Annotated in this window: 101 protein-coding genes and 2 tRNA genes (1 of these 103 cut by a window edge); 40 read left to right on the top strand and 63 right to left on the bottom strand. The window is 66.0% G+C overall.

Annotated elements, in window-relative coordinates; all coding sequences use genetic code 11:
* Positions 1-246 carry the 5' portion of a DUF72 domain-containing protein gene (locus RCH14_RS17635; protein ID WP_343027403.1) on the bottom strand. Its footprint begins 561 nt before the window's first position, so only the first 246 of its 807 coding nucleotides appear in the window; the start codon lies at positions 244-246; its stop codon lies off the left edge, out of view.
* 132 nt (positions 247-378) lie between these two features.
* Between RCH14_RS17635 and trxC the strand changes: the two genes are divergently transcribed.
* On the top strand, positions 379-816 hold the full coding sequence (gene trxC, locus RCH14_RS17630; RefSeq protein ID WP_343027402.1) for a thioredoxin TrxC: 438 nt from the start codon (positions 379-381) through the stop codon (positions 814-816).
* An 82-nt stretch (positions 817-898) separates the two neighbouring features.
* Positions 899-1261 carry a hypothetical protein gene (locus RCH14_RS17625; protein WP_343027401.1) on the top strand — a complete coding sequence of 121 codons (363 nt, stop codon included), beginning with the start codon at positions 899-901 and terminating at the stop codon, positions 1259-1261.
* A 31-nt stretch (positions 1262-1292) separates the two neighbouring features.
* Here RCH14_RS17625 and RCH14_RS17620 read toward each other — a convergent pair whose 3' ends face one another.
* From RCH14_RS17620 to phaC, 4 genes are all read right to left on the bottom strand, one after another.
* Positions 1293-2453 carry a cystathionine beta-lyase gene (locus tag RCH14_RS17620; RefSeq protein WP_343027400.1) on the bottom strand — a complete coding sequence of 387 codons (1161 nt, stop codon included), beginning with the start codon at positions 2451-2453 and terminating at the stop codon, positions 1293-1295.
* 12 nt (positions 2454-2465) lie between these two features.
* Positions 2466-3827, bottom strand: coding sequence for a 30S ribosomal protein S12 methylthiotransferase RimO (rimO, locus tag RCH14_RS17615; protein ID WP_343027452.1), 1362 nt, complete (start codon positions 3825-3827; stop codon positions 2466-2468).
* A gap of 175 nt (positions 3828-4002) precedes the next feature.
* The gene (gene phaR / locus RCH14_RS17610) at positions 4003-4569 is read right to left on the bottom strand and encodes a polyhydroxyalkanoate synthesis repressor PhaR (RefSeq protein WP_343027399.1); all 567 of its coding nucleotides are present in this window, start codon (positions 4567-4569) and stop codon (positions 4003-4005) included.
* Between the two features lie 205 nt (positions 4570-4774).
* Entirely contained in the window at positions 4775-6535 is a 1761-nt protein-coding gene (gene phaC / locus RCH14_RS17605; protein ID WP_343027398.1) for a class I poly(R)-hydroxyalkanoic acid synthase, read from the bottom strand.
* A gap of 61 nt (positions 6536-6596) precedes the next feature.
* On the opposite strand from phaC, the gene RCH14_RS17600 reads away from it, so the two are divergent.
* The gene (locus tag RCH14_RS17600) at positions 6597-6842 is read left to right on the top strand and encodes a hypothetical protein (protein ID WP_343027397.1); all 246 of its coding nucleotides are present in this window, start codon (positions 6597-6599) and stop codon (positions 6840-6842) included.
* Between the two features lie 24 nt (positions 6843-6866).
* On the opposite strand, the gene pgeF is transcribed toward RCH14_RS17600, so the two are convergent.
* Both pgeF and RCH14_RS17590 read right to left on the bottom strand, forming a co-directional pair.
* Positions 6867-7652 carry a peptidoglycan editing factor PgeF gene (gene pgeF / locus RCH14_RS17595; protein ID WP_343027396.1) on the bottom strand — a complete coding sequence of 262 codons (786 nt, stop codon included), beginning with the start codon at positions 7650-7652 and terminating at the stop codon, positions 6867-6869.
* A complete protein-coding gene (locus tag RCH14_RS17590) occupies positions 7649-8746 on the bottom strand; it encodes an RluA family pseudouridine synthase (protein WP_343027395.1) in 1098 nt (365 codons plus the stop codon). The genes pgeF and RCH14_RS17590 overlap by 4 nt, the downstream gene beginning before the upstream one ends.
* 65 nt (positions 8747-8811) lie before the next feature.
* Between RCH14_RS17590 and RCH14_RS17585 the strand changes: the two genes are divergently transcribed.
* A complete protein-coding gene (locus tag RCH14_RS17585; RefSeq protein ID WP_343027394.1) occupies positions 8812-9651 on the top strand; it encodes an outer membrane protein assembly factor BamD in 840 nt (279 codons plus the stop codon).
* A 115-nt stretch (positions 9652-9766) separates the two neighbouring features.
* Here RCH14_RS17585 and yaaA read toward each other — a convergent pair whose 3' ends face one another.
* On the bottom strand, positions 9767-10546 hold the full coding sequence (yaaA, locus tag RCH14_RS17580) for a peroxide stress protein YaaA (protein WP_343027451.1): 780 nt from the start codon (positions 10544-10546) through the stop codon (positions 9767-9769).
* Between the two features lie 36 nt (positions 10547-10582).
* On the opposite strand from yaaA, the gene RCH14_RS17575 reads away from it, so the two are divergent.
* Both RCH14_RS17575 and RCH14_RS17570 read left to right on the top strand, forming a co-directional pair.
* Positions 10583-11050, top strand: coding sequence for a putative toxin-antitoxin system toxin component, PIN family (locus RCH14_RS17575; RefSeq protein WP_343027393.1), 468 nt, complete (start codon positions 10583-10585; stop codon positions 11048-11050).
* Positions 11051-11086: 36 nt separating this feature from the next.
* A complete protein-coding gene (locus RCH14_RS17570; RefSeq protein WP_343027392.1) occupies positions 11087-12244 on the top strand; it encodes a pyridoxal phosphate-dependent aminotransferase in 1158 nt (385 codons plus the stop codon).
* Between the two features lie 30 nt (positions 12245-12274).
* On the opposite strand, the gene RCH14_RS17565 is transcribed toward RCH14_RS17570, so the two are convergent.
* The 18 genes from RCH14_RS17565 to RCH14_RS17480 all read right to left on the bottom strand — a co-directional run bounded on the left by RCH14_RS17565 (position 12275) and on the right by RCH14_RS17480 (position 32707).
* On the bottom strand, positions 12275-13606 hold the full coding sequence (locus RCH14_RS17565; RefSeq protein WP_343027391.1) for a hemolysin family protein: 1332 nt from the start codon (positions 13604-13606) through the stop codon (positions 12275-12277).
* A gap of 109 nt (positions 13607-13715) precedes the next feature.
* Positions 13716-14792 (bottom strand): tetratricopeptide repeat protein, encoded by a 1077-nt coding sequence (locus tag RCH14_RS17560; RefSeq protein WP_343027390.1) that lies wholly within the window; start codon positions 14790-14792, stop codon positions 13716-13718.
* Positions 14789-15679 (bottom strand): AAA family ATPase, encoded by an 891-nt coding sequence (locus tag RCH14_RS17555; protein ID WP_343027389.1) that lies wholly within the window; start codon positions 15677-15679, stop codon positions 14789-14791. The genes RCH14_RS17560 and RCH14_RS17555 overlap by 4 nt, the downstream gene beginning before the upstream one ends.
* Complete coding sequence (gene mshL, locus RCH14_RS17550) at positions 15679-17508, bottom strand: pilus (MSHA type) biogenesis protein MshL (RefSeq protein ID WP_343027388.1); 1830 nt, start codon at positions 17506-17508, stop codon at positions 15679-15681. The genes RCH14_RS17555 and mshL overlap by 1 nt, the downstream gene beginning before the upstream one ends.
* Before the next feature lie 21 nt (positions 17509-17529).
* On the bottom strand, positions 17530-17892 hold the full coding sequence (locus RCH14_RS17545) for a hypothetical protein (protein ID WP_343027387.1): 363 nt from the start codon (positions 17890-17892) through the stop codon (positions 17530-17532).
* A complete protein-coding gene (locus tag RCH14_RS17540) occupies positions 17877-18614 on the bottom strand; it encodes a hypothetical protein (protein ID WP_343027386.1) in 738 nt (245 codons plus the stop codon). The genes RCH14_RS17545 and RCH14_RS17540 overlap by 16 nt, the downstream gene beginning before the upstream one ends.
* Complete coding sequence (locus tag RCH14_RS17535; protein WP_343027385.1) at positions 18611-19270, bottom strand: PilN domain-containing protein; 660 nt, start codon at positions 19268-19270, stop codon at positions 18611-18613. Before RCH14_RS17535 ends, RCH14_RS17540 begins: the two co-directional genes overlap by 4 nt.
* A complete protein-coding gene (locus RCH14_RS17530; RefSeq protein WP_343027384.1) occupies positions 19267-20199 on the bottom strand; it encodes an agglutinin biogenesis protein MshI in 933 nt (310 codons plus the stop codon). Before RCH14_RS17530 ends, RCH14_RS17535 begins: the two co-directional genes overlap by 4 nt.
* A 205-nt stretch (positions 20200-20404) precedes the next feature.
* Complete coding sequence (locus tag RCH14_RS17525) at positions 20405-20869, bottom strand: type II secretion system protein (RefSeq protein ID WP_343027383.1); 465 nt, start codon at positions 20867-20869, stop codon at positions 20405-20407.
* A gap of 273 nt (positions 20870-21142) precedes the next feature.
* On the bottom strand, positions 21143-22381 hold the full coding sequence (locus tag RCH14_RS17520) for a type II secretion system F family protein (RefSeq protein ID WP_343027382.1): 1239 nt from the start codon (positions 22379-22381) through the stop codon (positions 21143-21145).
* 18 nt (positions 22382-22399) lie between these two features.
* The gene (locus tag RCH14_RS17515; protein ID WP_343027381.1) at positions 22400-24103 is read right to left on the bottom strand and encodes a GspE/PulE family protein; all 1704 of its coding nucleotides are present in this window, start codon (positions 24101-24103) and stop codon (positions 22400-22402) included.
* Positions 24104-24372: 269 nt separating this feature from the next.
* Positions 24373-25185, bottom strand: coding sequence for a PEP-CTERM sorting domain-containing protein (locus tag RCH14_RS17510; RefSeq protein WP_343027380.1), 813 nt, complete (start codon positions 25183-25185; stop codon positions 24373-24375).
* Between the two features lie 359 nt (positions 25186-25544).
* A complete protein-coding gene (locus tag RCH14_RS17505; RefSeq protein WP_343027379.1) occupies positions 25545-27899 on the bottom strand; it encodes a carboxy terminal-processing peptidase in 2355 nt (784 codons plus the stop codon).
* Between the two features lie 181 nt (positions 27900-28080).
* The gene (locus RCH14_RS17500) at positions 28081-28671 is read right to left on the bottom strand and encodes a hypothetical protein (protein WP_343027378.1); all 591 of its coding nucleotides are present in this window, start codon (positions 28669-28671) and stop codon (positions 28081-28083) included.
* 4 nt (positions 28672-28675) lie between these two features.
* Positions 28676-29227 carry a thymidine kinase gene (locus RCH14_RS17495; RefSeq protein ID WP_343027377.1) on the bottom strand — a complete coding sequence of 184 codons (552 nt, stop codon included), beginning with the start codon at positions 29225-29227 and terminating at the stop codon, positions 28676-28678.
* A gap of 101 nt (positions 29228-29328) precedes the next feature.
* Positions 29329-31605 (bottom strand): penicillin acylase family protein, encoded by a 2277-nt coding sequence (locus RCH14_RS17490; RefSeq protein ID WP_343027376.1) that lies wholly within the window; start codon positions 31603-31605, stop codon positions 29329-29331.
* Between the two features lie 32 nt (positions 31606-31637).
* Positions 31638-32429, bottom strand: coding sequence for a hypothetical protein (locus RCH14_RS17485; RefSeq protein WP_343027375.1), 792 nt, complete (start codon positions 32427-32429; stop codon positions 31638-31640).
* A gap of 193 nt (positions 32430-32622) precedes the next feature.
* Positions 32623-32707 (bottom strand) — tRNA-Leu (locus RCH14_RS17480).
* A gap of 271 nt (positions 32708-32978) precedes the next feature.
* Between RCH14_RS17480 and paoA the strand changes: the two genes are divergently transcribed.
* The 4 genes from paoA to paoC (RCH14_RS17460) all read left to right on the top strand — a co-directional run bounded on the left by paoA (position 32979) and on the right by paoC (RCH14_RS17460) (position 39149).
* Entirely contained in the window at positions 32979-33626 is a 648-nt protein-coding gene (gene paoA / locus RCH14_RS17475; RefSeq protein ID WP_343027374.1) for an aldehyde dehydrogenase iron-sulfur subunit PaoA, read from the top strand.
* Positions 33623-34576: a xanthine dehydrogenase family protein subunit M gene (locus tag RCH14_RS17470; RefSeq protein WP_343027373.1), complete on the top strand. Its 954-nt coding sequence runs from the start codon at positions 33623-33625 to the stop codon at positions 34574-34576. The genes paoA and RCH14_RS17470 overlap by 4 nt, the downstream gene beginning before the upstream one ends.
* 3 nt (positions 34577-34579) lie before the next feature.
* Positions 34580-36787 carry an aldehyde oxidoreductase molybdenum-binding subunit PaoC gene (gene paoC, locus RCH14_RS17465; protein WP_343027372.1) on the top strand — a complete coding sequence of 736 codons (2208 nt, stop codon included), beginning with the start codon at positions 34580-34582 and terminating at the stop codon, positions 36785-36787.
* A gap of 160 nt (positions 36788-36947) precedes the next feature.
* Positions 36948-39149, top strand: a complete 2202-nt coding sequence (gene paoC, locus RCH14_RS17460; protein ID WP_343027371.1) for an aldehyde oxidoreductase molybdenum-binding subunit PaoC — start codon at positions 36948-36950, stop codon at positions 39147-39149.
* Between the two features lie 22 nt (positions 39150-39171).
* Here the strand turns inward: paoC (RCH14_RS17460) and RCH14_RS17455 are convergent, their stop codons facing one another.
* Genes RCH14_RS17455 through RCH14_RS17445 form a run of 3 tightly spaced genes read right to left on the bottom strand, consistent with a single transcriptional unit; the run spans position 39172 to position 40795 of the window.
* Complete coding sequence (locus RCH14_RS17455; protein WP_343027450.1) at positions 39172-40113, bottom strand: diguanylate cyclase domain-containing protein; 942 nt, start codon at positions 40111-40113, stop codon at positions 39172-39174.
* 48 nt (positions 40114-40161) lie between these two features.
* Positions 40162-40371, bottom strand: coding sequence for a hypothetical protein (locus RCH14_RS17450; protein ID WP_343027370.1), 210 nt, complete (start codon positions 40369-40371; stop codon positions 40162-40164).
* A gap of 16 nt (positions 40372-40387) precedes the next feature.
* A complete protein-coding gene (locus RCH14_RS17445) occupies positions 40388-40795 on the bottom strand; it encodes a hypothetical protein (protein WP_343027369.1) in 408 nt (135 codons plus the stop codon).
* 130 nt (positions 40796-40925) lie between these two features.
* Between RCH14_RS17445 and RCH14_RS17440 the strand changes: the two genes are divergently transcribed.
* On the top strand, positions 40926-41603 hold the full coding sequence (locus RCH14_RS17440; RefSeq protein WP_343027368.1) for an SOS response-associated peptidase: 678 nt from the start codon (positions 40926-40928) through the stop codon (positions 41601-41603).
* 135 nt (positions 41604-41738) lie between these two features.
* Positions 41739-42110, top strand: a complete 372-nt coding sequence (locus tag RCH14_RS17435) for a DUF1566 domain-containing protein (protein ID WP_343027367.1) — start codon at positions 41739-41741, stop codon at positions 42108-42110.
* Between the two features lie 46 nt (positions 42111-42156).
* On the opposite strand, the gene RCH14_RS17430 is transcribed toward RCH14_RS17435, so the two are convergent.
* Together RCH14_RS17430 and RCH14_RS17425 are read right to left on the bottom strand one after the other, a co-directional pair.
* A complete protein-coding gene (locus RCH14_RS17430) occupies positions 42157-43602 on the bottom strand; it encodes a M20/M25/M40 family metallo-hydrolase (RefSeq protein WP_343027366.1) in 1446 nt (481 codons plus the stop codon).
* Positions 43603-43700: 98 nt separating this feature from the next.
* Positions 43701-44837, bottom strand: a complete 1137-nt coding sequence (locus RCH14_RS17425) for a metallophosphoesterase (protein WP_343027365.1) — start codon at positions 44835-44837, stop codon at positions 43701-43703.
* Positions 44838-45034: 197 nt separating this feature from the next.
* Here RCH14_RS17425 and RCH14_RS17420 point away from each other — a divergent pair, with 197 nt between their 5' ends.
* From RCH14_RS17420 to RCH14_RS17400, 5 genes are all read left to right on the top strand, one after another.
* Positions 45035-45526 carry a glycine zipper 2TM domain-containing protein gene (locus RCH14_RS17420; RefSeq protein WP_343027364.1) on the top strand — a complete coding sequence of 164 codons (492 nt, stop codon included), beginning with the start codon at positions 45035-45037 and terminating at the stop codon, positions 45524-45526.
* Positions 45527-45805: 279 nt separating this feature from the next.
* On the top strand, positions 45806-46768 hold the full coding sequence (locus RCH14_RS17415; protein ID WP_343027363.1) for a protein kinase domain-containing protein: 963 nt from the start codon (positions 45806-45808) through the stop codon (positions 46766-46768).
* The gene (locus RCH14_RS17410; RefSeq protein ID WP_343027362.1) at positions 46765-49125 is read left to right on the top strand and encodes an FtsW/RodA/SpoVE family cell cycle protein; all 2361 of its coding nucleotides are present in this window, start codon (positions 46765-46767) and stop codon (positions 49123-49125) included. Before RCH14_RS17415 ends, RCH14_RS17410 begins: the two co-directional genes overlap by 4 nt.
* Positions 49086-50651 (top strand): hypothetical protein, encoded by a 1566-nt coding sequence (locus RCH14_RS17405; RefSeq protein ID WP_343027361.1) that lies wholly within the window; start codon positions 49086-49088, stop codon positions 50649-50651. The genes RCH14_RS17410 and RCH14_RS17405 overlap by 40 nt, the downstream gene beginning before the upstream one ends.
* 7 nt (positions 50652-50658) lie before the next feature.
* Positions 50659-51135, top strand: coding sequence for an SH3 domain-containing protein (locus RCH14_RS17400; RefSeq protein WP_343027360.1), 477 nt, complete (start codon positions 50659-50661; stop codon positions 51133-51135).
* Here the strand turns inward: RCH14_RS17400 and RCH14_RS17395 are convergent.
* The 6 genes from RCH14_RS17395 to RCH14_RS17370 form a co-directional block, all read right to left on the bottom strand.
* Entirely contained in the window at positions 51132-51599 is a 468-nt protein-coding gene (locus RCH14_RS17395) for a hypothetical protein (protein WP_343027359.1), read from the bottom strand. The two genes, RCH14_RS17400 and RCH14_RS17395, sit on opposite strands and share 4 nt — an antisense overlap.
* 20 nt (positions 51600-51619) lie before the next feature.
* On the bottom strand, positions 51620-52351 hold the full coding sequence (locus RCH14_RS17390) for a hypothetical protein (protein ID WP_343027358.1): 732 nt from the start codon (positions 52349-52351) through the stop codon (positions 51620-51622).
* Positions 52352-52420: 69 nt separating this feature from the next.
* A complete protein-coding gene (locus tag RCH14_RS17385) occupies positions 52421-54547 on the bottom strand; it encodes an EAL domain-containing protein (protein ID WP_343027357.1) in 2127 nt (708 codons plus the stop codon).
* A gap of 34 nt (positions 54548-54581) precedes the next feature.
* A complete protein-coding gene (locus RCH14_RS17380; protein WP_343027356.1) occupies positions 54582-55523 on the bottom strand; it encodes a polysaccharide pyruvyl transferase family protein in 942 nt (313 codons plus the stop codon).
* 20 nt (positions 55524-55543) lie between these two features.
* Positions 55544-56851 (bottom strand): hypothetical protein, encoded by a 1308-nt coding sequence (locus RCH14_RS17375; protein WP_343027355.1) that lies wholly within the window; start codon positions 56849-56851, stop codon positions 55544-55546.
* Positions 56852-57131: 280 nt separating this feature from the next.
* Complete coding sequence (locus RCH14_RS17370) at positions 57132-57608, bottom strand: GNAT family N-acetyltransferase (RefSeq protein ID WP_343027354.1); 477 nt, start codon at positions 57606-57608, stop codon at positions 57132-57134.
* A 212-nt stretch (positions 57609-57820) separates the two neighbouring features.
* Here RCH14_RS17370 and RCH14_RS17365 point away from each other — a divergent pair, with 212 nt between their 5' ends.
* Both RCH14_RS17365 and RCH14_RS17360 read left to right on the top strand, forming a co-directional pair.
* The gene (locus tag RCH14_RS17365; protein WP_343027353.1) at positions 57821-58801 is read left to right on the top strand and encodes a protein phosphatase; all 981 of its coding nucleotides are present in this window, start codon (positions 57821-57823) and stop codon (positions 58799-58801) included.
* A 138-nt stretch (positions 58802-58939) separates the two neighbouring features.
* Entirely contained in the window at positions 58940-60571 is a 1632-nt protein-coding gene (locus RCH14_RS17360) for an FHA domain-containing protein (RefSeq protein WP_343027352.1), read from the top strand.
* 201 nt (positions 60572-60772) lie between these two features.
* Here RCH14_RS17360 and RCH14_RS17355 read toward each other — a convergent pair whose 3' ends face one another.
* From RCH14_RS17355 to RCH14_RS17320, 8 genes are all read right to left on the bottom strand, one after another.
* Complete coding sequence (locus RCH14_RS17355) at positions 60773-61663, bottom strand: pirin family protein (protein ID WP_343027351.1); 891 nt, start codon at positions 61661-61663, stop codon at positions 60773-60775.
* A gap of 68 nt (positions 61664-61731) precedes the next feature.
* Positions 61732-64050, bottom strand: coding sequence for an SUMF1/EgtB/PvdO family nonheme iron enzyme (locus RCH14_RS17350; protein ID WP_343027350.1), 2319 nt, complete (start codon positions 64048-64050; stop codon positions 61732-61734).
* Positions 64051-64057: 7 nt separating this feature from the next.
* Positions 64058-66103 (bottom strand): hypothetical protein, encoded by a 2046-nt coding sequence (locus tag RCH14_RS17345; protein WP_343027349.1) that lies wholly within the window; start codon positions 66101-66103, stop codon positions 64058-64060.
* Positions 66104-66249: 146 nt separating this feature from the next.
* Complete coding sequence (locus RCH14_RS17340; protein WP_343027348.1) at positions 66250-67266, bottom strand: hypothetical protein; 1017 nt, start codon at positions 67264-67266, stop codon at positions 66250-66252.
* On the bottom strand, positions 67263-68351 hold the full coding sequence (locus RCH14_RS17335) for a hypothetical protein (protein WP_343027347.1): 1089 nt from the start codon (positions 68349-68351) through the stop codon (positions 67263-67265). Before RCH14_RS17335 ends, RCH14_RS17340 begins: the two co-directional genes overlap by 4 nt.
* A gap of 31 nt (positions 68352-68382) precedes the next feature.
* Positions 68383-68961: a hypothetical protein gene (locus tag RCH14_RS17330; RefSeq protein WP_343027346.1), complete on the bottom strand. Its 579-nt coding sequence runs from the start codon at positions 68959-68961 to the stop codon at positions 68383-68385.
* A complete protein-coding gene (locus RCH14_RS17325; RefSeq protein ID WP_343027345.1) occupies positions 68958-70244 on the bottom strand; it encodes a hypothetical protein in 1287 nt (428 codons plus the stop codon). The genes RCH14_RS17330 and RCH14_RS17325 overlap by 4 nt, the downstream gene beginning before the upstream one ends.
* Positions 70245-70335: 91 nt before the next feature.
* On the bottom strand, positions 70336-73434 hold the full coding sequence (locus RCH14_RS17320) for a penicillin-binding transpeptidase domain-containing protein (protein ID WP_343027344.1): 3099 nt from the start codon (positions 73432-73434) through the stop codon (positions 70336-70338).
* Between the two features lie 225 nt (positions 73435-73659).
* Here RCH14_RS17320 and RCH14_RS17315 point away from each other — a divergent pair, with 225 nt between their 5' ends.
* Both RCH14_RS17315 and RCH14_RS17310 read left to right on the top strand, forming a co-directional pair.
* A complete protein-coding gene (locus tag RCH14_RS17315) occupies positions 73660-73896 on the top strand; it encodes a hypothetical protein (RefSeq protein WP_343027343.1) in 237 nt (78 codons plus the stop codon).
* 163 nt (positions 73897-74059) lie between these two features.
* Complete coding sequence (locus tag RCH14_RS17310; protein ID WP_343027342.1) at positions 74060-74644, top strand: hypothetical protein; 585 nt, start codon at positions 74060-74062, stop codon at positions 74642-74644.
* A gap of 22 nt (positions 74645-74666) precedes the next feature.
* Here RCH14_RS17310 and RCH14_RS17305 read toward each other — a convergent pair whose 3' ends face one another.
* The gene (locus tag RCH14_RS17305; protein ID WP_343027341.1) at positions 74667-76634 is read right to left on the bottom strand and encodes a S9 family peptidase; all 1968 of its coding nucleotides are present in this window, start codon (positions 76632-76634) and stop codon (positions 74667-74669) included.
* An 87-nt stretch (positions 76635-76721) separates the two neighbouring features.
* On the opposite strand from RCH14_RS17305, the gene RCH14_RS17300 reads away from it, so the two are divergent.
* The 3 genes from RCH14_RS17300 (at position 76722) to RCH14_RS17290 (ending at position 79359) form a co-directional block, all read left to right on the top strand.
* Complete coding sequence (locus tag RCH14_RS17300; protein ID WP_343027340.1) at positions 76722-77390, top strand: ribonuclease HI family protein; 669 nt, start codon at positions 76722-76724, stop codon at positions 77388-77390.
* Positions 77384-78043 carry an HD domain-containing protein gene (locus RCH14_RS17295; RefSeq protein ID WP_343027339.1) on the top strand — a complete coding sequence of 220 codons (660 nt, stop codon included), beginning with the start codon at positions 77384-77386 and terminating at the stop codon, positions 78041-78043. The genes RCH14_RS17300 and RCH14_RS17295 overlap by 7 nt, the downstream gene beginning before the upstream one ends.
* A 68-nt stretch (positions 78044-78111) precedes the next feature.
* Positions 78112-79359 carry a TCR/Tet family MFS transporter gene (locus tag RCH14_RS17290; protein WP_343027338.1) on the top strand — a complete coding sequence of 416 codons (1248 nt, stop codon included), beginning with the start codon at positions 78112-78114 and terminating at the stop codon, positions 79357-79359.
* Here RCH14_RS17290 and RCH14_RS17285 read toward each other — a convergent pair.
* The gene (locus RCH14_RS17285) at positions 79337-81493 is read right to left on the bottom strand and encodes a TonB-dependent receptor domain-containing protein (protein ID WP_343027337.1); all 2157 of its coding nucleotides are present in this window, start codon (positions 81491-81493) and stop codon (positions 79337-79339) included. The two genes, RCH14_RS17290 and RCH14_RS17285, sit on opposite strands and share 23 nt — an antisense overlap.
* 323 nt (positions 81494-81816) lie before the next feature.
* Here RCH14_RS17285 and asd point away from each other — a divergent pair, with 323 nt between their 5' ends.
* A complete protein-coding gene (gene asd / locus RCH14_RS17280) occupies positions 81817-82620 on the top strand; it encodes an archaetidylserine decarboxylase (RefSeq protein WP_343027336.1) in 804 nt (267 codons plus the stop codon).
* A 6-nt stretch (positions 82621-82626) separates the two neighbouring features.
* On the opposite strand, the gene RCH14_RS17275 is transcribed toward asd, so the two are convergent.
* Entirely contained in the window at positions 82627-83598 is a 972-nt protein-coding gene (locus RCH14_RS17275) for a LysR family transcriptional regulator (RefSeq protein ID WP_343027335.1), read from the bottom strand.
* 108 nt (positions 83599-83706) lie between these two features.
* Between RCH14_RS17275 and RCH14_RS17270 the strand changes: the two genes are divergently transcribed.
* The 3 genes from RCH14_RS17270 (at position 83707) to RCH14_RS17260 (ending at position 85840) form a co-directional block, all read left to right on the top strand.
* On the top strand, positions 83707-84303 hold the full coding sequence (locus RCH14_RS17270; protein WP_343027334.1) for an NAD(P)H-dependent oxidoreductase: 597 nt from the start codon (positions 83707-83709) through the stop codon (positions 84301-84303).
* A gap of 148 nt (positions 84304-84451) precedes the next feature.
* On the top strand, positions 84452-85246 hold the full coding sequence (locus RCH14_RS17265; RefSeq protein ID WP_343027449.1) for a pirin family protein: 795 nt from the start codon (positions 84452-84454) through the stop codon (positions 85244-85246).
* A gap of 123 nt (positions 85247-85369) precedes the next feature.
* Positions 85370-85840: a hypothetical protein gene (locus RCH14_RS17260; protein ID WP_343027333.1), complete on the top strand. Its 471-nt coding sequence runs from the start codon at positions 85370-85372 to the stop codon at positions 85838-85840.
* A gap of 14 nt (positions 85841-85854) precedes the next feature.
* On the opposite strand, the gene RCH14_RS17255 is transcribed toward RCH14_RS17260, so the two are convergent.
* On the bottom strand, positions 85855-86529 hold the full coding sequence (locus RCH14_RS17255; protein WP_343027332.1) for a hypothetical protein: 675 nt from the start codon (positions 86527-86529) through the stop codon (positions 85855-85857).
* A 169-nt stretch (positions 86530-86698) separates the two neighbouring features.
* Here RCH14_RS17255 and RCH14_RS17250 point away from each other — a divergent pair, with 169 nt between their 5' ends.
* Positions 86699-87673, top strand: coding sequence for a succinylglutamate desuccinylase/aspartoacylase family protein (locus RCH14_RS17250; protein WP_343027331.1), 975 nt, complete (start codon positions 86699-86701; stop codon positions 87671-87673).
* A gap of 19 nt (positions 87674-87692) precedes the next feature.
* On the opposite strand, the gene sugE is transcribed toward RCH14_RS17250, so the two are convergent.
* Complete coding sequence (sugE, locus tag RCH14_RS17245; RefSeq protein WP_343027330.1) at positions 87693-88013, bottom strand: quaternary ammonium compound efflux SMR transporter SugE; 321 nt, start codon at positions 88011-88013, stop codon at positions 87693-87695.
* A gap of 149 nt (positions 88014-88162) precedes the next feature.
* On the opposite strand from sugE, the gene RCH14_RS17240 reads away from it, so the two are divergent.
* The 5 genes from RCH14_RS17240 to RCH14_RS17220 all read left to right on the top strand — a co-directional run bounded on the left by RCH14_RS17240 (position 88163) and on the right by RCH14_RS17220 (position 93740).
* Complete coding sequence (locus tag RCH14_RS17240) at positions 88163-88459, top strand: metalloregulator ArsR/SmtB family transcription factor (RefSeq protein ID WP_343027329.1); 297 nt, start codon at positions 88163-88165, stop codon at positions 88457-88459.
* Positions 88460-88468: 9 nt separating this feature from the next.
* A complete protein-coding gene (locus tag RCH14_RS17235) occupies positions 88469-89533 on the top strand; it encodes an alkene reductase (protein WP_343027328.1) in 1065 nt (354 codons plus the stop codon).
* 234 nt (positions 89534-89767) lie between these two features.
* Positions 89768-92422: an aminopeptidase N gene (pepN, locus tag RCH14_RS17230; protein WP_343027327.1), complete on the top strand. Its 2655-nt coding sequence runs from the start codon at positions 89768-89770 to the stop codon at positions 92420-92422.
* Between the two features lie 7 nt (positions 92423-92429).
* Positions 92430-93188, top strand: a complete 759-nt coding sequence (locus tag RCH14_RS17225) for a hypothetical protein (protein ID WP_343027326.1) — start codon at positions 92430-92432, stop codon at positions 93186-93188.
* A gap of 99 nt (positions 93189-93287) precedes the next feature.
* Entirely contained in the window at positions 93288-93740 is a 453-nt protein-coding gene (locus tag RCH14_RS17220; RefSeq protein WP_343027325.1) for a thioesterase family protein, read from the top strand.
* Here RCH14_RS17220 and arsC read toward each other — a convergent pair.
* On the bottom strand, positions 93724-94077 hold the full coding sequence (gene arsC, locus RCH14_RS17215; RefSeq protein WP_343027324.1) for an arsenate reductase (glutaredoxin): 354 nt from the start codon (positions 94075-94077) through the stop codon (positions 93724-93726). The genes RCH14_RS17220 and arsC overlap by 17 nt on opposite strands.
* A 184-nt stretch (positions 94078-94261) precedes the next feature.
* Here arsC and RCH14_RS17210 point away from each other — a divergent pair, with 184 nt between their 5' ends.
* Positions 94262-94894, top strand: a complete 633-nt coding sequence (locus tag RCH14_RS17210; RefSeq protein WP_343027323.1) for a 1-acyl-sn-glycerol-3-phosphate acyltransferase — start codon at positions 94262-94264, stop codon at positions 94892-94894.
* 123 nt (positions 94895-95017) lie between these two features.
* Here RCH14_RS17210 and RCH14_RS17205 read toward each other — a convergent pair whose 3' ends face one another.
* The 10 genes from RCH14_RS17205 to RCH14_RS17160 all read right to left on the bottom strand — a co-directional run bounded on the left by RCH14_RS17205 (position 95018) and on the right by RCH14_RS17160 (position 104034).
* Positions 95018-96721, bottom strand: coding sequence for a sulfate permease (locus RCH14_RS17205; RefSeq protein WP_343027322.1), 1704 nt, complete (start codon positions 96719-96721; stop codon positions 95018-95020).
* A 73-nt stretch (positions 96722-96794) separates the two neighbouring features.
* Positions 96795-97373, bottom strand: a complete 579-nt coding sequence (locus RCH14_RS17200; protein ID WP_343027321.1) for a HupE/UreJ family protein — start codon at positions 97371-97373, stop codon at positions 96795-96797.
* 15 nt (positions 97374-97388) lie between these two features.
* Positions 97389-98012: an urease accessory protein UreG gene (gene ureG, locus RCH14_RS17195; RefSeq protein WP_343027320.1), complete on the bottom strand. Its 624-nt coding sequence runs from the start codon at positions 98010-98012 to the stop codon at positions 97389-97391.
* Positions 98013-98035: 23 nt separating this feature from the next.
* Positions 98036-98701 carry an urease accessory protein UreF gene (locus tag RCH14_RS17190; protein WP_343027319.1) on the bottom strand — a complete coding sequence of 222 codons (666 nt, stop codon included), beginning with the start codon at positions 98699-98701 and terminating at the stop codon, positions 98036-98038.
* The gene (gene ureE, locus RCH14_RS17185) at positions 98698-99231 is read right to left on the bottom strand and encodes an urease accessory protein UreE (RefSeq protein ID WP_343027318.1); all 534 of its coding nucleotides are present in this window, start codon (positions 99229-99231) and stop codon (positions 98698-98700) included. The genes RCH14_RS17190 and ureE overlap by 4 nt, the downstream gene beginning before the upstream one ends.
* A 9-nt stretch (positions 99232-99240) precedes the next feature.
* Positions 99241-100941 (bottom strand): urease subunit alpha, encoded by a 1701-nt coding sequence (gene ureC / locus RCH14_RS17180; protein WP_343027317.1) that lies wholly within the window; start codon positions 100939-100941, stop codon positions 99241-99243.
* The gene (locus RCH14_RS17175; protein ID WP_343027316.1) at positions 100941-101279 is read right to left on the bottom strand and encodes an urease subunit beta; all 339 of its coding nucleotides are present in this window, start codon (positions 101277-101279) and stop codon (positions 100941-100943) included. Before RCH14_RS17175 ends, ureC begins: the two co-directional genes overlap by 1 nt.
* Positions 101280-101291: 12 nt before the next feature.
* The gene (locus RCH14_RS17170) at positions 101292-101594 is read right to left on the bottom strand and encodes an urease subunit gamma (RefSeq protein WP_343027315.1); all 303 of its coding nucleotides are present in this window, start codon (positions 101592-101594) and stop codon (positions 101292-101294) included.
* Between the two features lie 13 nt (positions 101595-101607).
* Positions 101608-102447 carry an urease accessory protein UreD gene (locus RCH14_RS17165; RefSeq protein WP_343027314.1) on the bottom strand — a complete coding sequence of 280 codons (840 nt, stop codon included), beginning with the start codon at positions 102445-102447 and terminating at the stop codon, positions 101608-101610.
* A 114-nt stretch (positions 102448-102561) separates the two neighbouring features.
* Positions 102562-104034: a diguanylate cyclase gene (locus tag RCH14_RS17160; protein WP_343027313.1), complete on the bottom strand. Its 1473-nt coding sequence runs from the start codon at positions 104032-104034 to the stop codon at positions 102562-102564.
* A 177-nt stretch (positions 104035-104211) separates the two neighbouring features.
* On the opposite strand from RCH14_RS17160, the gene RCH14_RS17155 reads away from it, so the two are divergent.
* The 3 genes from RCH14_RS17155 to RCH14_RS17145 are packed head-to-tail and all read left to right on the top strand — an operon-like array spanning position 104212 to position 106477.
* Positions 104212-105177 carry an SDR family oxidoreductase gene (locus RCH14_RS17155; protein WP_343027312.1) on the top strand — a complete coding sequence of 322 codons (966 nt, stop codon included), beginning with the start codon at positions 104212-104214 and terminating at the stop codon, positions 105175-105177.
* A gap of 23 nt (positions 105178-105200) precedes the next feature.
* Complete coding sequence (locus tag RCH14_RS17150) at positions 105201-106241, top strand: Ku protein (RefSeq protein ID WP_343027311.1); 1041 nt, start codon at positions 105201-105203, stop codon at positions 106239-106241.
* 2 nt (positions 106242-106243) lie between these two features.
* Positions 106244-106477, top strand: a complete 234-nt coding sequence (locus tag RCH14_RS17145; protein WP_343027310.1) for a hypothetical protein — start codon at positions 106244-106246, stop codon at positions 106475-106477.
* Between the two features lie 22 nt (positions 106478-106499).
* Here RCH14_RS17145 and ligD read toward each other — a convergent pair whose 3' ends face one another.
* Entirely contained in the window at positions 106500-109058 is a 2559-nt protein-coding gene (gene ligD, locus RCH14_RS17140) for a DNA ligase D (protein WP_343027309.1), read from the bottom strand.
* A 121-nt stretch (positions 109059-109179) separates the two neighbouring features.
* Here ligD and RCH14_RS17135 point away from each other — a divergent pair, with 121 nt between their 5' ends.
* Complete coding sequence (locus tag RCH14_RS17135; RefSeq protein ID WP_343027308.1) at positions 109180-110121, top strand: D-2-hydroxyacid dehydrogenase; 942 nt, start codon at positions 109180-109182, stop codon at positions 110119-110121.
* On the opposite strand, the gene RCH14_RS17130 is transcribed toward RCH14_RS17135, so the two are convergent.
* Complete coding sequence (locus RCH14_RS17130; RefSeq protein WP_343027307.1) at positions 110118-114002, bottom strand: two-component regulator propeller domain-containing protein; 3885 nt, start codon at positions 114000-114002, stop codon at positions 110118-110120. The genes RCH14_RS17135 and RCH14_RS17130 overlap by 4 nt on opposite strands.
* Positions 114003-114111: 109 nt before the next feature.
* On the opposite strand from RCH14_RS17130, the gene RCH14_RS17125 reads away from it, so the two are divergent.
* Positions 114112-114188: transfer RNA gene (locus RCH14_RS17125), tRNA-Arg, on the top strand.
* Positions 114189-114309: the final 121 nt, after the last annotated feature.

Below are 114309 nucleotides of genomic sequence, written 5' to 3'. Positions count from 1 at the left end.
GTGCGTGATCGCGCGCGGGACCTTGACCGAGAAGCGGAAGTGCCCGGGCACGCTGGCAGCCCAGCGTGCGTACGTATCGGGCTTGTGCGGCCGGTAGAACGACGAATTGATTTCCACTGCTGGCAACACGGCGGCGTAGCGTTCGAGATGGCTACCGCCGGCCGGAAACGCCGCGAAGTCCTTTTTTGCAAGGCTCCAGCCGGCGCAGCCGACCAGCAGGCTGCCGGGCATGTTCTGCTCAGGCATACGATCGTCTCATTTGTATTTTTGCAGCCATTCCAGCGAGCGAAGGCAGCGCGCGGCGCATGCCAGCGCTGGCGACGTGCAGACCGGGCGCCGCTTACAATAACAACATCGTATCGACCAAAGGAAGCCAGCATGACCGAACCAACCCACATCGTTTGCCCGCACTGCGACGCCGTCAACCGCATGCCGCACTCGCGCCTCGCGGACGCGCCGACCTGCGGCAAATGCACGCAGCCCCTGTTCACGGGGCGTCCGCTGGACGTCGACAGCGCGCGCTTCGAGCGCCATATCGGCCGCAATGATATCCCTGTGCTGGTGGACTTCTGGGCCGAATGGTGCGGCCCGTGCAAGATGATGGCGCCGGCATATGCGCAGGCGGCCGGCCAACTCGAGCCGGCAGTGCGACTGCTGAAAGTGGATACCGAGCGTGCCCAGGATCTGTCGGCGCGCTTTGCGATCCGCAGCATCCCGACGCTGGCGCTGTTCAAGGGCGGTCGCGAAGTCGCGCGCCAGTCCGGCGCGATGGATGCGGTGCGCCTGTCCGCGTGGGTGCGCCAGCACATCGGCTAGGTAGCGCGAGAAGGCAGGCAAATCCACAGATAGTGCTGCTACAATGGCAACAAAGGGGGTGGTCCCCGCTACAGGAGACGGGATGTCGCAAGAACTGATTCTGGAACGAAGTGTCGAAGACGGCAAGCACTGGGCACGCATCCTGTATGTGATCCATGCGCTGACGTTCTTCTTTTCGCTAGGCATGCTGTCGATCGTGCCGGTGATCGTCAACTACATGAAGCGCCCAGACACGGTCGGCACGCTGGTGCACAGCCATCACACGTGGATGATCCGCTCATTCTGGTGGTACGTGGTATGGATGGCGGTTGGCGCGGTGCTGTTTGCCACCATCATCGGCATCCCTGGCGCGTGGGTGGTGTGGTTCGTCGTGTGGGTCTGGAAAGCCTATCGGCTGATCCGCGGCTTCATCGATCTGAACAACAACCGCGCAATGCCGGTGTAAAGAAATGGGGCCCGCGGCCCCATTTTTCATCTCATAACGCGCTGAAGGCCTGAGCCAGATCGGCGATCAGGTCGGCCGGGTCTTCCAGGCCGACATTGAAGCGCACCAGCACCCCGCCGTCCCACCGGTCACGCAAGCTCTTGACCCGGTACGGCATCACGAGACTGTTAGGCCCGCCCCAGCTGTAGCCGATGCCAAATAGCGTCAGCGCATCGACCATGCGATCGACCTGCGCTTCGCCAAAGCACGCGTCGAACACCACCGAGAACAAGCCGCCCGCCCCCTTGAAGTCACGCTGCCAGAACGCATGGCCCGGGCAATCTTCGAATGCCGGATGCAGCACCTTGGCAACTTCGGGCCGCGCCTTGAACCAGGCGGCAATCTCGCGTGCGCTGGCGTCATGCCGTTCAAAGCGCATCTTCATGGTCGGCAAGCCGCGCTGCACCAGATAGGCATCGTCGGGGCTCACGCCCAGCCCCAGGCGCATGTGCGCCAGCGCCAGACGATCGTTCAGCGCCCGGTCGCGCGTGATCACGGCGCCCATCAACAGGTCCGCGCCGCCCGACTGGTACTTGGTCAGCGCGTGCATGACAATGTCGGCGCCCATCTCAAAACCGCGCAGGGCCAGCCCCGCCGACCACGTGTTGTCGAGCGCGACGAGCACGCCCCGCGCGTGCGCGGCGTGGCACAGCGCGGGCAGATCGGGCACTTCCATCGACACCGAGCCCGGCGCCTCGGTCCACAGCAGCTTCGTGTTTGCTTGGATCATCGCGCCAATGCCGGCGCCGATCATCGGATCGTAGTAGCGCGCAGTCACGCCGAAATCGGCGCACAGCCAGCGGCCCAGTTCGCGGTTCGGGTTGTAGACATTCTCGGGCAACAGCACGTCGTCGCCGCTTTTGAGCAGCGCGAAGTCAACCATCGCGATCGCAGACAGGCCCGATGGCGTGAGCAGGCAGTGGTTGCCGCCCTCGATCTCGGCCAGCTTGCCTTCGAGCGTGAACGTGGTCGGCGTGCCGTGCAAGCCGTAGGTATAGGCGGTCTTGTCTGTCCACTGGCTCGCACGCATCGCCGCCGTGTTTGCAAATAGCACCGTCGACGCTCGGTGCGTCGCCGGCGGGAAAGCATCGAACCCCGCCGGTGCCACATAGTCGCTATGAACCAGCGTGGTCTGGATCGACTTGGCGCTCATGAAGTCAGTGGCTTAGACGGGATTGGCCCACAAGTCGTGCGCATCGGCCTTCGTGATGACGACGTCGGCGAACTGGCCGACGACCAGTTTGCTCTTGCCTGGCACGAGCGGCCGCTTGATGTGCACGACGCCGTCGATTTCGGGTGCATCGGCGCTCGAGCGGCCGATCGCTTCACGCGCGCCGACTTCATCGATCAGGACGCGCAGCGTCTTGCCGACCTTGGCCTGCAGGCGCTTGGCCGAGATCTCTTCTTGCAGCAGCATGACGCGCGCGCGGCGCTCTTCACGCACTTCTTCGGGCACCGGGTTCTCGAGCAGGTTCGCGGTCGCGCCGTCGACTGGCGAATAGGCGAAGCATCCCAGGCGGTCGATCTGCGCTTCTTTCAGGAAGTCGAGCAGGTACTCGAATTCGGCCTCGGTCTCACCCGGGAAACCCGCGATGAAGGTCGAGCGGATCGTCAGGTCAGGGTTCATCGAACGCCATTTCAGGATGCGCTCGAGGTTTTTCTCGCCGCTGGCCGGGCGCTTCATGCGCTTGAGCACGTCCGGGTGCGCATGCTGCATCGGGATGTCGAGGTACGGCAGCACGTGGCCATCGGCCATGAACGGGATCGCATGGTCGACGTGCGGGTAAGGATAGACGTAGTGCAGACGCACCCAGGCGTCGTACTGGCGCGCGAGCTGGCCCAGTGCTTCGACCAGCTGCGTCATGTGCGTCTTGATCGGACGGCCATTCCAGAAGCCGGTGCGGAACTTGACGTCCACGCCGTAGGCGCTGGTGTCCTGCGAGATCACGAGCAGTTCCTTGACGCCCGCCTTGAACAGGTTCTCGGCTTCGACCAGCACTTCGTCGATGCGGCGCGAGACCAGATCACCGCGCATCGACGGAATGATGCAGAAGCTGCAGCGGTGGTTGCAGCCTTCGGAAATCTTCAGGTAGGCGTAGTGCTTCGGCGTGAGCTTCACGCCGTGGTTCGGGACCAGGTCGATGAATGGATCGTGCGGCTTCGGCAAGTGCAGGTGGACTGAGTCCATCACCTCGGCCAGCGCGTGCGGGCCGGTCACGGCCAGCACCTTCGGGTGCACCTTGGTGATGATGTCGTCGCCCGCGGCATCCTTCTTGGCGCCCAGGCAGCCGGTGACGATGACCTTGCCGTTTTCGGCCAGCGCTTCGCCGATGGCGTCGAGCGACTCCTGCACGGCGGCGTCGATGAAACCGCAGGTGTTGACGATCACCAGGTCCGCCCCGTCGTACGTGTTGGCAGTCTGGTAGCCTTCGGCGCGCAACTGGGTCAGGATCTGTTCAGAATCGACCAGCGCCTTGGGGCAGCCAAGCGAGACAAAGCCGACCTTCGGCGCGATCACACCGGGCATCGGCGCCGGAATGATGACGGCGGGTGCCTTGGCTGCAGCAGCCAGGCTGCTCGAGTTGGCGGAAGGAGTACGACGGAGTTCAGACATGGGCGGGCGGCAAAGTGTTTGGGCAATCCGCGATTGTACCTGAACCGGGCCTCGTAGGTGAGGCCCTGCCCCCCGAATAGTGGCTGACTTATTTCTTGTCGGTCGGCGGCGGGGTGATGCCCGGGAATGGGAACACGCCGAACATGGCCTTGCTCTGGCTCTGCATCTGCTCCTGCATCTGGATGAACAGGTTCTTGCTCTGGTCGATGTAGTTGTTCATCATGCCCTGCATCATCGGGCCCTGGACGTTCATGAATTGCGTCCACATCTCGGGGCTGAATGGCTTGCCCTCGACCGCGCCGGTGGCGTTGCTGGTGAATTTGTGCTGGATGTCGGTAAAAGCCTGGACGTTCTTTTCCAGGTACGACCCCATCATGCCCTGCATCGCGTGGCCGTAGTAGCGGATGATTTGCGCCAGCACCGAGCTCGAGAACATCGGCGCGCCGTTCGCTTCTTCTTCAAGGATGATCTGGAGCAGGATCGCGCGAGTCAGGTCTTCGCTGCTTTTGGCGTCGACCACCGTGAAGTCGTCGGCGTCGAGCACCAGCTGTTTCACGTCAGACAACGTGATGTAGGAACTGGTCTGCGTGTCGTACAGGCGACGGTTCGGGTATTTCTTGATCAGGCGTTCTGCACTCTTCTTCACACTGCTCATCTCTGTTTCCATGGTTTGCGTCGCCGCTTCGAGAGCCGCGCACTTTATGATTATTTTGCCCGGCGTGGCCGGCTCGTCTCCGCCCTTGCCACGGCCAAATCGACCGTGGGGGACGCCAGACACCTTACCACGCAATTGTGGCAGTTGCAGCAATTACCAGATGCATCACAAGTATGGCTTTTCTGTCAATACATGCGGTTGTCGGCTAGTCGCCCCTGACCTGCACATAGCGCCCTGGCGCTGGCTCGGATGGTGGAAAGTCGCTGCTGCCGGCGGCGCCAGGGGCCGGCACCTGCGCGCCGCCGTGCTCGGCCAGGAAGTTGGCCCACGCCGGCCACCAGCTGCCTTTGTGCTCCGCAGCACTCTCGAGCCAGGCGCTATCCGTCTTCGGGCGCGACTTGCCGCCCTTGTCGTTGATCCAGTGACTGCGCTTGTTTTTCGAGGCCGGATTGATGACGCCGGCGATGTGGCCCGAGGCGCCCAGCACGAAGCGGTTCGCTTTCGGGTTGCGGGGATTGAGCAGCTGCATCGAGGCAAATGCTGCCGTCCACGGCACGATATGGTCCTCCTTCGAGCCGTAGACGAACACCGGCGCGTCGATGGCGCCCAGGTCGACCGGTACGCCGCACACCGTCAGCGCGCCCGGCTGCTTCAGCTTGTTCTCAAGGTACATATTGCGCAAGTACCAGCAGAACATCGGGCCTGGCAGATTGGTGCTGTCGGCGTTCCAGTACAGCAAATCGAACGCCGGCGGCTCCTTGCCCTTCAGGTAGTTCTGCTGGACATAGTTCCAGACCAGGTCGTTAGGACGCAGCGACGAGAACGTTGTGGCCAGGTCGCGGCCCGGCATCAGGCCGCCAGCAGCGAGCTTCTGCTCGCGCAGCGCCACCTGGGTTTCGTCGATGAACACCTCGAGCACGCCAGCGTCGGAAAAGTCCAGCAGCGTGGTCAGCAGCGACAGGCTGGCAGCCGGCTGGCGCCCGCGCGCGGCCAGCACGGCCAGCGCCGTGGCAGCGATGGTGCCGCCAACGCAAAAGCCGAACACGTGCGCTTTTTCTTGCCCGCTGATCTCGGCCACGACATCGAGCGCGCGGATCGCGCCGTCTTCGACGTAATCGTCCCAGCGTAGATGCGACTGGCTGCGGTCCGGATTACGCCAGGACACCATGAAGACGGTATGGCCCTGCGCCACCACGTAGCGCACCAGCGAATTTTCGGGTTGCAGGTCAAGGATGTAGAACTTGTTGATGCACGGCGGGATCATCACCAGCGGCACGCTGTGCACGTTCGGCGTAACGGGCGTGTACTGGATCAGCTGGAACAGCGCGTTTTCGAACACGACCTGACCGGCCGTGTTGCCGACATTGCGGCCAACTTCGAAGGCCGTTTCGTCCGATTGCGAAATACGGCCCTTCTGCAGGTCGGTCAGCATATTGGTCAAGCCCTTGGTCAGGCTTTCGCCCTGGGTCTCGATCATCTGCTGCTGCGCTTCCGGATTGGTCGCCAGGAAGTTGGCCGGCGACATGGCGTCGATCATTTGCTGCACCGAAAAGCGCAGCTTCTGGCGCTCGCGCGGGCCGACCTCGACCGCATCGGCCATGGCCATCATGCATTCGGCGTTGAGCAGGTACGACGCGGCCGAGAATGCCGACAGCGGATTGCCGCGCCATTCAGCGGCCGCAAAGCGCCGGTCGCTCAGCTCGGGCGTCTTGCCCAGCATCACGTCTTGCCACAGCTGAGTTGCTTTCTTGAGATAATCGTCGCGGATCGCTTCCATGCGCGCCGTGTCGATGCTGGCGCCGGCATCTTTCAGGAAGCCGGCCAGCCCACCGGCGCCGCCCGGGGCTGGCATCGGGGGCACCGCTGGCATGGTGGACATCATCGTCATCCAGGGTTGCCAGGCGGCGGGATCGGACCATTGGGACAACCAGGCGGCGGCAAGCGCTTGTGGATCAGGCATGTTCATGTGGGCATCCGTTGTTAGAATCGCGTCTCTTCAACCAGGAACTACAACCAGGAACTACAGCATGTGGATCGTTGCCATCGCCTGGATATACGTGGTCGTGCTCATGGCAGCGACCGAACCGACCGTCGTGGCCGGCATCATGACGTTCGTGTTTTATTGCGCACTGCCATTATCCATACTTTTTTATATCACTGGCGCAAAACGGCGCCGGCGGCGCAGCCAAACGCCGCCGCCGCGCAAGAACGCGGATGCACGGCGCGAGTCGCCCGCACAAGACATGGACGACGGGGGCGGTGACGGCGACTGAGCCGTACCGCATCGTGCGCCGGGTCTATTTGCGCCAGATAACGCTGGCCTGGCGGCCCGTCACGCCATCGCGGCGATAGGAATACAAGCGCTCGGGCGCACTGGCTGTACAGAGTCCGCCACCATGCACGCGTTCGACCCCGTCGCGCGCGAGTGTCAAGCGGGCCAGCATGAACATATCGGCCAGGTATTTGCCGGAGCGCCCCGGATAGGCAGAAAAGCAGGCACGTGTTGCGTCGCCCGGCAGCGCCGCGGCAAATGCAGCCACCACGTCGTCGCCGACCTCGAACGCGGCGGGACCGATTGCCGGCCCCAGCCACGCGGTGATCTCGCCTGCGCCGGCCGCGCGCATCGCGCGCACAGTGGCGCCCAACACGCCGCCGGCCAGGCCGCGCCAGCCGGCGTGCGCCGCGCCCACCACCTTGCCGTCCAAGTCGGCAAACAGCACCGGCAGACAATCGGCAGTGAGGATGGCGCACACGATGCCAGGGGTCGTGGCGATGCTGGCGTCGCCCGTGCGCACCGGCTGGTCGGGGCCCACGGTGCCGGCATCGACGACGTCGGCACCGTGCACCTGGGCGATCCAGGCCGGGCGGCCCGGCAACCAGCCTTGCAACAAGGCGCGGTTGGCGGCGACGGCGTCTGGCTTGTCGCTGACGTGCGAGCCCAGATTCAGGCCCCCGCCACCCTTGCCGTCGTCGTAAGGACCAACGGAGACGCCGCCTTCACGGCTGGTCGCCAGCGCGCCGACGGTTGCCGGCAAATCCGGCCACTCGGGCCAGACCAGCGCCGACCGCGGCAACGCGCTCATACGCGGTAAGTGACGACGCCGTGGTCGTCGTCTGGCGCGGCCTCGATCGCCGTGCCGAACTCGCCCAGCTCCGGCTCTTCGATACCCGCGCGTGCGATCAGCTCGGCGAAATCGTCGGCCAGCGGCACCGTCCATTCGCATTGCTCGCCGGTCGCGGGATGCACGAGTCCCAAGCGGCGCGCCTGCAGCGCCTGGCGTGGGAACACCGGCGTCAGGTGACGCTTGCCGTAGACGGCGTCGCCGACGAGCGAGAAGCCCAGCGACTGCATGTGCACGCGAATCTGGTGGGTGCGGCCCGTTTCAAGACGGCAGCGCACCAGCGTGACCGGACGCCGATCGAGCTCGCCCGAAATGACGCGCTCGTAATGGGTGATCGCCGGCTTGGCGAACGGGCTGCTCGAGACCGCCATCTTGACGCGGTCTTTTGCATCGCGCCCCATCGGGCTGTCGATCGTGCCCGACAGGCGTGGTGTACCCCACACCAGCGCGAAGTATTCGCGCTTGACGGTGCGCGCCTGCAGTTGGCGCACGAGGTCGGTCTGCGCGGCGAGCGTTTTGCCGACCACCATCAGGCCACTGGTATCCTTGTCGAGACGGTGGACGATGCCGGCGCGCGGCACGCCGACCAGTTGCGGGCAATGATGCAGCAGGCCGTTGAGCAGCGTGCCGGTCCAGTTGCCCGAACCCGGGTGCACGACGAGGCCAGCCGGCTTGTTGACGACCATGATGTCGTCGTCTTCATACACGATGGTCAGTTCCATCGCTTCCGGCGCGAACGCCGTGTCTTCAGGCGCAGCTTGTGGCACGACTACAATGGCTTCGTCGCCATAGGCCGTGTCCTTGCCCCGGGCCGGTTTGCCGTCAACCGTGATGTGGCCGCTGTCGAACCATTGCTGCAGGCGGCTGCGCGAGAACTGGGGCACGAGGCCAGCCACGACCTTGTCGAGGCGCTGGCCGCAGTGTTCCTCTTGCAGCGCAAGGGTAATGGGCGACAGATCGGTGCCTGGCAACGGGACGAACCCGATCTCCAGTTCATCGTCAAAATCAGGGTCAATCGGTAAATCCGCCGGATTCGGCGCAGGAGTTAATATCACGTGAGTCCCATCGGCTATAATCAGCCGTTCGTTGAATCTAGGTAAAACATTTCTTGCAAAAAGCTATGCAAAAAAAATTGTCTGTGTTGGTCGCTACTTGCGCCCTCGTCGGTCTGTCGGCATGCAGTATGCTGCCAAAGGCCAAGGACGAGTCCAAAAACTGGTCGGCGGAGAAATTATACGCTGAGGCGCGCGAAGAGATGGCAGGTGGGCACTATGAAGCCGCAATCCCGTTGTTCCAGCGGCTCGAAACCAACTTCCCATTCGGCGTCTACGCAACACAAGCGCAGATGGAAGTGGCGTATGCCCACTACAAGTCGGCTGACCAGGCGCAAGCGCTGGCAGCGGTCGAGCGCTTCATCAAGCTGCACCCGAACCACCCCCAGGTCGACTACATGTACTACCTGCGTGGCCTGATCAATTTCAACGATCAGCTCGGGTTCTTCAGCTTCGTGTACTCGCAGGATCCGACCGAGCGCGATCCGCGTGCAACGCGTGAAGCGTTCGCCGCGTTCAAGGCGCTGGTCGACAAGTACCCGAACAGCAAGTACGCGGCTGACGCCACCGAGCGCATGAGCTATCTGATCAATGCGATGGCCCAGTACGAAGTGCACGTGGCGAATTACTACTACCGCCGCGGCTCGTACCTGGCGGCGCTCAATCGTGCCCAGGATGCGGTGACCAACTACACCGATGCCCCGGCGCGCGAAGAAGCGCTGTTCATCATGATCCGCTCGTACGACAAGCTCGGCATGCCGCTGCTGCGCGACGATACGCAGCGTGTATTCGCGCTGAACTATCCCGACAGCTACTTCCTGAATCCGAACGCACGCGGCGATGCGCCGTGGTGGAAGTTCTGGTCCAAAGGTGGCGCCAAGGCGTCGCCGAAGGATGCGGTGCAGTAAGCAGCAACAAGCACGTAGGGTGGACGGCTATGCCGTCCACGCGTTCAAACCTCGGCCCGGAATAGGCAAAGGCGATTTGAACGCGTGGGCGGGATACCCGCCCACCCTACGACGTTTACCCGATAGCGTCGGCGATGCGGCGCCGGAATACCCACGATCGCTCGCTCGATGCTGCCGGCTCGAACGCGTAGCCGTCGACATCGAAGGCCTTGAGCCCCTCGGGATCGGTGACGCCGTTCTCGGTGGCGTAGCGCGCCATCATTCCGCGCGCCCGCTTGGCGTAGAACGAGATGATCTTGTAGTTGCCGTTCTTCCAGTCCTGGAACACGGGTTCGATGACGGGCGCGCTCAGCAGCTTGGGCTTGACCGACTTGAAGTACTCGGTCGAGGCCAGATTCACCAGCGCCGTCGAGCCGGTCTCGGCCAGTTGCCGGTTCAGGGCCCTGGTGATCGTCTCGCCCCAGAACGCATACAGGTCCTTGCCGCGCGGGGTGGCCAGCCGGGTGCCCATTTCCAGTCGATACGGATGCATCTGGTCGAGCGGGCGCAGCACGCCGTACAGGCCCGACAGGATGCGCACGTGGCGCTGGGCGAAGGTCAGCGCATCGGCCGTCAGCGTGCGCGCGTCGAACCCGGTGTAGACGTCGCCATTGAACGACATGATGGCCGGTCGCGCTTCGGCATGATCGGCGTCCCAGTGGGCATAACGCACGACGTTGAGCATCGACAGCGCATCGGACAGGTCCATCAATTCGCTGATCGATGCGGGCGAATGGCCACGCAAAACCTCGATCAGTTCGCCCGCGTGGGCAATGAAGTCGGGCGTGGACTGGTGCGGCGTGGTCAAGGGCGATTCGAGATCGAGGGACTTGGCGGGAGACAGGACAATCAGCATGGCCGTACGAAACTTTTTCATCAATAGACAACCGACATGATAACCGCTCCAGCCCAACCCATCGTCATCGACACCAATGTGCTGCTCGACCTGTTCGTGTTCCACGATCCGCGCTGGGCCGACCTGCTTGCCGCCATCGAGGCGCGCGCAATCGACGCCATCACGCGCGCCGACTGCCGCGACGAATACCTGGCGGTGCTGCACTACAAGCACCTGCCGCTGGACGACGACAGCCGCCTGGCAGCGGCCGCGCGCTTCGACGCCCTGCTGCGCGTGGTTGCCGTCGATTCGAAAGCGATCCGCCTTCCCGTGTGCACCGACCGCGACGACCAGAAATTCCTGGAACTCGCGCGCGACGCCGGCGCGTCAATGTTGATCAGCAAGGACAAGGCGCTGCTCAAGCTCGGACGCAAGACGGCGCAGGCGGGCCTGTTTCGCATCATGCTGCCCGAAGCGTGGATCGCCACGTGGCGCCAGACCAGGGCCGAAGGCGCGCTAAAATAAGGCTTTACCCCACTTGCTGTCGATCAGGATGCATTCATGAGCCTTTCACCGCTGGTCTCCCGCCTGCCGCACGTCGGCACCACCGTGTTTACCCGCATGTCGCAGCTGGCCATTGACCATGGCGCCGTCAACCTGGGCCAGGGCTTCCCCGATTTTGCGTGCGACCCGGCGCTGGTCGACCTGGTGACCGACGCCATGCGCGCCGGGCATAACCAGTATCCGCCGATGACCGGCCTGCCAGCGCTGCGCGGGGCGATCGCGGCCAAGATCGAAACCACCTACGGCCATCGCTACGATGCGAATGCCGAAATCACCGTCACCGCCGGCGCCAGCCAGGCCATCCAGTCGGCGATCCTGGCCGTCGTGCATCCGGGCGACGAGGTCATCGTCATCGAGCCGGCCTACGACTGCTATGCGCCGGCCATTGCGCTGGCAGGCGGCGTCGTGGTGCCGGTGACGATGCGGCTGGACGCCGATGGCTACCGCGTGGCGTGGGACGACGTGCGGGCAGCGGTCACGCCGCGCACGCGCATGGTCGTCATCAACACCCCGCACAACCCCACCGGCACCATCCTGCGCCAGGCCGATCTCGACGCCCTGGTGACAATCGTGCAGGACACGCAGATCCTGGTGCTGTCGGACGAAGTCTACGAACACATGGTGTTCGACGGCGAGCCGCATGCGTCGGTGGCGCGCCATCCGGCCCTGGCCGAACGCGCATTCGTCGTATCGAGCTTTGGCAAGACCTTCCACGTCACCGGCTGGAAGATCGGCTACGTGGCCGCGCCGGCCGCCTTGATGGTCGAGTTTCGCAAGGTCCACCAGTACAACGTCTTTTGCGTCAACGCGCCGATGCAGCATGCGATTGCCGCCTACCTGCAGGACCCGGCCCCGTGGCGCGACCTGCCGGCGTTCTACCAGGCCAAGCGCGACCTGTTTCGCTCGAGCCTGGCCAACTCACGCTTTACGCTCTTGCCGTCGGACGGCACCTACTTCCAGTGCGTGCGCTACGACGCGATCTCGGACTTGGGCGAAGCGGACTTCGCCGAATGGCTGACCCGCGAGATCAAGGTGGCCGCCATTCCCGTCTCGGCGTTCTACAGCCAGCCGAAGGAGTCGCACGTGGTGCGTTTCTGCTTTGCGAAAAAAGACGAGACGCTGCAGCTTGCGCTGGAGCGTCTCGCGCGCTTGTAAGCTCAGTTGTCAGCGCAGTGTCATCGGTACCTAGTGGGCGGCAGGCGTCGCCGCCCCGAGCGCCTTCTGGTCAGGGTCCAGGCGCTTGACCAGTATCTGGTCGATCCGGTGATGGTCGACGTCGAGCACCTCGAAGCGCATGCCTTCGTACTCGACGCTGTCGGTCTGCTTGGGCACCTTGCGCAGCATGAACATCATGAAGCCGGCCGCCGTTTCGTAGCGCTCTTCTTCGGGCAGTGACTGCAGGTCGATCACGCGCTTCATTTCAGCCACCGGGGTACTACCGTCAATCAGCCACGAACCGTCTTCGCGCTGCATCGTTTGCTGGTCGGCTTCCAGCGGGCTGCCCCAACGCCCCATGACGGTCACCATGATGTCCGACAGCGTGATCACGCCGACGACGAACGCATATTCGTTGATGACGACCGCGAAGGTCTCCTTGCTGGACCGGAAACGATCGAGCAGCTCGGACAGCGTCAGGCTGTCGGGGATGATCAGCACCGTGCGGATGGTCGATTCGCTCAGGTGAAAGTGCGACTGGTTGTTCAAGAGGCGCACCAGGATGTCGCGCGTGTCGACATAGCCGACCACGCGGTCGATCACGCCGTCGCAGACGGGGAATTTCGACAGCGAATGCGCAGCGATCTTCTGGCGCACGCTTTCTTCGGGTTCGGTCAGGTCGAAGAACACGATATTCTCGCGCGTCGTCATCGTCGACGTCACGGCGCGCGACTCGAGTTCGAACACGTTCTCGATGAAGTGCTGCTCCTGCTTTTGCAGCACGCCCGCCTGCGCGCCCGCTTCCACGACGGCCGAAATTTCATCGAACGTGATGCGGTCTTCGCGCGTCATGTTGATGCCAAAGAGCTTGAACAAGCCGTTGGCGATCACGTTGAGCGTCCACGAAAACGGCTTGAACAGGCGAATGACGAACAGCACCGGGCGGATCACCGCCATCGCCGTCGTCTCGGGCGAAATCAAGGCCAGGCGCTTGGGCATCAGGTCCGAAAACAGCACGAACAACGTGGTGACGAACACGAACGACAGCGTGAAGGCGATGTTGTCGCGACCCGGGCCCGCGTAGAACATGGACAGCCACTCGAGGAAGAACGGACGCAATGCGCCTTCGCCCAGAATACCGCCAAGGATGGCAATGGCGTTCAGGCCAAGCTGCGAGGCGGCGAAGAAGTCGGCCGAATGCGCCTGCAGCGCCATGACCTTGCGGGCACGGTCGTCGCCCGCCTCGGCCAGCAATTTGAGTTTGATTTTGCGGGCGCCTGCCAGCGAGATTTCGGTGAGCGACAGGAAGCCCGCCGCAAGCACCAGCACGGCCAGCAAGGCCAAATGTTCGAACAAGTTCATGGGACACCCGGGGTACTGTTATTGGGTCACGCTCGTTGACCGGGGAACTGCGCAGGGGTACCCGCGCAGGCATGACACTTTACCATGCCCGCCCTCCCCGGCGGCGTCCTCAACGACCGAGTTGTCCCAACCGGCGCGCCACAAAGGCCTGGAGTTCCGGCGAGAGCGTGCCGCTGGCCTCGGCCTGCGCAAACGCGGCGCGGCTTTCGGCATCGCGCTTGTCGGCCTGCAGCGCGATGCCCAGGCCCATCCACCAGACGCCATTGCCAGGCGAGCGCTTGAGCGCGGCCTGGTAATGTTCGGCCGCTTCACGTGTGCGTCCTTCGCGCTGCAGCACGCCGGCCAGAAATGCGTGGTACTCGCCATTGCCGGCGGCATAGGGCAGCGTGCGCGTCAAGGTATCGATGGCGGGCCCGCCCCGTTCGAGCTGCAGGCGTGCCAGCAGCATCGCCAGTGCCGGCTGACGCGCGTCGAGCGCGAGCGCCGCCTGCAACTGGCGCATCGCATCGTCCGGACGGCCCGCTTCGATCAGCAGGCCCACCAGCGTCTGGCGCGCTGCTTCGTGGCGTGGATCGATCTGCAGAGCCGCCTGCAGCGTGGCGATGGCCTCGGTCACGCGGCCGTCTTCCAGCACGCCGAGCGCACGCCGGTAGGCGTTTTCGGCCCGTTGCGCCGGCGTGTCGGTGCGACCGGCAGCTGGCGCAGCCGGTACATTCTTGGCCACGGACACCGTGCGTGGCGCGGGCCTGGTGCTTGGTGGCGTTGCGACCGGGGCGGTACGCCTGGCTGCTTGGGCCGGTGCTGTTGTCGGCTCCGGCGGCGGTGCCGGTGTCGGCTCCGGCTCCGGTTCTGGCGCCGGCATCTGCTTTGGCACCAGCGCCGCCGGCGCCACATCAACAACCTGCACCGGCGCTGCCGCCGGCATGTCGACCAATACCGCCGTGCGCGCCGCGACTGGCGCAGCGGCCAGCACGGCGGGCGCTGGCGTCGGCGGCGTCTGCAGCATCTTCCAACCGACCACACCGGCGCCGAGCGCCAGCAGCGCGCCGCCGACGAGCGCCGCGCGCAGCACCGGTCCCCGGCGCTCCGGTGCAGCTACCGGTCGCACATCCGCCGGCAGCGGCGCCGCGCCGGGCTGGCCGGCGCGCGCATCGAGGTCCTTGAGCATCTTGTTAATCAGGCTCATGGCGCCACTACCCAGGCAAACACACCGAGGGCGCCAATGACGACCGCGCCGCCCGTGAGCCACTGGCGGATCGCGCGGCCCACGCCCACGGTATCGCGGGCGGCAATCGCGACGTGCCCGCCCGCGACCTGCTGCTTGCCCTGGCCATAACTGAGCATCATCGCCTTGTGCGCCATGATGTTGACCAGGCGCGGCACGCCGCCGCTGGCCTTGTACAGGCTGCGGATCGCGGCGCTGGAAAACAGCCGCGCGCCCGTGAAGCCGGCCACGCGCAGCCGGTGCGCCACGTAGAAATCGATATCGTCGCGATTCAACGGGCCCAGGTGGTAATGGAACGTGATGCGCTGGGCCAGCTGGCGGATCGAATCGAGCTGGAGCTTGCGATTGAGTTCGGGCTGCCCGAACAGGACAATCTGCAGCAGCTTGCGTTTTTCGGTTTCGAGGTTCGTCAGCAGCCGCAGGGCTTCCAGGCTGTCGACGGGGATGGCCTGCGCTTCGTCCAGGCACAGCACCACGCGCAGGTCCTGCGCGGCCAGCGCCAGCAGGCGCAGATTGATCGCCTTGAGCAGCTGGTGCTGGTCGACGTCGCGCTCGAGCTCGATCTCCAGTTCGTCGGCCAGCGCCAGCATCAAGGTGCGCGGTTCGAGATACGGGTTCGGGATGTAGGCCGTGACGAACCCCTCACCCAGCGTCGCCATGAACTTGCGGCACAGGAGCGTCTTGCCGGTGCCGACTTCGCCCGTGATCTTGATGAAGCCTTCGCCGCTGCGCGCCGCGACCAGAAGCGTGTTGAGGGCCTCCTGCGAGCGCGGGCTGCCGAAGAAGAAGCTGGTGTCCGGCGTGATCCCGAACGGCAGCTCGCGCAGGCCGAAATGCGCCGCGTACATCAGTCACCGCCCCGGCCGGATGCACGGCTACGCGGATCGAGCTGCTCGATGCGGCGGCTCGCGTCCATCATGTCTTCGCTCCAGTCGCTGGCGCCTTCGACGATGGTCGGCTTGATCAAGACCACCAGTTCGCGCTTCTGGTTGGTCCGGTTCTTGTTGCGAAACAGGTTACCCAGGAGCGGAATCTTGTCGGCGCCCGGCAGCTGGTCGGTGTCGCCGGTGGACGCCTGGCGCATCAAGCCGCCGATCGCAACGACTTGCCCATTGCGGCCGCGCACGATGCTGTCGAGTTCCGACGTGCTCGATGCCGCCAGCGGCAGGCGCAGCGTGCCGCCCGAACCCAGGTCGACATCCTTGTTGACGGTCGTGACCTGGCTGACCGACGGGTGCACGTGCAGCAGGATATTGCCGTTGGCGTCGATCTGCGGCGTCACGTCGAGCACGACGCCCGAAAAGAACGGCTGCACCGTGACGCTCGGGCTGACGATGCTGCCGTTGTCGCCGGTCGTGATGTTGTTGGTCACGCCGGTGACGAAGAATTCATCGGTACCGATCTTGAGCACGGCCTTCTGGTTGTTCACGGCGGCGATGCGGGGGCTCGAGAGCACGTGCACGCTGCCTTGCGATTCGAGGAACGTGATCAGCGCCGCGAAGTTATTCGTCTGGAACGCAAACCCAAACAGCGAACCGGCCGCCGTCGCGGCATTCGACAACGAAAAGCCGGTGCTGGCCGCGAGGCCCTGGCCGTTGCTGATGAGGGCCGGCTGACCGCCCGTGTACGGCAGCGGCGCCAGATTGGTGCCGGGCGAGATGATGCCGCCCGAGACGCGGTTGGCGTGCGCGCCCCGGAACGACGCGAACGAGGCCCAGTTGATGCCGCTCTGGAAGCTGTCGTTCAGTTCCACCTCGAGGATCTTGGCTTCCAGGATCACCTGGCGGTCGACCGACAGCTGGGTGGCCTTCAGGTAGGCGTCGACGTTGCGCAATTCGTCCGGCATCGCGCGGATCACGAGCACGCCCGATTGCGGACTGACGACGACGCTGCGGCCGCCTTCGGTCGAACCGACGATGGCGGCGATCGACAGTTTCAAATCGCCCCAGAAATCGTTGTCCGAGCGCGTACGCACGTCGGTGCTGTTGGTCTGGGTCTGGCCGTTGCTGTTGTTATTATTATTGTTATTGTTATTGTTGCCGTTCTGGTTGCCGTTGTTCTGGCCGCCGTTGTTGCCGCCGCCGCTGTTGTTGTTGTTGTTATTGTTGTTGCCATTGCCGGCGTCGGCCACCGACGTCGACGACACGCGCAGGTTGGACGTGCCGCTGCGCTGCGCCGTCAGGTAATTCACATGGAACATGCGGGTCTGCATCGTCAGCGGGCGGATCGCGATGCGGGCGCCGTCGATCTTGTAATCGTAGCCGTACATGTCGCGCACCGCTTCCAGCGTTTCGACCAGCGTCACGTCCTTCAGGTTGGCGCTGATATTGCCCGTCACCTCGGGGTGCACCAGCATGTTGTAGCGGGTGCCGGCCACGATCGAGCGGAAGAACTGCTGCGCCGGCACGTTGTTGAAGGCGACGTTGAAGCGCTCTTCCAGCGCGGCCCTGGCTTTCGGCAACTGGCTGGCCAGCGTCGCGGCCGGCGGCAGCAACGCATTGGCCACCGCGTCGTCCACCGCAGGACGGGCGCCCTGCTGGGTGCCGGCTTTCGTCAGCTCTTTCGCGATCGCGTCGTAGGTGGTGTTCTGCGGCGCGCTCTGGCAGCCGCCAAGGAGCACGGTGACGGCAAGCGCCACGGCCAGCGCGCGCGGCGCCATTACAAACTTGGGTGTCATGGTGGGTACGTACTTCATCGGTTAGCGGGCAACCGGCGTCATGCCGGACAGCGGTGCATCCATGCGCAGCACCTGGCGCGCGTTGCCGCGTACAAGGACCACCTCGCCGGGCTTGATGCTGGTGATGCGTGCGCCCTTGTAACGCTCGCCCAGGCGCAGCGTCTCGCCGTCGATGACGGCCACGTGGCGCCCGCCCGCATGCGGCGCGATCAGCACCGATTGCAGGCGCGGGACGTTGCTTTGCACTGCCGGATCGAGCGCGATCCGGTCCATGCCGGCGGGCGGGCGGGTCGGGTCCTGCAATGGCTGCGCAAGGGCCGGCAGAGCGCACAGTGCGAGGCAGGCCAGCAATGCCTTGGTCAGGTGTTTCACAGCTTCATCCATTGTCGGTCCAGGCTGAGCGTATGCAGCGTGAGCGTCAGGCGCGCGCTCGGGTAGGTTTCCACGTCGAGCCGGGCACGGCCCCAGAACATCCGCGTCGGCATCGCATCCAGTGTGCTCATGTAGTCGACCATGTCAAGATAATTGCCGCGCACCGTGACTTCGACGCCATGCCGGTACAGCAAGGGGATGTCGCCGCCCGCTGCAGGTGCAACACCCGCCCCGGCGGCGGTCGCGGCGGCTGCCATGGCGGCCGGGGCTGCAGGCGCTGGCGCAGCGCCAGGCGCGGCCAGCGGTTCGGCCGGCAACGTGCGCATCGAGACGAGCTTGAGGCGGCCGTTGGCGCGCAGGATGCCTTCGACCAGTGGTGCCATGCGCTCGGGCGGCACCAGGCCGTGTTCGAGCGCCAGCAACTGGCTGCTCAACTGCCCCATCTCTTGCTGCATCGTGTTCAGGCGCGAGCGTGACTGGGCGTCCGGGTCGATCCGCGAACCCTCCACGCGGGCCGTGATCTCGCCATCGATGGCGGCGATGGCCGCCTGCTGCTGATCGATCTGCGTGCGCAGCGCCGCCTGCTGCGCGTCCTGCGGCGCCAGCACCAAGGTGTGCCCGGCAAACACCAGCACCGCGACGGTGGCGCCGAACACCATGCCCCGTTCGCGCAGCGACAGCGCATCCATGCGCGCTGCCAGTTGCCGCGCGCGCTGCTTGATCGATGCGCTCATGGCTGTGGCTCCGCGGCGACCGACTGCAGGCTGAATTCGATATACGGGGCAGCGCGGGTCGCGGCCTGGCCGTCCGCGCCGGGCGCCGCTGCCGGCAGCGCCAGCGGCGCCGCTTCGCCGATCTGCAGGCTGGCGAACGACTTACCCTGCATCAAAGGCTCGCTCGTCAAGCGATTCAGGTAGCCCGGCACCAGCGCCGGATCGAGCGCGCGCCCGCGAATGCCGATCTGCGCGCCGCCCGCATCGACCGTCACGCCGGTCAGCCACAAACCCTGCATGCTCTGACGCGCGAGTGCCTTGAAGTAGCCGGCAAAGCCGTTCGTGTCACCCAGTTCGCCCCGTGCAAGCGCGCCCGACATGTGGCGCATGGCCACCAGCTTGCGGTCAGCGTCGATCAGTTGCCCATCCATCGTGGCGTCCTTCACGCGCGGCGCAAATTCAGCGTTGACGGCGGCCACGCGCGCCTGGCGCGCTTCCAGTTGACGCAGACCGGCATCGGCCTGCTGCTGCAATTGCCCGGTCTGCAGGCTCCCCAACAGCGCCAACCCTGCGATGCCAACAACGACCACGCCGGCGGCCAGCGCCAGCTGCGCCGCTGACAGCACGTGTTTTTGCGGCTGGAATGCGGGGTTGAACAGATTGATTTGCTGGCTCATGCGCCCTCCCCGTCGCGCAGCGCGGCGCCAAGCGCCAGGAAGAAGCGCTGCTGCTGCCCCAGATCGGCCAGCTCGGGCGTGCGCGCGAGGTCGAACAGGCTTGCCAGATTCAGCGTTTCGACCGGGGTGTAGAGGTTGCTCGACAGGTATTCGTCCAGCCCGACTACGGGCGATGGTCCCAGGATGAGCTTGGCGACGCTGATGAACGAATACTGGCGCTCGAAATGGTCGAGCGAGCGTTGCAGTTCGAGCGTGATCTTGTCGAAGCTCGCGTGCTTGCGGTCGTGGTCGGGCTCGAGCAGCTGCGCCAGCGTGACCTCGAAGCGGCGCGACAGGTACAGCTCGCCGCGGTACGACACCGTCAACAGGCCACCGTCGTCACCGAACGACAGCATGGCGATGCCGCGGCCTTCCGGCTCCAGCATGGCCGACACATTGCGCTGGGCCATTTCAGGGATATCGATCGCGGTCAGTTCGACCTTGGCGTCCAAAAACAGTTTCTGGCGCGGCGCGATGATGCTGTTTTTCGCCGCGATGACGAACACCGATTGCTGCGCGCGCGAGTTGGCGTCCAGCGCGATATCGAGCACGTCGATGGTGGCTTCGGCGGCAGGAAAGTCCAGAATATCTTTCAGACGCCAGCGCACGGCCGTTTTCATTTCATCGCGCGGCACGTTCGGGGCTTCGACGTTGAGAATCTGGTAATCACCGCCACGCAGTAACGTCGTGCAGTGACGCACACCCGCCTGGCCGTCGCGACCCGCTTTTTCGATGGTTTCGACACCGGAATTGCCTGGCAAAAATTGTGCGAAACGCACCAGTGGCTTGGCGTCGGGCGCACGCTGGATGCTCGTGATCGCGACGCCGTCGCGCCCAATGGCGACAGCAAGCCAGCCATCCTTTTTCTTCGCTCTTTTAAACAGACGCATGCAAACAGCCAGTGTTGATCGCAGAGTAAGTCGATACCGACGGAAGTCTTGATTATAGACAAGAGTGCCGCAAAGAATCACAAAATGTCGCCGTAGCGGCAAAGAAGCGCGCGCACTGTGGCGCAGATGCGCCGAAAAAGAAAATAGGCGCTGCTCGCGCAGCGCCTAGTTCATTCGACGCGGTGCCGTTTGATCACGCAACCGCTCAATCGCAGGTCACGCCTTGCAAGGTTGACAAGGTCGGCACGCCACCAGCGCCGGAAGGTGGCGTGTAGGTGATGAAGCAATTGGTCATCGACGTAGGAATGTTTTTTGGCTCGATTTTCAGTACGCCGCCCGTCGCGGTTGCCTTGTAATCGTCGCCCAGGCCAGCGGCAGTAGCGAAAGCCTCCGTCGCCGCTGGATAGCCGTTGGTGATGCCGACCGAGGTGCCGCCCTCGACGGTGAACGCCGTTTCATTCGGCGCCACCAGCGCGCGGCCATGCAGCATTGCCGACGATGCGCTCAGCGCGCCACGTGCTGCCTGCAGCGACGCCTTGCGGGCGTCGCCGCTCAAACCGGTAAATTTCGGCAAGGCGGTAGCGGCCAGGATGCCGAGGATGACGATCACGACGATCAGTTCGATCAGCGTGAAACCTGCTTGAGCTGCCTTGTTGAAACCTTTGTTCATCAGTTCTCTCCGAAGATATTGGGCGGACGTTCGAGCGTCCAGTGCTCACGCTGAGCTGCTTGCACCGTGGCGGCGCGCATGCGGATTCAAGTCACTTTAATTCCCCACACCATTATTGGCGCAAGGAAATATATGTCGCAATTCTACCGTGAACTGGTGAATTTCCTATGTCCGTGCAGCAAAACTTTCCAATGAATGCAAAGAAATAATGCTTTGCTGCATGCCTACAACACAAACCGCCAACAGCGACAACGGCCCGTCCGCCGGCGTCGCTCATTTGTTATGCAAGGCGGCATTTCCGAGATCCCAGATTGGCAGGAAAATACCCAGCGCCAGGACGAGGACCATCGCCCCAAGGAAGGAAATCAGGATTGGCTCGATCTGGCTCGACAGCGTCTTGAGTTCGTAATCGACTTCGCGCTCGTACATCTGCGCGATCTCGTCCATCAAGTCGTCGAGCGACCCGGTTTCTTCGCCCACCGCAACCATTTGCAGCACGATCGGCGTGAATACATTGGCGGCAGTCGAGGTGCGCAGGATGCTTTCACCGCGCTCGACGCCGTCACGCATCTGCTCGATCCGTGAACTCAGGTAAGCGTTGTCGGCAGTCTGCGAGACCACGGTCAGTGCCTGCACGATCGGCACGCCGCTGCGCATCGACAGCGCGAAGCTGCGCGCAAAGCGGGCCATGGTCGCCTTGTGGATGATCTTGCCGGCGATCGGCAAGCGCAATTTATACCGGTCCCAGGTCAGGCGCCCCTTCGGCGAGCGTGACCATGCCCGAAAGCCGAAGAAGGCCGCCACCGTGGCGCCCAGCAGCATCGGCCACCAGGCCACGGTGAATTCGGAGCTGGAAAGCAGCACCCGCGTCATCAATGGCAGCTCGGCGCCAAACGACTTGAACACGGCCGCAAATTTGGGAATGACAAACACGTTGACGACAACCATCGCCAGCACCATCGCAATCACGACAAAGGTCGGATAGCGCAGCGCCGTCTTGACGCGGTCGCGCATGTCGCGATCGAACTCGAGGTGATCGAACAGGCGCAGGAAAACCTCCTCCAGGCGCCCCGTCATCTCGCCGACCTTGACCATCGACAGGTAGAACGGTGTGAACACGGTGGGATGGCGCCCCATCGCGATGGACAGCTCGCGGCCGGCGTCGAGCGATTCGCGCAGATCCTTGATGATGCGCGCGAACGACGTGCTGATGGCCGATTCCTGCAGCCCGGCCAGGCCGCGCATGATCGGCACGCCGGATTTGAGCAGCGTGTAGATCTGCCTGCTGAACAGCTGCACGTCCATCGACGTGACCTTTTTTTCGAACAGGCGCTCGCGCCAGCCGGCGCCGCTGCCGCTGCCCGTCACACGCTTGTTGGTCACGCTGATCTCGAGCGGCGTCACGCCGCTGCCGAACAGCTGGTCGGCGACGGCGCCGCTGTCGACGCCTTCGAGCACGCCCTGCAGCAACTCGCCGCGTCCGTCGCGGCCTTTATAGGCAAAAAATGGCATGGTTTATCGGCCCTCGACTCAATCGTCGAACTGGTTACTGACCCGCATCGCCTCGGCGATCGTCGAGCGCCCCTGCACGGCCAGGCTCACCGCATGGCGGCGCAGCGTGTCGCCACGCATTTCGGCCTGGGCCACTTTCAGGAAATGCCCGGGATCGGGATGGTTGACGGCCTCGGTCACGGCGCGCGTCATTTCCAGCAATTCGTAGACGCCGGTGCGGCCCCGGTAGCCGGTGCCATTGCAATGCGAGCAACCCTTGCCGTGGAAGAAGCGTGTCGTCGCCGCCAGCTCCTTCAGTTCCGAGCGCAGCCACTCGACTTCGTTCGCGGCCGGCTGGTAGTCCACCGTGCAGCTCTCGCAGATCACGCGCACCAGGCGCTGGGCCAGCACGGCCTGCAGCGAGCCGCCGACCATGTAGCGCGGCACGCCCATGTCCATCAGGCGCAGCGGCGTGCTGGCGGCGTCGTTCGTGTGCAGCGTCGAGAGCACCAGGTGACCCGTCATGGCGGCGCGCAGGCCGATCTGCGCGGTTTCCTGGTCACGCATCTCGCCCACCAGCACGATGTCCGGGTCTTGCCGCAGCGCCGAGCGCAGCACGCGCGCAAAGGACAGTTCGATCTTGTCGTTGACCTGCACCTGATTGATACCCGAGAGACGGTACTCGACCGGGTCCTCGACCGTGATCAGTTTTTTCTCGACCGAGTTCAATTCGGCCAGCGCGCTGTAGAGCGTCGTCGTCTTGCCGCTACCCGTCGGCCCGGTGACCAGCACCAGTCCGTTGGGGCGCGCGACAATCGCGCGAAAGCGCTCGACCAGGCGCGCCGGCATGCCGATGGCGTCCAGGCGCAGCGTGGTGCCGCCCTGGTTCAGCAGACGCATGACGACCGATTCGCCGTACTGCGTCGGCATCGTCGAGATACGCACATCGATGCGCTGGTTGCGCACCTTGACGGCAAAGCGCCCATCCTGCGGCAGGCGTTTTTCGGAAATGTCCAGGTCGGCCATCAGCTTGAGGCGCAGCGCCAGCGGCGTGGCCACTTTCAGATCGGCCTCGGTTTGCAGATGCAGCAGGCCGTCGATACGGAAGCGGATCTGCAGGCGCCCGTCCTGCGGCTCGATGTGGATGTCCGACGCGCGCACCTGGGCGGCGTCATCGAACACCGATTGCAGCAACTTGACGATCGGCGCTTCTTCGAGGCCCGGATTGGCGGCCAGGGCGCCAAAGTCGATCGACACGTCGCTCAGGTCGGCCTCGACCTCGCGCGCCAAACCGGTGATCTCGCCGGTGCGGCGGTAGATGCGATCGATCGCGCCCAGCACCTCGGTCTCGTTGACCACGGCCAGCTCGACGCCCTTTTTGATCAGGCGCGCGATTTCGTCATAGGCGAACAGGTCGGTCGGATCGGACACGCCCACCAGCATGGCCTCGCCCCGGTCTTCCAGCACCAGCGCGCGAAAACGGCGCGCGGCCGTCTCCGGCAACAGCCGCACCAGATCGGCATTGATGTTATAGAACTTGAGATTGATGTACGGGATGTCGAGCTGGCGCGCCAGTGCGCCGGAAATCTGGTCCTCGGTGACAAAGCCGCTTTCAACGAAAACGCGCCCGAGCTTGCGACCGGTACGCTTCTGGTCGGCAAGGGCCTGTTGGAGTTGTTCTTCACTCAACAGCTTTTGCTGCATCAATACTTCGCCGAGACGCACTTTCTCTGGCCTTGCCATACCGTTCCTTGGTCAAATTCTTGCAGCGTTGATTCTATGCCAGAAAGAATATAAATTGACTCAAGGAATTAAAATGTGTCGGCTTTTGGCGTCAGTGTTGCTTACGATCGATGGCGAAACGACATCAAACCGCGCAATCCACGCATTCCAGACTGACAAACCCGGCGCCACGCCAACGGCGCCCCAAATGCACATGGCGCCAGACGAGGCTGGCGCCATGCTTTGTCGCGCGGGCATCGATACTGCCCCGCACTGCCTGTCAGGAACGCTTACTTGGCCTTGCGACGACGACCGATCATGCCCACGCCAGCCAGGCCGGCCAGCATCAGTGCGATCGTGCCCGGCTCAGGCACTTCGTTGATCTCGTCTGGCAGGACCTGGGCCGGATCGACGCCAGGCACGGCCGCGACCGGCTCCGTCACTGGCTGGGTCGCATCGCCACCGCCCGTCTCGCCCGTGCCAGGGGGCAAACTGACATCGACGTTGCCACTGCCACCGGCAGTTGGTGTGCCACCGTCGCCGGCGCCACTGCCGGTCGAGCCGCCGCCTGCCGAGCCACCAACCGCCGACCCACCACCTGCCGAGCCACCAGCCGTCGAGCCACCGCCCGAGGCGCTACCGCCACCGACTGCGGCGCCGCCGCCGGCAGTACCGCCAGCCGCAGGCGACGTCGCGCCGCTGCCGCTCTGGCCTGTTTGCCCCTGCACGATCTTGACGCCGTCGCCATCATTGATGACCGCGACCGAGTTGCCAAAGCGTGCCGCCAGCAGGCCGTTACCGGCGCTGAGCACATAGCTGGCATCGATGCCTTGCTGGACGAACAGTTTTTGTGCATCCGACTGCGAGAGGCTGGCGCTGGCTTTGCCGACGAGAACCGACGTCAGGTCCGTATTGGCACTATGTGCAATGCCGCCGACCAAGCTGACACCGCTACCGAATACACCGGAGCCGATGACACTGGAACCATTGCCTGCAGTCCAGCCGCTCTGAAACGCAGGCTGCGAGGCTGAAGAGACGACATCAGCCTGGGCTGCGCCGGCGGAGATCAGAAGCGAAGCAACAACAAGGTGGCGAATTGACATGAAAGTAACTCCTGGGAAAGTAAAAATTATTATTTTTGCAAGCACGAAGTCATCCTAGCATGCCTTATCGAAAGGCAACTGCTTCCACCAAACAAACCGTGCGCCCCACTTTCCGGAAGTATTTAGTTGATTTTGCCTATTTATTTAAATAACGTAGGCCGCAAACCAATTTTTTTCGCAATACTGAAAATAAAGCCGGCCGCTGCCATATTTGCAACTTCGATTCTTTAATGACAATTCTAGTATTATTTTGTCACCACCAACCTTCGCCACTGTGGTGCAAATGAAAAAAGGCTGCATCCCGACGGATGCAGCCTTGGTTTGACTGGCACGACACTGTCGCGCCAGGAACGTGATGCTTACTTGACGCTGGCGCTGGCGGCGCCGCCGGCAGGAGTGACCACGACCATATACGGCATGACGCGTGAGGCCATCCGTGCATCCGTCTTGAGCATCTCTACCTCATCAGCGAGGATATTGGCCGCCTCTTGCAGCATGACGTCCTTGGCATCCTTGGCCGCTTTTTCGGCTGCCAGTTCAGACTGCAGATTGCGCTCGTCCGCCTGCAGGCCGTCATCCTGACGCGGCGCACCGCGCACGGCGACCACTGTTTTCTTGGCCTTGGTCGGATCCGGCGCTTCGGCGCGCTTTTCCTTGCTGCCCGGACCGCTGGCAGGTTCGTCCGGCGTCACCGACGTGCCGCCCAGGCGGGCTTCACGCAGCTTCGAACGGGCATCCTGCGTATCGCGCTCCTTGCGGCGCACGGTTTCATTCAGCGAAATCACGTTTTCCTTGCGCAGCTTGAGCACTTCGGCGATGTCTTCCTGCAGGAACTGGAAGTCCTTGTCCTTGGCGATGCGCGCTTCATGACGTTGCTGCAGCGGCGCCACCAGTTCTTTCAGGTCGCCGGCCGGCATGTAGGTAGCAGGCTTGATCGCCACCCATGGCAGCGCGTTGTCGTACGACGATTCGCCAAAGCTGTCGAGGTCAGTCATGACGGGCAGCTTGATGTCCGGCGTCACGCCGCGCAACTGCGTGGTGCCACCATTGATGCGGAAGAACTGGGCGATCGTCATCTTGAGCTCGCCGTAGCGGGCTTTTTCACCCGGCGCGAAACGGTCGAGATCGATCAGCGTCTGGACCGTGCCCTTGCCGAAGCTCGGCTCGCCGATGACGAGGCCGCGACCGTAATCCTGGATCGCCGCCGCGAAAATCTCGGACGCCGAGGCCGAGCCACGGTTGATCAGCACGCCCATCGGGCCATCCCACGCCAGGCCGGCCTTGACGTCGCTTTCGACTTCGACGCGGCCTTCCGCCGTGCGCTGCATGACGACCGGGCCCTTGTCGATGAACAGACCCGTCAGTTCGACGGCCTCGGTCAGCGAACCGCCGCCGTTATTGCGCAAGTCGATCAGGACATTGTCGACCTTGTCTTTCTTGAGTTCGACCAGGATGCGCTCGACGTCGCGCGTGGCGCTGCGGAAGTCTTTTTCACCCTTGCGACGGCCTTCGAAGTCTTGATAGAAGGTCGGCAGCGCGATCACACCGATGCGGCGCTCGACACCGTTTTCCTTGACCTTGATGATCGACTTCTTGGCAGCCTGCTCTTCCATGCTGATCTTGTTGCGGACCATCGACACGCTCACGTGCTTGGCATCGACGCCGCCGTCGCCCGGGATCACGTCCAGGCGCACTGTCGTGCCCTTCTCGCCGCGCACCAGCGCGACCACATCATCCAGGCGCCAGCCGAGCACGTCGGTGAACGGTGCATTGCCCTGCGCGACGCCGACGATACGGTCACCAACCTTGAGCTTGCCGGACTTTTCGGCCGGGCTGCCAGGCACGACTTCGCGGATGACCGTGTAGTCGTCGCGCGACTGCAGCACGCAGCCGATGCCTTCGAGCGACAGGCGCATCGCGATATCGAAGTTGTCGGCCGAGCGCGGACCAAGGTAATTGGTGTGCGGCTCGATGGCGGTGGCATACGCGTTCATGAACATCTGGAACACGTCTTCGTTGTTCAGCTTGCCGATGCGGTTGACGTAGTTCTCATAACGTTTGTCCAGCGTTTCGCGGATCGATTTATCGTCCTTGCCGGCGAGCTTCAGACGCAGCCAGTCGTTCTTGACGCGCTTGCGCCACAGATCCTGGATTTCGTCTTCGCTCTTGGCCCACGATGCTTTTTCGCGGTCCAGCTGCATCGTTTCTTCGCTCGCGAAGTCGAACGTGCCCTTGAGCAGGCCACGGGCGTACGCCATGCGTTCGCCAAAGCGCTTCTGGTACAGGTTGTAGATCGAAAATGGCGCGCTCAGGTCTTCGTTGTTGATGGCGTCGTCCATCTTCGTGCGCAGGGCGCCGAAGCCGTCGAGGTCTGCCTGGACGAAATACAGCTTTTCGCCGTCGAGACCTTCGAAGTACTTATCGAAGATCTTGGCCGACATGGCGTCGTCGAGCGGCACCGGGCTGTAGTGATAGCGGCCCAGCACGCGCGAGGCCCACAGGGCGGCTTGGGTCTGGGCGGCGATTGGCTTCATGTCGCCGCGAATGGCGGGGGTGGCGGATTTGCCGGCGGGCTTGGCTGCAGACTTCGCCGAATCGGCGGGCTTGGCCGGAGCCGGTGGCGTTGCGACGGCAGCAGATTTCTCGGGCTGCGCGGTCACCACATGGGCGGACATGGCAAACGCCATGGCGGCGAGGAGCACGTGCTTCTTCATTCTGCGATTCTCCGAACGGGATTCCTGTTGCGGTTGCGGCATGGCGCAAGGCAAACCTGCCATACCGCGCTTTTCGGTCCATTCTACAGGTAGAACGGCGCGCCAGCGGCAGCCTGACCCGCGTGCGGCGCCGCAAATGCAATCAATTAAGGTTGCCGTAAGCCTGTCCTGGCCTCTGTATTTACCCTTTGACAAGCCCCGCCAGCGCATCGCTGTAATACCAGAGCAGAGCGAGCAAGACCAGCAGCGGCGCCCACGGCCACGAGCGGGCGGCAAGCTTCCAGTCGACGGGCGATGGCCAGAACGACAAAAACTGTGGCGCCAGAAATACCATCAGCGCCAGATCGACCGGCTCGAACGCCAGACCGTGGCGCGTGCGCCACCAGGCCACGCCCAGCGGCACGAACAGCACCAGGAGCGGCGCCAGCGCGGCCGGGGCCGCGTTGTACCAGCGCAGGTTGGCAAAGGTGACCGAGCCGAGTTCCCAGTTGTGCCCACGGGCCTTGCTGCCCCTGGCCCGCTTGATGCGGCGCGGCAGGACGCTCATCCCGACTGGCTCGGCATTGGTGAGCAGGCCCACCGAGAAATGCGCCAGCTCGTGGCACAGCGTGCCAGCGGCGGTGAAGACGAAAAAGACCGGGTGCGCGGCCGCAGCGATCCACAGCAGGAAGGCCAGCGCAACTGACGGAATCAGGTAGATCAGGATGTCGAGCGATGGCGCTGCCACGGCGCAGGCGGCGGCGGGAAGCCAGGCGCTGCAGCCGCCGGCCATGGTGTCAGCGTGCGTAGAAGCAGCGCCCGCACGCCTGGCGGTAGCTTTCGTTGCCGCCGATGCTGACCTGCTCGCCTTCGCGGATCCGGCGCCCCTGCTCGTCGACGCGGATATTCATCGTGGCCTTCTTGCCGCAGGTGCAGATGTTCTTGATTTCCTCGATATCGTCGGCCAGCGCCAGCAGATAGGCCGAGCCGGGGAACGGCTCGCCGCGAAAGTCGCTGCGCAGGCCATAGCAGATGACGGGCACGCCGCGCAGCTGGGCCAGCTGGTGCAGCTGGCTGACCTGGGCCGCCGTCAGGAATTGCGATTCGTCCACCAGCAGGCAGGCCACGTTCTCGACCTGGTCGAGGAAGTTCGTGTCTGCGTGAAACACTTCGGCTGAACGCTGCGCCCCGAGGCGCGACGTGATCACGCCGACGCCATAGCGGTTGTCGATTGCCGCCGTGTAGAGCTTGACCTGCTGGCCCTGCTCTTCGTAGTTGTGCGCGACCTGCAACAGGGCCGTCGATTTGCCGGCGTTCATCGCCGAGTACCTGAAATAAAGTTTGGCCACTGCCCTGTCCTGCCTGTCTGTCCGATGCGACGAAGGCCGCGATTATAGCGTGCCGGCAACCTGAACCGCCAGCCGATCATCAGCCCATCGCCGCTTGTCCGTCACTTGCCCGGATGGTATTTCCGCTCGAGATGACGCTCGATATCTTCTTTGTAGAACAGCACGTCCTTGAACTCGCCGCGCGCATACATCGCCGCCTGGTCGGTGAAGTGCGGCGAACGGGGATCGCTGCTCTGGCCGCCGGCCAGGATGCTCTTGGCGCGCACTTTTGGACCGAACTCGACGGCAGCAACGAAGCTGTTGCCGCGATCGCCATAGATGCGCTTCGTGGTTTGTTTGGCCGACATGCCGAACGATGCCAGCGAGCCCCAGTTGGCCGACGTGAACGGCACGGGAATGCTGGGCTTGCTGTCGTCGTATTGCTGGTCGATTGCGCCGGACAGGCGCTGGAAGCGGTTGATCTCGCCCCACGGCGTGCGCCAGTCGCCGAAGTCGGCCGTCAGTTTGTCCGACGCGCGCAGCAGTCCGTCGAGCCGGTCGGCCGGGTTCAAGCGCTGGGCGATATAGTCGACCGGCGGAATCATCTCGCCTTTGGCGCGCGCGCCATGCTGCGCTACCAGGTCCTGGCCCCAGTAGACGGCCAGCGACGTAGGGACCGAGTCGATCGCGTAGCGCATGTTCCAGCCACGCAGCGCGTCGATCTGTTCGGCCAGCGCCGCCTTGCGCGGGTCTTCCGGCGGCAAGGCGTCGTAGTCGGCAATCACAGCGGGCACGAGTGGCTCGAACGCCTGCAGGCGCGTGTCGTACGAGGCTGCGATCAGGCCGTCGATATCGAGCCCCTTGGCATCCTTGAACACGCGCGCGGCATTGCGCCCGCGCGCGTTCTCGGGCAACGACCACATATATGACGGGTAGTTCGCACACTTGGGGCTGCTCACGCCGGCCGCCGTGCAGGGCCAGTTGTTGGTGTTGAAGATGTAGCCGCTGGCCGGGTTGAGCAGCGTGATCGTCTCGTCGACCTCGTGCAGGCGCTGCCATTCGTTGGCGGGATTGCTGCCATCGACCGGCCGGGTCCAGTCCACGCGCGGGTCGCGCTTCGGGATGAAGTTGCCGTGGAAGTAAGCGATATTGCCCTTCGCATCGGCGTACACCGTGTTGTTGGACGCATTGGTGCGCAGCTCCATGGCCTTGTAGAACGCGCTGTAGTCGCGCGCCTTGGTGCGCGTGTACGATTGGGTCAGCGCGTTGAGCGGGTCGTCCATCAGCTTGACCGACACCCACTTGCCGCCTTCTGCGCGCACGACCGGGCCATGGTGCGTGAAGTAGGCAGTGACGCTGCGGCTGGCCATGGCGCCGTCGGGCATCTTGTACGGCAGCGCGATCGCAACCTTGCGCATCGGCGCCTCGTGCTTGCCGTACTTGTAGAAGAACTCGCCGTTGCGGTCGACGACCGTTTCCAGGTATTCGTCGATGACGTCGCCGCCGCCGGACGTGTGCATCCAGCCCAGCTTGTCGTTGAAGCCCTGGTAGATGAAGAACTGCCCCCAGGTCACCGCGCCATAGGCATTCAGGCCCTCTTCACTGACCATGTGCACTTCGGGGCGGAAGTAGAACGACGTGTGCGGATTGATCATCAACAGCGCACGGCCATTGGCGCTCAGTTTCGGTGCGATGGCAAACCCGTTCGAGCCGCGCGGCTCCGGCGCGAAGCCGCGCGGGTCTTGGCGCGGTGCGCTCAATGGCGTGCCTGGTTGCGCGCCCAGTTGCGCCACTGCGGGGCGCTTGCCATAGAACGCCGCCAGCTCGTCCAGCTCGATCGACTCGATGTCGCCGCCGATGCTGCCCTCACTGAAGGTAAGCGCCATCCACGGCTCGAAGTGGGTCAAGAGCTTCGGCTTGACCTCGGGATGCGTGTACAGGTAATAGTTCAGGCCATCGGCAAACGCCTTCATCAGGTTCTGCAGCCAGGCGGGACTAGCGGCATATTGGGCCTGCATGGCGGCCGGCTGGACGTACAGCTTCATGCGCAGATCGCGCCAGATCTCGGCCTCGCCCTCGACTTCGGCCAGACGCCCCATCGCATTGATGTAGTTCAGTTCGATGCGATTGAAGTCGTCCTCGGCCTGCGCGTACAGCGTGCCGAATACGGTGTCGGCATCGGTGCGCCCGAACACGTGTGGAATGCCCCACTTGTCGCGCAAGATCGTCACGCGCTCGGCCGTGGCTTTCCAGCGCGCGACCGTGGCCGCGCTGGGCGCAGTCTGCGCGCTGGCGGCCGTGATCGGTGTCTTCGTGGGCGCGACGGCAAACGCCGGTGCGGCGGCGCCGATCAGGAGCAAGCCGAGCAATGCCGGCGTGAACGAAGGTGACGTGGGCATCTTGGGCTGGCTCCTTGAGGGCGTGTTGCGGTTCAGTCGGCGCCGAGGCCGGCGTTGACGAGGCGTTGCTTGAGACGTTCGTTTTCGGTCAGCAGCGTGGCCAGGCGGTCTTTCATCGCTGCGCGTTCGCTGCGCAGCGTGGCCAGCTCGTCGGCCGGGTCGACCGGTTCTTTCTCTTTGCGCGGGCGGGCCGCGCTTTTCTGCTCGCGCACCTGACGCGCGGCCTGCTGCAATTCCTTGCGCCCGCCCGCGACCGCGGCGAGCTGCGCCGACTCGGACAGCTGCGCCACATTGGCGGCGGCATTGATCGAGATGGTGCCGGCGCGCACGGCTTCGCGCAGCTCGGGCGTGGCCGCTTTCTGGATGCGTTCGATCTGGCTGATCGTATTGCTCGACACGCGCGCCGCGCGCGCGACGTCTTCGCGCGTGTTCCATGGCGGCGAAGCCGCATCCGGCGCCGCGTCGGCGGCGCTGTCCTCGTCGGCCGGGCGCTCGGCCACGCGCGCCGAGACGATCTCTTTTTTCTTCAGCGCCAGCACGCCGCGCTGGAAGTCCGACACGCTGCGGCGCGCCAGGTGGTTGTCGATCATCCACAGCATGACGTCCTCGATCGACTCGAAGCTGTTGTTGTGGACGGTGCGAAACGGGATGCCGTGCTTCTGGCAGAGTTCATAACGGTTGTGGCCGTCGATCAGCGTGTCGCGCCAGAGCACCAATGCGTCGCGGCAACCTTCGGCGAGCAGACTGCGCTCGAGCGCCGCTTGTTCGATCGGGCTGAGTGGGTCGACGAAAGAGCGCAGTTCGTCGTTGATCGTGATATTCAATTCGGGTCCTTGCGTGTCGTACGGGGGATGTCGTGGTGCGGCAGCATCGTTGAGGTGCCCGATGGCATGCTACACGATCCGGACAAGGCCGCTGGGTTGCGCTTGCCATAACGGAATGTATGGGCGGTCGCGCGCCAGGGCGTGTGCATCGGCGCCCACGCGCGAGGTCGGCGTGGAAAGCCAGGATAATTCGTGGTGCGGGCAGCCGGAATCGAACCGGCACGCCTCACGGCGGCAGATTTTAAGTCTGATGCGTCTACCAATTTCGCCATGCCCGCGCCGCCCGGATTGTACTACGTGGAGCAACTCGGGTGTTAGTGGCTGAGCTGCCAATGGCCACATGCGCTTCACCGGCCCACCCAATGTAAACACCCACTGTCGACATGGCTATTCAGGCAAATTCGTTCAGGTTTCAAGGGAGCGCGGCCTTAATGCGAGCTGACATAAAATCAACGCATTATCTTGTCATTTCTTTTCGCCTGGCCGGCGCCATCGTATCGACGCGGGCATCACGGCGAACCACGTACTGTATAGAAGGAACTTCCAAACATGGAACAATTCAGGGAAATCAAGCTGTCCCGGCGCGATGTCTTGATCGCCGGCGCGGTCTCGGCTTCGGCCGTGGCAATGCCTGGCGCGAGCGCGCAGCCAGCCGCCAATGCACCGGTCGCCAATCCAGAGCCGGTCAAGGTCGGCGTCTCGTTCAATGTCAACGGCAAGGATGTCACGCTCGAACTCGACACGCGCACCACGCTGCTCGACGCACTGCGCGAGCACCTGCACCTGACCGGCTCGAAAAAAGGCTGCGACCAGGGCCAGTGCGGCGCCTGCACCATCATCATGGATGGCCGCCGCATCAATTCCTGCCTCTCGCTGGCCATCATGCACGACGGCGCCAAGATCACGACGATCGAAGGCCTCGGCACGCCGGACAAACTGCACCCGATGCAGGCTGCCTTCATCAAGCACGACGGCTACCAGTGCGGGTACTGTACCCCGGGCCAGATCTGTGCCAGCGTGTCGGTGATCGAAGAAATTCGCGCCGGCATGCCAAGCCACGTCACCGCCGACCTCAATGCCAAGCCACAAATGACCGTGGAAGAAATCCGTGAGCGCATGAGCGGCAATATCTGCCGATGTGGCGCCTACTCCAACATCATCGATGCCATCAAGGAAGTGGGAGGGGTCAAAGCATGAAGGTCTTTACTTACCAACGTGCCACCACGCCGGCACAGGCAGCACAACTCGTGGCCCGCACGCCAGGCGCGCGTTTCATCGCCGGCGGCACCAACCTGCTCGACCTGATGAAGCTCGAGATCGAAACGCCGGGCGCGCTGATCGACATCAACGGCCTGGGTTTCGACAAGATCGAGCCAACCGCCAATGGCGGCCTGCGCATCGGCGCCTTCGTGCGCAATACCGATCTGGCATCCGACCCACGCGTGCGCAAGGACTACGCCGTGCTGTCGCGCGCCCTGCTGTCGGGCGCCTCGACCCAGTTGCGCAACAAGGCAACCACGTCGGGCAATCTGCTGCAGCGCACCCGCTGCGCGTATTTCTACGACACCGCGCAAAAGTGCAACAAGCGTCAGCCGGGCAGCGGTTGCGCCGCGATCGGCGGCTTCACGCGCAACCTCGCCGTGGTCGGTGCCAGCGACGCCTGCATCGCCACGCACCCGAGTGACATGGCGGTCGCGATGCGCCTGCTGGACGCCGAAGTCGAGACCGTGCGCGCCGATGGCAGCAAGCGCACGATCCCGATCGCCGACTTCCACCGCCTGCCGGGCAACACGCCGCACATCGAGACGACCCTCGAGCCAGGTGAACTGATCACGTATGTCACGCTGCCAAAGCCACTGGGCGGCGTGCACGCGTACAAGAAAGTGCGTGACCGCGCGTCGTATGCGTTCGCGCTCTTGTCGGTCGCCACCGTGATCCTGCCGGACGGCAGCGGTCGCGTGGCGGTCGGCGGCGTGGCCCACAAGCCATGGCGCGTCGAAGCCGCCGAGCAGCAGATGGGCGCCGGCGCCAAGGCCGTGGCCGATCGCCTGATGGCCGGCGCGAAGACCACCGAAGAAAATGCCTTCAAGGTGCCTTTGGTACACCGTATTTTGGCCGCAGCAATGCAAGACGCAAAGAAAGCCTAAGCCATGAAATTCCTGACTCCAGCAACAACCAATCCGATTGACCGCATGCGCTATGTCGGTCAGCCAACCAACCGCATCGACGGCAAGCTCAAGACTACCGGTACCGCGCCGTACGCCTACGAGCATCACAAGGAAGTGCCGAACGCCGCGCACGGCTTCGTCATCGGCTCGGGCATCGCCAAGGGCCGCATCGCGTCGATCGATATCGAGGCCGCGCGCCGCGCGCCAGGTGTGCTGGCCGTCGTCACAGCCGAGAATGCCGGAAAGCTGGGCAAGGGCGACATGAATACCGCCCACCTGCTGGCCGGCCCGAACATCCAGCACTATCACCAGGCCGTCGCGCTGGTGGTGGCCGAGACGTTCGAGCAGGCACGCGCCGCCGCAGCACTGGTCAAGGTCAACTACACGGTGCAAAAGGGCCGTTACGACCTGAAGGCTGAAAAAGGCAATGCCATCAAGCCAACCGGCGAACAGGATCCGCCAGACACCAAGGCGGGCAACTTCACGCGTGGTTTCGACACGTCGCCCGTCAAGCTCGATGCCACCTACCATACGCCCGACCAGTCGCACGCGATGATGGAGCCGCATGCCTCGACCGCCTTCTGGGAAGGCGACAAGGTCACGGTCTACACGTCGAACCAGATGATCGCCTGGTGCCGCAGCGACCTGGCCAAGACGCTGGCCATCCCGAAAGAAAAAGTGCGCGTGATCTCGCCCTACGTCGGTGGCGGCTTCGGCTCGAAACTGTTCCTGCGCGCCGATGCGCTGCTGGCAGCCCTGGGCGCGCGCGCGGCCAAGCGCGCCGTCAAGGTCTCCCTGCACCGTCACCTGATCTTCAACAACACCACGCACCGTCCGGCGACGATCCAGCGCATCCGTATCGGCGCCGGCCGTGACGGCCGCATCATGGCCATCGGTCACGAAACCTGGAACGGCAACCTGCCGAAAGGCAGCGCCGAAGTGGCAACCGCGCAAACGCGCCTGCTGTATGCCGGTCCGGATCGCATGACCACCACCCGCGTGGCCGAGCTCGATCTGCCGGAAGGCAATGCGATGCGCGCGCCAGGCGAGGCGCCGGGCATGATGGCGCTTGAAGTGGCGATGGACGAGATGGCCGAAAAGCTGAACATGGACCCGGTCCAGTTCCGCATCCTGAACGACACCAAGGTCGACCCCGAAAAGCCGATCCGCAAGTTCTCGGAACGCCGCTTCATCGAGTGCATGCGCATGGGCGCCGACAAGTTCGGCTGGGCCAAGCGCAATCCGAAGCCAGGCCAGGTCCGCGAAGGCCGCTGGCTGATCGGCCACGGCGTGGCGTCCGCCTTCCGTAACAGCCCGGTGATGAAATCCGGCGCCCGCGTCAAGCTGGGCACCGATGGCCGCGTGACGGTGGAGACCGACATGACCGATATCGGTACCGGCAGCTACACGATCATCGCGCAGACCGCGGCCGAAATGCTGGGCGTGCCGCTCGACCGCATCGATGTGCGCCTGGGCGACTCGGACTTCCCGGCATCGGCCGGTTCGGGTGGCCAGTGGGGCGCCAACAGCGCGACGTCGGGCGTGTACGCGGCCTGCGTCAAGCTGCGCGAGCAGGTTGCCGCCAAGCTGGGCGTGAACGAAGCCGACGCCGAATTCGTCGACGGCACCGTGCGCGTGGGCAGCAACAGCCAGCCATTGACCAAAGCAGCGGCGGGCGGTGAACTGGTCGGCGAGGACACGATCGAATTTACCGGTGGCCTGGACAAGAAAAACCAGCTGTCGAGCTTCGGCGCGCACTTCGTCGAAGTCGCGGTCGATTCGATCACGGGCGAGACGCGCGTGCGCCGCATGCTGGCCGTGTGCGCGGCAGGCCGTATCCTGAACCCGATGCAGGCACGCAGCCAGGTCATCGGCGGCATGACGATGGGTATCGGCGGCGCGCTGATGGAGCACCTGGTGGTCGACAAGCGCCTGGGCTTCTTCGCCAACCACGACATGGCCACCTACGAGGTGCCGGTGCACGCCGACGTGCCGCACCAGGAAGTCATCTTCATCAAGGAAGAAGACGAAATCTCATCGCCGATGAAAGCCAAGGGCATTGGCGAACTGGGTCTGTGCGGTGTTGCTGCGGCGGTCGCCAATGCAATCTACAACGCGACCGGCGTGCGCGTGCGCGAGTATCCCATCACGCTCGAGAAGCTGATCGAAAAGATGCCGCTGTCGGTTTGATGCTCGATTGACGTGCCAGTGGCAGCGGCAACAGGCCGATTGCCAAGATGTCCCCCTGCCCTCGTGACCGCCTCTCTGGCGGGCACGAGGCGCTCCTCTTTTTTTCCGGTGCACCGAACCCCTCCCCCGCGCCATGCGGATGCGAACAAAGGCCGAGCCCATGAAATTCAATACCCCCGCCACCACCAATCCCATCGACACGCTGCGCCATGTCGGCAAGCCGTACGACCGTGTCGATGGCCCGCTCAAGTGCACGGGCCAGGCACAGTATGCCTATGAACACCACGCCGCCGTACCGGACGCCGCCCATGGTGTGATGGTCGGCGCCACGATCGCCAAGGGCACGATCCTGGCGCTTGACGACACGGCAGCGCGGCGCGCCCCCGGCGTGCTGGCGGTCGTCACCGCGGCCAACGCCGGCAAGCTGGGCAAGGGCCAGAAGAACACGGCCCTGCTCCTGGGCGGGCCCGAGGTCATGCACTACCATCAGGCCGTCGCGCTGGTGGTGGCCGACACGTTCGAACAGGCGCGTGCCGCTGCTCACCTGGTCAAGGTCAGCTACCGCGAGACCAAGGGCAGCTTCGATCTGGCCAGCGTGAAGGACAGCGGCGTTGCGCCCAAGCCCGAACGCGACTATCCGCCCGACACCCGCGTCGGCGACTTCGAGCGCACCTTCGACAGCGCCCCGGTCAAGCTCGACGCCACCTACACGACGCCCGACCAGGCGCACGCGATGATGGAGCCGCCTGCAACCACCGCGCGCTGGGACGGCGACAAGCTCACGGTCTGGACCTCGACCCAGATGGTCGACTGGTGCCGCACCGATCTGGCCAAGACACTGGGCATGGCCAAGGACAAGGTGCGCGTCGTCTCGCCCTATATCGGCGGCGGCTTCGGCGGCAAGCTGTTCCTGCGCACCGACGCCGTGCTGGCCGCGCTGGGCGCACGCGCCGCCGGCCGCCCGGTCAAGGTGGCCTTGCAGCGTCACCAGATCTACAACAACACGACGCACCGGCCGAAAACGATCCAGCGCCTGCGCATCGGCGTGGGTCGCGATGGCCGCATCCAGGCCATCGGCCATGAAACGTGGAACGGTAACCTGGCGGGCGGCCGGCCCGAGGTCGCCACGCAGCAAACGCGCCTGCTGTACGCGGGCGCGCACCGGATGACGACGACGCGCCTGGCCGTGCTTGATCTTCCCGAGAGCAATTCAATGCGCGCACCGGGCGAGGCGCCGGGCCTGATGGCCCTGGAAATCGCGATGGACGAACTGGCCGAGAAGCTCGGGATGGACCCGGTGCAGCTGCGCATCCTGAACGACACGAAGGTCGACCCAGAAAAGCCGAGCCGCCCGTTCTCCGAGCGGCGCTTTGTGGAGTGCCTGCGCACCGGGGCCGAACGCTTCGGCTGGAAGAATCGCCATGCCAAACCGGCCCAGGTGCGCGAGGGCCAGTGGCTGATCGGCCACGGCGTCGCGGCGGCATTTCGCAACAGCCCCGTGGTCAAGTCGGCCGCCCGCGTGCGCCTTGGCACGGACGGCATCCTGACCGTGGAAACAGACATGACCGATATCGGCACCGGCAGCTACACGATCATCGCGCAGACGGCCGCCGAGATGCTGGGGTTGCCGCTCGAGCGCGTGAAGGTGATGCTGGGTGACTCGGACTTTCCCGTCTCCGCCGGGTCGGGCGGCCAGTTCGGCGCCAACAGCGCGACGGCCGGCGTGTACGCGGCCTGCGTCAAGCTGCGTGACCAGATCGCGGCCAAGTTGAGCATGACGGACCCGGTGTTCGCCGATGGCGTCGTGCGAGCTGGCAGCACCAGCCAGCCACTGGCCAGGGCCGCCGAGGGTGGCGAACTGGTGGCCGAGGACGTCATCGAATTCGGCGAGCTCGCGAAAAAGAACCAGCTGTCCACCTTCGGCGCGCATTTCGTCGAAGTCGCGGTCGATTCGGTCACGGGCGAGACGCGCGTGCGGCGCATGCTGGCGGTTTGCGCGGCGGGTCGCATCCTGAACCCGAAAGCGGCGCGCAGCCAGGTAATCGGCTCGATGACGATGGGCGTGGGCGGTGCGCTGATGGAGCACCTGGTGGTCGACAAGCGCTTGGGCTTCTTTGCGAACCACGACATGGCGACCTACGAGGTGCCGGTGCATGCCGACATTCCGCACCAGGACGTGATTTTCCTCGACGAAGAAGACGAGTATTCGTCGCCGATGAAGGCCAAGGGCGTGGGTGAACTGGGCCTGTGCGGCGTGGCGGCCGCGATTGCCAATGCGGTCTACAACGCCACTGGCGTGCGGGTGCGCGAGTATCCGGTCACGCTCGACAAGCTGCTCGAGAAGATGCCGCTGCCGCTCTAGTGACCTATGCCGCTCCAGTGCCCTATGCCGGGCTAGAGCCCGCGTCGCCATCCACGACGACGCGGTTGCGACCGCCATCCTTGGCGGCGTACAGTGCCCGGTCCGCCGCCGCGATCAGCGTGGCTTCGTCGTTCAGCCCGGCGCGGTCAAACGCGGCCACACCCACGCTGAGCGTCACGTGACGGTCGTGTGCATCCGGGGCTTGCGGCAGGTTCAAAGCGGCGATATGGGCACGGATGCGTTCGGCCATCGCGCGCGCCTGCTCGAGCGTGGTGTCGGGCAGGATCGCCGCGAATTCTTCGCCACCGTAGCGCGCAGCCAGGTCGGCGGGGCGCTTGAGGATGCCCGCGATTTCCTGGGCCACACGGATCAGGCAAGCATCGCCTTCCTGATGGCCGAAATGGTCGTTGTAGACCTTGAACGTATCGATATCGAACATGAGCAGCGAGAGCGGTGCATCGGCCCGTTGGGCACGGCGCAGTTCGCGCACCAGCGTGACGTCGAACTGGCGGCGGTTGGCGATGCCGGTCAGGCCGTCGATGAACGAGCGCGCGCGCATGGCCTCGGCGTGCTCCAGCAAGCGCCGTTCGCGCTCTGCCGTGTCGCTGATGTCACGGATTTCAATGAGGCAGAAACGCTGGCCGGCGTCGTCGAAGGGCGTGACTGCGACTGACTGGTCGATCGGCTCGCCGTCGAAACTACCCGCGGGCCGGAGTGGGAAAGGGTTGCGGTTGCCGCCGTCTGGCACGGGGGAGGTTGCCGTCCCGTCGCTCAGCGCTGCCTGCACGGCGGCTTCGACGCGCGAGCCGCGCAGGCCGGGAAAGACCTCGATCAACGGATGGCCGGTGACGCGCGCCGCACCGCGGCCGCAGCGCGGCACCAGCCAGGCGTTCCAGTGGACGATGCAGGCTTGCGCGTCGAGCACCATCACGCCGCAATCGACAAGGTCGAGCGCGCGGGACAGGAATCCGGCGCCGGGTTCGGGCAGCGGTGCAGCGGTGCAATCATTGCGTCAAGCTTGCTGACCGAGCATATGCCAGGCCATGGCGCAGCAGACGATCACGACGCAGCACAGCAGACCGTAGACGAAGATGCGCATAGACGTGGCCAGGCCCGTGACGGCGCGGTTGGCGTTTTCGCCCAGCTTGCCGCGCTTGCGCGCGCTGTTCATCAGCATCGAAAAGAAGATGAACAAGGTCGCGCAAATCAGGACAACTTTCATGACGGCCTTTGCGTGACTAGGTGCGCACTGCGACGAGCACGAGCGCCACCACCGACAACAGGCCGGACAGCGCTGCGGTCACGCCCATCCACGTCATCTTTTGGCGCTGGGCATCCATTTTGGCGATCAATTGCGCATTTTGGTCGGCCAGATTGGCGATGATCTCGGAGGCCGAACGCATCTGGTTGCGCAGATCGGTCACCTCGGCATCGGTGCGCTCGACGCTGCGGATCAGGATATCGAACACGTCTTCGTCTTGCCCCGCCATCTCGGGCGCCGTGCCCATTGGCGCATCGGGCATGCCTTGCCGGTTGCGGTTGACCGTATCCCACAGGCGCCGCGCGCCATTTGCCACCTGCGGCGCCGCGCTGATCACTTCGCTCCAGGGAACGGTTCTTAGTACTGTCCACCAACCTGCTGCCATACCTGCTCCTCATCATTCGTTGTATTCCTGAGCATACCATTGCGGCGTGCTGCGGCCAAATGCCACACGCGTCGTGCACCGCGAGAACGCGGTGCGCCGCGCCTGGCCGCCTTGCGCTACCATCGTGCCTATGTGTGGACGACTTGACCAAAGCCAAACGGCCCGTTACTACGCCAGCGTAATCGGCTGGCTCGACGCCGTGTATGACAGCCAATCCGAACCGGCCTACAACGTGCCGCCGGGCACGTATCGCCCCGTGCTGCATCTGCAGGACGGCGAACGGCGCGTGGACGACGTGTACTGGAGTTACCAGGCGCGCTGGGCCAAGGGCAAGGTGCCGGTAACGATCAACGCGCGCCTGGACAAGCTGGACAACCGCTACTGGCGCGGCCTGCTCAAGTCGGGGCGCGCATTGGTGCCGGCCTCGGGCTGGTACGAATGGACCGGCGACAAAGGCAGCAAGCAGCCATGGCACATTCACCGCAAGGACGGCGCGCCGCTATTCATGCTGGCACTGGCCAATTTCGGCAGTTTCACCGAAAACCGCGCCGAGGCAGGCTTCGTCATCGTGACCGACGATGCCTCGGGCGGCATGCTCGATATCCACGACCGGCGGCCGGTGGTGCTGGACGCGCAGGATGCCGAGCGCTGGCTCGATCCGGCGCTCTCGAGCGAAGCGGCATTGGCGCTGGCCCGCTCGGCCGCCCTGCCCCCGGATGCATTCGCCTGGCACGAAGTGAGCACGCAGGTCAATCGCGCCGGCGCCGGCGGCGCCGACATCGCGCAGCCGATCGACAGCGACGCCTGACTTTCTCGCCCGCGCCGCCGGGCGGCACGATTGTCGTTGAATCCGGTACTTGGTTGATCTGGATCGAACCGGGGATGCAACCAAACGTCGGGTTCGGCACTCTTAATGGATTGCTACCACACGTGAGGTGAATCCATGGGCGAATACATGCAAATCCGGGGCCTGCTGCAAGAGGGTGAAGAATACGCAGGCCTCATCCTGGGCAAAGACGACCCCGACTACCATCTGGTCTTGCTGCCAGGCGACAGCGCGGACGTCAGCTGGCCCACGGCCGCCGATTGGGCCGCCAGCCAGGGGGGCGCGTTACCCACGCGGCGCGAACTGGCGCTGCTGTTTGCCAACCTGCGCGAATCGTTCGAGCGCGACTGGTACTGGTCCAGCGAGCCGCACGCCACGCGCGCCCAGCTGGTCTGGGGCCAGAATTTCGCCAGCGGTATCCAGACCATCTACGGCCGGCCGTATCGCGGGCATGCACGCGCGATACGCCGGATCAGTACGGCGGCCTGACACGGCGCACGGCGCTGGCGAGCACGGCGCCGTCAGCGCGCGGACATCAACGTTCCGGCACGCTGGAGCGGCCGATCGGCTGCGCCATATTGGCCAGATACCAGGCCGTCGCCGCCATCAATGCGACGTTGCGGCGCAGGCTGTCGGGATCGACCTTGTCCAGCGTATCGGCCGGCGTGTGGTGGATGTCGAAATAGCGTGCCGTGTCGACGATCGGCGCGAAGCTCGGCACGCCAGCGCGTTCCAGGCCGGCCAGGTCGCCCGTCGCCAGCACATCCTGGCGCTGGAACACACCGGCGCCGATCGGCTGCAGCGCCGCTTGCAGCGGCGCGAACAGCTTGACCGACTGCGGCGTGACGCTCGCGCGCAGGCCAAACGGGCGGCCCACGCCGTTGTCGCTCTCGATGGCGCCGAAGTGGTTGGCGGCGTTTGCTTGTTCCGCAGCAAGATAGGTGCTCGCGCCGCGCATGCCGTTTTCTTCGTTCATCCAGGCGATGAAGCGGATCGTGCGGCGCGGCTGGAAATCGAGTTTTTTCAGGATGTCGAACACGGCCATCGCGCTGGCGACGGCGGCGGCATCGTCGTGCGCGCCGGGCGACAAATCCCACGAGTCGAGGTGACCCGAGACGATGACGATTTCTTCCGGCTTTTCCACACCCGGCAGGTCGGCGATCACATTGAAGCTGTCGGCGTCGGGCAGATTTTTTGGCGTCAAGACGAGCTTCAGCTTGACCGGGCCACGCTTGGCCAGGCGCGCCATCAGCATGGCGTCTTCCGCCGTCACGGCAGCCGCCGGGATGCGTGCGTCGTCAGACAGGCCGGACGAGCCCGTATGCGGCAACCGGTACGCGGCGCCACCGACCGAGCGCACCAGCGCGCCGAGAGCGCCCAGTTCGGCCGCCATGCGCGGGCCGTTGCGGCGGTAGTTCGATCCCGCGCCATAGGCCTGGCCAGCCAGGCCACGATCGGCCATGTGCTGGTCGAAGGCCACGTCGAAGAGCACGATCTTGCCCTTCACTTCGGCTGACCGCGTCTTGAGTTCCTCGAAACTATTTAGCACCAGCACTGGCGCGACGAGGCCTTCGACCGGCGTGGCGCCCGAGCCGCCCAGTGCAGTCAGAACGATGCGCTGCGTGATGCCAGCCGGCCGGCCCGTGTAGTCGACCAATTCGCCCGTCTCGATCCCGCGCACCCAGTGCGGCACCTTCACCGGCTGCAGCGTCACCTTCGCGCCGAGCTTGCGCATGGCCTCGGCAACCTGCGTCACCGCCGCCGCCGCGCCAGGCGAACCCGACAGGCGCGGGCCGATCAGGTCGGTCATGTCTTCCGTGCGTTGCCAGGCGTAATCGCTCGTCATTGCCGCTTCGCGGATCTTGACCAGTGCAGCAGGATCGTTGCCGGGACTGGTGGCCAGGGCCGGGGCGCTGTTGACGACAGCGGCGATGGCGACCAATATGGAAAGGCGGCGAAGATGGCGAACGGGGAAGTTCATGCGGGAATCCTTGCGGTATTGAAAGGATTCAAACAATAGCGCATTGAGCAAGGTTTCGTCCCGACTTTCCTGGTCGAGGGGGCCAGCCCCCCTTTTTTTCAGGCGGCTACCAGGCGCACCAGCGTGATTTCAGACGGCGCCCCGAAGCGCTTCGGCGGCCCCCAGTAGCCGGTGCCACGACTGGTGTACACCCACATCTCGCGCACCCGGTTCAGGCCAGCCACAAAGGGCTGCTGCAGCGGCACGAACAGGTTCCACGGAAAGAACTGGCCGCCGTGCGTGTGGCCCGACAGTTGCAAATCGAACCCTGCTGCCGCTGCCGCTGTTGCGCTGCGCGGCTGGTGCGCCAGCAGCACGCGCGCACCGATGCCGGCCGGCGCGCCGGCAGCGGCACGTTGCGGGTCGCTCTTGTGCTCGGGGTGAAAATGGTGGGCGTGATAGTCGGCCACGCCCGCAATCATCAGGCGCGCGTCGCCCTTGTGCACGATCACGTGCTGGTTGATCAGCACATGCAAACCCAGGCGCCGCACTTCGGCAATCCACTCGAGCGCGCCCGAGTAATACTCATGGTTGCCGGTCACGAAATACACGCCGTCGCCCGCGCGCAGGCGGCCCAGCGGTTGCGTGTGCGACGCCAGGCGCTGCACGCTGCCGTCGACCAGGTCGCCCGTCACGGCAATCGCATCCGCTTCCAGTGCATTGACTTTATCGACGATGGCATTCAGATACGCACGCTTGATGGTCGGGCCCACGTGCACGTCGGAAATCTGCGCGATCGTGTAACCGTGCAGCGCTTGCGGCAAGTCGCGGATCGGCACATCTACCTTCACGATGCGCGCGACCCGGCGCGCGTTGGCGTAGCCGATCAGCGTTACCGCCAGCGCCAGCAAAGGTGCGGCCAGCGCGCTGACGTACAGCACCGGCACGGTCACCGCGCCAACGACCATCAGGACGAGCAGCACCAGGTCGCGCAGCACGGTCGCAACCAGCAGCGACGAGAACAGGCCCATCGACAGCAGGCCGACCCAGGCGACGGCATCGGACCAGCGGCGCCGGCGCATCGACGCCGACATCAGACCGACAGGCACCAGGATGCCCAGCAGGCACAACAGCAATCCGGCAATGAGGTTACCGAGCATGCCGAGGGCCAGGTCGGGCAGCAGGCGCATGCCGATATACACCAGCAGCATGAGCATCAGGAAAAGAACAATGAGAAAACTTCGGCTTGGACGCATGCGCAGAATAGATGAGAAGCAATAGAAGCTACATGGGGCATCCGGGCCGAGATGCAAGCGGGGATGTTACAGACCCAGCATGACTTGTAAAAATCTGTATTAGCAGATGGAACTATTTAGAAGCAAGAATATAGTGATTCTTACCCGGTGAGCGAGAACATCATTCCGATCTCCGCCGGGGTAAAAAGGAAAATGCCATGTTGAAATCGAAGACCTTTGGTGCTGTGCTGCTGGCCGCCGTCGCCGTATCGCCGGCGGCAATGGCCGGCGATCGTGGTACGAATACGGCCATCGGCGCCGTGCTCGGTGCAGTCGTTGGCCACACTGTGGGCGGCACCGGCGGCGCCGTGGCGGGTGGCGTGATCGGCGCGGCGGTGGGCAACGCCGTCCATTCGCGCGACGACCGTCGCCACTACGGCGATCGCGGTAACTATTACGACAATCGCGGCGGGTATTACCAGTCGCAACCGGCCTACGTCCAGCAGCGCCCTGTGTATGTCCAGCAGCGTCCGGTGTATGTGCAGCCGCGCCCGGTGTACGTGGAATCGCGTCCGGTGTACGTGCAACCGCGTCCGGTCTACGTCGAATACCGTGACGGTGGCCGTGGCTGGGACCGTCATGACCGCCGCGACCGTCATGATCGCCACGACCGCTGGGACCGCGATGACCGTCGCGGCTACGGCCGCTAACCTCAACAGCCGCGCACTGCGCGGCTTTTTCTTTGTCCACAGCCCACAGCCGGGGTCAGGTCTGACATTCGGACACGACCTCAGCTTTAGCCACTTCCAACGGCGACTTGCCCAGTATTAGCCTGGCCCTTTGCCAGCCAGGCTCGACTGCGCGACGGTTGAGATCGTGTCCGAATGTCAGACCTGACCCTCGCTTTTTGATCTTCGCTTTTCCAGCCCTTTCTCCTTCCCTCCGCTCTGCTTGTTCATCGGCGCCTTGCGCCATGCTCGGGGGACATCATGTACGACGCAGGCACCGTCATTTCGCTGACCGGCGGCCAATACCGCCTGTGCGAACCGCTGGCCGGCGCGGCCTACGGTGTCGTCTGGCGCGCCGACAGTCTGCATGCCACCGGCGCTGTTGCACTCAAGCTCGTCAACCTCGACCAGATGGCGCGCGCCCCGGTCGCACTGCGTACCCGCTGGCGGGACAGCGCCAGCACCGAGATCGCGTTCCTGCGCAGCCTGGCGCCCTGGGACGGCCGCCACATCGTGCGTTTGCTCGACAGTGGCGAGCACCTTGGCCTGCCGGCGCTCGCCCTGGAACTGCTCGATGGCGATCTGGCCGCCTACCTGGCGGAACAAGCCGCTGCCGGTTGCACGGTCGCCCCGGCCCGCGCCCTGGCCTGGATTGGCCAGGTCAACCAGGCGCTGGCCAAGGTCCATGCCAACGGCTGGCGCTACCTCGACCTGAAACCGGGCAACCTGCTGCTCGACCGTGCCGCCGACACCCTCAAGCTGGCCGACTTCGGCACCAACCGGCGCCTGGACGACTTGCGCGCCCATACCTATGCCGGCACCGCCAACTGGCAGGCGCCCGAGCAATTCTTTCCCGACACCGACGGCTATGCCACCGAAGCGCGCACCGACTACTTCGCCCTGGGCGCCCTCTTCTATTACCTCGTCTGCGGCCGCCTGCTGCGTTACAGCAGCGCCTGCGGCCAGGCGTGGCAGGCACATGGCCGCGATGGCGCAGCCACGCTGCTGGCCGCGCACCAGGCGCGCCCGCCCGTGCTGCAGCTTGACGAAGCGACGCTATTCGCCGGCCACCTGGGCCAGGCGGCCGTGCCTGGCCTGGCGCTGCTGCGCCGCCTGCTGGCCGACCGACCCGCCGAGCGTGCGCAGCATGCGCTGGAAATCAGCCGCCTGCTCGGGCAAGCCAGCAGCCTGCTGGCCGCGCCGCAGGTCAGGAGCGCAGCGTGAAACACCGTCGCCAGCGCATCTCCTTCGGCGCCGCGACAGCCTCGATCCTGCTCGCGCTGCTGTGCGCCGTGCAGCTGCTGGCCGTGCTCCGCGCGCCTGCTGCCTGGCTGCCGCGTGAGATCGATGTGCGCCTGCAGCCCGGCGAATCGATCGTACTGGGCCGCACCGAACTGGGCGCGCCGCGCGCCGCCGCGCGCCAGCTGACTCTGCGGCGCGATATCGCCGGCTCCTGGTGGCTGCGCAATCTGGCGCCAGTCCAGCCGATCGTGCTGCGCCGTGGCGACGCGCGCGCGCGCAGCAGCGACGTGCCGCTGGCGCGCGGCCAGCAGATTCAGGCCGGCGCCGTGCGCTTTACCGTGCTCGCGCAGGATGCCGGCAGTGTGACGCTCTCGAACGGCGGGCGCACTTGGCACTACGACGGCGCCACCCTGCTGCAGGACGGCGCACTGCAGCAGGCCTGCCTGGACGCGCCCCTCGCCAGCCGTGCGCTCGCGCTGTGGAACCGCGTTACGCCGCACGCCCTTGGCCTGGCGCGGCCTGTCAGCCTGGGCGGCCTGCTGTACTGCGGCAACCGGATTGCCAGCACCACGCTCGAAGCAGGCACTGCGTCGCTGGCGCGCCTGCAAGATGGCCGTATCGCGTTGTCGGTACGGGGCGATCAGCCGGTGCTCGTCTCGACCGCACATGGCTGGGAAGACGCCGCCGGGCGCGACCAGCCGCTGGCCGCCACCGATGCCTTCGCCGTTGGCCGCACCATCTTCACGCTGACGCCAAATGGCGACATGCTGCACATGACGCCATCGGGCCAGGTCGCGCTGTCGAACGCGCCGCAGGTGCAGCTGCCCGAGGCCGTGCGCTGGCAGTGGCAACAACGCACCCCGTTTACGCTGCCCGCGCCCACGCCGCTGGCCTGGGCCGCCGCGCTTGGCGTGCTGCTGCTGGGTGGGCTCAGCGTAGTGCCCCTGCTGCGCGGGCGCGCCGCAGGGGCAAGCATCGCCCTGCCGCTGCTGACCGCGCTCGTTGCGGCCACGGCCACCCTGCTGCTGGTCTCCCAGCGTAGCGGCGGTGCGCCCGGTGTCGGCATCTCGCTTTTTCTGGCCTGGGCCACGCTGTGGCTGACGCTGCGTTTTCAGGCGCGCATCGGCTTGCTGCCCGCCGTCGCCGTGCTGCTGCTGGGCGCCGGCCTGCTGATCCAGCTCGAGATGGGGCTGGGTGCACGCGACACCGCCTGGCTGCGCCACTTCCAGAACTCCACCGCCTTGCTGGGCCTGGGCTTGCCCGGCGCGCTGCTGCTGTTGCACTGCGTCGGCCGCAACAACCTGTCGCGCCCCGTCACCGAGCGCGTGCTCTTGACCCTGGCCGGGATGGCGTTGGTCGGCGTGCTGCTGCAGGTCTGCTTCGGCAGCGAGACGGGCGTGTTCGACATCCAGCCGTTCGAGTTCGCCAAGTTCGCACTGGCTGCGCTCAGCGCCCATTGCCTGGCGCTGGTCGCGGGTGGCGCGACGCACCAGCAGCGCAACTGGCGCTTCTGGTTGCGCATGGCCGCGCCCGTACTGCTGTTCGTGTTCCTGCTGGGCGTCGCGCTGGTGCGGGTCGACGATTATTCGCCACTGGTGCTGCTGCTGGTCTGGAGCAGCGCGATGGCGCTGGCCTGGTGCGCGAGCCGTGGCCGGCGCGCCGCCCTCGTCACGGCCGCTGTGGCCATTTGCCTGCTGGTGGCCGGCGGCGCAGCGCTGCGCAGCAGCGGCGCATTCCTCGGGGCGCTGGGTTTTTATCCTGAACGGTTCCAGGTCTGGAGCGCGCCAACCGTCCACCCGCACACGGGCCAGCAAATGCTGCTCGGCGCGCGCGCCATCGCCGAGGGCGGCTGGCTGGGTGCCGACAACGCATTCGGCCTCGCGGCGCTGGGCGGCGCGGCCGGCGACGCGCTGGCGATCCCCGCGATCCAGGATGACTTTGCGCCGGCCTTCCTGCTGCAGCGCCACGGCCTGGCCGCCGGTCTGGCGCTGTGGACGCTGCAGGCGCTGTTTTTGGTGGCGCTGGTGCGAATCGCCGCCGGTGCCTGGGGCCGTGCGCTGGCAGCCAACGACTTCCGGCGCGCCTGGCTGGGGCGCTTCCAGTGCTTCGCGCTATGCGGCGGCGCCGCGTTCGTCGCCGGCCACCTGCTGCTGTCGTGGGGCACCAACCTGGCGATGTTCCCGATCATGGGCCAGCCGATGAGCTTTTTGTCAGCCGGCGGCTCGCACCTGCTGTTTTTCATCTGCCCCCTGCTAGCGTTTGGCATGGCAAGCACCCCATTCAACGAGGAGATTCAATCATGCCGGTCTATGTCCAACACGAAGTCCTGGGCAAGGTAGAAGACGTGTTCAATGCCGACGCGCTGTGGCAGGCGCCCGGTCTGTCGCTGTTCTCGCGTCGCGCGCTGCTGCGCGACCTGCTCGAACGCTCGCCGCGCGAACTGCGCGGCCGCGCCGCAACGCGCTGCTTCTCGCACGTGACGCTGGTGCTGCCGCAGGACGACGTCGACGACGACCGTCACCTGACCCGCGGCGCGCGCGTGCGCGACCTGGCGCAGTCGCTGGCCGCGCTGCACCAGAAGGATTTTGGCGACCTGCTCGGCGGCGATGAGGTGCGCTACTTCATTTCGGGGGACGAGCGCATCGCGCCCGGTGAAGTGCAGGTCAAGTTCGGCCACGCCGTCTACCTGCCGGCGCCGGGCGAACAGGTTCAGTACACGGTGACCGCCTCGCGCGACAGCGCGATCTGGCAGCCGGTGTGCGCGATCTACCCGAACCAGCGCCTCACCCTGGTGGGCATGGACCATGCCAATGCGACGTTCGCCGTGCCGGGCTGGCCGTTCGGCCCCGACGGTGGCCTGCTCCTCGTGAACGACGGGCCGGAAGCGCAGCTCGAACTGCAGGTGCGCCCGAAAGACAGTTTTGACTGCGTCTTCGACGCCGCCAATGGCTACTACGTCTTGCGCGGCAAGGGCGCGAGCGCCCAGCGCCTGCTGCTCAGGATCAGCCAGGTCGGCGCCGCCGCGCGCCCGCCGGTGTCCGTATCTGCTGCACCTGCCACGCCAGCTGCAGCGCCGCAGCGCAGCCCCGCCGTGTGGAAGTCGCGCAGCAGTACGCCGCCGGCCGACCTGACCGCGATGCCGCTGGCCGCACCGGCGCCGGTATCCGCGGCAGCACCGGCACCGACGTCCGAAGCCGACGCCACCTACGCGCCGGTCGCGCGCCATCGCATCACGCTGGCGGCGCTGGCCCTGCCGCGCCTAAGCCGCTACCGCGACACGGGTGCGCAGGCGATCGAAGTGGGCCTCGACGCGCAACTGGTACCGGCGGCGCCGGGCAAGGACAATGTGATCCGCTTCGCCGTCGACGACGCCGACGAACTGCACGCGATCACCCCGGCCGGTCGCCAGCGGATCGCCGTACCGTCGCAGTTCTCACCGATGGACGGGGCCAGCATCGGCCTGCTGGCCGCGCCGCAGGCGATGACGGAGCGCTACAGCGCCCTGCTGGTACTGCCGCAAGGCCCGTCGCAACCGGCGGCAGCCGGCTCGCGCCTGACATTCGGGCGCGGCATGCCGTCGCTGGCGGCGCTGCGCGTGCTCGATGCACCGCAGTTCGTGCGCCAGGCCGACGGCGCCGCCGCCAGCGCCGACCGGCTCGGCCTGTCGCGCAGCGCCTTCAGCTGGGAAGCATCGGGCGATGGCCTGCGCGTGGTGCGCCTGTCGCCGAGCCAGGCGCTGTACCACCTCGACGCCGAGCTGGCCCTGGTGGCGCAGATCGACACGGCCACGCCGGATGCGCCATACCTGATCCCACCGGGCCACCACCTGGTGGCCGGCCACTACGTGCTGCGCTTCGACGCCTGAGGCTCGCATGCCATTCTCGACCCACATCGCGGCGCATTTCGCTACGTACCTCGGCGCGTTCGGCGCGGCCCTCGTGCTGACGCTGTGCGCCTGCGCATGGTTGACGCCACGCAGCTGGTGGCGCCGGCCCAACGCCCGCGCAGTGGGCGTGCTGACCGCTGGCACCGCCGCCGGCGGCGCACTGCTGCTGGCGTTGTTCGGCATGCCGGGCGCGCTGCCGCCGCCAGCCCAGCTGGCCGAGTCGCCGCCACCGGCGACCGACGTGCCCGAGGCCGGCGCCCCTTACCGGGTGCGCGATGCGCTCAACCTGCGCGTGGCGGGCGGCATCAGCGCCGAGCGCCTGCTGGTGGTGCCGGGCGGTGCGCGGGTGATTGCCACGGGCCGGCGCGATGGCGACTGGTGGCAAGTGCGCGCCACGCTCGATGGCAGGAACGTCGAAGGCTGGGCCAGCAGCTTGTGGCTGCGCCGGGCGGACGAACGCTAACTTCCTGGGTCACGACCGCAGACCTCGTCGCTGGTGCCAAAGCTCAGCGCCAGCGCATGCGTGTCGCTCGCGTAGCGTGTGATCACCAGCCCCTTCACGCTGCGGTACGTGCCACCATTCTGCGCAAGGTCGGTAAAGCAGACCTCAAGGTCCTCGATGCCGTCGCGATTCACGTCACGGCGCCCCGTCACCTGCAGACGGACGTACCAGTCCCCGGGAACGTCGTAGATCAGGTCAGTGTCCGTCGCCGTGGTCGGGGTCATGCCAAAGTCGGCCAACGTGCGCTGCCCATGCCTGTCCCGGCGCGGTCCGAAGGCGCTGCGGATGCTGGCCAAATCGAAGTGACTGGCCAGGAACACACCCAGACCATGTTGCGGAAAATGGCTGACGACTGGCGCGGCGCGCAGCCCGCCTGTCGCCCCCAGGCAGGTCAGGCCAGCGGCCAGAAATAGCATGGTTCTCATCCAGGTCTCCGGTAAACAGCTCAGTCGCGCGCAGTACGCCATTCCTGCTGCCGGACGGGTTCCTCATCCTTCGGGCAGGTCGTGTAGCGCTGCTTGCCGTGCTTTTCGAACATCTCGACATCGGTCGTCGGCGCGCGCTCCGTCAGGCAGTAGGTGCCGTTTGCGGTGATCACGCGGGTGCGCCGCGCGCCGTCACCCGTGTTGTTGACCAGTTCGGCGACCCGCGGCGCCTCCCACAGACGCGGCGGCGCCATCTCGCGCGCATGCTCGATGCCGCGGCGCAGGCGGATCTGCGGGCTGTCCGGCGGCAGCACGATCGTCGGCTGGCGCTCCTTGCGCAGTGCACGGTCGATGTCGCCGATGCTGCGGCGCGCGCTGTCCATGATGGCGGCCGTACTGGGGATCACCGGTTCGGCCGGCGCTGGCGGCGCATCCGGCGCCAGCGCGGTCAACAATGCCGGCGCTGGTTCCTGCGCCGGCGTCTGGCGCTGCGCCGCAGGCATCGGCCGCAGCGGCGTGCTGCTTCTCGGGGCTGGCGCAGCCTCCCGTTGGATGGGCGGGACGACGACCGTCCGCGGCACAGGCACCGGCACGCGCAGCCACAGCATCGCCGCATCGTCACCTGCAACCTGTGCTGGCAAGGGGCGCGCCAGTTGCCAGGCCAGCATCAACAGCCCATGCACGAGCAGCGTGGCCGCCAGGCCCGCGCTGCGGGGGGCGGTAAAGCGGTAACGCGAAGTGGCGCTGTTCATGTCGGCCAGTATAGCCAGCGCGATGGTGCTACTTACTCAACAATTCTCACCGCACCCGGCTGTGCCCCGTCAGGCAGCCGCTGGTTGTTCGCTGGCGGCGTGCAGCGCCATCAGCGACGTGACGAGGTGCGCCGGCAATGGGCGGCTGACCAGATAGCCCTGGATCTGGTCGCACCCGTGCGCAATCAGGAAGGCCTTCTGGGCGGTCGTCTCGACGCCCTCGGCGACGACCTGGACGTTCAGGCTGTGCGCCATCGTGATGATCGCGTTGACGATGGCGGCGTCTTCGGCATTGGTGGTCACGTCGCGAATGAAGGCGATGTCGATCTTGAGCTTGTCGATCGGGAAACGACGCAGGTAGGCCAGGCTCGAATAGCCGGTGCCGAAATCGTCGACCGAGACCTGGATGCCCTGCGCACGCAGGTTGCTCAGGCACTGCATCGTACGCTCGGTGTTGATCATCAGCGACGTCTCGGTCAGTTCCAGTTCCAGCAGCGCGGGCGGCACGCCATGCTCGGCCAGCGCGCGCAGCACGTCGCCTTCGAGGTCGCCCTCGGCGAACTGGCGCCCCGCGATATTGACCGACACCTGCATCGGCCCCGTCGTGCCGAGCGTCCAGGCCTTGATCTGGCGACAGGCGACATCGATCACCCAGCGGCCAACGCGCACGATCAGCCCGGTCTCTTCGAGCACCGGCACGAACAGGCCTGGCGACACCAGGCCGTGGCCGGGCCGGTCCCAGCGCAGCAGCGCTTCGACACCGACGATGGTGTCCGTACCGAGCAGCAATTTGGGCTGGTAATACAGCGCGAACTCGTCGTTCTCGACCGCTTTGCGCAGCGCGTGTTCCAGATCCTGGCGCTGCAGCGCATCGGCATTCATCTGCGCCGTGAAGAAGCGATAAGTGTCGCGCCCGGCAAGTTTGGCCTCGTACATGGCGGTGTCGGCGTACTTGATCAGCACCTCGGGGTCGCCGCCGTCCTCGGGATGGACCGTGATGCCGACGCTGGCCGTGACGATCACCTCGAAGCCGCGCAGATTAAACGGCGGATACAGCACCTCGGCGATCCGGCCGGCCACGATGGCCGCGCGCGCCGGGTCCTGGTCAAGCATCAGGATCAGGCCGAATTCATCCCCGCCCAGGCGCGCGACGGTATCGCGCGCATCGACACATGTGGCCAGGCGGGCGCTGAACTGCACCAGCAGTTCGTCGCCCATGGCATGCCCGAGCGTGTCGTTGACGTTCTTGAAGCGATCGAGATCGAGAAAGACCACCGCAATCTGCGCACTGGCGTCCTGGCTCGTCCGGACGGTGCTGTGCAGCGCCTCGTAGAACCAGGCACGGTTGGGCAGTCCGGTGAGCAGGTCGTGGCTGGCCTGGTATTGGAGGATTTGCTGCGCGATCCGGCGCTCGGTGATGTCGCGCACCACGCTGACGATGATCCAGTCATTCCCGGACAACAGCGCCTGGCGGTGGATTTCAACGTCGACCAATCCGCCATCCTTGCAATGCAGCGTGACCTCGCTCAGCCTGGGCTTGATGCGGCCACCCGGCGCGGGCTCGAACATCGCCTCGAGTTCATCGTGCGTCGCCGCGCCCAGCGCCACCGGCCCCAGGGCCAGCATCTCGGCGCGCGTGTAGCCCAGCATGGCGCAGGTGGTATCGTTGACTTCGACGAAGCGCATCGTGTCGCGGCTGACGAGCATGATGGCGTCCGGCGTCGCGTTCATCGCGGTGCGAAAGCGCAGCAGGTCGGCGGTCCGGGCGGCGACTTTCTGCTGGAGCACGAGGACCTGGTCTTCCAGGTCGCCCATATCCTTCAGGCGCAGCAGATTACGCACCCGCAGTCCGAGTTCCGTGGGATCGACCGGTTTGCTCAGGAATTCCTCGGCCCCCGCCGCCAGTCCTTCCTGGCGCATGCCGATGTCCTCGTCTCCCGTGACCATGATGATCGGGATGTTCTCGGTGGCGGGATCGGCCTTGAGGATGGTGGCGACCTGGCAGCCGTCGATACCCACCATCGTCTGCGCGATCAGGATCAGGTCGGGCGCCTCGCAAGCGACCGAGGACAGCGCTTCTGCGCCACTGGCGGCGCTCGTCGTTTCATAGCCTCCGGGCGCCAGCAGGTCGGCCAACCGGTCGCGGCTCTTGGCTTCATCGTCGACGATCAGGACCGTCTGGGCGGGGGTGGTCATGGGGCACTATCCTTAGAAAAAAGCGGGTATGCGGTCACACCTTCACCAGTCGCACCAGATCGCTGTGCGCCGTCCATTCGTCGATGTACGTGGAATTCTTGCCGTAACTGTTATCGATCACGGTGTGGTGCTTGTCCATCAGGCACGACAGAATATGGCCGTGCAAGCGGTCGGTGACGATATGGTCATGGCGCGCGAACAGCGCCACGGCCCTGGACGAAAAACGCTGCGCGACCGGTACCCAGTACCACGGGCCGATCAGCTTCTTGCAGGTTTGCCAGCCGCGTTTGTTGAAAGCAGCCTGAATGCGCCAGGCAAAGTTGATCAGTCGCTTTTCCTGGCCCACGACCTCGACCCAGTCGGTACGGGTGTCGAATTGCGCATCCTTGAGCGACGCCGGCACGACCGGCTTTTCCGTGTCCACGCGCTCGATTCGCAGCACGCCGGCGCCGTTGCCGCTGCTGGCGATCGGATACAGGTGGTGCGCCATGTCCGGCGCCAGATACACGTTGTCGGAAAACAGGTTCGCAATGTGCTGCGACGCCTTGTCCCGAACAAAGATGTGGATATCGGCATGGCGGCGAAACACGGCAACCGACCGGTCACGCGTCGCTGTACTCGTGAAGAACACAGTTTGCGGCAGCATCACGATGCGATTATCCGGAAAGCGCGTGATGATCTCTTCGCGTATTTCGTTGATGTTCGCGTAGAGGTCGCCAAAATTGCCACCACCGTGAAACACCAGGATGTCGGCCGGCTTGACCCATGACGGATCGAACGCCCACGACGTCGAGATCGTCCGGGGAGACAGGCGCTTCTTCTTGAAGAAGGCCAGCGAGCCCTGCATGATCAACAAATCTCCGATGTTGTCGTGCATCGGAATATCGATGTAATGAAAGTCTCTGCCCTTGAGCAAATCATGAATGGTCTCATGCTTGTTTTGCAGATCCAGCATCATCAAACGATGGTTATTCAAGGCTACTCCCCAAAATGCGGTTACTTGGCACGCGTCAGCACCCGGCGCAACAGGGCAAAGTCGCTGCGGGTCGGGATGAAATCGGGCATCGGCTCATTGAGCCGGCGCACCCCGAGAATGATCGTCGTGACCAGGCGCAGGCACGCACCCGCCAGCATCAGCCCCGCTAGCCAGACATAGGTATTTTCGTGCGGCAGAAACGGGATCGCGATGAGCACCGGGACCACGGCGATGATCTGGCGCGCCAGCACCAGCCCGGGCTGCCCGGCGGCGGTGAAGCGTTGCGCCAGCGTCCAGCTGGCGCCGCCGATCACGCATTCGAACAACAGAATGGCAAACGGCATCGTCATCGCGGCAAACGATTTGCCATACACCAGATTGAGCAACCATGGCGACAGCGCGGCGCCAAGCGCGGCCAGCACCATCAGCGGCATGAACGTCACACGGAAGGTGGTGCGGACCGCCTGGCTCAGCGCTTGTTCATCCCGGCCGGCAAATCGCGAGAACAGCGCGACCGACGCCGATTCCTGTACCGCGCCGATCAGACGCGACGTGGTGAATGCGAGCGCATAGAAACCGTATTCGCGGATCGTCCCGCGATTGAGCAGAAACAGCTTGTCGAAATTGACCAGAAACAGGCTCAGCAAACCGATGCCCTGCTGGTGAAAGCCATAGCGCAAGACGCCCCATGGCCGTACCGGCTCCTTGACGTCGGCTGTCAACTGCCAGATCCGGTGCTTGCGCGTCCACCACAGCCCCATGGCGGTGACACCGATCAGCATCAGCAATTGCGTGGCCAGAATCTGTTCGAACGTCACCACGTCGAACCACAGCACGAGCGGCAGCATCAGGACCAGGTTGCCGAACACCTGCGTGAAGCGCAGGATATTGAAGAAATGAAGATCCGAATGCAGTTGTGTGATCGTGAAAATATAGACCTGGCTCGCCATGAACGCGGCAAACGCCAGGATCAGCCACATGAACCGGTGCAGCTGCACCGCGTCGCTCAGTTGCAGCCCCGCGGCGGCCAGCACGGTGGCAAAGATGCTGATGCTCAGCAGCGACAGGAGAAACAAGCGCAGATACGCAAACTGCCTCGCCGCGCCGAAGTGATAGAGGTAGCTGCTGCCCATGCCGCACTGCGCCACACCGGCAGCAAGCGAGCAGACCAGGATTGCCGCCGACAGCAAGCCGCGCCCTTCCGGCCCCAGGATACGTGCGGTAATGACGGACGAAATGAACCCCACCACGGTCATGCCCATGGTGGTCATCAGGGTCTTGCCGAAGGCACGCGAAATGGAAGGCGTCGACGACGCTGTCGCGCTCATGCCCGCGCCCTTTGCGCCGTCCCCGACAGGGCGTTTGCGTGAAGAGTGCGGATCAGCTTATTCAGGTTCATCATCAAAACTCGTCGAGCACAGTGCTTCTGCGGCTGGCAACCAGCCGGGCCGGATCAAAAAAAACCATGGTGCACGAAGGTGCCGTTCATGCCCGAGCGACCCGGACCGTCCGTCATTGTAACCTGCTGCCAAAAAGAAATCTTTTGTCGCTCAGCAATAAAGACGGGAAGTGCACGGCACGTCTCCTTGCCTGTGAGGCCGGGCCGCCTCAATCCCCTGCCCAGCCGAGCTGCATTGGATTGAACGACAGTCCCTTGAGGCACTGGGTCGGCGCCACCCGCACGAAGCCCAGCCGTTCATACGCAGGCACGGCGTAGTTCGACGCGTTGACGGTGAAGTTGCCGTCCCCGCCGCGCGCGATGGCGGCGGCGCGCGCAGCGTGCCACAAGCGCCGTGCCAGTCCTTGCCGCTGCCAGGCGGTGCCGACGAACAGGTGAAACAGATGGCTGTTGTCGCGGATCGCGATGAAACCGGCCAGCCGGTCGCCGTCGAGGGCCACATGGCAGACGTGCCCGCGCGCCAGATACCCGCGGATGCCGTTCTCATCATTCTCGGCCAGGAACGTCGCGGCGCCAAGCGGTGTCGATTCGTGCACGATGAATTCCAGCGCCAGGCTGTGCAGCAGCGCGGCCATGGCCGGCGCCAGGACCGGCACGTCGGCAAGTGCGAGTGGGCGAATGTCCATGGGGGCGTTTCGCAGAAGGTGGCGTCAATACGCTCAACATACCATGGCCAGCGTTGCATCTTGCAGGTTGGTTGTTGCACGAGCGTCGTGCCGGCCGGGCCGATGCCCACGGGTGGCCTGGATACTGGCGCCTGTTCAACGCATGACTTGCCTGCAAACAGTAGTACAGTGCCATCACACCTACTGTCATCACACCATCACGACCCTTGCCCATGCCCCCGACGCTTGCCGATTTCCGCTTTGCCCCTTCCTTCGACGTCGCGGTGGCCAGCCGCGTGGGTGTGGGCGCGTCCACGCGCATTGAAAACCAGGACAACCTCGTCGTCATCGATTTCGATGGCCGCGCCTGCCATCTGCACGAGCAGCAGCCGGCGACCACGACGATTGCCGGCTGGCCCGCCGGGCACGGCCGCCTGGCGGTACTCGACGGGATGGGCGGCCATGGTCACGGACGCGAAGCAGCCGAAGCGCTTGCCGCAGGCCTTCTCGCCATGCCACCCTGCACCTCGCTCGATGGGTTGACGGCGCACCTCGATGTGCTGCACGCCACACTGCAGGCGCGCTTTGCCGAGGGCGCGGGCGCGACGGGCCGGCCCGGTACCACGCTGACCCTGCTCGAACTGCCGCCGGGCCTTGCGCCGCTGCTGTATCACGTGGGCGACTCGCGGCTGTATGAACTCGATGCGCAGCAGGCCACGGCGCTGACAATCGACCACGTGCCGGCCACCGGCGCCGCACTGGCTGGCAGGCTTGGTGAAGCCGAATGGTGGCGCGAAGTCCATGGCCACCACGCGCCGCAGATTGCCCAGGCCTTCATTCTGGGCAATGCGTTTGCCGATCCGTCGCGTCTGTCCGATGGCCTGTTCGCCCTCACGCCCGCCAACCTGCCGTGCTGGCTGACCCACCTGCCCGACCGCCGCGCACTGCAGTTGCGGGCGGACGCGGCGTATCTGCTGGCCACCGACGGGTTCTGGTCGTGCGCGCACCCGGATGCGTTTGTCGCGCGCTGGCCGGCATTGCTGGCCGATGCGCCAGCGGCCGCGACGCTCGTCGAGCGCCTCTTCGGCCTGATGGAACACGAGCCGCCGCCCGGCTTGCAGCCGGATAATCTGACGGCGCTGGTCCTGCGCCCCCTGCCGCGCCACGCCGACGAAACCGCCTTGCCGCTGGACGACGACGACGCGTGTTATTGAACGTTGGAAAGATAACAAATTAATTTGATGCTGTAGGAAAATAATGCTGGTAATCAACGAGCTCGGTGCGCCGTGCCCGCTGAAAACAGCGTAAGCTTGCAATACTCCTTTGAACTTTTATTGACTGATCAATTTGACATGAATCGCTGCCGCAATCCCGCGCATCCGCATTGCACCGTCTGGGTCGCCCCAGGCGAGGTGCGGTGCGCGCACGGGCATGCCCAGCCCGAGGCTGCGGCCGGCGCCTATCAGGCGCATGCTGCGCCGTTGCCGCCGTCCGTCAATCGGGTCGTCGATGCCTTGCCGGCCAGTTTCGACACGATCAGCGCCGTGCGCACGCGGCGTGATACGGTCGTCCCGGCAACGGCGCCGGCGCCGTCCAGCCTGCAGCGCCCGCAATTGCACATCAGTGGGTTCGATCCGCGCGCTGCCGGTGGCCGTCAGGCGCTGCGTCTCGAGTTGCGCGGCATGCCGATGGATTGCGCACCCGACGTGCGCATGCTGGTACGCTCGGCGCTGCGCCTGCAAGGCGGCGAAAGCTACGCCTTCCAGCGCACCTCGCGCGGCGACTGGCGGCCGCTGTTTCTCGAATTTTCGTCGCGCGGCCTCGAACACGGCCAGTACCGCATCGAGATCGAGCTGCACAGCCGCCATGCGCATGCGTCCGATGCCAGCCGCACCTGGACCTGCTCGCCGGTGATCCTGGTGCCGCGCCAGGATGCCAGCCTTGGCGAAATCCACCAGACGTTTCTCGCCACGCACAAGAATGTACGCGTCACGGCCGACGACGCCGGCATTGCCCGCGTCAACGCGCCGGGTGGCGGCCGGATCGATATCGACGTCGTGGCGCGCAATGCATCGATCGCGCATCTGAACCTGGACGGCGGCAACGGCAGCGGCAAGATCGACATGGGCATGACCACGATCGCGTGGGACGAAGACCTGATCGAGATCGACCTTCCCGCCCAGGCCGCCGCGCATCCATGCCTGACCGATAGCGCCTGCCTCGTGCACGCCGAGGCCGATTCAGCCACGCAGCGCCACGTGCGCCTGTTCGCGCTCGACGAATTCATGCTCGGGCGCTTCGAGCCCGACGCACCCGACGCCGCCGTGCTGCTGGCCCACTATGGCGACGCCGGCATGGATGCCGGCGGCCTCACGCGCCGCCTGTCGGGCCGCCACGCGATCATCCGCCGCAGCCGCGCCGGGTTCGACATCGAAGACGTGTCGCGCTACGGCATGCTGCTCGACGGCATTTGGCCCGGCAAGCACATGCCGGTGCAGCTGCGCCTGGGCATGCGCATCGAACTCACGGCCAGCATCAAAGGCATCGTCACGCTCGAAGTGACGGCGCTGCTGGCGCACGCGGTCGTGCTGCACCGGCTCGACGCCGGCGCCCGTGCCGAGTGTTTTTATCTGATGGCGCCGGACGCCGTGCCACCTGCTGGCGAGACGACGCTGACCAGCGCCAGCGCCAGCGCTAGCGCCAGTACCAGCACTAGCGCCAGCACAGGCGGCGGCGTCCAGCCAGCGGCAATGCCGCGCGCTGTCGCCCTGCCGCTGCTGTTCCACCGCGATGGCGGTTTCTGGCAACGCGATCGTGCAAGCGGCCGCGACGCGCCACTGGCCACGGCTGGCGCGCTCGACCGCGTGCAACAGCCCGGCATCGGGATTGCGGCGCGCTTCGTCCCCACCGCCTATCCCGAGGCGCGCGCCGAAGGGCGCGGCGTCGATCGCCGCAGCCTGCTTGCTGCCGCGCTCAGCGCCTGATCAGCCGTACCACGGCACCAGCACCAGAAAGGCCAGCACTGCACCGGCCAGAAGCACTGCCTTCACGGCGAACACGATCGCCGGCGCACGCAGCTGTTCGCGAATTTTCATGACATCACCTCATTCGTATTGACACGCACAGGGTCGTGCCAGACTACGCCCACCCGCATCGACCGGGCGCGCGTTAGCCGCGCGGCAAGGTCAATCCCGGCGCCAGCTTGGCGGCCACTGCGGTAGCGGGATGCGCTCGGCATCGCCCGCCAACGGCACGAAGCGGTTGTCTTCCCAGTCGCGCGCCGCCTGTTCGATGCGCTCGCGGCTGCTCGACACGAAATTCCAGAAAATGAAGCGCTTGCCGTCAAGCGGCGCGCCGCCGATCACGACAAAGCGCGCACCAGCGGCGGCGCTCACCCGCACCGCCGCCCCGGGCTCGAGCACCGCCATCGTGTTGGCAGCGACGCTCTGGCCGTCGATCTCGATCGTGCCGAATGGCGCATACAGCGCGGTCTCTTCAGGCAAGTCGTCCAGTTCGATGGCGGCCCCGGCTGCCAGCTGCACATCGAGGTACAGCGTCTGGCTGAAGGTCGGCACGGGCGAGGTCTGGCCGAAGGCACTGCCCACCAGCAGCCGCACAGTAGCGCCCGGCAGTGCGATTTCGGGTATCCGGTCGGCCGGTGTGTGGCTGAAGGCGGCCGGCGTTTCTTCGTGCTCGCGCGGCAGCGCCGCCCACAGTTGCAGGCCGTGCGTGCGCCGCGTGCGCGCGAGCAGGTCGTCGGGCGTGCGTTCGGAATGCACGATGCCGCTGCCGGCCGTCATCCAGTTGACGGCGCCCGGTTCGATGCGCTGCTCGGTGCCAAGGCTGTCGCGGTGCATGATCGCGCCCTCGAACAGGTACGTCACCGTGGCCAACCCGATGTGCGGGTGGGGCCGCACATCGTGACGGGCGCCGGCCGGTGCTTCCACCGGCCCCATGTGGTCGAAAAACAGGAACGGACCGATCGATTGGCGGGCCGCAGCGGGCAACAGGCGACGCACGGTGAAACCGTCGCCGAGGTCCTTGTCGTGGGATCGAAACAGGTGTGCGATGGCCATGGCAGGTAGTATGAAAAAATGGACGAGCCCTGACTGTACACCCAAACCCTGCCGCATCCCAGCCTGCCCTACATCAGTTCGCGCACCACGCGCAGGCCGACGATATCGTTTGACAGCACGGCCGAGAACCCGTTGCGCAGCGCCGAGCGCAGGTAGCGCGGGTTATACAGCCACGAGCCGCCGCGCAGGATGCGGCGCACCTGGTCGCCGCCCGTTTCCCAGGCGCTGCCGTCGCCTGGCGCGCCGTCGTAGTTCTCGTGCACGACGTCCTGCACCCATTCCCACACATTACCGTGCATGTCGTGCAGGCCCCAGGCGTTCGGCGCGAAGGTATCGACCTTCGTGGTGCCGTGCCGGAATTGCCCGCGTGGCCCGCCGTTGTAGGTAAACGTGCCGTCGAAATTGGCCTGTGTCGTGGCGATCGTGTCGCCCGTATTGAACGCGGTCTTGGTGCCGGCGCGGCAGGCGTATTCCCATTCGGCTTCGCTCGGCAAGCGATAGCGCTTGCCGGTTGCTGCGCTCAGCCACGCCACGTACTGCAGCGCGTCGAACCACGTCACGCCGACCACTGGATGGTCGTCGGTCTGCGCGAAGCCCGGCGCGGTCCAGTCGATCTCGCCGGCCGGCTGCCAGGCGCTGGCCTGGGCAAAGGCGCGCCAATCGCCCACCGTCACCGGATAGCGGCCCATCGCAAACGGGCGCTCGATGCCGACCCAGTGCTGCGGCGTTTCACGTGCGATCCAGTTCTTTTGCGAACCGGCCGCCATCGCGATGCGCCGCTCGTGCTCGGGAGAGCCCATCTGGAAGCGGCCCGTCTGGATCAGTACCATGGCCGGGCCACTGCCGCTGCCGTCGATGAAGGCGTCGCGCAGGATGCCCGAGTCGGCGAGCGGCACGGGCGGGGCATCTGCCACGGCCACCGCCACTGCCACGGCCACCGCTGCCGGCCCATCGGGTGCCCGTTCCTGGCTCACGGGCTCACCCGCGCTGCCCGCGCTGCCCGCGCTGTCCGCAGCGGCATCCTCGCGCGCCTTTTTCTGCTGCGCCAGGTAGGCTGCCGCCGCCTTCAGTTGCGCCGCCTTGCGCGCCGCCTCTTCCTTGGCCGCCTGGGTCTTGGCGACTTCTTCGTCGCGCCGGGCCAGCAGTTGCTGGCGCAGCGATTCCTTGCGCGCCAGGCGTGCCTGTTCCGCCTCGAGCCGTTCACGCCGCTGCTGTTCGCGCAGCTGGACGCGGCGCCCCTCGTCCTGCTGCGCCTTGATGACAGCGGCCGCCTCGGCCTCGAGCTGGCGCCGCGCAGCCAGTTCGCGCGCCACGCGTTCGTGCTCGATGCGCGCGCGGGCGTCCTGCGCCGCCAGCTCGGCGGCCGACGGCCCGGCGGCGGCGCGGATCGCTGCCAGCAGTGCGTGCACGCTGGCCGGGCGTGCCGCCGGATCGCGCCCGAAGCCGCCACGCAGCACCTCCCATTGGCGCGCGCCCAGCGTCTCGGGCACCGTGCCGCCAGGTTCGCCGGGCAGCACGCCGGTAAGCAACTGGTGGATCATGACCGCGACCGCATACACGTCCAGCGTTGGCTCGGGCGTGCTGCCTTCGAGCGCCGCTTCCGGCGCGCGATAGCCGGCCGTGCCGGACGTGGCCGGCGCGTCGAGCTTCGACACGGGGCCACTGGAGCGCGCACGCGCCGCGATGCCGAAGTCGAGCAGCTTGACGTCGCCCTTCGTCGTGACGAATACATTACCGGGCTTGATGTCGCGGTGGACCAGGTGATGCCGCTCCCACGCATAGTCCAGCGCGGCGGCGACCGGATCGAGCAATGCCAGCACGCGCGCCAGCGGCAGGCGGCCCTCGCGCGCCAGCACGGCGTCGAGGTCTTCGCCTTCGAGGTATTCCATGATCAGGAAAAAGCTCGACGTGGCCGGGTCCTGCGCCCATTCATACACCCGCACGATGTGTTCGTGCGCCAGCCGCCGCGCGCGCGTGGCTTCCTGGATCAGGAGCTTGGCGTGGCTGGCGGCCGACGTCGCGTGCGCCGGCAGGATCTTGAGCGCCACCTGCGCGCTGTGACCCAGCTCGGCGTGCGTGGCCAGGTCGGTCGCCTGCCACACCTGACCCATGCCGCCATGCGCGATCAGGCGTTCGAGCCGGTAGCGCCGGTTTTGCGGGCCGATTTCCTGGCCCGTCATCAGGCCGATTTCGGTGCCGGGGCGTGCTGGGGGCGCAGATGCAGACGTGGATACTTCATACAGCGCATCCGGATCGGCTGGCCGCTCGCCCGGATGGTAGGCCGCGTCGAGGATCGCGTTCTTGCGCAGTTCGAACTCTTGCCGGGTCAGCAGGCCGTCGTCATGCAGCGCGCGCAGTTCGCGGATCTTGTCGATGGCTGTTTGCATTGATCGATCAGGCAGACGGCGCGCCGCCGCAGGTGGCGCACACACGGTCGTCACGTTGCAGGGCGTGCCCACGCACGCACTGGCGCGCACCGGCCACGCCCGCCTGCGCCTGCAGGGCCGCCTTGTTCACGTCATTCTGGAGGGTCAACAGGTCGAGCTGGTGGCGCCGGTCCTTGTCGACTTCGTGCTCGCGCCGCGCCTGTTCATCGCGTACCAGCTGCGCCGCGGCGCGCGCCGCCTCGCCCAGGTCGACCTTGGCGGCGCCGGCCACGCCGGCCAGCGCCGTCAACTGGTCGGCATCCATGTCGGCGTGCACGCGCGTCTTCAGGTAATCGGCCAGCACGACGGCATTGGCGGCATCGGCCAGGGCCAGCTTGGCCGTGTCGTCCATCGCGCCCAGCGCGGCGGCGCGTTCCATTGCCAGCCGCGCAAGCGCGATCTCGTGCGCCCGCTCGCCCGCGCGCGCCGCCTCGCCCAGACCGGCGCGGTGTTCGTCGGCGTGCAGCGTCACGTCCTGCAGCGAGCGCGCCTGCAGTGCCTCGAGTTCGATCGTGCGCTGCAGTTTGTCCTGCTGGGCCTCGGCATCGAGCTTGCCGGCGCCGCGCCGGGCGCCCTCGATGCGCTGGCGCGCCTGCTCGTCTTCCCATGCCTGTGTGCGGCCGGCCTCACGCAGGCGCGCCTCGTTGGCCAGCGTCACGCCCTGGTAGCGCGCCTGATACTCGGCTTCGTCGATGTCGCGCATGCGGCGCGCCGCTTCGGCTTCGCTCTCGCGCAGGCGGACGAGTTCAGCGCGCTGGCGCGTCGCGTCCTCGATCAGGCGCGCCCCGTCGATCTTGTGGCGGATCTGCTGCTGCAGCAACTGCTGCGAGAAACGCTGCTGGGCCGACTGGCGCGCATGCTGGGCTTCCTGCTGGGCGCTGGCAACTTCGGCCCGCATGTGCACGCCGGCCAGCGCGCGCAGGTGCTGCCACTGCGCCGCTTCGTCGGCGCGCTGCGCCCCTTTTTGCGCGGCCTCGTGCTGCAGTTCGGCCAGCACCTGGCCCGCGCCCTGCGCCAGCGCCTGCTCGCGCGAGGTCGCTTCGAGGATGCGGCCGTACAGTTCGATCTGGCGTGCACGCACGCCGTGCGCGCGGTCGGCGCCCTGCAGCGACATCTCGGCGCGCGCGATCGCGTCGTCCTGGCGCAGCTCGGCGCGGCGGATGCGCAGGCGCGCCTCTTCTTCGCTGCGCTTGATGCCTTGCCATTCTTCGGCCGTGTACAGTTCGTCCAGGTGGCGCTTGTGCGCCAGTTGCACGTGCTGCTCGTCGGCCGCGAGCCACATGCTGCCCACGCGCGCGCGGTTGGCGTCGTACTTATCATGGCGCAGCTCGACCGTCTGTACGTTTGTCACGGCCAGGCCATAGTCGGCCAATAGAAGCCTGAGGCCGCCCTGCAGGCGTTCGTCGAGTTCTTCGCGCAGCGCGCCGCCAGCGGCCATTTCGCGGATCGAGCGTGCGCCGATGAATTCCAGTGCCAGCTGACGCACCGGATGCGCCAGCAGTTCGCGCAACTCGGGCGTGCCGATGGTGCCCGGGGTGGTCATGAAGTGGCGCGCAAAGGCCGCGACGTTCTCGATCCTGATGCTGACCGTGAAGCGCACCGAAATGGCCAGCTGCTCGCAGGTCGGAATGTCGTCGAAGTCGAAGGGCACCGGCAGCGCCGTGGTGCGCGTGACGAGGATCTCGGCGTGCTGGTCGCGCAGCAAGTGGTTCAGGCGCGTGAAGAACCCTTCGAGTTCGTATTCGCCCTGCGGTACTTCGGTCGCCTTGTCGCCCTGCAGGATGAAACCGCGCGCCGTGGCAGGCACGCGCAGCGTCTTGACGAACAGCCCGGACAATTCGCGCAGGCCAAAGAACACGGCCAGCTCGTCGGGCGCCGGGACCCAGCGGTTCTCGACCAGCACCGGCTTGTTGCGCGGCGCCCCCAGGATCACGCCACAGCCCGCGCAGTAGCGTGCATCGACCGCATTCTTGCGCTCGCACCGCGGGCAACTGGCCCCGTTTACTCCGAACATGTGCAACATAGCCGACTCCGTTTTCTCTCTTGCCTTCTGCTTGCAAACGTGCTGCCCTAACGCCCGATTCTAGCAGGGAGGCGTCTGGCGCCGCGGTGCGCTCGCGCACACCCGCAGGCAGGTACAGCCCTTCTGCACCGGTGATCTCAAATGATGCCGATGCGCTCCACACACGCCAGGCTCGCGCCACGTGCGCGCAGCGCCTCGCGCATGCCCTGCGGCAGCGCGTGCTCCCATGCCTTGGGCAGCAGGATGCGGTCCCCCGCTCCCGCCTCGCGCAGGATCAGCGCGCACTTGGGCGCCAGTGCGTCCACGCTCTCGACCTTGCCCGCATGCCAGGCGCTCGAGGTGCCGGTGGCGACCACCCTACCCCGCGCCACGAATTCGCGGCCACGTGCGATGCGGTCGGCCATCACCAGCGCCAGGCCGTACGAGTCGCCCGAAAACCCAGCTTCGCCAAAGCGCACCGTGGTTTTCCACTGGCCCTGGCCACGGCCGTCGAAATGGCGCGCGCCAGCCAGCACGGCCCGTACCTGGCCCTGGCGCAGCGCGTCCAGGTCGGGCACGCTGACCGCATCATCGTCGGTATCCGTCGCACTGGCAGCGGCGCCGGCCAGGGGCCGCACGCTCACCTCGACCCAGCCAAGGCCATCGTGTTCGCCGCCGCTGTACAGCGGGAACCAGGCGCGCGCGCTGGCCGTCGCTGCGCCCGGATCCGGCTGGCCGGTCAGCGCGCCCAGGTGCGGCAAGCCGTCCGGGCCGCCCGCCAGCACGCCGTCAGGCGCTTGGACCAAATTGCGACCATCGATCCGCCCCAGGTGCCAGGCGTCGGACCAGCCGTTGGCCACCATGGGTCGCGCCGCTGGAAACACGCCGCGCACGATGCGGTCTGCCAGCACGGCGGCCAGTTCCCAGTCGCGCGCGACCGGATCGAACGCGCGGTCGGCGCTGAGCACCACCTGGTCACGGCTGTCGTGGCGCGGCTCGGTATGGCGCGCCAGGCGCACCACCTGCTGCATCCGTTCGGCCTGCGCCGGCGCGCCGGGGACGCTGCACTTGACGTCGGCGCGGCCGGCGCGCGGGCGGCGCGTCGCGGTGATGGTGACGCTGCTGCCGTCGGGCAGAATGCTGCGGCAGCACGCTTCAAACACGGTGCCCGTCATGCCGTCACCTCGTCCTGTACGTGCGTGACACGGCGTGCACCAGTCTCGGTTTCGAGATTGGCGACGATGCGGTCGGCTTCATCGAACAGCACGTCGAGCGGCCCTTCGCCGGCGACCTTCATGCGCGCCAGCAGCGCCCAGGCTTCGTCGAGCGCGGCAGCGGCGCGGCGGCTGTGGCGCGCACGGCGCAACTGCTCCTCGGGTGCCAGTGGCTGACCGGGCGCGGCCAGCTCGAGCGCCGGCATCGTGCCGACCGACAGGCTGACCAGGTCGAGCCGGCGCAGCAGCTCCTGGTGCTGGCGAAAGCGCACCTGGTCGGCCGGCAGCACCGCCATGCGCACCGCGCACATCAGGCACGGCAACTCCAGGAACAGGCGCCGCAATGCGCGGGCATCTTCGCAGGCCGGTACGAATGCTTCCGCTGGTATTGTCGTCAACGCAGCGGCCGGTTCGGCCGACGCTGCCGCCGTCGCAAACACGGGCTGCGCCGCCAGGCGTGCTTCGAGCAGCGCCGGGTAATCGTGCGTCGCGCCAAGATCGACCGGCACGCAATCGTCGACCGTCACGCCAAAGCGCGTGTACATCAACTGGTTAAAACCGGATCGGAACCTGTTCCACTCTTCCAGCGTGGTGCAGGGCGGCAGTTCGAGATTGCCCTGGGCCAGCTCGCGCTGCAGCGCCGTCTGCGCCAAACCGCCAAAGCCCGCGAGCTCCACTGAGCTACCCGCTTCGCTGGCCAGGAACAGGTCGAAACGCTGGTGCGTGGCGCGCGGATCGCTGGCGTCGACCGCGAAGCTCACGCGCAGGCCGATCTCGGGCGCGCCGGCAAACGGGACGAGGTCACAGGTGTACGGCCCCGGATGGACGCACCAGGCGGTTTCCCCTTCGAGAGCAGCGATGCGGCTGCCGGCCGCCAGGCGCCGGCTGCGGCCACCGCGATCGACCAGCACGGCGGCGCACGGCGCAGGAATGGTGATGCCCGGCGGCGCCGGCAAGGCGATTGCGACGCTACCGAGCAGCGTCGCGTCGAACGCGTCCTGTCGTGGCGGGCGTCGCAGGGGATTCCGGAACAGTGAACCTAGCATCGTTGTCCTTGTGGGAATTGCGGGAACTGCACTATGTTGATGGGGGCACGGGCGTCGCGATGGGTTGCACATCGAAGCGCGCCCCGTGCCGTTGAAAGTGAACTGCCGGTGAGGCCGCAAATGGCCACGGGCCTTCGCACTCGCCGTCCGCATCCAGGCTGCCTTGCACGATCACGCTGCCGGCGCCGTCGCGTACGGCGATCGTCGCGCGCGACGCCAGCAGCTGCGCCGCACCCGGCGCGTCCAGATCGAGCTGCACGACCACGCCGGCTATGCCGCGCTGGTCGACGAAGTGCAGGCGCCACATCCGGTCATCCGTGCGCAGCACCTCGAGCGGGGCGCCGCTGTCGGCCGCGCGCAGGAGCCCAGCGCTGCCGCTCCAGCTTACTGGCTGACTACGAACATGCGGGGTACGAACTGCAGCGGCCAGATGGCGCATGCGGCGCAGCGTCAAGGGCGACGCCTGCAGCGCCGCGCGTTCGCCATGCGTCAGCGGCCGGCTGCCGCTCAGTGCCTGCAGCAGGACGGCATCGGCCAGCACCAGGGCATCGCCCTCCACGCGGCGTGCCAGCAGCGCGCCGGCTTGCAGTTTGCGATCCAGATTCGTCATGCCCATCGTTGTTCCTCCTGTGTTCCAACCACCTCGTTCAGGCGCAGTATCGCGGCGTCGCGCCGCTTGCGCAGGGTCGGCAGCGAGACGCCGTCGAGCAGGGCCAGTTGGCCCATCGTCGGCAATTCGCCCGTGGCCGGATCGCACCATTCGGATGGATAACAATCGTCGAATGGCCCGAGCAGCTTGAGATACACCGCCAGGCGTACCGGCAAGCTGTCCTGCGCCATCCGGCGCGCCGCCCAGCTGGCGCGGTCCTCGACCGTCGCTGCCACTACCAGGTAGTTGGGGGGAAGTGAAACGCAGGGCGCGATGCAAGTTAGCGCTGCGGCCAGTGTCGCCTCGCTGTCCGGTGCGACGTCCACGTCAAGCTCCGGCGCTTCCTGGCGCGCTTCGAGAATCTGGTCCGGGCCCGGCGTACTGCCCTGTTCGGACTCGTTCAGCACGCGCCAGTAATCGTCGAGCCAGGCATCAGACGCACCAAGGTCCTGCAGCCAGTCGCCGTCGCGGTTGGCCGACAGCGCGTCGTACTCGGCGATTTCGCGCAGCATTGCAGCAATCTTGTCGGGACTGGACTTCAGGCTGGCGAAGCGTTTTGAGCGCGTGTGCAATGGCCCCGGCACGCCCGTGTGCGCTTCCAGGCTTTCGCTCCAGCGCACGATCCATTCGGGCTTGCAGTCACCGCTCGAGCGCAGCTGGCGCGCTTCGATCGGCATCGCCTCGACGCTGCGGCCCAGGATCGCGCCGACCTGCGGCGCATGTTCGCGCCAGCTCTCGAACAGGCGCGCGATGTCGTGATAGGCCGTGTCGAGCATCCGGTACGCGTACATACGGTTCGGACTGCAGGGCCGGCCGCACGCCACCTGGTAGTGATCGCTGTCGACCTTGTCGCGTAGCACCGCATACAGGTCATTGAATTTCTTGCGCAGCAGCGCTTCGCCGCCTGCTTGCGTCCAGAACGGCCCGATGCGCGCATGCTCGGTGGCCACGGCCGTGCACAAGGCGGCCCAGTCGGCGGGCCGCGCCTGCAATTCGTAGACCAGGCTCAGGGCCAGCTCGGCGGTCGTCTCGCCGTAGCTGTTGCCGGGTGCATGCGCGCGCTTGCCGCCCGCATGGAGGATCGGTGCGACCGCCTCGACATACGCGGCGAGCGACTGGCCTGTATCGACGCCTTGCAAACTGGCGGGGTCGATGCGGGCGAGCGCCTGCAGGGAACACTGACCCAGCAACTTGCGGACCTGCTCCCAACCGTGCTCCTGATACCGGGTCCCCGGTAAACGCATACCTTCCTCGTCCTCGATTTCTCTGCACACATGCTGCACAACGAAATAGATGATGCCATACAACTACAGCATTCAGGCGTGCTGGAGACCCCTATTTGTGCCTCTTTTCCAACGACTGACCGGCCATCGATGCCAGCAGCGCCGCCACGACCGGTGCTGCATGGCCACCGCCGGTCAACGCTGAATGACTGACAAAGGCCGCAAATGCGAGTCGGCGGGTCTGGCCCGGCAAGCTGCCCGGCTCGAGGTAACCCATGAACCAGACCGTGGCCAGATCGTCCTTGCCGGCCGGCGCGGTGCCCGTCTTCGCATACAGGCCGGGGCGCAGCGCATCGAACGCCGGGCTGCGCAATGCCCCGGCCGCCGTGCCGTAGTCGACGACCCCCTTCATGCCGGCGCGTACGCGGTCCAGCCGCACGCCAAGAGGCGCGCCCTGGCTGGACGCAGCGTCGCGGCCGTCGAGCGCCAGCAGCAGGCGCGGCGTCACGCTACGGCCTTCGCCGACGCTGGCCGCCACCAGTGCCATTTGCAAGGGCGTGGTCTGCATCCGCAGGCCAATTGCCATCTGGCGCAGTTCATGCCGGCTGTGCACCGGATCGAGCTGCGATGCGGACGCCGACAGCGCATCCCAGTCGCCCCAGCGGTAATCCGGCGGCAGCAAGCCGCCGTCGAGCCGCAGCGGCTGGCCGAAGCCCAGGCGCGCCGCCATCGCCGCCACCGGACGCGCAGCGTCGAGCGCACCCGGCTCCAGCGCGGCAGCGCCCGGCATGCCGCCGTCAGGCTGGCCAAGCAGCGTGCGGTCGCTCAGTTCACCGGTCCAGGCAAACCATGTATTGACGCTGTGCGCCATCGAGCCGGCCAGGCCCAGGCGGCCGTCGGCGGCGCGCGCGCCCGTGATCTGGTCGCGGAAATTGGTGATGCGGGCGCGCGTGCCGCCCGCCGGGTAGCTCGGGGCATCGGTGCGAAAGTCGTAACCGCCAGCGCTCGCGATACGGTCCACCTGCGCCAATGGCAAGCCGCCCAGCAGCGTATCGAGCTGCTTGTTGCCTTGCGCGGCCTGCTCGAGCCCCAGCGCAGTGATGACCTTGAAGGTCGAGCCGGGCGCGCGGTGGGCGCCGCCGTCGTGCTGGAATGCGGCGATGCGTAGTGGGCTGCGCGCCGGGTCGGCGCGGTCGAAGTCGCGCACCTCTGGCCAGTTCTCTGGCGCGGCCGCCGTACCACCACGACTGCCGCCACTCGATGCCGCCGCCAGGATGTCGCCGGTGCCGGCATCGAGCAGCACCAGGCCGGCGCGCCGCTCGGCGGGCGCCGCCTGGGCGTTGCGACAGGTGCGACCATCCCACTGGCCGCCCTGTTGGCCAATGCAGTCGAGCAGCACCTGGGCCCGGGCTTGCAGCGCCAGATCGAGCGTCAGGCTTGCCGCATGGTCGCCCCCGCCCAGGCGCGCCAGCATGCCCGCCACGCTGCCGTCGTGCTGACGGTGCACGCCCAGCAGCGGCGCCAGGCCGGCCAGCGTCGCCTGGACTGACGGCGCACCATCCTGCCACAGGATTTCTCCATGGCGATCGACCAGGCGTACCGGGGCGCCGGCGGGCCGCGCACTGCGGCTGCCGGCCGGCAGCGCCTGCCATGCAAGCACACCCCGTTCGACCTTCAGATGGCGATAGGCAGCGTCGGCGCCGCCGGACAGTCTGGCCAGATCGAGCGGCTCGATCTCGACCTTGACCGACGTCGCGCCCGGCAGTGGCGACAGCAGCAGGTGCTGCACGGCGCCCGTATCGGGACAGGCGCGCCCGTCGCAGGCAGCACGGGCCGCCACGGTGGCGCCCTGCACGCTGCGCACGCGGCCGGCGACCAGCAGTTCCAGCGGCTTGCCGTCAGAGCTGGCGCTGAGGCTCACGAGGCGGTCATGCCGGCCGCCTTCCCAGCCGCCGACGCGGTGCCACGACGCCCAGCCTTGCGGCAACTGCGCGAACAGGCGCATCGCCGCCAGCGGCAAGCCCGCTTCGCGCACTGCCGGGCTGCCCGCCACTGCCGCTTGCCAGATTGCCGTTGCGCCGGGCCGCACGCGCCACGCCACCAGCCGTCGTTCGCTGTTGAACACGCGCACCTGTTCGCGCACGAAGGCGCCATCCGCACGATGATGCAGGCGTTCCAGCAGGCGCCGGTCGCCCGCGTCGGGCCGGAAGTCTTCCCAGCCGGGCAGCGGCGCGCGCACCGACGCGTCGGCACCGAGCCAGGCCAGCAAGTCGCGCGGCGCCTGTTCGATCAAGCCGTCGCGGCCCAGCCGCAGCAAACCGCGCGCACGCAGCGCGTCGAACAGCGCCTCGTCTTCCAGACCGGCGCCCGGGACCTGCGGCACGGTCCAGACGCCGGGCCGCAGGCGCAGCGTAACTGGTGCGCCGAGCGCCGGGAAGGCTTGCACGAAGGCCGCTTTGGCGGCTGGCTCACCGGGCTGGAAATGCTGCAACACCAGTTCACCGGCCTGCGGACAGGCGCCGCTTGGCCGGCGCGTGAAGCGCAGCGCCTCGCCGCGCCACAACAGCCAGCCTGCGCCCCCCAGCGCCGCCTGGCCCTGGCGCGCATGCGTGGCGACTCCGCCCGTTGCGTCGCTGATCCAGCTCGCGGTACCAAACAGCGCGTTCCAGGCGATCGCCAGTCCGGTCGTGGCATTGCCGGTGATGTCGATGCGCGGCATGCTGGCGCCGTCGCGTGCCAGCAGCACGCTGCGCGGCGGCCCATTGCTGCTGCGCGCGAGCGCCGCGGCTTCGCCAAACGGATAGCCGACGCGCAGCGGCAACAGCCGTCCATTGGCCGGATCGAGCATCTGCATGCACAGGTCGACCCGGACCGCCGGCCCGGCCTGCATGCTGTTTGCAATCACGAGCGCCAGCGCGCCGCGCTGCGTCAGCGACACACCGCTGTCGGGCGGCACGATGATCTCGAGACCCGGTGCCAGCGGCTGAAGCGCCGCCAGCGCTTCTACGCCAGGGACATCCTGCGCATCGTTGGGCAAGGCGCGCGCGTGCAGCGCCAGCGCCACCACGCCGCCCATCACCAAGGCCAGTGCGGCCCAGGCCCAGGCCGGACCGAGCGCAATGGTCCAGCCCCGGCGCAGATTGCGGGCACGCCGCCGCGCCGTGCGCGACGCGGCGATGTTACGGGTCAGGGTGGCGAAGGGGCCGGTCATGCACGAGTCCAGTGGCTAGCGTGGCGCCCATGCGCCCTTGCGCAAGGCTAGCGGAGGGCCGGTGAAACCGCTGAGCGCTGCAAGGCTGCGCGCCCATGTCCAGGGCCGTTCTGATGCAACTCACCCCCCGTTTTCTGCCACTCGTCGCACACCGCTGGAAGCCGTGCGGGGACACGCCTACAGTACACACATCGACACACCACTCACCCACCAAGGAGAAGCAAAATGAACGTCCTCAAACACATGGAAGCCGTCTTCATCGCCGCCGCCCTGATCGCCGTTCCTGTCGGCTATCTGGCCAAGGTCTCGGACGCCAATGCCAACGCCTTCAATGCAAGCAGCGCGGCCATCGCCAGCGGCGCCAAGGTCGCCACCGTGACCGTGACCGCCAAGCGCCTGAGTAGCGCCGAGAAGTCGCAGCTGCTGGCACTGGACACCGTCACCGCAGCGAGCCGGCTGTGAACGCGCGCTGTCGTCGCGGCGCCGCCAACGGGCGGCGCGCGGCGGCCAGGTGGACGGCTAACGCCACCAAACTGTGTCAGATGTAATAACTTGCTTCAGGCTTCGCGTCACCGATCCCGGATTGCTATATTCCGCTTATCCGCTTACGGATCTGGAGACGACCATGAAATCCCCGCTTATTCTTGCAGCCCTGATCGCCATTGGCGCAGCTGCCACCATCCCGCTGTCTGCACAGGCCCAGCCACACCTCTCGGTCGTGATCAGCAGCGCCCCGCCCGCCCCCATCTACGAGCGCATTCCGGGTCCGCGTCGCGGCCACGTCTGGGCGCCCGGCTACTGGGAATGGCGCGGCCATCGCCATGACTGGGTGCCCGGCCACTATGTCGTCGCGCGGCCCGGCTACGTGTATGCGCCGCCGAGCTGGCACCATCGCGGCAACCGCTGGGTGATGGAACCGTCGCGCTGGAACCGCGGCCCGGGCCACCACTATGGCCCGCAGCCGGTGTATGTGCGCGGCCATGACGGCTATGACCGCGACCGTGGCTACCGCGACCACCACCGTGATCGCGATCGGCACCACGGCAATGGCCGCGGGCGCGGACCGGACTTCGACCGTGATGGCGTCCCGAACTACCGCGACCGCGATCGCGACAACGACGGCATCCGCAACCGCCACGATCGGGACCGCGATGGCGACGGCGTGCGCAACCGCCACGATAGCCGTCCGGACAATCCTTATCGCCGTTAATTCACGCCGTTAAGTCACGCTGTTAATTCGTCGCCTGGCGTTTCAGGTGCTTGTCCAGAAACGCCAGGATCTTCGCGCTCGCTTCGGTCTGGTTTTTCTTTTTCGAGAAACCATGGCCTTCGTCGTCGAACACGACGTACTCGACGTCGACCTTGTTCTTGCGGACCGCTTCCACGATCTCGTCGCTTTCGGGCCGGATCACGCGCGGATCGTTCGCGCCCTGGATCACCATCAGCGGCTTGATGATGCGGTGCGCGTGGAACAGCGGCGACGTCGCTACCAAAAATTCCTTGTCCTTGACCGGGTCACCGATCTCGTCATACAGCGCCTTGCGCTGCGCTTCCCAATACGGCGGAATGCTCTCGAGCGTGCGCACCCAGTTGCTCACGCCAAAAATATCGATGCCGACCTTGAACGCTTCGGGCCGGAACGCCAGCGCCGCCAGCGTCATGTAACCGCCGTAACTGCCGCCCATGATGCCGATGCGCTCGGCATCGATGTACGACTGGCTCGCGAGCCACGTCTTCGCCTCGATGCAATCCCACAGCGGCTCCATGCCGTGCTTGCGATCGTCGGCGCGGAAGAAGGTCTTGCCATACCCCGAGCTGCCCCGGTTGTTGATGCCCAGGACCGCATACCCATGGTTGACCAGATACTGGATCTGCGCGCTGTAGCCGCGCCTCGTCTGCCCGCCCGGCCCGCCGTGCACGTACACCACCGCCGGCACCTTGGCGTTCGGCGCCGCGCCTTTCGGCTTGTAATAGATCGACGGGATCACGGTGCCGTCGAACGACTTGAAGCGCACGACCTGGGCTTCGACCAGATCGTTCGGATCGATGGCCGGATTCAGGCTGCGCGTGAGCTGGGTGGTCTTCTTGCTGACAAAATCGTGCACGTACAGGTTGTTCGGCGAGCGGTCGCCATTCAGATAGAACGCCATCAGGCGGCCGCTGGCCGAAAACGTCACCTGGCGCATTTCGCCGCCCGGCAGTTTCGGTAATGCGACCGGCTTGCCGGCAGCGTCGAACACGCGCACGTCGATGCTGCCGTCGCGGTTGACGATGCTGACCCGGTTGGCGCCATTGCGCGAGTAGCTCGTGTCGAGCAGGTCCCAGTCGGCTTTCTCGACGTCGCTCGTCACGCCGCTGGCCAGATCATACGCGGCGATGCGCGTGAACTCGCCACCGGCATTGGTGGTGAGCAGCAGGCGCTTCGATTGCGGATCAAACGTGGCGGCCGAGTGGCTCGCCGGTGCGGTGTGCGGCGTGATGTGCTTCATCGTGCGTGTCGGCAGGTGGTACACGTAGACGTCGCTGTCGGACGTGGTGCTGGACTTGTCGAACGCAAGCCAGTTGCCGTCGCGGCTGATGTCCGAGACATTCATGCCGCTGTCGTTCTGGTACACCATCGTGCGCGCGTAGCTGCCCGCGTCGTACAGATAGATGTCGAAGAATTTCGGATCGCGCTCGTTGGTGGCGACGTAGAAGCCGCTACCGTCGGGCTTCCAGCCGGCAAACGATGCCTTGAGTTTTCCGGGCGTCAGGTCGCGCTCCTTGCCGCCCGGCTCGAGCACGTACAGGTGGTTCTGCTCGTCGCCGCCCGTGTCGCGCGTGAACAGGATGCGGTCGTCGTTGTAGAAGTAGCCTACCGCGTAGGTCGAATCGACGGTGGACGTGGTCAGCGCGCGCGGCGCGCCGCCGCCCACCGGCAGCGTGTAGGCGTTGAAGATGCCGGACGCGTTACTGCTGAACAGGATCTGCCGCTCGTCCTTGCTGAACGACGCGCCGGTCACGGAGGTCGTCGCCATGAATTGCTCGATGGTGTAGCGCTTGACCTGCTTGCCCTGTTTGAGCGGCGCTTTCGCTACCGGCTGCGCGCCGGGTTTTTCAACCTGCGCAGTGACCTGCTCACTGGCCTGCAACGGCATCGACGCGGCGCCGACCAACACGGCGAACAGGGACAATCGGACTGCATGGCGGGACGGACGCATCGCTTCTCCTCAAGTTGGACAGCATCGATCCAGTGTTTCAAAAGTCTTAACTTCTGTCAACGAATGAAGATCGGTTATGCTCTCGCCATGAACGACCTGAGCCTTCTGCGCGCCGCCGCATACAAGACCGAACTGGCGGCAAGCCAGCGCCTGATGACGCGCGCCGGCCTGGACGAGCTTGATGCCCTCACCCGCACGCTCACGCACAGCGCCGGCGTGGCCGGCCTGGCGCACCTGCTGGCCGAACGGGCGGCGCTGCGCCTGCATGCGGCGCAGCAGTCGGCCCGGCGCGCGGCGCTGGCCAATGCCTCGCGCACGCGGGGCGCTGGCCAGGGAAAATCGGCGTGGCGCGCCTGGTTCGACGGCTCGGCACGACCGAATCCCGGTCGCTGCGGCGTCGGCGCGGTGCTCGAAGGTCCTGGCGGCGTGCGCGTCGCCATCTCGCATGACGGCGGCTATGGCAACAGCAGCGAAGCGGAATACCTGGCCTTGATCGCCGTGCTGGACGCCGCCGTGGCGCATGGCGCGCACGATGTGCTGGTGTGCGGGGACAGCCAGGTCGTGATCGACGACGTGAATGGCCCCGCCAGCGCAAGTGCGCCGAGCCTGCGTGACTACCGCACCCGCGCCTGTGCCCTGCTCGCGCGCCTGCCACAGGCGCAGCTGCGCTGGATCCCGCGTCACAAGAATGCCGAGGCCGATGCGCTCTCCCAGCGTGCCGTGCCGCCTCTTTTACCGGAAACATCAATATGTTAGAACTTACTTCGACCGATTTCGCCGCCTGGCGCACGCAGCTCGTCGCGCTGGCGGCGCAGGATGCCGGCACCGACGGCGCCCACGACGGCGCCCACCTCGACCGCGTCTGGCGCAATGCCCAGGCGCTGCTCGCGCACCACCCGGAAGCCGACCGCCTGGTGGTGCTGGCGGCCAGCTACCTGCACGACCTGGTGAACCTGCCGAAGAACGACCCTGCGCGCAACCAGGCATCGCGCCGCTCGGCCGAGCTGGCGCGCCAGTTGCTCGCGCCGCTGGGCTTCCCGCCCGAGAAGCTCGACGCGGTCGCGCATGCCATCGAGGCGCACAGCTTTTCGGCGGCGATTCCCGCCACCACCATCGAGGCCAAGATCGTGCAGGACGCCGATCGTCTCGACGGCCTGGGCCTGGTGGGACTGGCGCGCATGTTCTATATCGCGGGCCGCATGGAAAGCAGCCTGGCGCATCCGACCGATCCGCTGGGCGACGAACGTGCGCACGACGATCGTCGTTACGCGCTCGACCACATCGTCGTCAAGCTCGACAAGCTGCCGGACATGATGCAGACCCAAGCCGCGCGCGCCGTGGGCCGCGAGCGCCTCGAACAGCTGATGACGTTCCGGGCACAGTTCGCGGCCGAATGGAGCGGCGTCTAGCGATTGTTAACGGCATGCAGGCGTTGCCGCAATGCTAAGATGGGCGACCGCCAACCGCCGAGGTGTCCATGACCAGTACGACCACCGTGCCGCAAGCGTCGAGCGGCAACCTCAATTTCGTCCTGGTCTGCGTCTTCATCGACATGCTCGGTATTGGCCTGATCGTGCCCGTGCTACCGCTGCTGGTCGGGCAGTTTGTCGAAGGCGCCGACATGCGCGCGCTCTGGTATGGCGTGCTGGCCACCGTGTTCGGCCTGCTGCAGTTCCTGTTCATGCCGGCGCTGGGCGCACTGAGCGACCGCATCGGCCGCCGCCCGGTGCTGCTGTATTCGATGGGCGGCATGTGCCTGAATTTTCTCGTCACGGCCTGGGCACCGAGCCTGGCCTGGCTATTCCTCGGCCGCGTCATCGGCGGCATGTCGTCGGCCAGCATGTCGGTCGCCTCGGCCTACGCATCCGACATCTCGACCCGCGAAAACCGCGCCAAAAGCTTCGGCAAGATCGGCGCCGCCTTCGGCCTGGGCTTCATTTGCGGCCCGATGCTTGGCGGCGTGCTTGGCGAGTCCAACCTGCACCTGCCGTTCTACGTCGCGGCCGTGCTGTCAGGCGCGAACCTCGTGTACGGCTACTTCTTCGTGCCCGAGTCGCTGCCACCAGGCGTGCGCCCGCCCTTCGCGTGGGAGCGCTTGAACCCGTTCACCGCGCTGATGCGCCTCGTGCGGCGCCAGGATATCCGCGGCCTCGTGGTCGCGGTCTTCCTGGCCACCTTCGCCCAGATGATGCTGCAATCGACCTGGGTGCTGTACACCACCTTCCGCTTCGACTGGACGCCGCGCGACAACGGCATCGCGCTCTTTTGCGTGGGCTTGAGCTCGGTCGTGGTGCAGGCCGGGCTGCTGGGCATCCTGATCCGGCGCTTTGGCGAGCCGCGCCTGGCCCTGCTGGGCCTGGGCTCGGGCGCCGTGACGTATGCCGCTTACGGCCTGGCGACCGAAGGCTGGATGATGTACGTCTTCATCATGTGCAACGTGCTCGCCTACGCCGCCGGCCCGGCGCTGCAGGGGCTCGTCTCGAAGTCCTCGCCGCCCGAGCAGCAGGGCGAGTTGATGGGCTCCCTGCAGGCAATCGGCAGCCTCGCGGTCATCATCACGCCGCTGCTCGGCACCGGCATCCTCAGCGCCGTGAGCCACTTGCCCCAATCCGACTGGCGCGTCGGCAGCAGCTTCTACCTGTGCGCCTTCATGCAACTGCTGGCGCTGATCGTGGCCTGGCGTTACTTCAAGAGTCACCACGTCAAAACGCCAGCTGATACGTGAGCGTGGCGCGTAGTGGCCCGGCGAAATAGAACCGGCGTTGTTCCAGGCCGGTTAGCGGGTCGGCGTACGACGGCTCGAATCCTTCATTTTCGCGCAGCAGATTGGCCAGCGACAGCCGCAGCAAGCGCTTCGCGTCGATGCGCCATGCAGCGTACGCATCCAGGTCAGTGCGCGGCGCGGTGTAATAACCGCGATTGGCGGTCACCCGCACCAGACCATTGCGCTTGTGCGCCACGCTGCTGCCCAACGTCAGCGCGCCCCGGCGATAGTCGATCCCCAGATTGGCCGACAGTGGCGTTTGCCGTTCGAGACGATTATCCGGGCCCGGGACCGAGTCGAGGCGCGACCAGTGACGGGCCACACCCGCCCGCACATCAAACTCCGGCGCGCCCGCAAACAGGGATTTCAGCGGAAACTTCGTTTCCAGCTCGAGAGAGCGGGTCTCGGCGCGGCCGTCGTTCACCGGCGTGAAGATCCAGCGGTAACCGTCAAAGTAGATGCGGTTGCTCGTGTAGTCATCGATCCGGCGCAGCGAGGTGGCGATCGACACCATTGCGTTCTCGGCCCTGTAATGCTCGTAAGCGGCGTCGACGCCCCATGCCAGTTCTGGCCTGAGGTTGGGGTTGCCCTGAAAGTCAGCCTCGGTGGCGCTATTGTTTTCAAAGCCCTGGCGGCGCGGCAGCAGGTTCCACAGGTCCGGCTCCTTGTAGGTGCGGGTGAGTGCAAGACGCACCTGGTCGCCCTTGCGGCCCGGGATCTTCCACAAGGTCTGCATGACCGGACTCCAGACACCGGAACCCGTGCGGGACGAGGCAAACGAATTGCCCGATGCGCGTGTGCGGATGCCCTCCCAGCGCAGCCCCATGTACATTGACCAGTAGGGCGTGATGTCCCACTCGTCCTGGGCATACATGGCCAGCCGGGTCACGCGCGCCTCGAACGTTTCATCCAGCGCCAACCCTGACGGGAACGTGCGCACACGATCCTGCTCGACGCGCGTCTCGTCCCGCCAGGTGACGCCGCCATCCCACCCGGTGGCCAGCGCGTGACCGCTGCCGAGTTTGCGCATCGCCTTGCCGGTCGAATTGATGCCGCGGTCGCGTCGGGCGCCGTCGATGCGTCCGTCCGTCTCGGGATTGCCGGCCGCGTCGCGCCCAGCGCGCAACCCCACGTTCTCGCTGCGCTCACCCATCAGGCCAAGCTTGGCTTCGATGCTGGCGCCGGACGGAAAGCCCCTGCTCCAGCGCAGATCGGTGCGCGCCGTTTCGTCATCGGCGCGGTAGTGCGTGACCAGGTCGGGCGCAGGTGGCGGGCCGCCGATCAGCGTAGTGACAAGGGCATGGCCACGGTTGCGAAACCGGGTCACGTTCACGAACGTTTCGGACGTGATCTTGTCGCCGCCAGCCAGTGTCCACTCCAGGCGCGGCGTCAGGTTCAGGCGTCGCATGCGGCCACGTTCATCGGTCGCCGTCGTGCGCAGCAGGTCGATGGCACCGTCGGTTCCCGTGTTTTCCAGCACCATCCCATTGACGCGATCGAACCGTTCGCTCACGCCATCGCCGGCCAGCGACCAGGCGAAGCGCTCGCGCCGGTCACTCAGTTGCAGGGACGCGTTCGGCCCCCTGAACACATCCGAACCGAGCATGCCCAGCTTGAGTTCACGTTCCCTCGTCTTGGCCACGTGGCGCAGGACGATGTTGACCGTCCCGGCCACTGCCTGCGTGGGCATGTCTGCCGTCGCGGCGCGCAGTACTTCGATGCGCTCGACCATCTCGGGCGACAGCGTGTCGAAGCTGAAGTTGCCAGGTGCCCGTTCGCCGTTGATCAGTACCTGCGTATAGCCGGCACCCAGGCCACGCAGCTGGATCGTTCCGCCCTGACCACTGCTGCCGTCGATCGTTACACCAGGCACGCGCCGCAGCGCATCCAGAATGGAGCGGTCGCCGTAGCGCGTGAGCTCGTCGCGCTTGATGACGATGCGGGTGGCCGTGTCGTCGCGGCGCGGATCGTAGCCGGCGGCGCTGCCCTTGATGTCCACCTGCGGAATGACTGGTCCGGTCTGGGCAGCTGCCGATATCGGGACACTGGCAGCAATCAACAGAGACAGGGTGTAGTGCGTTGGCAGTTTCCTCACGGCGGCTTCTCCAGGTTATTGAACAGGCCCGGCCAGAATATGCCACCATGTAGCAAAATGTAAACGTCAATATAGAAATTTTCCAATCTCTCTAGAAGCAATCCTGACTGCTACGTACGAGCATATCCAGATTACATCACAGCGCACACCCTCTCTGTCCGCCATCCCCGCGCTACCTGCGGTACACTCGCCGCAACAGTGTTAAAAGCGGCAACAGAATTTCCTTCTGACATGCCCGGCTATAATGCGCACTTTTCCGCGAAAGGCGATCGACCGTGTCCCGACTCAAAGTCCTGCCCCAATATGTGATGCCGAAGCAGGCAATGACCAACCTTGCCGGTCGCGTCGCCGGCCACCGTGGCGGGTCGCTGACGACTGGCCTGATCCGTTGGTTCGTGGGCAAATATGGCGTCGACATGAGCGAAGCGGCCAATCCGGACATCGCCAGCTACCCGAGCTTCAACGAATTCTTCACCCGTGCGCTGCGCGCTGGCGTGCGCCCGCTGGCGCACGCCGATTACGTGTGTCCGGTGGACGGCGCGATCAGCCAGTTCGGCGATATCGATGACCACCAGATCTTCCAGGCCAAGGGCCACAAGTTCACCACGGCCGAACTGGTCGGTGGCGACCAGACGCTGGCGGCGCACTTCCAGCATGGCCACTTCGCCAACGTCTACCTGAGCCCCAAGGATTACCACCGCATCCACATGCCGTGCGACGGCCGCCTGACGCGCATGATCTATGTGCCGGGCAAGCTGTTCTCGGTGAACCCGACGACGGCGCGTGGCGTGCCGGGGCTGTTCGCGCGCAACGAGCGCGTCGTGTGCGTATTCGACAGCGACGAATTCGGACCATTCGTGATGACGCTCGTGGGCGCGACCATTGTCGGCAGCATGGCCACCGTCTGGCATGGCGTCGTCAATCCGCCGCGCATGGCGCGTATCTGCGACTGGCACTACGAGCCGGGCCAGGTCACGCTGAAGAAAGGTGACGAGATGGGCCGTTTCCTGCTCGGCTCCACTGTCGTGATGCTGTTCCAGAAAGGCGCGATCCGCTTCAATCCGGCCTGGGCGCCCGAAGGCAAGGTGCGTCTGGGCGACGTGATGGGCAATCGGCCACTGCGCTGATCGGTCTCAGGCAACGTCCGACGCGCCGTTCTCCAGCGCCGCCTTCGCCTTGAAGGCGGCCGCGATCTGTTCCGGCCCATGGCCATGGGCCGTACAGGTTTCTTCCATCATCGCCAGAAATGCGCGCGTCTTGGCTGGCATCAGCTTGCGGCTCGGGAACACCGCCCAGCCGTTCGCGGTCGGCATCTCCCACTCCGGCAGCACCCGCACCAGTTCACCTGTCTGCATATACGGTTCGGCAAACAGCGTCGAGCTGAGCGCGATCCCGGCGCCGCGCGCGGCGATGCGCGCCAGCAGGTCCGGTGAATTGGCCGTCAGCCGGCTTGGCAGCGCGCGCTGCCAGCGCACCTTCCCGCGAATCAGCGTCCATGGCACCGCGCCGCCGCTGCGGCTAAGGATGCACAGCACGTCGTGCGTGGCCAGATCGTCCGGATGCTCGGGAATCCCGTGGCGCGCCAGGTAGGCCGGTGATGCGAACAGGCCCGGTTGCTCGAGGATGAACGGGCGCGCACTGAGCGTGGCGTCGTCCGGCAAGTCGCCCATGCGGATGGCGATGTCGAAGTTCTCGGCCACCAGATCGACCCGGCGCGGGGTCAGGTCCATCTCGAGCGTCACGGCCGGATAGCGTTCGAGAAAGCGCGCGATAACGTGATTCAGGGTGCTGTTGGCAAAGTCCCCCGGCGCCGAGATGCGCAGCTTGCCGCTCGGCTCACCCTGGCGGTGCTGGGCCAGTGCGCCGGCCGCTTCCACCTCATCGGCCAGGCGCCGCGCGTGTTCGTACAGGCTGGCGCCGAATTCCGTCACCACCAGCTTGCGCGTCGTGCGCTGCAGCAGTCGCTCGCCAAGCGTCGTCTCGAGCAGCGCCAGGCGGCGCGACAAGGTCGACTTCGGCAAATTGACGCGATCGGCAGCGCGCGTGAAGCTCCCCGCCTCGACAATGCGCGCAAAGAGCAGCAGGTCATTCGGTTCGACGTCCATGATTGTCCCATCAGCAGAATAATGTTATCCATTTTACGGTCTTTCGCATTGTTTTTGGAAAGACTAAAGTAGACCCATCGCTACTCCAACCACGAAGGAACCACCACCATGAACATCCTGCACATCACCTCGAGCATCCGCGGCGACGCATCCGAATCGACCCGCGTCACGCAACAGATCGTCGACAAGCTGGTCGCTGCCAACCCGGGCGCCACGATCGTGCGCCGCGACCTGGGCGCAGCCCCGGTGCTGCTACTCGACGGCGCGGCCCTGGGCGCGCTGTTTACTCCGGGCGAGCAGCGCAGCGCCGCGCAACTGGCGCGCGTCGAGCAGGACGATGCGCTGATCCTCGAAGCACAAGCGGCCGACGTGATCGTGCTGGGCGCGCCGATGTACAACTTCTCGATGCCGGTGCAGCTGAAAAGCTGGTTCGACGCCATTGCCCGCGCTGGCGTGACGTTCCGCTATACCGAGACCGGTCCGGAAGGCCTGCTCAAGAACAAGAAAGTCTACGTGGCTGCAGCGCGCGGCGGTGTCTACGAAGAAGCGCAGGATCCGCAAGTGCCGCAGATGCGCGCGCTGCTGGGCTTTTTGGGCCTGGTCGACCAGACCTTCATCTACTCGTCGGGCATGGCGATGGGACCGGATGCCGTGGCTGCGGGCCAGGCAGCGGCCAACGCCGCCGTTGACGCGGCGCTGGCGTAATACTGGTAAAACCCGCAAGACCCCAGTCGCCAGCAGGCGGCGCAACCAACAGGAGAACAGATTGACCACCACTGTCACGCATCCAGGTACCACGGCGCTACTGGCGAAAAGCCGCGGCGTCGAACGCCTCATCAACGGCCAGTTCGTGATGGACGGCGCCGGTGTACGCATCAACCGGATCCTAACTGGTCCCCTGCAGCGCCGCCTGGACCCGTTCCTGATGCTCGACGCCTTCGGCAGCGACAAGCCGGGTGACTACCTCGCCGGCTTTCCGGAGCACCCGCACCGGGGCTTCGAGACCATCACCTACATGCTGGCCGGGCGCATGCGCCACCGCGACAGCGCCGGCAACGAAGGCCTGGTCACCGACGGCGGCGTGCAGTGGATGACGGCCGGGCGCGGCGTGATCCACTCCGAGATGCCGGAGCAGAACGCCGGCCTGATGGAAGGTTTTCAGCTGTGGCTCAACCTGCCAGCGAGCGACAAGATGACGGCGCCGTGGTACCGCGACATCCCGCTCGAGGAAGTGCCGCGCTTGAGGACCGACGAGGGCGTCACGGTACATGTCATCGCCGGCAGCACGCATGGCGTCGACGGCGCGGTACAACGGGCGCATACCGAGCCGCTGTACCTCGACCTCGAGATTCCGGCCGGCGTCACGTTCGAGCAGCCGATTCCGGCCGGGCACAATGCGTTCGTGTACGTGTTTCGCGGTGAAGCGGTCATCGACGGCAAAGGTGTGCCATCGACGCGCATGGCGATCCTCGACAACGCAGCCGGCGCTGACGGTGTGCGCATCAAGGCGATCGCACCAACACGCCTGCTGGTGCTGGCCGGGCGACCGCTGAACGAGCCCATCGCGCAGTATGGGCCGTTCGTGATGAATACCCAGGCCGAGCTGCATCAGGCAGTCGAGGATTTTCGCGCCGGGCATTTCGCGTAAGCGCGTCGTCATCAAAGGTGAAGCGCGTGGGCGGCGCAGTCGCCTCGCCGGCCGCGCCCACGCTGCGCAGAGCGCGGCCATGCGCTACACTCTCGGGATGACACAAGCGCAACATCACCTGCCATGGCACTGCTAGACACTCTGGGCGACCTGCTCGCCCGCGCCAGCTACGCCATGGGCCTGGAAAACGCCGACCGCTTCCCGCGCGGCCACGCCTGCCCGCACACCCGCTGGAACAAGGCCTACTTCGACATCCCGTCCGACTACAAGGCCGAGCGGATGGAAACCATCATCTGCGCGGCGATTGCCAACACGCCCTGGGTGTTCGGCGCGATCCGCAATCCCACCCCACGCATGCAGCGCGCGCTGCTGGCCATCATCGACGCACGCCTGCGCCGCGCCGATGCGCCAGCTGACCTGGTCGCGCTGCTGATCAAGGCGTATCGTCAGCCGCACACGCCCGACATCGTGCCGGGCTTGCGCGCCACGATCGCGGCCAATGCGCAATTCGACGAGAACATCCAGGCGCATGCGGTGCTGGCCTATCTGGGCGATGCGCCGGCGGGGTTCGGCGTGATCGAGGCGCACGGGTAACGCACGTCGATGCGCTAACCTTTCGCCGGCGGCGGCGGCGTCGTCGCCGGGCCGGATGTCGCCACCGGCGGCGCGTCGGGTTTGGCAACCGTGGCGCTCGTGCCCTTCGCTGTAGCTGTAGCTGCACCTGCACCTGAACCTGTACCTGACTCTGCACTTGCCCCGGCACTTGCCGCGCCACCCGCAGCATCTGCCGGTTTGCCCGGCAGTGGTTTAGTGGCCGACACCGCAGCATTGACGAAGTTCTGGGTTGTCTCGAACGTCTTGAGCAGGCCCCTGAACAGGGGTTCGACCTTATCCGCCTTGATTGCCCCATTCAGGTAGAACTGGCACAGCGCGAACATGCCCGTGCGAAACGCATCGAGCGGCGCATTGCGCGATGCCAGGACCGTGACGGCGGTGCCGAAGTCATCTTTGAGCGTTACGCTTTTGCCCGGCACCGTGAAGGCGGTATCGATGCTCGCCTTGATGCCCATTGCGGTGTCCGGCGGCGGCTCGGCGCAGAAACGCGGTTGCGGATGCTCTGGCGCGGCAACGATGACCGTTCGTCTGTCGGCCGATAGCGACACCGTTCGAACGACTTGACCGACGTCGTCTTCGACCACGGGGCGATTGAAGAACGTGCCCGCCGTCGCGGCGCAACCGGCCAGCGCAGAAACAACGACAAGCATGAGGAGGATGCGGAACATGGCGGCTCCTGGTGCGACCCCGGGCATCGCTCGGGTAGTCTGCATATCAGACTCGCGCGCCGACAAGGCGTGCCCCGAACATCTGCGCCGCTTGCGCTTGCACAAACCTGTTGTCAGGCCAGGGTTTCCCGCTAGAATATCGCCACATTTCCCTTCCCGCCCGGACCCCATGACTTCCCCCCGCCAGTTCCAGTTCAAATCCGTCAACTACACCGGCCTGCAGCCCGGCCCACGCGTCATCATCATGGGCGCCACCCACGGCAACGAGGTGTGCGGCACCAAAGCCATCCGGCGCGTGATGGACGAGATCGACAGCGGCGCGCTGCACATCGCCGCCGGCAGCCTGACGTTCGTGCCGATCGTCAATCCGCTGGCATACCAGCAGGTCACGCGCAACGGCGACCGCAACCTGAACCGCGATCTGTTCCCGAAAGCGAACCCGCAGGATTTCGAGGACCAGATCGCGAACTGGCTGTGCCCCTTGCTCGGCCAGCACGACGTGCTGCTCGACATCCACTCGTTTGCCGCCACGGGCGAGCCGTTCGTGATGGTCGGTCCGCTCGACAATGACGGCACGTTGCAGCCGTTTTGCCACGCCGAAAAAGAGCGCGCCTGGGCGCGCCGCCTGGGCGTGCGCCGCTTCGTCGATGGCTGGCTCGCGACCTATGGCGACGGCGTGCAGCGCCGTAGCCGCAATGCCGATGAACTGGAAACCGTCCTGCGCTACGGCGTGGGCACGACCGAATACATGCGCAGCACGGGCGGCTACGCGCTGACGCTCGAAGCCGGCCAGCACGACGATCCGGCCGCGCCTGACGTCGCCTACCGCGCGATCATGAATACGCTGGCGCACCTGGGCTTGATCGCCGCGCCCGACCCGGTGCCCGTTGATTTTGACGCCATGGAAGCGCTGTCGATGGTGGTCGTGCACGACAAGCAGCACGCGGATGACGCGTTCTCGCGTCCCTGGAAAAGCTTCGATCCGGTCGAACAAGGTGAACTGATCGGCACCCGCGCCGACGGCACGCCGGTGACCGCCGAATTCGGCGGCCGCATCCTGTTCCCGGCCGCGGGCGCTGCCGCCAACACCGAGTGGTATTACCTGACCCGCCCGAACCCGGTGTTCGGGCGCGAGCAGGGCTGAACTTCACGCCTTCACGCCTTCACGCTGGCGAGAGCAGCTTGAGCATCACGATGCCGCCGATGATCAGCGTGATCGCCAACAAGCGCAGCGCGCCGGTCGGTTCGCCCAGCATCAGCATGCCGAAGATCGCCGTGCCGACCGTGCCGATGCCGGTCCAGATGGCGTAGGCGGTGCCCAGCGGCAGCTGGCGCAGCGCCAGGCCCAGCATGCCGACGCTGGCTGCCATCGTGACCAGCGTGAACAGCGACGGCCACAGGCGCGTGAAGCCCACCGTGTATTTCAGGCCGACGGCCCAGGCCACTTCCAGCAGGCCGGCGATGACAAGATAGATCCAGCTCATGGGGATTCCTCGCAGGTTGTCAGGTCAAAAGGCGGCGAGTATACCACCGGCCCCGCAGCGAAAATCGGACCGTCGCCAGCAGACTTTTTTTGAATATCGTAAGATGACGATATTCGGATCGAAAGATCCCGATATAAAGGAACCACCCGATGGATATCGACGCGATCCACAAGGCCCTGGCCAACCCGGTGCGGCGCCAGATCCTGCACTGGTTGAAGGATCCGCAGCAGCATTTCAGCGAGCAGGAGCACCCGCTCGAGATGGGTGTGTGCTGCAAGCTGATCGACGGGCGCACCGGCCTGTCGCAATCGACCGTGTCGGCGCACCTGGCCACGCTGCAGCGCGCGGGCCTGGTGGGCACGCGCCGCGTCGGCCAGTGGGTCTTTTATCATCGCAACGAGGAAGCCATCGCGGCCTTCCTCGCCCAATTGAACGACGCAATCTAGGAAAACAAGATGACTACCATGTTTGATCCGATCAAGGTCGGCGCCCTCGAATGGCCAAACCGCATCGTCATGGCGCCGCTGACCCGCTCGCGCGCCGATGGTGGCGGCCGTGTTCCCAATGCCCTGATGGCCGAATACTATGTGCAGCGCGCTTCGGCGGGCCTGATCCTGTCCGAAGCCACCTCGGTCACCCCGATGGGCGTGGGTTACGCCGACACGCCGGGCATCTGGTCCGACGCGCAGGTCGAAGGCTGGAAGCTCGTCACCGACGCCGTGCACGCGGCCGGCGGCCGCATCTTTTTGCAGTTGTGGCACGTGGGTCGTATCTCCGACCCGTCGTTCCTGGACGGCGAACTGCCGGTGGCCCCATCGGCGATCAAGCCGGACGGCCACGTGAGCCTGCTGCGTCCGAAGCGTGAATACGTCACCCCGCGCGCGCTCGACATCGAAGAACTCCCGGGCATCGTGTCGGCCTACCGCAAGGGCGCCGAGAATGCCAAGCTGGCCGGCTTTGACGGCGTGGAAATCCACGGCGCCAACGGCTACCTGCTCGACCAGTTCCTGCAAGACTCGACCAACCAGCGCACCGACGCCTACGGCGGCTCGATCGAACACCGCGCACGCCTGCTGCTGGAAGTGACCGATGCCTGCATCGACGTCTGGGGCGCCGACCGTGTGGGCATGCACCTGGCGCCGGGCCGTGATTCGCACGACATGGGCGACTCGACGCCGGCCGAGACCTTCGGCTACGTCGCGCGTGAACTGGGCCGCCGCAAGATCGCGTTCATCTTCACCCGCGAAGGCCAAGGCCCGGATGAACTGGGCCCGATGATCAAGAAGGAATTCGGCGGCGTCTGGATCGCGAACCAGCAGCTGACCAAGGAAAAGGCCGAGGAACTGATCGCCAGCGGCACGGCCGATGCCGTCTCGTGGGGCCAGCTCTACATCGCCAATCCGGACCTGACGAAACGCCTGCAACTCGGGGCACCGCTCAACGAACCGAATCCAAACACGTTCTACCATCCGGGCGCGACCGGCTACACCGATTATCCGGCGCTGCCAGCCACGGTGTAAGTATCCCTTTCTCCGCGCCCTCGCCCGCTTTCGCCGGCGAGGGGCGGCGCTTCTTCGAACAGGACCTGCGGGTCCTGTTTTTTTTCGTATTGACGCCCCATTGAAGCATATGTATGCCATACGCATGCATAAAAAAGGTTCGCTACGGTGGGTGTCCAGCCTCGAACGTTAGTGCTATTCTTGCGCGATTGATATCGTGCGCACTGCGACGCGCCTACCGTGAGAGGATTTTCAATGAACGTTCCAGCACACCGCGCCATGGCGCTTGCCATCGCTTCCGCCATCGCCTTCAGTGGCGCCGTCAATGCTGCGCCAGCGACCCAGGGCGCGCGCGCCGAGACGCCGTTCCTGTCGCAGGTCGACGCCTTTGCCCGCTCCGCGCGCGTGTCGAACGTGGACTATGTGCTGGACTTCACGCTGACCGGCAAGGAAACCTTTGCCGGCACCACGACCGTCACCTTCGACCTGAAGGATGTCGACGCTCCGGTCACGCTCGACCTGAAGGACGCCACCGTCAAGTCGGTCAGTGTCAACGGCAAGCCGGTCGCCACGCGCTACAACAAGTGGTTCATCACGCTCGACGCGGCCAGCCTGGCCAGGGGCCGCAACACGGTCGTCATCGATTACGAGCGCCTGCACAGCACCAATGGCGAAGGCCTGCACCGCATGGTCGATCCGGCCGATGGCCGCGTCTACACGTATTCGCACTTCGAACCGGTCGCCGCCCAGCAGATGTTCGCGGTGTTCGACCAGCCCGACCTGAAGGCCAGCTACACGGTGTCGGTCACTGCGCCGCGCGACTGGCACGTGGTCACGACCACGCGCGAAACCAGGATCGACGAGCGTGGCGCGAACCGTCACTGGACGTTCAAGACCACGAAACGACTCAGCCCGTATAACTTCTCGCTGCACGCCGGCCCGTACCAGGTCTGGGAAGACAACAGCGGCAAGTACCCGATGCGCCTGTTCGCGCGCCAGTCGCTGGCCAAGCTGGTGGTACCAAACGACTGGTTCCGCCAGACCAAGGCCGGCATCGGGTTCTTTGAAGAGTACTTCGGCATCGCGTATCCGTTCGAGAAATACGATCAGCTGATCGTGCCGGACTTCCTGTACGGCGCGATGGAAAACGCCGGCGCGATCACGTTTGCCGAAGCGCGCTACGGCGTGGCCAACATGACGGCCGAGCAGAAGCAGTCGATGACCGAAGTGATCATGCACGAGATGGCGCACCAGTGGTTCGGCAACCTGGTCACCATGAAATGGTGGAACGGCCTGTGGCTGAACGAAAGCTTTGCGTCCTTCATGGGCGTGCTGGCGACGGTCGAATCGACCGAATTCAAGGATTCGTGGCAGAAGTTCTACCAGAGCGGCAAGCAGCGCGCCTACATTCAGGACCAGACTGCGAGCACGCACCCGATCGAAGTGCCGGTGCCGTCGTCGAGCAACGCCTTCGACAACATCGATGCGATCACCTACGCCAAAGGCGGCTCGACACTCAAGCAGCTGCGTCACCTGCTGGGCGAGGACGTGTTCCGCAAGGGCGTGCACAACTACCTGGTCAAGTACTCGTGGAAGAACGCGACGCTCGACGATTTCATCGGCAGCCTGGGCGAAGCGGCGGGCCGCGACCTGTCCGGCTGGACGAAGCAATGGCTGTACAACGCCGGCGTGAACACCATCGCCGCCAACTACAGCTGCAGCGGCGGCAAGATCCGCAACTTCACGCTGGCGCAGACTGCGCCATCCAACGAGCTGCCGACGCTGCGCGAGCAGCGCGTGCAGGTGGGCGCGTTCAAGGTCGACGGCGGCAAGCTGACGCTCGTCAAGAACGTCCCGGTGACCTACACGGGCGCGAAGACGGCGGTGCCGGACATGAACGGCACCGCCTGCCCGGACCTGGTCTACCCGAACTACCAGGACTGGGGCTACGCCAAGGTCAAGCTGGACCAGCGCTCGTTCGACACCGCGCGCACCAGCCTGGCCAAGGTCGACGATCCGCTGCTGCGCGCGATGCTGTGGCAAAGCCTGTGGGACGGTGTGCGCGATGCCGAGCTGCCACTGAATGACTTCCTCACCGTGGCGCTGAACAATGCGCCGCTTGAAAAAGATTACACGCTGCTGGGCGATGTGCTGGGCAAGGTGAGCGAGTCGAAGGCCTACCTCGATGCGATGAACCTGAACAACGCCTACACGCGCCAGACCACGCTGGCTCTGGAAAAAATGGCTTGGGACGGCGTGCTGGCCAACAAGGGCAATGCCGACTTCCAGCGCCGCTGGTTCAACCAGTTCGTGAGCGTTGCCAGCAGCCCGGACGCGCTGGCGCGCCTGGCAGGCATCCTTGACGGCAAGGTCGATGCCGCTGGCGTGCCAGTGGGCCAGCCCCTGCGCTGGGCGATCATCAAGCATCTGAACCAGTACAACTACCCGGGATCGTTTGCGCTGATCGCGCAAGAGTCCACGCGCGACAAATCGGACGCCGGCCAGATCGCAGCGGTGGCCGCCACCGTCAGCCGGCCGGATGCCGCCGTCAAGGCGGACTGGGTCAAGCAGATCGAAGACCAGAAAACAGCGTTGCCTTTCTCGCGCATCCGCACCGCGATGGGCAGCATCTTCCCGGCCGAACAGGGCGCGCTCAGCGAGCGCGATGCCGATGCGCGCCTGGCGCGCCTGCCGCAGGTGGACAAGACGGGTGGTCCGGTCTTCATGCGCGCCTATGCGGGCACGATGATCCCGGCAACCTGCACGCCGCAGAGCGTGGCGCGCCTGACGCGCGCGGCAGCAACGATGACGGATCTGTCGGCGTTCACGCGCCGCTCGCTGCTCGACACGCTGCAGGACGACGGGCGCTGCGTGGCGATCAAGGCAAAGCTGAGCGCGCCAAAAGGCTGATCGCCACATGCTGCCTGTCGGAGTCTTGACGCCGCGCCGCAGGCCCGGCTGGCCGCTTGCACTCACCCTTGGCCTGCACCTGCTGCTGGGCTGGTGGTGGTTGGGGGCGACAGGCGTGCGGGTGCTGCCGGCGACTGTGTCGGCGCCCCGTGAATTCATCGTGGTGGCAGTGCTGACGCCTGCGCCTTCTCGTTCTTCCGCTGCATCTGCCACCCCATCGTCATCACCCCCGCGCGCAGCGCAGGCAGTTCCTGCGCGAGCTGCGCCGCCGGCGCCGCCAGTAGCACCACAGCCAATAACGCAAGCGCCTGCAGACACCGCGCCGCCTGCGGCAACAGGCGAACCTGCTGCAGATCCGTTCCCCACCCCTTCAGCATCAGCACAAGAAGGCATTGCCACAGGCGACGACAGCCTGGCGAGCCGCGGCAAGCGCACGGCAGGCGCGGTCGACCACGACCTGCGCAAGGGCAAGCTGGCGCCGCTGGACCCGGGCGACAGCAAGTGGCAGCGCTTCGCGCAAGCGGTCGGCGACGCACGCGTGGATACCTCGCGCTCACGGACATCGGAAAGTTATACGGGGCCGGACGGCGTCGTCGTGTACCGCTTTCGCCAGGGCGGGCGCACGTGGTGCCGCACCGGTGGCGATATCAGGCCCAGCCCGTTTGGCGCCCAGGCTGGCGGCGCAGCGCTGTTCGACAAGGCCGGTGGTGGCGGCTTTGCCGGCATGGTCCAATGCCCGACCCGGGTGCAGTTCAAGCCTGACTGAGACGCGGCTGCCCCCGCGCGCAGTCGCCATCCTGCGTCACCCCGCCCTGCCGTAAAATGACCGGGCTCGCGGCGCCCTGCCGCTCACGGAGACAACACATTGGACTGGGATTATCCGCAACCGTTCATCCTGGCAGTGACGCCGCAGCCCGGCGACATCGATGGTCTGAACCACACCAACAATGCCGTGTATGTGCGCTGGTGCGAGCAGGCCGGCTGGGCGCACTCCGACAGCCTTGGCCTGTCACTGGACGACTACCGGCGCCTGGACCGGGCGATGGCGATCCGGCGCGGCGAATACGATTACCTGCTGCCCACGGCCGTTGGCGAAGCGCTGTGCCTGGCGACCTGGCTGGTGGGCGGCGACGGCAAGCTGTCGATGGAACGGCGCTTTCAGCTCGTGCGCGACAGCGATGGCGCCACCGTGCTGCGGGGTCGCTGGGACCTGGTCTGCATCGAACTGTCGAGCGGGCGCCCACGCCGCATGCCCGCCGAATTCCTGGAGACGTACATGCCGGTGATCGTGGGCGGGCCGCCTACAGGATCTCGTTGACGCGCGTGAATGGCCGGCACAGCCGCACACCGTTGGGCGTCACGACGAATGGCCGCTCGATCAGGATCGGATGCGCGACCATGGCGTCCAGCAGCGCAGCGTCATCCGTCCCCGGCTGGTCCAGCCCCAACTCGGTAAACACCGCTTCCTTGCGGCGTACCGCAGCACGCACCGTGATGCCAGCATCGTCAATCAAGCGGGTCAGCGTGTCACGCGTGGGCGGAATGGCCAGGTAATCGATGATCTGTGGTTCGTGGCCGGCTTCGCGGATGGCAGCCAGGGTATTGCGCGATGTGCCGCAGCGGGCATTGTGGTAAATCGTGATGGCCATGGTCATAGAAAAGGTGTTGTTCTCATCAGGTTGTGGTGGATCGGACAAGCGCATGATAGCCACAGCGCATACCCATCATCACTATTTCGCTTGTTCGCCCTTCGCGCCCGGGCTAGAATCGCACGCTTGATTTTCTTGCGCGTAGCCAAGTGCAAGCCCTGCAATGTGCCCACGCCACCCTGGAGACCAGATGACCGATTACCTGCTGCGCCCTGCAGCCCTGCCTACCCTGCGCCAGCGCGCGGCGCTGCGCGTGCTGCAAGTTTTTGGCTGGAAGGTGTTCTTCAAACCGTTGCCCGGGCCGCACGGCGTCTGCGTCATCTACCCGCACACGTCAAACTGGGATTTCCCGATCGGCCTGATGGCCACGTGGGCCATGGGCACGCAATTCAAATGGCTGGCCAAGGACACGCTGTTCCGGGGCCCGATGGGCCGCCTGATGCGTCACTGGGGCGGCGTGCCGGTCGACCGCCGGGCACCGATGGGTGCGACGCGCCAGCTGGCCGATACCATGCTCGCCACGCCATCGTTCTGGATCGGCATCACCCCCGAAGGCACGCGCGCCTATCGTCCCAACTGGAAAAGCGGCTTCTACCACCTGGCCGTCACCGCCAACGTGCCGATGGTGCTGGTGCGCTTCGACTATGGCAAGAAAGAGCTGCACCTGGTCGACACGATGACGCCGACCGGTGACGTCGAGCGCGACATGGACGCCATCCGCGCCGTCTACGTCGACACCCACGCGCTGTACCCGGAAAACGCCGCGCCGATCGTGCTGGCCCCGCCGCGCGACGAACAGGCGACGCAGCGCAAGCAGGCTTGAGACCGGCTGCCCCACAAGCACGACAACTTCTGGTCCGCCCAGGCCATCGATATACCGTGCCCGCGCTTATTGCGCCCACCAAGATGGCTGCTACCATCCTCAAGCAGCAGCGCACGCGAACCGCTACGCCTCACTTGCCGGCTGCGCGGCCACTGGCGCCGCTGCCGGCGTCCCCGCTGCACGCGATCCAACCAGCTGGTCCCAGGCGATGGCGGCGCTCAGGAACACCTGGCCGTTGAGCTTGCCCAGCAGATCGCTTTCCTTGAGCCGGTCCATGACCGGCCCCTTTACCTCGGCCAGGTGCATCAGCACACCGCGCCGGTTCAGCGAGCTGTTCAACTCTTCGAGCCCGAACAGGGCGGACGTGTCGATTGCATTGACCGCCGACAGCACCAGCACCAGATGCCGCGTTCCCGCATGGGCGACGAGTTCTTCATCGATGCGTTCGTTGACCGCATCCACGTTGCCGAAGAACAGGCCGGCATCGACCCGCAGCATCAGCAGACCAGCCGTCGTTTCGGCCGAATAGCGCTCGACGTTGCGGAAGTGTTCGGTACCATGGATGCGACCCAGCACCGCGATATGCGGCCGGCTGGCACGCCAGATCAGCACCACCATCGACAGCGCCACGCCCACCAGCACCCCCGCTTCCACACCCAGGATCAGCACCCCGCCGGCGGTGGCCAGCAGCGCCAGCGCATCGGCGCGGTCGTAGTGCCAGGCGGTGCGCAGCGTCGACAAATCGAGCATCCCGAGCACCGCCACGATGATCGTCGCGGCCAGCGTCGGCAAGGGCAGCAGCGCGAGCCAGCCGGTGGGCAGCACGAGCGCCAGCGCCAGCAGGCCGGCCGTGATGATGCTGGCCATCTGCGTATTGGCGCCAGCCGCGAAATTGACGGCCGAACGGGACAGGCTGCCGGTGACAGGAAAACCGCCGGTCAGCGCGCTGCCGATATTCGCCGCGCCCAGGCCCACCAGTTCGCGGTTGCTGACCAGTTTCTCGCCGCCGCGCTTGAGCGCCAGCGCCTGCGCGCCCGACATGCTGATCAGGAACACCATGAAGCCGATCAGCATGGCCGGTTGCAGCAGCGCTTGCCAATGCTGCGACGACGTCGCCAGGTTCAGGCCCGGCAAGCCGGCCTGCACGGCGCCGGTCGTGGCCACCCCCATCTGCGCAAGACCCAGTTGCTGCACCAGGGCCATCGCGCCCAGCACGACGGCAATCGGCGCCAGCTTGGCCCCGACGTCGGCCGCCGCCGGCGGCACGCGCAACCGGCGCAGCAACGGCGCCAGATGACTGCGCGCGGCCAGCAGCAGCACGAGCGAGCCCACGCCCAGCAGGATGCTCGGCCAGTGCGGCTGCATGCCCATCCCGATGGGGCCGCCCACCAGCGTGCGCAGCTGACCCCAGGCGATCACGATCGCCGAGCCAATGGTGAAGCCGCTCATCACGGGCCGCGAAAAGAAATTGGCGAGAAAGCCGATGCGCAGCAGCCCGCACAGCAGCAGGACCAGGCCCGACAACAGGGCCAGTTGCGCGGCCAGCACGCCGTACAGCGCCGTGCCGGGTGCCGCCAGCGGCGCCAGCGTGGACGCCGTCATCAGGGAAATGATCGCCATCGGTCCGACCGATTGCGTGCTGCTGGTGCCAAACAGCGCGTACAGCAAGGGCGGGATGATGCTGGCGTAGATGCCGACCGCCGGCGGCAGGCCCGCCACCAGCGCGTAGGCCATCCCCTGCGGGATCATCATCATCGCTACCACGATGCCGGCGCTGATATCGCCCGGCAGCGCGGCGCGCCGGTAGGGGCGCAACCACTCAAGCATGGAAAGTCCTGGCCAGCACGGCCGGAGGTGAAAAGAGCGCTAGCGTAGCATGATTAGCAGTACCGGCAGGACATCAGCCGGCCAGCGCCACGAGCCAGACACCCGCTGCGCCGATGGCCGCAGCCAGCGGCCGGCGCAGGCGCTCGCCCGGGATGGCGCCCAGCAGCAGCAGTCCGGCGCTGGCCAGGATGAAGCCGGCGCCGCTGGCCATGCCGGTCAGCTCATTGCCGTGCGCGAGTCCATGCACGAAGGCGCAGGCGCCGACGGTGAGCACGGCCATCTGCGGCTGCTTCAGGCGCGGCGCATACGCCGCCAACGCACCCAGAAGCAGCACGGTCGCCGCGATCGACAGCTCAAGCGCCGGCAACGCCACGCCGCCGCTGCTGGCTGCGCCCAGCGCCATCATCAAGAGGAACGTCGGTGCGAGCAGGTAGCCATGCTGCTGGCGGCTCCAGAGGCCGACCGCGAGCAGCGCCAGCAAATGATCGACGCCCGTCACCGGGTGCAGCAGGCCGGCCAAAAAACCGCTGTCGGGCGCGTGCCCGGGATGCGCGGCCGCTGGCAGCGCCAGTGTCAGGACGGTGACGGCCACGCCCGCGCGGGCAAGGTGATTGCGGGTTGCGTGGCGCAGCGAAGTCAACTGTTTTGTCATGATCGTCTCCTTATCTTATGGGTGCACTGCGTCGAGCAAGCCCTGCGCGCGGATGAACGCGACCACGTCCTGCACGCCCTCGCCGGTGCGCATATTGGTAAACACGAATGGCCGCTCGCCGCGCTGGCGGCGTGCATCGCTCGCCATGACCGTCAGGTCGGCCCCGACATGCGGTGCCAGGTCGGTCTTGTTGATGATCAGGAGGTCCGAGCGCGTGATGCCCGGTCCGCCCTTGCGTGGAATCTTCTCGCCGCCGGCGACATCGATCACGTACAGCGTCAGGTCGGACAGCTCCGGGCTGAAGGTCGCCGCCAGGTTGTCCCCGCCCGATTCGACCAATACCAGTTCCAGGCCGGGAAAATCGGCCTGCAGGCGCGCGATGGCTTCCAGGTTGATCGACGCATCCTCGCGGATCGCCGTGTGCGGACAGCCTCCCGTCTCCACGCCCATCAGGCGCTCGGGCGCGAGTGCGCCGGCGCGCAGCAGGATGTCCATGTCTTCGCGCGTGTAGATGTCGTTGGTGATCACGGCCATGTCGTAGTGGTCGCGCATGTGGCGGCACAGCAGTTCGCACAGCGCGGTCTTGCCCGAGCCCACCGGCCCGCCGATCCCGACCCGCAGCGGATTGGACGTTGTCATGCTTGCTCCTTATTGGATGATGATCACGACCGGTACAAGCGGCCATGCTGCACTTCGTGCCGCATCGACAGCATCGACAGGCCCGGCGCCCAGTTTGACAATGCGTCGTCCGGCAAACCGCGCGCCACCCCGACCGCGCGCTCGATCTCGGGCCGCAGCGACAGCAACAGGCGCTGGCCGGCGACCTGCCCCAGCGGCACCGACTTGACGCACACCAGCACCTGGTTCTCGACCCACGCGAAGACCATCGCCAGCAGCGCTTCTTCGTGCGGGATAGCCAGCCCGTCGACGGCGCAGGCAAACGCCAGGGGCAGCGTGACATCCTCGCCCAGCGCCCGCGTGTCGGCCACGCCCAGCTCGGCGATCAGGCGACCCAGTGAATAGCCCATCTGGACCGATTCGGCGCGCAGTTCGGCCGTGTCGCGCGACGCGAGGAAGCACCCGCCCCAGTGCGCGATCGCTTCGGCGTCGCGCGCGGCGAACGCGCCGAGAAGACGCCACAACACGGGGGCATCCCAGCGTGCCACCACGTCATGCAGGTAGCGCACGATCCACGCGCGGGCGCTGTCGGCATCCGTGACCAGGCCTTCGTCGAGCGCCGCTTCGAGGCCCTGCGAATAGCTGTAGCCGCCAATGGGCAAGGCCGGGCTGGCAAACTGCAGCAGGTGCAGCAGACTGGCGGCGTTCATACGGGGCCCGGTTCGATCGGCGCGCCATCCGACGGCCGGTGAATTTTCTGGCGCAGCGGAACCGGCGCCAATAAGCCGCCCGGTCCGTGCTCGTGATGATGGCCATGACCGCCGCCATACGCACCCGCCTCCGGCTCGAATTTGGCCAGTTCTTCATCGACGTCGGCCCCCAGCCCTTCGACCATCTCGCGCAGTACCGGGTCGACACGGATGCGTAACCAGCCAACGCCCACCTGGGTCTGGGTATGCCGGTTCCCCAGGTGAAACGCGCAGCGCGCCAGCAGCGTCGCATCGCGGCAGTGCATGACATAGGTCGGCTCCAGTGCGGCCTCGACGCGCACGACGCGCCCGCCTTCGCCCAGCAGCAGGTCGCCGTCGCGCAGCACCGTGCCGCGCACGAGGAACAGCGCGACCTCTTCGCCCGAGGCCAGGCGTGCGCGCTGGCGGCAGCGCTCTCGTTGTTCGAACGGCAGTACCAGCGTGTCGTGCACGACGTCGCCAACCGGAATCCGGGTATGCAGGGAAATCATCGATGGCCTCTAGAACAGGAAGTAACGCTGCGCCAGCGGCAGCACCACCGCCGCTTCGCACACCAGCAGGCGCCCGTCGGCGCGCACTGCATAGGTTTCGGGATCGACCTCCATGTGCGGCGTGGCGCCGTTGTGGATCATGTCGCGCTTGCGCAAGCCGCGCGTGCCGCGCACGGCGATCGTCGTCTTGGTCAGCCCCAGCGCACCCGCGATGCCGGCCTCGAACGCGCTTTGCGAAACAAACGTGAACGACTTGCGCAGCCCGCCGCCAAAGGCGCCGAACATGGGCCGGTAATGCACCGGTTGCGGCGTCGGGATCGAAGCATTCGGGTCGCCCATCAGGCTCGCGGCGATCATGCCGCCCTTGACCACCATCGATGGCTTGACGCCAAAGAAGGCCGGGCGCCACAGCACGATGTCGGCAATCTTGCCCACCTCGAGCGAGCCGACGACGTGCGCGATGCCGTGCGTGATGGCCGGATTGATCGTGTACTTGGCGATGTAGCGCTTGACGCGCGCATTGTCGTTGCGTGACGAGTCGCCTGCCAAAGCGCCGCGCTGCACCTTCATCTTGTGCGCCGTCTGCCAGGTGCGCATGATCGTCTCGCCCACACGACCCATCGCCTGCGAGTCCGACGACATCATCGAGATCGCACCCAGGTCGTGCAGGATGTCCTCGGCGGCGATCGTCTCGCGCCGGATGCGCGACTCGGCAAACGCCACGTCTTCGGCAATCGCCGGATCGAGGTGGTGGCAGACCATCAGCATGTCCAGGTGCTCGTCGAGCGTGTTGATCGTAAAGGGCCGCGTGGGATTGGTCGACGACGGCAGCACGTTGTCGTAGCCCACTGCCGCAATGATGTCCGGCGCATGACCACCGCCGGCGCCCTCGGTATGGAAGGTGTGGATCGTGCGGCCCTTGAACGCCGCCACGGTGGACTCGAGAAAGCCGGCCTCGTTGAGCGTGTCGGAGTGCAGCGCCACCTGCACGTCCAGTCGTTCGGCCACCGACAGGCAATTGTCGATCGCGGCGGGCGTGCTGCCCCAGTCCTCGTGCAGTTTCAGGCCGACGGCGCCGGCAGTGATTTGCTCTTCGAGCGGGCCTGGCTGGCTGACGTTGCCCTTGCCGAAAAAGCCCAGGTTCATCGGGAACGCGTCGGCCGCCTGCAACATCGAATGAATATGCCAGGCGCCCGGCGTGCAGGTGGTGGCGGCGGTACCGACGGCCGGTCCGGTGCCGCCGCCCAGCATCGTCGTGATCCCCGAGTACAGCGCTTCATCGATCTGCTGCGGGCAGATGAAGTGGATGTGCGTGTCGACGCCGCCGGCCGTGACGATCATGCCTTCGCCCGCGATGATCTCGGTGGCGCCACCGATGGCCATCGTGACATGCGGCTGGATATCCGGGTTGCCGGCCTTGCCGATCGCGGCGATCAGGCCATCCTTGATGCCGATGTCGGCCTTCACGATGCCCCAGTGGTCGACGATGACGGCGTTGGTGATGACGGTGTCCATCACGCCCTCGCGCAGGCGCTGCGACTGGCCCATGCCGTCGCGGATGACCTTGCCGCCGCCGAACTTGACCTCTTCGCCATAGGTCGCGCAATCGCGTTCGATCTCGATCACGAGGTCGGTGTCGGCCAGACGGATGCGGTCGCCCGTGGTCGGGCCATACATGTCGGCGTAGGCCTGGCGGCTGAGCGTGACCATCAGTCGTCCTCTGAGGTTGGAGACGTGACCACGGGCACTGGCCCCGACACGCGTCCCTGGAAGCCATGCACGATGCGCGCGCCCGCCAGGTCGACCAGTTCCACCGTGCGGCGCTGCCCCGGCTCGAAGCGCACCGCCGTACCGGCCGCGATGTTCAAGCGCATGCCGAGCGTGCTGTCCCGCTCGAACTGCAGTGCCGGATTGACTTCATGGAAGTGATAGTGCGAGCCGACCTGCACCGGCCGGTCGCCGGCATTGGCCACGACCACGGTGGCCGTGCGCCGCCCGGCGTTGATCTCGATATCGCCGTCGTCAAGAAAGTATTCACCTGGGATCATGCGTCGCTCCGGCTAGGGAATCGGGTGGTGGACGGTAACGAGCTTGGTCCCGTCCGGGAACGTGGCCTCGACCTGGATATCGGGAATCATCTCGGGCACGCCGTCCATCACGTCGCCACGCGCGAGGATGGTCGTGCCTTCGCTCATCAGCTCGGCCACGCTGCGGCCATCGCGTGCGCCTTCCATGATGGCGGCCGTGATCAGGGCCACCGCCTCCGGGTAATTCAGCTTGAGGCCGCGCGCGCGCCGGCGTTCGGCCAGCAGCGCGGCGGTGAAGATCAGCAGCTTGTCTTTTTCGCGGGGCGTCAGGTCCATGGCGGGGTCCGTTCTAGGTAAGCCAGATGCGCGGCGGGCACGCCGGGCGGTCGAGCAGATGGGGGCGCAGCAATTCCCACACGCGCGCCATGACGGCGCGCGCCGCTTCGCCGTCGTGGCCGAGATAACGCGCCACGAACACCGACTTCACCTGGCTGGACGCCAGTTGCGGGTCGAGCGCGCGCACGCGCGCCTGCAGCGCGGCGGGTACGGGCCGGCCGACGGCAAGCAGGGTCGCGCACACCGAATGACCTTGCATGCCGAGGGGGCTGGCAATGCCATCGGGGGTGAGGATGCCCTGCTCCCACCACAACAGGCGACCGTCCTGGCGAATCCGCGTGCGCTGGCGTATCTGCCCGGTCGTGAACGCTTCGCCAGCGGCCACGCGGCCGAAGCACAGCACTTCGCTGCCGATATAGATGCTGCCGGCGGCGAGATCGACTTCGTGTTCGAGATCGACGCGCGCCGCGTCATAGAAGATGGTTTCCTGCGGCAGCCATTCGACGGCGGCGCCAGCAGCGATCTGCAGGCGCACCGCCTGGTGCGACACGCGGCCGTTGGCGCGGTACCACTTGGCCGCGCCGGGGCTGGTGGCCAGCACGCTGCAACCGGGGCTGGCGTCAACGTCGATCTCGAGCCGGTCGCCACCGACCACGCCGCCCGGCGGGTGCACGACGATCACGTGGCAGGCGCCAGGGCCTTCCGGATACAGCGCCTTCTGGACACGTAGCGGCCCGCGGTGCGCGCGGCGCACGAGACGCGTCGTGTCGCCATCGCGCACGAAGCCCAGCGCCAGGCTGGCTTGCCAGGCGGGGAACATGGTCGGTGGATCGGTGAGGCTGCAATCGCGCATGCTTGATGAAACAGCACGATGCGTGCCAGGGCCTGGACGTGACCCGGACATGGCCTGGAGGGGGTGTTTCGCCTACTGCGCGCACCGGGGAGGTGCACGCTGCACCCGAACGCGTCAGGACATCGCCAGCTCGATGCAGTTGCGGCCGGCCCGCTTGGCGCGCGCCAATGCGGCGTGGGTGCGCACCGCCATCGAGTCGCCGCTCTCGCCCTCGCCCAGCTGAGCTACCCCGAGACTGATCGTGACGTGGTCGCACCCGGGTATTTCCACCTGCTCGATCGCCGCGCGCAGCTTCTCGGCCAGCTTCAGGGCATCGATCGCGCTCGTGTGCGAGGCGATCACCTGGAATTCCTCGCCGCCCGAGCGCACCAGAACATCGCTCGAACGCAGCAGCGCGCGCGCCGTGTCGGCCACCGTGCGCAGCACCAGGTCGCCCACCGGGTGGCCGAAGGTGTCGTTGATCTGGCTGAAACGGTCGATGTCGAAGGCGATCAGCGCCAGCGGCAGGCGGTAGCGGCGTGCACGCTTGATCTCCTGCTCCAGCAAGCCTTCGCCGTGACGGCGGCTGGCCAGGTCGGTCAGGGCGTCGGTGGTCGCCAGGTGCGTCACGCGCGCCAGCAGCGCCTCATTCTCGCGCGTGAGCTCGGCCATGCGCAGGCCGTACGCGGCCAGCCCAGCCAGGTCGTCCAGCGCCTGCAGCTGGGCGGGCGAGAACGGCCGCGCGTCGCCAAACAGCAGGCACAGCGCCCCCATCGGCCCGCCCGGCCCCGGCGCCGGGATCGGCACGCCCACGACCATGCGCGCGCCAAAGGTGTCCAGGCGCGCCGCCAGCGCCGGCTCGCCGGCCTTGTCGAGCGTATCGAGTAGCGTGAATTCGCCTGTCACCGCCGCCAGCAGCCCGGGGAAGGCATGGCGCACTGGCGACTGTAGCAGCCCGCCCTCGTGCGCGAGCAGCGCCGCCAGGCGCAGGCCGTCGACGCCCTGCTCGGCCTCGAGACGCAGGTCGCCGTCGCGATGCTGGAACAGCGCCGCATGCACGAGGCCCGGCCAGCCGGCCAGCGCCGCGCACAGGTGCTCGGCAAAGCGCTCGCTGTCGTCGGCTTGGGCCAGGGCCTGCTGGCAGGCAGTGCGTAGTGCGAGCAGCGTGCGCAGCTCGGCCTCCGGCGCCGTGGGCGCGGCAGGCGCGGCGCCGCCAAACCCGGTGCGCATGCGCGTGGCCAGCAGCGCGCGGGTTTGCTGCGCGCGCAGCGGGCCGATGGCGTAGTCGAGTGGACCGAACGCCATCAGCGCCGACAGCCAGCGCGCATTCGTGAATGGACACAGCACCAGCACCGGCGCGCCGGCGCGCTCGGCGACCAGTGCGCCCAGCGCGGCCAGGTCGATGCCGGGATCGCAGCGCTCGAGATCCAGCACGAGCAGGTCGGCCGGTTCGCGCGCCAGCAGGCCGCGCGCCTGCTCGGCCCCCGCCGCTACGCGCAGATTGGCGAACATGCCGTCGCAGCCGTGCTGGAAATCGGCGCGGCGCTGGCCGACAGGATTGACGAAGACACAGGTAAAGTCCTCGCGCGCGCCGTCTTCTTGATGCATGGTGATTCTCCAGAGGTAGGTCCAGCCGCACCCTGTTGGCATGACTGCAAGGCAAGTTTGCCATAAGCCGGCGTGCCGAGCATAGCAATTGTCGTCCTGTGTGTGGGAGCGCACCGTCGTGCCACCGTACGCGCCGAATACTCTTCTGAACGAATGCACACTTACGGGAGAATCACCATGGCACATCAAGACGACGTGGCAGCGAAACAGCGCGCCATCCAGCAAGAGCAGGACGCACGCGACGCCAGCAAGAATGAGTCCGGGAACAAAGAAGCCGTCCAGACCGGGGTCGACCAGCCAGCGCCGCCGATGCCGGCGCAGCACCTGGCCAAGCCGGGACTCGAAGCCGAGATGGAAAGCAAGCCGAAGTTCATGGCCGAAGGTTACAAGGGCAGCGGCAAGCTCGACGGCATGGCGGCCATCGTCACCGGCGCCGACTCGGGCATCGGGCGTGCGGTGGCCGTGCTGTTTGCGCGTGAAGGTGCCGATGTGGCCGTCATGTACCTGAACGAAGACGTCGATGCGGCAGAGACCAAGCGCTGCGTCGAGGCCGAAGGCCGCCGCTGCATCACGATCGCCGGCGACGTCAAGGACCCGGCATTCTGCAACGACGCCGTGCAGCAGGCGCTCAAAGCATTCGGCCGGCTGGATATCCTGGTCAACAATGCCGCGTTCCAGGAACACGCCGATTCGATTCTCGACCTGACTGAAGAGCGGTTCGAGGAAACCTTCCGCACCAATATCTTCGGCTACTTCCACATGGCCAAGGCAGTCGTGCCGCACCTCAAGCGCGGCGCGTCGATCATCAATACGGGCTCGGTCACGGGTCTGAAAGGGTCGGCCAAGCTGATCGACTATTCGTCGACCAAGGGCGCGATCCACGCGTTTACGATGTCGCTGGCCGGCAGCCTGCTCGACCAGGGCATTCGCGTGAACGCGGTGGCGCCTGGCCCCGTCTGGACGCCACTGAACCCGGCCGACAAGGGCCCGGACGACATCAGCGAGTTCGGCGCCAGCACCGACTACCGGCGCCCGGCCCAGCCCGAAGAACCCTCGCCGGCCTATGTGTTCCTGGCGTCGCCCGTGTGCTCGGGCTACATCACGGGCATCGTGTTGCCGGTGACCGGCGTCGTCGGCGAATAACCGACCCCAGTGAGGAGCAGGCAATGGCACGCAGCATGTGGAAAGGCGCGATCAGCTTCGGACTGGTCCATATTCCGGTCGATATGTACCCCGCGGTCGAGACCAGGGGGCTCGACCTGACAATGCTCGACCGGCGCGATTTTTCGCCGGTAGGGTTCAAACGCTACAACAAGGGCAATGGCAAGGAAGTGGTGTGGGACGATATCGTCAAGGGCTACGAGTACGAGGACGGCGAGTATGTCGTGCTGTCGGACGAAGACCTGCGCCGCGCCAACCCGGAAGCGACGCAGACGATCGACATCCAGGCGTTCGTCGATGCCGGGGACGTGCCGCTGATTTACTATGACCAGCCGTATTACCTGGCGCCCGGCAAGGGCGGTGCGAAAGTCTATGCGCTGCTGCGCGAGACGCTGCGCGAAGCGGGCAAGGTCGGCATCGCGCACGTGGTCATCCGCGTCAAGCAGCATCTGGCGGCGCTGATCTGCGTGGGCGACACGATCGTGCTCAATACGCTGCGCTACCCGGACGAGATGCGCGACGCGGGCGAACTCAAGATCCCGTCGCCCAGCGCGAAAACAGCCGCCGTCACCGTCAAGGAACTGAAGATGGCGATGGCACTGGTCGAGGGCATGAGCGAAGACTGGGCGCCGGCGCAGTACCACGACAGCTACCGCGACGACGTGCTGGCCCTGGTCAAGAAGAAGATCAAGGCCAAACAGACCAAGACCATCACGCAGCCCGAGCCGGAGAAAGAAAAGCGCACCACCGGCAAGGTCATCGATCTGGTCGCCCTGCTGCAGGCCAGTCTTGGCAAGAAGCCGGCCAAGGCGGCGCTGGCGGCCCTTGACGACGGCGACGATGACGACGATCCGCCACCACGCAAGCCGCGCAAAGCTGCCGACGACGAGGATAGCCAGCACGATCAGCCTCCTCCACGCGCGCGCAAGTCAACGGCCGCGTCAGGGGCCCGTGCCACTGCCACCAAGGCAGCGGCCAAGCCAGCGGCGAAGAAGGCGGCCGTAAAGTCCGCAACCAAGGCGCCTGCGCGCAAGAAGGCGGCTTGAGCATGGACGGATTCATCGACTTTCTCCAATGGCCCGCGATGGCCGTGAGTCTCATCGCCGCCTACCTCGTCGGCGCCAAGCACGCCGAGCGCCGCATCCTGGGCTTCTGGACCTTTATTGTCAGCAATGTGCTGTGGATCGTCTGGGGCTGGCATGACGAAGCGTGGGCCCTCATCGCGCTGCAGGTCGCGCTGCTGGCCATGAACGTGCGCGGCATTTTCAGGAACGACGCGTGACGCAGCGCGCTTGCCCCCACCCCTAAGGCACGAACCCGAGCTGCTTCATCGCTTTGCTCAGTGTCGTGGCCGCCGTGGCATAGTCCTGCCACGGCGTATTGCCGACATCGAGCCGCTCGTGCACGTTGGCGATGGACCACCGGTCGCTCGCCGTGAGCGCGTCCAGCTCATCCCAGCCCAGCGGCACCGAAATTCCCAACCCCGGGCGCGAACGCGCCGACCATGCGGCCACCGTCGTGGCGCCCTGTCCGTTGCGCAGGTAATCGATGAAGATTTTCCCTACCCGGTTTTTCGGCCCGCTCTTGAAGGCAAAGCGCTCCGGCAGTGTGTGCGCCATATGGTGCACGATCGCCTGCGAGAAGCGCTTGACCGTGTCCCAGTCGTGGTTTCCCTTGATTGGCACCACGACGTGCAACCCCTTGCCGCCGCTGGTTTTCAAGAACGCCGGCAAGCCCAGTTGGTCCAGGAAGGCGTGCATCAGCTGCGCCGCTTCCTGCATCTCGGGCCACTGGATGCCCTCGCCCGGATCGAGGTCGAACACCATCCGGTTCGGTTTCTGGTAACTGCCCTTGAGCGCATTTTGCGTGTGGATCTCCACCACGTTCCACTGCGCCGACGACAGGATGCCCAGCGGCATGGCCACTTCCAGCATCGGTGGATGCGCCGGGTCGAGCGCCGGGTCCAGATCGCGCAGGCCCGGCATCTTGCGCACGTCGACATGCTTCTGGAAAAACAGCTCGCCGCCCACGCCCTCGGGCGCGCGCACGAGCGATACCGGGCGGCCTTTCAGGTGCGCCATCATCAGCTCGCCCACCAGCGCGTAATAGCGCACCAGCGCCAGTTTGGTGGCGCCGCTCGTCTTGTCGATGACGCGCTCGCCGTTGGTGATCTTCAGCGACGGGGGCAGCTTGCTCTGTGCGGCCACGGGTTCGTCGTCCGCCGCGACGTCCTCCACGGCAAGCGCTTGCTCGCGGGTGATGTTCCTGGCCGGCTTGTCCTTGCGCAGCCCCTGGAACACCGGATGACGCACGGCGCCGCCGCTGGTCCAGTCCGAAAAACTCACTTCCGCCACCAGCACCGGCTTGACCCAGTGGTGCGCCCGCCCCGGCACAGCGCGCGGCGGGAACGGGCTGGTGTCGGTGCGCAGCGTCTCGAGTTGCGCCGCGATGCTGATCAAGGTCGCGTGGTTCAAGCCCGAGCCGACATTGCCGGCGTAGCGCAACACGCCGTCGTCGTCATGGACGCCGAGCAGCAGCGCGCCGATGCCGGTGCGCGCGCCTTTCGGATCGGTGAAGCCGGCAATGACGAATTCCTGGCGCCGGCCGCATTTGAGCTTGATCCAGTCGGATGAGCGGCGCGAGACGTAGCGCGCGTCGCGTCGCTTGCCGATCACGCCTTCGAGGCCGATCTTGCAGGCCGCCACAATCAGTTCGTCGGGCTTGGCCCGGAATTCGGCGGAGAACCGCACTTTCTGGGATCTGGCTTTCTTGAGCACCTGTTCAAGCACTGTGCGCCGGTCGACCAGCGGCATCTCGCGCAGGTCGTGGCCGTCGAAGTACGGCACATCGAACAGGAAGTAATCGATGTCGATCGCGCCGTTGCCGTCGAACGCGGCCTGTAACAAGCCGAAATCGGGCTTGCCGGCGTCGTCGTGCACGACGATTTCGCCGTCGTACCAGCCGTCGGGCAGCGCCATGCGTTCCAGCTCTTCCTTCAGGGGCGTGAGCTTGTCGGTCCAGTCGTTGGCGTTACGCGTCATGAGCCGCACCGCGCCATCCTCGATGCGCGCGAGCATGCGGTAGCCGTCGAACTTGACTTCGAACAGCCAGTTGTCGGGGTCAGGCGGCGGTGCGTCGACAAGCGTGGCCAGCTCGGGGGCGAATGTCGCCGGCAGCGGCTCCCTGGCGTCATTGGCCGTGGTCCGTTTTGCGGGTGCCTTTTTTGCTGCCGCTTTTTTGGCGGATGCTTTTTTCGCAGGCGCCGCCTTTGCACCCTTGCCCAGCGCTTCGACCTTCTGCGCGGCGCGCTTGGGCATCGGCAATGCCTTCACGCTGTCGGGCAATTCGTCCACCAGCGAGAATTCGGCAGCCGGTCGCGCGTAATCGTCTTTTTCCTTGATCAACAGCCAGGGCGGCTGCTTTTCGCCACGGCCCTTCATCCGCACCAGTGCCCAGCGGCCGTGCATCTTGTGACCGTGCAGCGCGAACTTGATGCTGCCCTTGGCAAAGCCCTGGCGCGGATCTTCCAGCGGCTCCCACGTGCCCTTGTCCCAGATGATCACCTTGCCGGCGCCGTACTGCCTGGCCGGAATCGTGCCCTCGAAGTCGGAGTACGAGATCGGGTGGTCTTCGACCTGCACGGCCATGCGTTTGTCATGCGTGTCGTAGCTGGGGCCTTTCGGCACGGCCCAGCTTTTCATCGTGCCGTCGAGCTCGAGCCGAAAGTCGTAATGCAGGCGGCTGGCCCAGTGTTTCTGGATCACGAAGGTCAGCACGTCCTGCCCCGCTTCTCCGCCGTCGGCCGGCTCGGACGTGATCGCAAAATTGCGTTTGGCTTTGTAGGCGTTGAGTGCGTCCGTCATGGCAACCTCAGGGAAATTCGACGTTGTCAGCGTAGCCTTCCCGCTCGTTAGGCACTGTTCGGCAACTCACGCTGACAGGGCTGCTATGATTATCGCAAGCACCCAACCGCGAAAGGACACCATGCAGCGAATCGTTTTTCTGGACCGTGACAGCCTGCGCGCCAATGTCCGCGTGCCCGCCTTCCAACATGCCTGGCAAGACCATGCGGCCACCGCCCCGGACGACGTCGTGGCGCGCCTGGCGGGGGCCACGGTGGCCATCACCAACAAGGTGCCGTTGCGGGCCGACGCCATCGCGCGCCTGCCTGACCTGAAGCTGGTCGCCGTCGCCGCGACCGGCACCGACAATGTCGACCTGGCCGCCTGCCGCGCGGCCGGCATCGTGGTGTCGAACATCCGCGATTATTCGCTGGTGTCGGTACCAGAGCATTGCTTCACGCTGATCCTGGCACTGCGCCGCAACCTGCGCGCCTATGCGGCCGACGTCGAAGCGGGCAAGTGGGAAACCTCGAGCCGCTTTTGCCTGCTCGACCACCCGATCGGCGACCTGGCCGGCACGCGCCTGGGCATTGTCGGCTACGGCGCTCTAGGCCGGCAAGTGGCCAGCATCGCGCGCGCCTTCGGCATGGACGTCGTTGCTACCTCGCGCTCGCCGATCACCGATACGAGCGTCACGGAACTGCCGCTGGACGAACTGCTGGCGACCTCGCAGGTCGTGAGCCTGCACCTGCCACTGACTGACGCGACGCGCCACATGATCGGCGCGCGCGAACTCGCTCTGATGCAGCCCGGCGCGCTGCTGATCAACACGGCGCGTGGTGGTCTGGTCGACGAGGCTGCGCTGGCGAATGTGCTGATGGAAGGCAGGATCGCCGCCGGCTTCGATGTCCTGAGCGAAGAGCCGCCCGGCTCGAACAATCCGCTGCTGCGCCTGCGCTTGCCGCACTTTTTGCTCACGCCGCACATTGCGTGGGCCAGCTTCGGCGCCATGCAGACGCTGGCCGACATGCTGGTCGATAATATCGAAGCCTGGCAGGCCGGCACGCCGGTCAACGTCGTCTAGACGGCGCCCGCGCCCGTGGGCGGCAGCGCCTCGGGCGCTTTCTGCGGCAGTTCGAGCAGAAAGGCGGTGCCGGCGTCCGGCAGGCTCACGACGCGGATCGTCCCGCCCATCAGCGTGGTGACGATGTTGTAGACGATGTTCAGTCCCAGGCCGGTGCCGCCCTGCCCCATGCGCGTCGTAAAGAACGGATCGAAGATGCGGCCCAAGTGGGCCGGGTCGATGCCGCGCCCGTCGTCGCGGAACGTGAGCGCGACGCGTCCGTCGGTTTCCAGCGCTGTCAGCGTCATGACGCCGCCGGGGCCCTCGAAGGCATGCAGCATCGCGTTGTTGACGAAGTTGATGATCACCTGGCCCAGCGGGCCGGGAAAGCCGTCCATCGCGATCCCTGGTGGCACATCGATGTCGAGCTGGTGCCCGCCAAGCCGCACCGTGTTCATCAGCGTCGCGCCGATTTCCTGACAGGCCTGGGCCAGATCGAACCGGCGCCGCTGGGCACTGGCCTGGTCGACCGACACCTGGCGGAAGCTGCTCACCAGTTCGGCCGCATTGTGCAGGCTGCGCACGATCAGCTGCGACGCGTCGCGCGCCGCCCCCATATAGTCGGCCAGGTCGGATCGCTTGAGCGTGGTTGCCTCGAACTGCGCCGCCACCGTGTGCGTGCGTTCCTGCAGCGTGCTGGCCATCAGGAGGCTGTTGCCGATCGGCGTATTGAGTTCGTGCGCCACCCCGGCCACGAGCGAACCGAGTGACGCCAGGCGCTCCTGCGCTGCCAGTTGCACCTGGGTTTCCTTCAGGCGCGCGTAGGCTTCGGCATTGTCCATGGCCACGCCGACGTAGGCGGCCAGCGTGCCGAGCATGTCGAGGTGGACCTGGCCGTAGGCGCCCACCTCCAGGCTTTGCACTGTCAGTGCGCCCAGCACGCGCTCGCCCGCCGTTACCGGCACGCACAGCAGCGAGCGCGGCATCGGCAATGCCCCCGCCGGCGCGGCCAGCGCCACCGCAGCGACCAGATCAGGCGCGCCGGGCAGGCAGGCCCGCAATTGCGCGTCGACATCGGCCAGCAGGAATGCGCGGTTCTCGTCCACGCAGCGCGCCATCAGGTGCCCAGCCGGATCGAAGGCCAGCTCGCGCGGCGCCTCGCGCCGACCGAACGCCATCGCGAACGGCAGCTCGAGCACGCCGCGCTCGCCCTGACGCAGCGCGACCGCAAACAGCGGCGCATCCATCAGCGCCTTGACGTGCTGGTACAGCGTCAGCATGATCGCCTCGTGGTCGAGGTTCGTGGTCAGCATGCGCCCCATCTCCGACAGCAGCGCGATGTTGCGGTGCGCTCGCTCGACCGATTCCTTCTGGCGCTCGACCTCGCGCTTGCCCCGTTCAGCCGCTTCTTTCTGCAGCAGCAGTTCGCCCGTGCGGGCGTCGACTTCGCGCGCCAGCAAGCCCTGGCGCGTCACGAGCGCGCCGATGCGCAGCCGATAGGCGAAATACGACAGCGTCACCACCAGCGCCACGGCCAGCGTGCGGAACCACCATGTCTTCCAGTACGGCGGCGTGATCGTGATCGCGAGCGTGGCCGCGTCCTTGCTCCAGACGCCATCCTTGTTGCTGGCGCGGACATGGAACACGTAGTGGCCGGGATCGAGATTGGTGTAGGTGGCAAAGCGCCGGCCGGCGCCGGTATTGACCCAGTCGGCGTCGAAGCCCTCGAGCTGATAGGCGTACAGGTTGCCCATCGGGTCGGCGTAGTGCAGCGCCGCGAATTCGAGCGAGATCACGGTGTCGCGGTGCGACAGCGTGATGGCCCGTTGCGCCGCCAGGTTGTGAATCCCGCGCGAGCGGTTCAGCACCTGCAGGTCAGTGATGGCCACCGTCGGCGGGAACGGATTATCGTGCACGTCGGCCGGGTTGAATGACGTGACGCCACTGACGCCGCCAAAGTGCAGCTGCCCGTCGGCGCCGCGCCGGCCAGCGCCCACGAAATACGCGCCGTCGATCAGGCCGTCCTTGGCGTTATAACTCTTGGTCTGGCCGGTGACCGGGTCGACGCGCGTAATGCCGGCGGTTGTGCTGACCCAGATGACGCCGTCGTCGTCTTCGAGCATGGCGCCGATCGACTGCGCGTCCTGGCTGCTGAACGGGTAGTAGCGAAACGACGTGCGGCCACCAGCCTGCACCATCCGGTGCAGCCCCCCTGCCGTGCCGACCCACAGGTCGCCGGCCCTGGACTCGAGCAGGTGATACACGCGGCTGTGGCGCAGGCTGGCGCTGTCCTGCGCGTCATGCCGAAAGCGGCTGAACGTGCCGGTAGCAGGGTCGAAACGCTCCAGGCCCGATTCGGTACCGATCCACAGCACGCCGCGCCGGTCCTCAACCAATGCAAAGCCGTAGTTGTCGCCCAGGCTGGTGGCGTCGCCGGGCACATTGCGCCAGTTGCGCGCGGTCGTGGCGCCCGGAGCGACTGCCGACAGGCCGTCGCGCGTCATCACCCACAGCGTGCCGTCGCGGCCCTGGCGCAGCGCCTGCACATGCTGAGCACCAGGGCTCTGGCCCAATGCCACGCGCCCCATGCGCCCGCGCGCGTCACGCCACGCCAGGCCCGTGGGAGTGCCAATCCAGAGCCGCCCCCCGGCCTGCTCCAGCGCGGTGACGACCTTTCCCGTAAATGCGTCGGTGCCGAGGTGCCGGGCGGTGCGCGAGGTCGGGTCGAGCAGCATCAGACCATCGCCGCTGGTGCCCAGCCACAGGCGCCCGGCCGGGTCGTCGACGATGGCGCGTACCCTGGCGCGGCCCATGCCTTCCGTCTCACCAAAGCGCGCAAAGCCCCCGCTGGCCAGGTCGGCGCGGTTGATACCGCCAAAATACGTGCCGACCCACAGCGTACCGGTGCGGTCGACCAGCACCGCCGACACCTGGTTGTCGGACAGGCTGTGCCGGTCCTGCGGCAGATGACGGTAGCCGATGAACCGGCCGCTCGCTGGATCGAGCCACTTCAGGCCATCGGCCGAGGTGCCTACCCACAGCTGGGCGCCGCTGTCGTGGTACAGCGTGCGGATGCGCGCGCCGCGCATGCCGTCCGCCGCGCCGATCTGGCGCCGCTGCGGCACGTCGCCGTCGATGCGCCAGGCTTCGAGGCCCGCCGCGGTACCAATCCACAGTGTCTGGCGCGGTCCCATCGAGAGCGCCAGCACGGCATTGCGCTCGGCGTCAGCGGGCGGCGCCATCGCGAAATGCACGACCTGGCCGCTCGCCGGGTCCAGCCGGTCCAGGCCCGCAGCAGTACCGACCCACAATGCCCCGCGCCCATCGAACGCGAGTGCGTTGACGCGGTTGTCGCGCAGGCTCGCCGGGTTGTCCGGATCGGACACGTGGTTGCGCTGCTGGCCCGTGTGCGGGTCAAAGCGCACCACGCCGTCATTGGTCGCGAGCCACAGCGCGCCATCGGGCCCCGGCACGATGGCCACCACGGAACGCTTGATAGTTCGCCCCGGCTGGGACAGTGCAAAACGCTCGAAACGCCCGGTCGCCGGATCATGCCGCGCCAGCCCGCCCTTCGTGCCGAACCACAGGCGGCCGGCCGGGTCCTCGTAGGCGGCAGAAATGAAGTTGTCGGGGATGCTGTCGGGATTGTTGGCATCGTTGCGATAGATGACGATCCGGTAGCCGTCGTAGCGGTGCAGGCCGGCCTGGGTGCCGAACCAGATGAAACCCTGGCGATCCTGCAGGATGCTCATCACGGAATGCTGCGACAAGCCTTCCTCGACCGACAGGCGCTCGAAGCGCAGGTTGCGCTGGCTGGCGTCGGCCGGCAAGGCCAGCGCCAGCAGCAGGAAGAAGGTGAAACGAAACAGGCCGTTACAGGCGGCCCAGGTAGAACCTGGCATGGTCATCCGATCGATTTGCGCTGCAGCCAATCTACCAGATGACTTTGTTGCCGTGAAATAATTTGAGTCTTCCAGAAATAAAATGTCGCTGCTATAATGCGTGCCTCGGGCGGCTGTAGCTCAGCTGGATAGAGTACTTGGCTACGAACCAAGGGGTCGTGGGTTCGATTCCTGCCAGCCGCACCAGAAAATACGAAAGGCCAGATCGCGAGATCTGGCCTTTTTTCTTGCGCGCCGTTGGTATCGGCAATGACGAGTGAATAATCAGTCTTTGCAAGATGCTCAGCGCCCGCTATAATACTGGCAT

This window comes from Massilia sp. MP_M2, assembly GCF_039123635.1.
In the GTDB taxonomy this organism is placed as follows: Bacteria; Pseudomonadota; Gammaproteobacteria; order Burkholderiales; family Burkholderiaceae_D; genus Telluria.
The sequence above is the reverse complement of the archived record's forward strand: the minus strand, read 5'-3'. Positions and strand labels throughout refer to the sequence as shown.

Excerpts from the sequence above, each read along its gene's own strand:
- trxC (WP_343027402.1), top strand. The coding sequence starts at position 379 with ATGACCGAACCAACCCACATCGTTTGCCCGCACTGCGACGCCGTCAAC.
- RCH14_RS17625 (WP_343027401.1), top strand. The coding sequence starts at position 899 with ATGTCGCAAGAACTGATTCTGGAACGAAGTGTCGAAGACGGCAAGCAC.
- RCH14_RS17620 (WP_343027400.1), bottom strand. The coding sequence starts at position 2,453 with ATGAGCGCCAAGTCGATCCAGACCACGCTGGTTCATAGCGACTATGTG.
- rimO (WP_343027452.1), bottom strand. The coding sequence starts at position 3,827 with ATGCCCGGTGTGATCGCGCCGAAGGTCGGCTTTGTCTCGCTTGGCTGC.
- phaR (WP_343027399.1), bottom strand. The coding sequence starts at position 4,569 with ATGAGCAGTGTGAAGAAGAGTGCAGAACGCCTGATCAAGAAATACCCG.
- phaC (WP_343027398.1), bottom strand. The coding sequence starts at position 6,535 with ATGAACATGCCTGATCCACAAGCGCTTGCCGCCGCCTGGTTGTCCCAA.
- RCH14_RS17600 (WP_343027397.1), top strand. The coding sequence starts at position 6,597 with ATGTGGATCGTTGCCATCGCCTGGATATACGTGGTCGTGCTCATGGCA.
- pgeF (WP_343027396.1), bottom strand. The coding sequence starts at position 7,652 with ATGAGCGCGTTGCCGCGGTCGGCGCTGGTCTGGCCCGAGTGGCCGGAT.
- RCH14_RS17585 (WP_343027394.1), top strand. The coding sequence starts at position 8,812 with ATGCAAAAAAAATTGTCTGTGTTGGTCGCTACTTGCGCCCTCGTCGGT.
- yaaA (WP_343027451.1), bottom strand. The coding sequence starts at position 10,546 with ATGCTGATTGTCCTGTCTCCCGCCAAGTCCCTCGATCTCGAATCGCCC.
- RCH14_RS17575 (WP_343027393.1), top strand. The coding sequence starts at position 10,583 with ATGATAACCGCTCCAGCCCAACCCATCGTCATCGACACCAATGTGCTG.
- RCH14_RS17570 (WP_343027392.1), top strand. The coding sequence starts at position 11,087 with ATGAGCCTTTCACCGCTGGTCTCCCGCCTGCCGCACGTCGGCACCACC.
- RCH14_RS17565 (WP_343027391.1), bottom strand. The coding sequence starts at position 13,606 with ATGAACTTGTTCGAACATTTGGCCTTGCTGGCCGTGCTGGTGCTTGCG.
- RCH14_RS17560 (WP_343027390.1), bottom strand. The coding sequence starts at position 14,792 with ATGAGCCTGATTAACAAGATGCTCAAGGACCTCGATGCGCGCGCCGGC.
- RCH14_RS17555 (WP_343027389.1), bottom strand. The coding sequence starts at position 15,679 with ATGTACGCGGCGCATTTCGGCCTGCGCGAGCTGCCGTTCGGGATCACG.
- mshL (WP_343027388.1), bottom strand. The coding sequence starts at position 17,508 with ATGACACCCAAGTTTGTAATGGCGCCGCGCGCGCTGGCCGTGGCGCTT.
- RCH14_RS17545 (WP_343027387.1), bottom strand. The coding sequence starts at position 17,892 with ATGGATGAAGCTGTGAAACACCTGACCAAGGCATTGCTGGCCTGCCTC.
- RCH14_RS17540 (WP_343027386.1), bottom strand. The coding sequence starts at position 18,614 with ATGAGCGCATCGATCAAGCAGCGCGCGCGGCAACTGGCAGCGCGCATG.
- RCH14_RS17535 (WP_343027385.1), bottom strand. The coding sequence starts at position 19,270 with ATGAGCCAGCAAATCAATCTGTTCAACCCCGCATTCCAGCCGCAAAAA.
- RCH14_RS17530 (WP_343027384.1), bottom strand. The coding sequence starts at position 20,199 with ATGCGTCTGTTTAAAAGAGCGAAGAAAAAGGATGGCTGGCTTGCTGTC.
- RCH14_RS17525 (WP_343027383.1), bottom strand. The coding sequence starts at position 20,869 with ATGAACAAAGGTTTCAACAAGGCAGCTCAAGCAGGTTTCACGCTGATC.
- RCH14_RS17520 (WP_343027382.1), bottom strand. The coding sequence starts at position 22,381 with ATGCCATTTTTTGCCTATAAAGGCCGCGACGGACGCGGCGAGTTGCTG.
- RCH14_RS17515 (WP_343027381.1), bottom strand. The coding sequence starts at position 24,103 with ATGGCAAGGCCAGAGAAAGTGCGTCTCGGCGAAGTATTGATGCAGCAA.
- RCH14_RS17510 (WP_343027380.1), bottom strand. The coding sequence starts at position 25,185 with ATGTCAATTCGCCACCTTGTTGTTGCTTCGCTTCTGATCTCCGCCGGC.
- RCH14_RS17505 (WP_343027379.1), bottom strand. The coding sequence starts at position 27,899 with ATGAAGAAGCACGTGCTCCTCGCCGCCATGGCGTTTGCCATGTCCGCC.
- RCH14_RS17500 (WP_343027378.1), bottom strand. The coding sequence starts at position 28,671 with ATGGCCGGCGGCTGCAGCGCCTGGCTTCCCGCCGCCGCCTGCGCCGTG.
- RCH14_RS17490 (WP_343027376.1), bottom strand. The coding sequence starts at position 31,605 with ATGCCCACGTCACCTTCGTTCACGCCGGCATTGCTCGGCTTGCTCCTG.
- paoA (WP_343027374.1), top strand. The coding sequence starts at position 32,979 with ATGGAACAATTCAGGGAAATCAAGCTGTCCCGGCGCGATGTCTTGATC.
- RCH14_RS17470 (WP_343027373.1), top strand. The coding sequence starts at position 33,623 with ATGAAGGTCTTTACTTACCAACGTGCCACCACGCCGGCACAGGCAGCA.
- paoC (WP_343027372.1), top strand. The coding sequence starts at position 34,580 with ATGAAATTCCTGACTCCAGCAACAACCAATCCGATTGACCGCATGCGC.
- paoC (WP_343027371.1), top strand. The coding sequence starts at position 36,948 with ATGAAATTCAATACCCCCGCCACCACCAATCCCATCGACACGCTGCGC.
- RCH14_RS17450 (WP_343027370.1), bottom strand. The coding sequence starts at position 40,371 with ATGAAAGTTGTCCTGATTTGCGCGACCTTGTTCATCTTCTTTTCGATG.
- RCH14_RS17445 (WP_343027369.1), bottom strand. The coding sequence starts at position 40,795 with ATGGCAGCAGGTTGGTGGACAGTACTAAGAACCGTTCCCTGGAGCGAA.
- RCH14_RS17440 (WP_343027368.1), top strand. The coding sequence starts at position 40,926 with ATGTGTGGACGACTTGACCAAAGCCAAACGGCCCGTTACTACGCCAGC.
- RCH14_RS17435 (WP_343027367.1), top strand. The coding sequence starts at position 41,739 with ATGGGCGAATACATGCAAATCCGGGGCCTGCTGCAAGAGGGTGAAGAA.
- RCH14_RS17430 (WP_343027366.1), bottom strand. The coding sequence starts at position 43,602 with ATGAACTTCCCCGTTCGCCATCTTCGCCGCCTTTCCATATTGGTCGCC.
- RCH14_RS17425 (WP_343027365.1), bottom strand. The coding sequence starts at position 44,837 with ATGCGTCCAAGCCGAAGTTTTCTCATTGTTCTTTTCCTGATGCTCATG.
- RCH14_RS17420 (WP_343027364.1), top strand. The coding sequence starts at position 45,035 with ATGTTGAAATCGAAGACCTTTGGTGCTGTGCTGCTGGCCGCCGTCGCC.
- RCH14_RS17415 (WP_343027363.1), top strand. The coding sequence starts at position 45,806 with ATGTACGACGCAGGCACCGTCATTTCGCTGACCGGCGGCCAATACCGC.
- RCH14_RS17405 (WP_343027361.1), top strand. The coding sequence starts at position 49,086 with ATGCCGGTCTATGTCCAACACGAAGTCCTGGGCAAGGTAGAAGACGTG.
- RCH14_RS17400 (WP_343027360.1), top strand. The coding sequence starts at position 50,659 with ATGCCATTCTCGACCCACATCGCGGCGCATTTCGCTACGTACCTCGGC.
- RCH14_RS17395 (WP_343027359.1), bottom strand. The coding sequence starts at position 51,599 with ATGAGAACCATGCTATTTCTGGCCGCTGGCCTGACCTGCCTGGGGGCG.
- RCH14_RS17390 (WP_343027358.1), bottom strand. The coding sequence starts at position 52,351 with ATGAACAGCGCCACTTCGCGTTACCGCTTTACCGCCCCCCGCAGCGCG.
- RCH14_RS17385 (WP_343027357.1), bottom strand. The coding sequence starts at position 54,547 with ATGACCACCCCCGCCCAGACGGTCCTGATCGTCGACGATGAAGCCAAG.
- RCH14_RS17375 (WP_343027355.1), bottom strand. The coding sequence starts at position 56,851 with ATGAGCGCGACAGCGTCGTCGACGCCTTCCATTTCGCGTGCCTTCGGC.
- RCH14_RS17370 (WP_343027354.1), bottom strand. The coding sequence starts at position 57,608 with ATGGACATTCGCCCACTCGCACTTGCCGACGTGCCGGTCCTGGCGCCG.
- RCH14_RS17365 (WP_343027353.1), top strand. The coding sequence starts at position 57,821 with ATGCCCCCGACGCTTGCCGATTTCCGCTTTGCCCCTTCCTTCGACGTC.
- RCH14_RS17360 (WP_343027352.1), top strand. The coding sequence starts at position 58,940 with ATGAATCGCTGCCGCAATCCCGCGCATCCGCATTGCACCGTCTGGGTC.
- RCH14_RS17355 (WP_343027351.1), bottom strand. The coding sequence starts at position 61,663 with ATGGCCATCGCACACCTGTTTCGATCCCACGACAAGGACCTCGGCGAC.
- RCH14_RS17350 (WP_343027350.1), bottom strand. The coding sequence starts at position 64,050 with ATGCAAACAGCCATCGACAAGATCCGCGAACTGCGCGCGCTGCATGAC.
- RCH14_RS17345 (WP_343027349.1), bottom strand. The coding sequence starts at position 66,103 with ATGTTCGGAGTAAACGGGGCCAGTTGCCCGCGGTGCGAGCGCAAGAAT.
- RCH14_RS17340 (WP_343027348.1), bottom strand. The coding sequence starts at position 67,266 with ATGACGGGCACCGTGTTTGAAGCGTGCTGCCGCAGCATTCTGCCCGAC.
- RCH14_RS17335 (WP_343027347.1), bottom strand. The coding sequence starts at position 68,351 with ATGCTAGGTTCACTGTTCCGGAATCCCCTGCGACGCCCGCCACGACAG.
- RCH14_RS17330 (WP_343027346.1), bottom strand. The coding sequence starts at position 68,961 with ATGACGAATCTGGATCGCAAACTGCAAGCCGGCGCGCTGCTGGCACGC.
- RCH14_RS17325 (WP_343027345.1), bottom strand. The coding sequence starts at position 70,244 with ATGCGTTTACCGGGGACCCGGTATCAGGAGCACGGTTGGGAGCAGGTC.
- RCH14_RS17320 (WP_343027344.1), bottom strand. The coding sequence starts at position 73,434 with ATGACCGGCCCCTTCGCCACCCTGACCCGTAACATCGCCGCGTCGCGC.
- RCH14_RS17315 (WP_343027343.1), top strand. The coding sequence starts at position 73,660 with ATGAACGTCCTCAAACACATGGAAGCCGTCTTCATCGCCGCCGCCCTG.
- RCH14_RS17310 (WP_343027342.1), top strand. The coding sequence starts at position 74,060 with ATGAAATCCCCGCTTATTCTTGCAGCCCTGATCGCCATTGGCGCAGCT.
- RCH14_RS17305 (WP_343027341.1), bottom strand. The coding sequence starts at position 76,634 with ATGCGTCCGTCCCGCCATGCAGTCCGATTGTCCCTGTTCGCCGTGTTG.
- RCH14_RS17300 (WP_343027340.1), top strand. The coding sequence starts at position 76,722 with ATGAACGACCTGAGCCTTCTGCGCGCCGCCGCATACAAGACCGAACTG.
- RCH14_RS17295 (WP_343027339.1), top strand. The coding sequence starts at position 77,384 with ATGTTAGAACTTACTTCGACCGATTTCGCCGCCTGGCGCACGCAGCTC.
- RCH14_RS17290 (WP_343027338.1), top strand. The coding sequence starts at position 78,112 with ATGACCAGTACGACCACCGTGCCGCAAGCGTCGAGCGGCAACCTCAAT.
- asd (WP_343027336.1), top strand. The coding sequence starts at position 81,817 with ATGACCAACCTTGCCGGTCGCGTCGCCGGCCACCGTGGCGGGTCGCTG.
- RCH14_RS17275 (WP_343027335.1), bottom strand. The coding sequence starts at position 83,598 with ATGGACGTCGAACCGAATGACCTGCTGCTCTTTGCGCGCATTGTCGAG.
- RCH14_RS17270 (WP_343027334.1), top strand. The coding sequence starts at position 83,707 with ATGAACATCCTGCACATCACCTCGAGCATCCGCGGCGACGCATCCGAA.
- RCH14_RS17265 (WP_343027449.1), top strand. The coding sequence starts at position 84,452 with ATGGACGGCGCCGGTGTACGCATCAACCGGATCCTAACTGGTCCCCTG.
- RCH14_RS17260 (WP_343027333.1), top strand. The coding sequence starts at position 85,370 with ATGGCACTGCTAGACACTCTGGGCGACCTGCTCGCCCGCGCCAGCTAC.
- RCH14_RS17255 (WP_343027332.1), bottom strand. The coding sequence starts at position 86,529 with ATGTTCCGCATCCTCCTCATGCTTGTCGTTGTTTCTGCGCTGGCCGGT.
- RCH14_RS17250 (WP_343027331.1), top strand. The coding sequence starts at position 86,699 with ATGACTTCCCCCCGCCAGTTCCAGTTCAAATCCGTCAACTACACCGGC.
- sugE (WP_343027330.1), bottom strand. The coding sequence starts at position 88,013 with ATGAGCTGGATCTATCTTGTCATCGCCGGCCTGCTGGAAGTGGCCTGG.
- RCH14_RS17240 (WP_343027329.1), top strand. The coding sequence starts at position 88,163 with ATGGATATCGACGCGATCCACAAGGCCCTGGCCAACCCGGTGCGGCGC.
- RCH14_RS17235 (WP_343027328.1), top strand. The coding sequence starts at position 88,469 with ATGACTACCATGTTTGATCCGATCAAGGTCGGCGCCCTCGAATGGCCA.
- pepN (WP_343027327.1), top strand. The coding sequence starts at position 89,768 with ATGAACGTTCCAGCACACCGCGCCATGGCGCTTGCCATCGCTTCCGCC.
- RCH14_RS17225 (WP_343027326.1), top strand. The coding sequence starts at position 92,430 with ATGCTGCCTGTCGGAGTCTTGACGCCGCGCCGCAGGCCCGGCTGGCCG.
- arsC (WP_343027324.1), bottom strand. The coding sequence starts at position 94,077 with ATGACCATGGCCATCACGATTTACCACAATGCCCGCTGCGGCACATCG.
- RCH14_RS17210 (WP_343027323.1), top strand. The coding sequence starts at position 94,262 with ATGACCGATTACCTGCTGCGCCCTGCAGCCCTGCCTACCCTGCGCCAG.
- RCH14_RS17205 (WP_343027322.1), bottom strand. The coding sequence starts at position 96,721 with ATGCTTGAGTGGTTGCGCCCCTACCGGCGCGCCGCGCTGCCGGGCGAT.
- RCH14_RS17200 (WP_343027321.1), bottom strand. The coding sequence starts at position 97,373 with ATGACAAAACAGTTGACTTCGCTGCGCCACGCAACCCGCAATCACCTT.
- ureG (WP_343027320.1), bottom strand. The coding sequence starts at position 98,012 with ATGACAACGTCCAATCCGCTGCGGGTCGGGATCGGCGGGCCGGTGGGC.
- RCH14_RS17190 (WP_343027319.1), bottom strand. The coding sequence starts at position 98,701 with ATGAACGCCGCCAGTCTGCTGCACCTGCTGCAGTTTGCCAGCCCGGCC.
- ureE (WP_343027318.1), bottom strand. The coding sequence starts at position 99,231 with ATGATTTCCCTGCATACCCGGATTCCGGTTGGCGACGTCGTGCACGAC.
- ureC (WP_343027317.1), bottom strand. The coding sequence starts at position 100,941 with ATGGTCACGCTCAGCCGCCAGGCCTACGCCGACATGTATGGCCCGACC.
- RCH14_RS17175 (WP_343027316.1), bottom strand. The coding sequence starts at position 101,279 with ATGATCCCAGGTGAATACTTTCTTGACGACGGCGATATCGAGATCAAC.
- RCH14_RS17170 (WP_343027315.1), bottom strand. The coding sequence starts at position 101,594 with ATGGACCTGACGCCCCGCGAAAAAGACAAGCTGCTGATCTTCACCGCC.
- RCH14_RS17165 (WP_343027314.1), bottom strand. The coding sequence starts at position 102,447 with ATGCGCGATTGCAGCCTCACCGATCCACCGACCATGTTCCCCGCCTGG.
- RCH14_RS17160 (WP_343027313.1), bottom strand. The coding sequence starts at position 104,034 with ATGCATCAAGAAGACGGCGCGCGCGAGGACTTTACCTGTGTCTTCGTC.
- RCH14_RS17155 (WP_343027312.1), top strand. The coding sequence starts at position 104,212 with ATGGCACATCAAGACGACGTGGCAGCGAAACAGCGCGCCATCCAGCAA.
- RCH14_RS17150 (WP_343027311.1), top strand. The coding sequence starts at position 105,201 with ATGGCACGCAGCATGTGGAAAGGCGCGATCAGCTTCGGACTGGTCCAT.
- RCH14_RS17145 (WP_343027310.1), top strand. The coding sequence starts at position 106,244 with ATGGACGGATTCATCGACTTTCTCCAATGGCCCGCGATGGCCGTGAGT.
- ligD (WP_343027309.1), bottom strand. The coding sequence starts at position 109,058 with ATGACGGACGCACTCAACGCCTACAAAGCCAAACGCAATTTTGCGATC.
- RCH14_RS17135 (WP_343027308.1), top strand. The coding sequence starts at position 109,180 with ATGCAGCGAATCGTTTTTCTGGACCGTGACAGCCTGCGCGCCAATGTC.
- RCH14_RS17130 (WP_343027307.1), bottom strand. The coding sequence starts at position 114,002 with ATGCCAGGTTCTACCTGGGCCGCCTGTAACGGCCTGTTTCGTTTCACC.